Origin of the sequence: Flavobacterium sp. LHD-85, from assembly GCF_030929595.1 — a bacterium.
Taxonomy (GTDB): Bacteria; Bacteroidota; Bacteroidia; order Flavobacteriales; family Flavobacteriaceae; genus Flavobacterium.
On the sequence record NZ_JAVFVR010000001.1, the window covers coordinates 692,058 to 807,400 of the forward strand.

Sequence of the window (115,343 nt, forward strand, 5' to 3'; positions counted from 1 at the left end):
ATTTCCTTTTGTTACGATTCCGCCCAAATAATAATCACATAAATCTGGTGTGTCGGCTATATTGCAAATCAAATAACGCTTTCTCGCTAAATCGTAAACCTTTTTATTTACTTTCAAATCGTCTGTACAGGCAATTACCATGTGACGTTTTTTGAGCATTTTCTTTTTGAACTTCGATTCTGTCAATTTAATCGAAGGATGTTTTTCCGCCAGAATTTTTATTTCTAAATGAAATTCCTTTGCTACTACCTCAACATTTGCATTCGGACTTGACTTTAGCAAGAAAGAAAGCTTTTCCAGACCTACATTTCCTCCGCCTACAATTAATACATTTAAATTGTGAAGCTTTAGAAATATTGGATATAATTCGTTTTGTTCCATGTTACCAATATGTTGTTCCTAACGGAACAATTAATAATGCAAACTTCGGGTTAAAACCTGACGCTACAAAATCGGTGTCAATCAGATGTTCCTAACGGAACATTATTATTGTGAAAACATTTATTTTTTTCTACCGATCAATTGTTCCTAACGGAACATTTATTGAAACCGTTTATTTTCTACCGATGAGATGTTCCTAACGGAACATATAAATTCTAACGAATTTCTTCTTTTGATAGAAATTCTTCGTAAAAACCTTTTAATTTATTGCTTTCTCTGACAACTTCGCCTAAAACAATAATGGCTGGCGAACCTAATTCTTTTTGTTTTACAACTTCTAAAATCGAATCTACTGTTCCAACTCCAACTTTTTCGTTTGCTGTTGTTCCGTTTTGAATGATCGCTACTGGCAGATTTCCTTTATCTTCTTTTTGAAACAAATCGATGATTTGAGGCAATTTATGCATCCCCATCAAGATTACAACTGTTGCAGAAGATTGCGCCGCCAAGGCTACATCTGAAGATAATTTTCTATCTGATGTTGTTCCTGTTATTACCCAAAAGCTTTCTGAAACTCCTCTTTTTGTTATTGAAATTCCCTGACTTGCGGGAACGGCAACTACAGATGAAATTCCAGGAACTACGATAGTTTCAATTCCGAAACTTTCTGCAAAATCAATTTCTTCTCCGCCTCTTCCGAAAATAAATGGATCTCCGCCTTTTAATCGAACTACGTTTCCATATGTCAAAGCATTGTCCACAATCAATTGATTGATTTGATCCTGCGTATAAGCATGATTTCCGATTCTTTTTCCAACAAAAATCTTAATCGCATTTTTTGGTGCGTAATCCAGAATTTCTTCGTTGGCTAAGGCGTCATATAAAACCACATTAGCTTCAGCCAATGCTTTTACAGCTTTGAGCGTAAGTAAATCGGGATCGCCCGGACCTGCACCGACTAAAGTTATTTTGGGTTTTATATTATGCATTTGCTAATTCCTGTGCTCTGAAAGTTTCAATTTTGTCAAAGAAAACTGTTGCTTGTGCAATGTAATCTTTAGCGAAAGCTTCAGATGGTTCATTTTTATTGATTTGGTAAACCAAGTCTTTAAAAGTTGAGTTCAATTCAATTTTACTAGTTTCGATGAAAACGGTATCAAACAAATCAACGATTCCTGCATGGTGGTTTGTTTTTTGGTTTTCTGCCAATAACAATGCTTTTGCACCATTTACAAATCCTGCATAAGCATGATAAATAGCATCTGACCATTTTTTCTCGTCGAAAGATTCCTGAGCCAAAATCAATTTCTCTTTAGCTTCAAACAATAATGTTGCTACTAAATCGATCACAACTCCGGCACATTCTCCAACTCCAACTGCTTTTACGTAATTGTCTGCATTCCCCCAATCCACAAAATCAGCTTCTGTTAAATTAGTTACATCTGCAAAAGGTTTTAAAATTTCATAGAAATATTTCTCTCCTTTTAAATCGTAATAGTTTAGGAATTTTTCTCCGTTTGCATTGGCATCAAAATCATTTAAGATGGTACGCAACGCATCTGGACCTCTACGGCTTGGAATTTTAATTACTTTATCAGCAAAACGTCCTTCTCCGTTTCCTAATCTTCCTCCACCCAATAAAACTTGTAAAGCTGGAGCAACTAGTTTTCCTGAGTTGATAGACATTCCTTGGAATCCAATTGCAGACATATTATGCTGTCCGCAGGCATTCATACAGCCTGAAATTTTAATTTCGATTTCAGTATTGTTTAAATACTGAGGATATTCAGCACTTAAAACTCTCTCCAATTCTTCTGCAATACCGGTACTACTTGCAATCCCCAAGTTGCAAGTATCAGTACCCGGACATGCCGTAATATCTCCAACTGAATTATATCCTAATTGAACAAAGTCAAGTTTGGCTAATTCTTGATAAAAGAAAGGAAGATTCTCTTCTTTTATGTTACGTATTACAATATTTTGACGCAATGAAAAACGTAATTCATTTGCTCCATAATTCTTGATTAAATTGGCTAACAATCGTGCTTTATCAGTATAAAAATCTCCTAATAAAATTTTGATTCCGATCGCGTAATAACCTTCTTGTTTCTGTTTGATTACATTCGATTTTTTCCATGCTTCATAAGCCGCAGTATCTTCGATTGTAACTTGTGGAACTTCTAATAACGGTTCTGTAATTGGGCCATCAAAAGCGGTTGTATCGATTTCGTATGTTTCAAAAGCGATGGCTTTTTTCTCTTTTTCAACCAAATCAAGAAAAGCGTCTTTCCCCATTTCTTTGATTAAGAATTTCATACGCGCTTTCATTCTTTTTGCACGTTCTCCGTATCTGTCGAAAATACGAATGATTCCTTCCGCTGTTGGAATGATTTCGTTAACTGGAACGAATTCTGAAAGCAATTCAGCATGTGCTGGCTGAGATCCTAAACCTCCTCCAAACATGATTTTGAAACCTTTTTGTCCGTCTTTAATTTTCGGAATAAATCCTAAATCGTGTAAATAACTCAAAGCCGTATCCTCGTCTGAAGAAGAGAACGAAATTTTGAATTTACGTCCCATTTCCTGACAAATTGGGTTTCTTAACAAATATTGAAAAAGTCCGTGTGCATAAGGCGAAACATCAAATGGTTCGTTTACGTCTACACCAGCCAATTCACTTCCTGTAATATTTCTTACTGTGTTTCCACAAGCTTCACGAAGCGTGATATCGTCTTTAGCCAAATCAGCCCAAAGTTCTGGTGTTCTGTCTAAACTTACGTAGTGAATCTGAATATCCTGACGCGTTGTAATGTGTAAACGACCTGTAGAATATTTATCAGAAACCTGCGTAATACGCACTAATTGCTCACTGGTTACTTTTCCATAAGGCAATTTGATACGAATCATCTGAACGCCTTCCTGACGCTGACCGTAGATTCCACGCGCTAAACGAAGACTACGAAAACGCTCATCATCAATTTTTCCTCCACGGAATAAGTGAATCTTTTTTTCTAATTCGATAATCTCCTTCTGAACTACCGGATTTTCTATTTCTGTTCTAAAACTTTCCATTTTTCTTTTTCTTGCTTTAGGCTTTAAGCTGTAGGCTATAAGCTTTTTTAACTTTGTGTTTTTTAGCTTAAAGCTTATTGCTTAAAGCTTACAGCAGTGAAACTAGCGAATGAATCCTACTCCTGCTGTTGTGTTAGTTGCTGTATCAATTAAGATGAAAGCTCCGTTTGATTTGTTTTCGTTGTATGAATCAAAGTATAAAGGTTTGCTTAATTTGATCGTAACTTCTCCAATTTCGTTGATTGCCAATTGTGAAGCTTCTGTTGTTCCTGAGTAATCTGTTGCAATTGTATTTTTGATGCTTTCTACTTTTGCTAAAACTCTGTTTGTATTATGTTGCACCAAATATTTAGTTCCTGCAACCAGTTTTTTACTGTCCATCCAGCAAACTGTCGTTGTAATGTCTTTTTCAATTTTTGGAAGCTCATCTGATTTTACAATCATATCACCTCTCGTTACATTGATATCATTTTCTAATTCGATTGTAATTGAAGAACCAGCTGTAGCTTCGTCAAATGTTTTATCGAAAAAGTGAATTTTAGTAACTTTTGACTCTGTTAAAGAAGGAAGAACTGTTACAGCATCTCCAACTTTAATAGAGTTTCCGTATAATTTTCCTGCGTAACCTCTGAAATCGTGGTACTCTTCTGTTTTTGGACGAATAACCGTCTGAACTGGGAAACGTGCTTTTCCTGCTTCATAAACATCATGAGAATGTAATCCTTCTAAATGTTCTAAAACAGTTTGTCCATCGTACCAAGGCATGTTTTCAGATTTATCAACAACGTTTCCGCCGTTGATTGCGCTTAACGGAATGTAGCTTACGTTTTGTTCTTTGAAAGTACTTTTTGCATTTAAAGCCTCAAAATCAGCTTTGATTTTATTGAAAACTTCTTCTGAATAATCTACTAAGTCCATTTTATTGATGGCAACGATTACTTCTTTTACTCTCAATAAATTATTGATGAAAAAGTGACGATAGGTTTGCTCGATAACTCCTTTTCTTGCATCAATCAAAATGATAGAAACCTGAGAAGTTGAAGCTCCTGTAACCATGTTTCTTGTATATTCTACGTGACCTGGAGTATCGGCAATAATGTAACTTTTCTTTGCAGTCGAAAAATAAATATGCGCAACATCAATCGTGATTCCTTGTTCTCTTTCTGCTACTAAACCATCTGTAGCCAAAGAAAAATCAAGATAATCGTATCCTTTTTGTTTACTGCTTTTTTCGATTGCTTCTATTTTATCAGTTGTCAACGATTTTGTATCGTACAATAATCTCCCGATCAAAGTACTTTTTCCGTCATCTACACTTCCTGCTGTTGCTATTTTTAAAACGTCCATTCTAATATTTTTGTTTCAGGTTTAATTTTTTTTGTTTCAGGTTTCAAGTTTAAAGTTGCTTGTCTTTGAACTAAAATTTAAATCTGTATGTTTTTATTTTCTTGATTTTTACTTTTAAAGGTTCCGAATTGCATTTACAATTAACAATTCATAATTAACAATTATTAAAAGTATCCTTGTTGTTTTCTCTTTTCCATTGCAGCTTCAGAACGTTTGTCATCAATTCTGGCTCCTCTTTCAGAAATGGTTGACGATCTGATTTCTCCAACTACTTCTTCGATTGTTGCTGCATAAGATTCAACAGCTGCTGTACAGCTCATGTCTCCAACGGTTCTGAAGCGAACAATTCTTTCTTCGATTTGTTCGTCTTCTTCTTGGTACACAAAAGGAGAATGCGACCAGATTAAACCGTCTCTCAAAAAAACTTTTCTTTTATGCGAGAAATAGATTGACGGAATCTCGATTTTTTCTTTCTCGATATAACTCCAAACATCTAATTCTGTCCAGTTTGAAATTGGGAAAACACGAACGTTTTGTCCATTTTCAATTTTTCCATTTAAGATATCAAACAATTCAGGTCTCTGATTTTTTTCATCCCATTGTCCGAAATCATCACGAACTGAGAAAATACGTTCTTTTGCTCTTGCTTTTTCTTCATCACGACGCGCGCCTCCAATACAAGCATCAAACTTAAATTCTTCAATTGCATCCAAAAGTGTTGTAGTCTGTAAGCTGTTACGGCTTGAATATTTTCCAGTTTCTTCAACTACTTTTCCTTCATCAATAGCATCCTGAACATTACGAACGATCAACTCTAAACCTAATTCTTCTACCAATTTATCTCTGAAAGCAATAGTTTCAGGAAAATTGTGTCCCGTATCAACGTGTAATAGAGGAAACGGAATCTTAGCAGGAAAAAATGCTTTTTGCGCTAAACGCACCAATGTAATAGAATCTTTTCCTCCTGAGAAAAGTAAAACCGGTTTGTCAAACTGTGAAATTACTTCTCTGAAAATGTATATCGCTTCACTCTCTAAAGCGTTTGTTTTTAATACTGAACTCATTGTTTTTTTGTTTGATATTTTTGTTGTGAAAAATTTTTGTTTCAGGTTTAAAGTTTCAAGTTTTTCGCCTAATCTAAAATCTCCACTCTTTATTCTATAATCTATATAATCTTGTCTCTTGCTTCTTGGCTCTAAAAAGTCTACTTACTCTTTCTTAGCACTATGAAGCCCACACTCTTTATGGCTTGATTCCCACCACCATCTTCCGGCTCTAATATCTTCCCCAGGGAAAATTGCTCTCGTACATGGTGCACATCCAATACTTATGAAACCTTGTTTGTGTAAAGCATTTTGCGGAACATTGTTTTCTGATAAATATGTTTCAACTTCTTCTAAAGTCCATTTTAACAACGGATTGAATTTTATGATTTCGAAGTTTCCATCGTATTCAAACAAATGTAAATCTTGTCTGTTTTCTGATTGTTCTGCTCTTAATCCTGTAATCCAAACTGAATTTCCCGCCAAAGCTTTTCTCAACGGAACTACTTTTCGAATAAAACAGCATTCTTTTCTATTTTCTACTGAATCGTAAAAGCTGTTTGGCCCTTTTTCTTTCAACAGTTTTTCTACTGAAGCCGCTTCTGGAAAATAAACTTCAATTGGTCTTTTGTATTTTTTTAATGTTTTATGAAAAACATCATACGTTTCCTGAAATAATCTTCCTGTATCTAAGGTAAACACCGTAATATCGGTGTTACTTTTTGCAATAAAATCAGTAATTACCTGATCTTCCTGACCAAAAGATGTCGAAAAAATTACTTTTCCCGGAAATTCTTTTGCTAAAAAAACTAAGGTTTCGTCAAGCGAAAAAGCTGCAGTTTTCTCTAATAATTCTTGTACAATAATCGCACTCATAAATCTCTCCTTTCTAAAATCATCTTTTACAATAATTTAGATAATGTTTTTAAACTCAATACTATAATTAGAACTCCAACGGCAATCATCATTGGTTTTCTTTTGATTCTATTTACCAAATAAGCCGCTATTGGCGCTGAAATAACTCCTCCTAAAATCAGACCGAAAATTATCTGCCAGCCGTGAATTCCGCCAAAAAGCATGAACGTAATTCCGCTTGCAAACGAAATGGCAAACTCAGCCGCATTCACAGACCCTATGGTATATTTCGGGTTTCTTCCTCTTCCTAATAATGTTGAAGTCACAATTGGCCCCCAGCCTCCTCCTCCAACAGAATCCATAAAACCTCCAAACACTGCCAAAACTCCAAGTTTTTTAGTTTTCTTCTTTACAAGACTTTTTCTCAAAGCTTTTCTGATAATTACAATTGCCAGAATAATCATGTAAACCGCAATAAATGGCTTAATAATATCTCCGTCAATAACATCCGATAATAAATAAGCTCCTGTAATTGATCCTAAAACTCCTGGAATCAATAAATGTCTGACTAGTTTTTTATTGATGTTTCCAAAGCGGTGGTGCGAAAGCGCCGATGCTCCAGTTGTAAACATCTCTGAAACGTGAACTGCCGTACTGCTCAAAACTGGCGAAACTCCATAAGCCAATAAAAATGACGTAGAAGTCGCTCCATATCCCATTCCTAAAGCGCCATCTACCAATTGAGCAAAAACACCAATTAAGAAAAACGCTAAAAGATTTTCATCAAGTCCCTGAACAAAACCATCCCACGAAAATTCAGTGTGATGATTATAAATTAATGTAACTGCCAAACCTAACAACAAAACAACAGGTATTACAACCCATAATTTTTCCTTTAATAAAGAATCAGACTTTACTACAGTGTTGTTCAACTTAAGTTCATTTTCCATATTTTAAGAATTGTTTTTGTTCTTAAAAATCCATTACCCTATCGGCTTAGTAGATTACTTTGCAAAAGTACTATATATTTCGAAATATCAAAACAATATGTTTACTTTTTTACATAAGCTATCATCTTATAAACCAAGTTAAAAGAGATTTAAAAAGGAATTAGTGATTATTTTAACAAATTAAATGTTGCCTTTTAATATTATAACAACATGCTCCAATTTTGTGATCCACAAAAATACGCATTTAATCTCTACAAAATCTATAGGATAATTATAAAAATGTTATTATTTTAGCGGCAAATATTTTTTCATGGATTTTCAGATTGGTCTTGTAATAGCAGGTTTAGCAGTTGGTTTTATTGTTGGGTTAACAGGTGTAGGAGGAGGTTCTTTAATGACTCCTATTTTATTATATTTCGGCATTTCTCCAACAACCGCTGTAGGAACCGATTTACTATACGCTGCCTTTACCAAAGCCGGAGGAATATTTGTACACAATAAAAAAGGAAACATCAACTGGAAAATTACAGGCTGGCTGACTTTAGGAAGCGTTCCCGCTGCTTTAGTAACTTTATGGATTTTACATAGTATTAAGACCGACATAGAAACCATAAATCGAGTTATTAAGTATAGTTTAGGATGGGCTTTATTGTTTACCTCTATCGCCATTATATTCAAAAAGAAGCTTTTAGTTTTTTCTCAAAAACATGCTGGAGATAAATTTCACAGCGAAAGCACGACACAAAATATGCTTACTATAGGAATCGGCGTTTTATTAGGAGCAACTGTAACCTTAACTTCTATTGGAGCTGGAGCTTTAGGAACTGTAACTTTATTTTTTCTTTATCCGCTTTTACCAACGCCTCGTTTAGTTGGAACTGAAATCGCACACGCTGTCCCTTTAACTTTAGTTGCAGGAATCGGACATGCTTCTATGGGAAATTTAGATTTAGGTTTGCTAGGACAATTATTAATGGGATCACTTCCTGGAATATATTGCGGAAGTATGTTAAGCGGAAAAGTTCCCGATCAGTTTCTTAGAAATGCGATTGCTGTAATGCTTTTCTTAGCAGGTTATAAATTGATTTTCTAATACATCATAAATAAAAAAGACCATTTCAAATTCAGAAATGGTCTTTTTTTTATGGATCAATTAATTCTTAAAACGCAATATCTGCTAAAGAATTACTTTCTAGTATTTTAAGCGTATTATCACGAACTTCAGTCATTAAACGTCGTGCCGCACAGGTTGATTCGTCGTCGCAGTCATCACATCTTTCGTAAAAATTATGACTCGCGCATGGCAATAATGCAATTGGCCCTTCCAAAATACGGTAGACTTTTGCCATACTGATATCTTTTGGATCTTTTATCAGATAATAACCTCCGCCTTTTCCTTTTTTAGCACCAAGAAAACCTGAGTTTCTTAACAGCAATAAAATACTTTCTAAAAATTTAATTGAAATATGTTCGCTTTTCGCAATTTCAGCTATTTGTACCGGTTCATTGTTTTCACGTCTGGCTAAATAAGTTAAAGCTTTGATTCCGTATTTTGTTTTCTTTGAAAGCACTAAGGTAAATTTTAGATTTAGATTATAGATTTAATTGCAAATCAATAATCTAATATTATTAGAAAGCAAAAATATACTTTTTAAATGAGAAAATAACAGATTAGAACAATATTCTACCAATTTAGTATAGTTTTAATTTTTAGCATCATTCAAATTTAATTTATGAAAAATTTCATCTCGTTCTTTCTAATTTCTTTTTGTTTACCACATATGTCATAGAAAGTGAATCATGCCATCCGCCTGAATCATGTATTGAATCACCTAGAAATGTAAAAGCATCAAAGGGTATACAACGGCATAAACTTCTCTTTATAATAGTTCTGAAACTTGGTTTTGTTCCATTTTTATCTATTACTACACTTCCGGTAATAAATTTCCCTATTGTTCTTCCAAATAATCCTTCCATCATAATGTAGTAAACAAGAATCGCAATAATTGCAAAAACGTTCCTCTCAAAATCTCCTAAATCATTTATCCAAGCACCCAAAGAACTCCGCTTAAAAAATGTTTTAAGAATACCTATTACAATAAATAGATCAATAATACAATTCAGAAAGCGTCCAAATGTCGGCATCAATAAAGTTTCGTCCAAAATGTAATTTGATTTGCTCATGCGTAGTAGGTATAATTTAACTTATAACAGTTTTGATCTCACTACTGCAAAAATATATGTTTTTTAAAACATCCCCCAAAAAGAACAACGATTTTAACAGTAAAAAATTTACAATTAAAATCGTTGTCATATAATTCAGAAAATCTAAATCTTATTACAAATTAAGAAAGTGCCTGTTTTAAATCTGCAATTACATCTTCAACCGTTTCCAAACCAACAGAAACACGAACTAAACCTTGCGTGATTCCTACTGCCAATTGATCTTCTTCAGATAATTTGCTGTGTGTTGTAGAAGCTGGATGTGTAACAATTGTTCTCGTATCTCCAATATTTGCAGATAAAGAACAAAGTTGAATTGCGTTCAAGAATTTTCTTCCCGCTTCTATTCCGCCTTTAATTTCAAATGCAATGATGTTTCCACCCGCTTTCATTTGTTTTTTAGCAATTTCGTATTGTGGATGCGATTTCAAGAACGGATATTTTACGCTGTTTACATTTGGATGACTTTCTAAAAACTCAGCTACTTTTAAAGCATTTTCGCAATGTCTATCTACACGAACAGCTAAAGTCTCTAAACTTTTTGAAAGAACCCAAGCATTAAACGGCGATAAAGCTGGTCCTGTATTTCTCGAAAACAAATAAATCTGTCTGATTAATTCTGCATCTCCAACTGTTACTCCACCTAAAACACGACCTTGTCCGTCGATTAATTTTGTTGCTGAATGAATTACCAAATGTGCTCCAAATTTAATTGGTTGCTGTAAATAAGGCGTTGCAAAACAGTTATCGATAATTAAAATCAAATTGTGTTTTTTAGCAATATTTCCTAGCAATTCTAAATCAATTACATCAACTCCAGGATTTGTTGGAGACTCAGCGTATAAAATTTTTGTGTTTGGTTTAATGAAGCTTTCGATTGTCTCTGGTTTACTGATTTCGAAATAAGAAGTTTCGATATTCCATTTTGGAAAATAAGTCATAAACAAAGCGTGAGTAGAACCAAAAACACTGCTTGCAGAAACAATATGATCTCCAGAATTTAACAAAGCTGCAAAAGTAGAATATACTGCTGCCATTCCTGTCGCGAAAGCATAACCTGAATCTGCACCTTCCATTTTGCAGATCTTATCGACAAACTCTGAAGTGTTCGGATTGCTAAAACGGCTGTAAATATTTCTTTCTTTTTCTTCTGTAAAAGAAGCTCTCATGTCTTCAGCATCTTCAAAAACGAAGCTTGATGAAAGGTACAAAGGCACCGAGTGTTCTAAATATTGAGATCTTTCTAATTGTGTTCTAATGGCTTGTGTTTCAAAACCAAATTCTTCTGTATTCATTGTGTTGTTTTGTTTTTTTTGTTTTAACACGAATTGCACTAATTAGCACTAATTCTATTTTTATATAAATTTCACAGAGACTCTCAAAGGAAACACAAAGCTTCACTAAGAACCAAAGCGAATTTCATTTTAAGAGGTCAAAAGAATTATCTAATTTTCTAATTACCCAATTCTCTAATTAACTAATTTACAAAGCCTCATTGTTCAAGACAACTTTGTAGTTAATGGTTGCTGTCGGTTCTACCGTTTTGGCAACCGAACAATATTTCTCAAAAGAAAGCTGTGCCGCTTTTTTTGCTTTATCTGGATTGATTTCTCCTTCTAAATAGAAAACCACATCAATTTCCTTGAAAGGTTTTGCTTCTTCGATTTGTACTCGTGTTCCTTCAACCTCAGCATTAAAAGAAGTGATTTCCTGACGCTGTTTTTTTAAGATCGAAATCATATCGATAGCGCTGCATCCTGCAACTCCCATTAATACCAATTCCATTGGACTTGCACCTAAATCGCTTCCGCCAAATTCGGCTCTGCTATCAACGTCAACTACGTGTCCGCGTTCATTTTTTACTTTAAAATGAAATGCGTCATTTACTCTGTTTAAAGTTACTTTCATTGTGTTGTTATTTTTTTTGTTTTTTTATTCTGTATTTGAATCAATGTTTTTTGTTCTCTCAATAACATTGATTTTGTTTTCTATATTAATATGAAAATAGTCATTTAATAAAATAAACAGACCTATTGCCCATATAATTATTAATGCATGAATACGATATTTCAATATAAAACTATTCTCAATATTTCTATTTCTACTTTTCGCTATTAAAGGCAAAAAAATCAAAAAGAGAAGCAATGAATTCCACAATATTGAAAAAATCAACGTAAAAATAATGCTATCATTCACACCAGGAATTACTATTGATTCTTTGTTGTCATCGGGATCAACATAAACCATAATTCTTTTGCTTTCTTTTAAAACAAGAAACAAAGTATCATGATCTTCTATATTACTCAAGCCGTAGCCAAACCCGATCCTATTTCCCCAATATTTTTGCGCTCCTATTACATAAGAATATTTAATCGCAACTTCATACGAAGTACTTCCTTTTCTAGAATATGAATTCATATCGACTTTTTCGATATTCGCTGGAACTTGAATCCAATTTTCAGCCTGCACTCCCTTAGTTATGGCGTACAAACTAAAAAACAAAGTTCCCAACCCAACTATTACAAAAGGACCGAGAAATAATATCCCACAGCCCCATCCCTGCAAAAAAGTCTTAATTTTCAATTTCTACGTAAATCTAAAAATCGTCTTATCCTTTATCAGACAATCTCAAAATATCTCCGAAAACTCCTCTTGCCGTTACCGCAGAACCTGCACCAGCTCCTTGAATAACGATTGGACGATCTCCGTAAGATTCTGTATAAATTTCGAAGAAAGAATCAGAACCTTTTAATCCGCCTAATGCAGTATCTTTTGGAACTGAAACTAATTTTACTTCTAAATTTCCTTTATCATTCTGCAAATCTCCAGACAATTCGCCAATATATCTCAATACGTGATTTGGCTGCTGTTCTGCTTTTATTTTAGCGTAAATTGGATCGAATTCTTTCAGTTTAGTCAAGAAATCGGCCGCACTTCCTTCACGTAAGTGCTCTGGAATTAGGTTTTGAATTGAGATTTCTTCAAACTCATTTTGCAAATCTAATTCTCTAGCTAAAATTAATAATTTTCTACCAACATCATTTCCGCATAAATCCTCACGCGGATCTGGTTCTGTATATCCGTTATCAATTGCTTCCTGCAGGATTTCGCTGAAAGGCGCATCTTTTGCAGAGAAATTATTGAATAAATAGCTTAATGTTCCAGAGAAAACTCCTTTAATTTTTGTAATATTTTCTCCTGAAAGGTGTAATAATTTAATCGTATCAATTAACGGTAAACCTGCACCAACATTAGTTTCATACAAATAATTCTTCTGGTTTTCTGCCAAAGCTTTTCTCAATTCTTTATAAAAACCGTACGTTAAAGTATTAGCCACTTTGTTCGAAGAAATCAAATCAAAACTGCTTTCTACAAGCGGAATATAATTTTCAACGAAAGTTGCGCTTGCCGTATTATCAATCGCAATTAAGTTTTCTAAATGATGTTCATTCGCGTAAGCAATAATATCTTTTATGGTGTAAGCTTCGCCTTTGGTTGCAATATCGTTTTTCCAATTGCCGTTAACTCCGTATTTATTTAAAAGCAGTTTTTTAGAATTCGCTATAGCAAAAACATTTAGCTTAATGTCCTTACGTTTTTCAATTGCCGCAGCCGATTCTAAAATCTGATTGATTAAAGTTCCTCCAACTAATCCGTGACCGAAAATAGCAATGTTGATCTTTTTAGAAACTCCAAAAATCTCTCCGTGAATTACATTTAAGGCTTTGTTTAATTCCTCTTTTTTAACAACCAAACTCACGTTTTTACCTGTTACAGTGTTATTAAACAAAATCGGAACAATTTTGTTTTTGATTAAAGCAGTATATGGTTTATGGAAAGTGCTCAAATCCTGACCAATAATCGAAATTACCGATACATTGTCTGTAACTGTGATTTGATTTACATCTTTAGAATAAAAATCATTTTCGAATTCTTTCTCTAATTCAACCATCGCAAGAGTCGCTTTATCAGTTGCTACAACAAGACCAATTCCTCTTTCAGATGAACCTTGAGAAATAATACTTACACTGATATTATGATCTCCCATTACTTTAAAAATTCGGGCATCAACTCCAGCTTTTCCAAGCAATCCGCGTCCTTCAAGATTTACAAGAGAAACATTTTCTAATACAGAAAGCGTTTTAATTCCTTCTTTTGAAGAATCAGATGTAATTAAAGTTCCGCGGTTTTCGTGGTTGAAAGTATTTAAAATACGTAAAGGAATATTCTTTTCTAACAAAGGAATAATTGTCTTAGCATGAAGAATTGTAGCTCCAAAATTTGCAAGCTCATTTGCTTCATTAAACGATAAATATTCGATTTTTTTAGCATCTGCAACCAAATCTGGATTTGCTGTGTAGATTCCGTCTACGTGCGTGAAGTTTTGTAATTCTTCTGCATTTAAGTAATTTGCGATTAACGAAGCGGTATAGTTACTGCCATTTCTACCTAAAGTAGTTGTGTCGTTGTTGTTATTAGATCCAATGAAACCTGTAACTATATTAACCGTTTCTCCGTTATGCTCTTTAAAATAATTTACTACGTTTTTCTTTGAAAGCTGTTCTAATGGCTGTGCATCGCCAAATTTTGAATCGGTTTTCAGCAAATCTCTTGTGTCGACAAAATTGGCAGGAATTCCTTTTTCTATTAAAATAGCTGTCAATAATTTAGCCGAAAGCAATTCGCCTTTAGACAAAATCTGATCTTTGATTTTTTTGCTGTAATCACCAATTAAGCTTACTCCTTCAAAAAGTTTGTCTAAGACATTAAATTCTTCAGACAAATCAACTTGTGGATAATCTGATATTTGATATTTTTTGAAATTTTCTAATAATTCTTTGTAACTGCCATTTTTTGCAGCAATGCTTAAGATAAATTCAAGCTCATCTGTTGCATTTCCGCGTGCAGATACAACAACGGCAATTTTTTCACCTTGACTTACTTTATCAGAAATGATTGAAACAACTTTATTAAGCCCTTCTCCGTTTGCTAACGATTTACCTCCAAATTTTAATACTTTCATTTTATTTCTTTATTGTTTCTGCCTTAAAAATATCGGCAAGTAAATGATCTAATTGTTTGTACTCGATTAAAAAAGCGTCATGTCCGTGAACCGAATCAATTTCGCTATAGAAAACATTGTCTTTAAACTTCTTCAACTCCTCGTAGGTTTCTACGTTTTCCTTTGCTGTAAAAAACAAATCTGAATTGATTCCGACAATATGAATTGAAGCTTTTGTTTTAGACATTAAGTTTTCAAAACTTTCACTATTTCTAGTAATATCAATTGTTTTAAGCAACTGATTCATTAATTTATAAGAAGACAACTGGAATCTTTTCTGCAATTTTTTTCCGTGATGCGCCAGCCAGCTTTCTATATTAAAAATCAAAAGATCTTGATTGATTGTTCTTTGGAATTTTTCTTTGAAAGATTCTGGCGAACGATAGCAAAGCATGGCGTGAATTCTGGCATCTTCTATTGGTTTTGAAGAATTATTTAGAATTTGCTCTTGCAAAAAGCAATTTGCGATAAGCCAGTCTGTCGATTTCCAGTCGCTCGCAATCGGAATAAGGTTTTCTGTGATATTTGGTGCTAATGCCAAGATTTCCCACGCAATTCCGCCTCCGACAGAACCTCCAATAACAGCAAAAAGCTTTTCGATTTGTAAAGCTTTAATTCCTTCAATAAAGATTCTTGCAACATCTCTAGCAGTAAAATCATGGTAATTATCGATTAAGAAAGAGTTGCTTCCGTTTCCAGGAATATCAAAGGCTAAAACGGTATAAACAGCAGTATCAATGGTTTTACCTTCGCCAATTAAGTCATTCCACCAGCCGTTTTCGCCAGTAACTTGTGAATTTCCAGTTAAAGCATGATTAACCAAAACAATAGGCGCGCTGTGCAGCGGTTGTCCTGCAAGCGTAAAACTTAATGGTATAGAATGATAAATTGCACCACTTTCTGTGATGAAATCTTGAATTATAATGGGATTTGGTATATTTTCCAATTTCAAATCTGTTGTATTATTGATTTGTATATGGAAATATTAGAAAGAAAAACTAGGTTTAACTAGAAAAAATCTTGTTGTTATCTTTCCACGTTTGGCGTGGTAGAATGTAGCACCTTCTTCGTTTTACCGAAGGGTTGCTAAGGCTTCATCGGGTCTAATCCCTCGTCCTTTCTTTATAACATTTCAATACGTGTTTGAACTTAACGAGTGCAAATTAACTACTATTTTCTCTAACAAACAAATTTTATCTAAAAGTGTTTGTTAAATTTCTGAGACTTACTTTAGCAAAAACTATTATACGCAAAAATTTACCGAACAAAAATGCCCAGTAAAATTAAGCAGGTTTTACCCTAGTTTATGATGCTTCTTCCGTTTAGATAAAAAGCGTGTCATTTTCTTTTGAATACATCAAAAACAATAAAGAGTTCGGTGCTTTTTTCTCAGCTCCTTTACCTTCTTCTGTGATTCCAGCCTCAGTTATTCCGAATCTTGGGTGAGCCAATTCGTTTGTTGGTGGCGGATTATTTTTTCTAGTCCTTCTGTTTTTCAAATTTGAAATTTTTTCTGCTAAGTAGTTCAATGTGCTCATGATATTAAGTTTTAGTTAAGTTGCGTTTTATAATCTTTATTTCTCGTTTATCTTTTTGTTAATTCATTTTCTGGAATAAAAAAACCCTTTTGGATTTTTAGATACCAAAAGGGTTTAAGTTTTTACACTCATATATACTTTTAGTATCAACAGACGTATGCGCAAATAAGCGCGACAGTAAACATCTTGTTCATCTGTAAGGATTTATTCATCTGTGATTTATATTGTATTTTATTTAAATTCTGCATTTGTTGTAAATTAAAAAGCCTCCTAAATATTTCTTAGGAGGCTCTTACTATATTATTATTGTATTCTTACAATTTTTTTAAGCAATAGACACCCCAGCCTCGGTCTTAACCGAAATGGCACAAAACATTTTGTTGACTTTTAAGTTCATTTGATTTCTAGTAGTTTTTGGGTATAACAAATATGCAAATATTTTTTTTATTACACAAATTAAAATCAAGAATTTAATTACAAAATTCGTTGAAAATGTGTTTTTTAACGACAAAAAACATCTTACAAAAACGAAAACGAAATATTACAGGTAAAAAACCTACAAAATAGACTTTTTTTTCTTAATAATTCCATGTGACAGATCAGTTTATCAAAGAACCTTCTTTCTTTTTCTCTAAAAAATTACAGCCAGACCGCTTCTTTAGCCCTAATTCGCTCCACAATTTTTAGGATATCGGTTATAATTCCTCTCGAAATTGCTTGTTTGCATGGTGGAGCGCTCTGAATCACGATCGGAATATCAGCATAAGATTTAGTAAAAATCTCAAAAATAGTGTCAGAACCTTTCAATTGTCCAATCGGAGAATCAGCTGATTCCGAAATCAATTTGACTTCTAAAGTGCCTTTTTCTACATCAAATTCTCCTACATATCGAAGCACATGATTTTCTGCTTGAGTAATCTTGGCGATTTTAAAAGATTTATCGACAGCGTCTTTGTTCAATACGCCATTTTTCTCCAAATGTTCTTCGGTTATAAATGGCTTAATTTTAATATCTGAAAACTCAAAATCTTTTCCTATTTCTCTGGCCAATATCAAAAGCTTTCTTGCCGTATCATTTCCCGACAAATCTTCTTTAAAATTTGATTTCATTAATCCCAAAAGGCTCGCATCTTTTAAAACAGAGGAAAAAGAAACTTCTTCTGATGAAAATCGATTAAAGACATAACTTAGATTATCCGAAAAAACGCCTCGAATCTTTGTGATTTTTTCGCCCGAATAATACAAATCTCTTAAAGTCTGCAAAACAGGAATCCCAGTTTCAACCGATGTTTCGTATAGAAACTCTTTGTCGTATTTTTTAAGATCTGCTCGCAGTTTTTTATATAAGTCAATCGGAAGCGTGTTGGCTTTTTTGTTTACTGCTACAATATTGAATCCGTTTTTGATTAACGTATTGTAATGTTTTACCAATTCATCGCTGGCTGTTGCATCTACGGCAATCAAGTTTTCGAATTCATTTTCTTGCGCAAATTCGACAATATCTTCTACTTTAAAAGGAACTGCCAATTGTCTAAAATTGGTTTCCCAAGCATATCCAACACCTTCTTTCTCAAAAAAGGCAACCGTCGAATTGGTTATTATTGGAAAATGAAAATCGACATTTTTGCTTTCAAGAAAAAAATCCTGACTTTCTACAATCTGATTAATCAAAGTGCTTCCGATATTACCAATTCCGAAAAGGATAATGTTTATTTTAAGCTTTGACATAATTTCTAACATTTTAGTTTTTTAAAACCATATAAGTGATGTAAGTTCATTTAATATCCAAACGTTTATCAAGGTAGACGCACTGCAGTGCGTCTCTACAAAATGAACTTATATTCCTTATATGGTTTAATTTATAAAGATGCTTTTCATAAAAAATTACCTTTAGCAAAACCACTCGCTAAAGGCAATTTTTCAAACAAAAAACAAAAAAACCTAATTTTTATTGATGCTGAATTGAGAAAGCGAAACGCTCTCAAAAACAGTTTGCAGGTCTGCAATTAAATCTTCGATATCTTCAATTCCCACAGACAGACGAATCAAATCTTTAGAACCTCCTGTTTCTATTTGTTCTGCTTCTGTCAATTGCTGGTGTGTTGTACTTGCTGGGTGAATAATCAGTGATTTTGTGTCGCCAATATTTGCAAGTAAAGAGAATAATTTTGTGTCATCTACCACTTTTTTAGCTGCATCAAAACCTCCTTTTAATCCAAAAGTGATAATTCCGCTTTGCCCTTCAGGAAGATATTCTTTAGCCAAAGCATTATATTTATTCGATTTTAGACCTGGATAATTTACCCAAACCACCTCATCTTGTTTTTCTAACCATTCAGCTAGAGCCAAAGCATTTTCACTGTGTTTCTTGATTCGAATTGGAAGTGTTTCTAGTCCCTGAATAATCTGAAAAGCATTAAATGGACTCAAAGCAGCACCAAAATCACGCAGTCCTTCGATTCGAGCTTTTGCTATAAAAGCTGCATTTCCTAAGGCTTCGTGATATACTAATCCGTGGTATCCTGCAGATGGTTCGGTAAATTCTGGGAATTTTCCGTTTGCCCAGTCAAAGTTTCCAGCATCAATGATAACGCCTCCTAATGAAGTTCCGTTTCCTGCGATATATTTTGTTAAGGAGTGAATTACAATATCGGCACCATATTTAATTGGGTTTAATAAATAAGGTGTCGCAACTGTATTGTCTACTATAAATGGTACTTTGAATGCTTTGGCTTCTGCCGAAATTGCTTTTAAATCTAGTACGTCTAATTTTGGATTTCCAAGAGACTCAACAAAAAAAGCTCTTGTATTTTCTTTTGCTGCTTTGGTAAAGTTTTCAGGTTTTGAAGGATCTACAAATGTGGCTGTAATTCCTAATCTAGGCAACGTAACTTTTAAAAGATTATACGTTCCTCCATATAAACTGTTTGAAGCTACGATATGATCTCCCGCTTTTAGCAAAGTCAATAAAGTTGTTGAAATTGCAGATGCTCCAGAAGCAGTTACTACAGCTCCAATTCCGCCTTCAAGAGCTGCAAGGCGTTGTTCTAGAATATCGTTTGTCGGGTTATTTAATCTTGTATAAATGAATCCAGCTTCAGCAAGACCAAATAAATTGGCTGCATGATCTGCATTATTAAATACATATGATGATGTCTGATAAATTGGCACAGCTCTAGTTCCTGCGTTTTTTGTTACGTCGTGCCCTGCGTGTAATGCGTTTGTTGCAAATTTTTGTGTACTCATGATTTCTTAGTTTTTTAGGTATTTTTAATACGTTTATATATTGTAATTGTTATTGAAATTGATTTAAGCTAAAATATCTTCAGCTTCTTCTTCAAGGTCATATAAATGAAACAGTAATGATTTCTGCGTTTTTATATGCTGTGCGGGATCATATTTTGGAGTTTCAGTTGATGCTTCTTCCGAATTATTATTTCTTAATAAGTATTGAAATGCGATTGTATTTATATCTAGTGTATTCATGATTTAAAATTTAAAATGTTGGAAATAAAAAAGCCCTTTCGGATGGCGACCAAAAGGGCTTATAGTTTAACTATAACAAAGATTGTCTCTTTCACTTTTGGCAACAGCAAATTGGGATGCACATTTGCATCATCTTACAACACATCATATTTCCTTTTGCTATTGTTTTCATTTTGATTTAAAATTTGAATTCGACTATTTTTTAAATTCGACTAATTCGATAGAGTAAATGTAATAAGTATTTTTTGAACGACCAAATTAAAATTGAAATTTTGTACTATTTTTTTTTGAAATTTCTTTCAAGCCTTTCAAATAAAGACTTGAAAGAAATTTATTTAATTAGAATTTAAAGCTCAAACGGGCAAAACCAAATCTGCCGTTTAATCCGAATTGAGAAACTGCTCTTGAATAGGCAAACTGATTCGCATTTGTCAAATCTGTACTTGGCGCTGGTGACAAAGTTGGCGTTGTGTTTGTAAAAGCTGGAGTTGCAGGATTATTTCTGTCCGGATAAACATCTCCTATATTATTAACTCCAATTGTAGCTCTCAAATGCTCATTGATCTGATATCCTAAAGATAAATCGGTAACCAATTTTGCGCTGTATTCTGGATGTTCGTACACAGAAGAAAATCCGTCTAGATTAACATCTGTTGCTCCTGGATCTGTAACTTTTCCGAAATAGCTGTTTCTTAAATAAATATCCAGTTTTTTAATATTGAAAGTTGTCATCAAATTGGCTTTCAATTTCGGAATTGCCTCTTCTAAATATACTCGGCTTGATTCTGGAAAGAATGAATAAATATAAGGTTCTCCTCCTGCATTTACTATTGATTGCGGAATATGCAAATCGCCTACTCTTTTGGTTTCATTAAAGCTTAACGCAAAATCATTTCTAATTGTGAAATCCTGAATTACATCGTATTTCTGAGAAATTACCAGATCAATTCCTTTTGTTTCAGAATCGATTCCGTTTGTCCAGAATGAAGCTCTTTCTACCCCTTTCAAATCAAATGCCTGCTGAAATAAAGTCAACGCCTCTGCCTGTTCTGGTGAAGTTGCCGCTGCAATCTGCGCATCTGTTGGTCTTGAATATTGTCCAGACAATACAATTCTGTCGTTGATTCTTGTAAAATAAGCATCAGTAGCAATGGTTATGTTAGCTTCAGGAATTTTGAATGTAAATCCTGTACTGATGCTTTTTGATTTTTCTGGTTTTAAACTTTCAATTCCAATACTTTTTGCCGCTTGCGAATCGTTTGTAAAATAGCCAACTTGATAAGGAGCACCATTTATAAACTGTGTTGAACTTGACTCAAAATATCTTTGCTGCAAAGAAGGCGCTCTAAAGCCTGTCTGTCCAGAAATTCTCCAATTGATGTTATCGTTTAATTTTAAAAGAGAAGCCAATTTAAACGTAACCGTATTTCCAAAATCTGAATAATTTTCATAACGCGCAGCTCCATTTACAAGCCATTTTTCAGTGGCATTCAATTCTAAATCAACATACGCTGCACCACTTTGTCTGTCTTTTTCTTTAGCATCAGAAGGCTGAAATCCTGAAAATCCTTGCGCTCCCGCTCCACGTTTGTTTCCGAAGAAATCTGTTACAATTAATGGCGAATTGCTTGGCAGAATTCCTGAAACCAAATTTCCGTTTACATCATACAATCCGTAAGAAGCTTCTTCTCCTGCTTTTATTTGGTAGTTTTCATATCTGAATTCACCTCCAAAAGCAACATTCAGTCCAGCAAGAACATCGTATTTTCTGCTAAAATCTAAATTGGTCGTACTTTGCAAAAACGAAACTTTTCCTGCATCAAAACTAAATGGAGAGTTTGTTCCTAAAGTTGCATTGATGGTATTATTTACATCATAATTAAAAGAGTTTGTTCCTAAGTTGGTGCTTAAATCAGTGTCAAACCCAAATAATTGTGTATTTATTCCAACTGCTCCAGAAGCATCTAAAATTTTTGATTCAATTTCTGGCAGGAATCCATTCTGATATACTTGCGTGAAAGTTCCAGAACCATTTGGCAATCTATTGAAAGCGTACGATTTTCCGCCCCTATAAGAAACACCTCCAAAAGAATACAATGAAGTGATTTCGCTCAAAGGATATTTAGCATTAAAATACAATTGTCCCGCAGCCAATTCAGACTGTCCAACACTCATATTATAATCACTTCTCTGCTGGCCTCTGTAAGCTAGCTCATTATTTGTTACATCAAAATTTAAAGCCGTCTGCATCTGCGTAATTGTCGATGCTGACGCAATAGCGTTTTGCTGAGCTGGTGTAAAATAGCTTACTTGCGGAGCGTATTGTTTCAAAGAAGACAAAATCTGAGCTGAATTCGTAGTCGTATTAATGTTGCTGAACAAAGAGTTAATTTCTACACCATCTTGCGCTGCTCTGTTTTCTACTGCATTGTAAGCATTAAAAATAGCATTACTTCTAATTCCTGCTCTGCTTGTTGCTTGTCTCGTTACCGCAGTTCCTGTAACATTCAAGAAACTTCCCGGTTTTCCTAATGAGGTTCCGTAGTTTAAATCGATTTGGGCAGTTTGTCCGTCTGCTCCTCCTTCAAAATTATTTGACCCAGAAGATAGATTAGCTCCATATTGAATTCCTCCTGTTAAATAATTAGCGTTCTTTTTCAGAACAATATTGATAACTCCAGCAATTGCATCAGAACCATATTGTGCGGCAGCTCCATCTCTTAAAACTTCAATTCTTTCTATGGCAAAAGACGGAATTGCATTTAAGTCTGTCCCTACAGATCCTCTTCCTGGCGATCCGTTTATGTTTACTAAGGCACTTGTGTGTCTTCTTTTTCCGTTTACTAAAATTAAAACTTGATCTGGCCCTAATCCTCTTAATTGTGCAGGATCAACGTGGTCTGTTGCATCTGCTGTAGATGTCGGGTTACTCGTAAATGAGGGAGCAACATAATTTAAAATTTGAGTTACGCTGGTTTGCGGTGCTCCTTTTGTTATTTCTGATACGTTAAAAACATCAACCGGAACAGGCACGTCTGTTTTAACTCTGTTTTTACTTCTTGATCCAATAATAGTAACTTCAGACAGTTCGTTGTTTTTTAAACTATCTTGCTCTTTTTTATTGTCTTGAGCATAAAGTCCTGAAAATGTCACAAGACCTAAAACGATTAGTACATTTTTCTTCATTTCTTTTTTTTACTGATTAATTATTGTTTTTGGCTTAAAAAAAATCTTACAGATTTCATTTTGACATAAAAAAACCTCTGCGTTTCGGCAGAGGTTCTATTTATATATTTATTGAAAAATAATTACAATAGTGTCTCTGCGGATAACTCCGGCATCTTACAAGACATCATATTGCAAACTGTAAATTTCATTTGTTTCTTTTGTTTTAACGGCGCAAAGTTGCGAAGTATTTTTTAATCGACCAAGCAAAAAACAAAATATTTTCTATTACCCTATCAAAATAGTATGCTACTGTTAAATTTCTGTCATAAAAAATAAAAAAAGTTGAACTTTAATTTGCAAATCAAAATGGTTTCATACCTTTGCACCCGAAATAGAGGAAAAATTTGAACTGATTGCAACCTCTTCATAATGAAATGGTTTCGTTATGAATGCTGAAAGATTCATTTCAGCAGTAAAAAATGCTAAAGCAGGAACTCTCCTTTAGCCCTTTTTAGCAATCACTTTTCTCGCTTAAATTAAAATTAATACATTTTTATTACATTATTATGGCTTATTTATTTACGTCAGAATCTGTTAGTGAAGGGCATCCAGACAAAGTTGCAGATCAAATTTCGGACGCATTAATTGACAACTTTTTGGCATTTGACGCTGACTCAAAAGTAGCTTGTGAAACATTAGTTACAACTGGTCAGGTTATTTTAGCAGGTGAAGTAAAATCGAATACTTATCTTGATGTTCAGCAAATCGCACGTGAGGTAATCCGTAAAATTGGATATACTAAAAGTGAATACATGTTTGAAGCAAATTCTTGTGGAATTCTTTCAGCAATTCACGAGCAGTCTGCAGATATTAACCAAGGTGTTGACAGAGCTAAGCCAGAAGAGCAAGGTGCTGGTGACCAAGGAATGATGTTTGGTTATGCTACAAACGAAACTGAAAACTATATGCCATTGGCATTAGATTTATCTCATAAATTATTACAAGAGTTAGCAATTTTAAGACGTGAAAACAAAGAAATCACGTATTTACGTCCAGATGCTAAATCTCAAGTAACTTTAGAATATAGCGACGATAACAAACCAACTCGTATTGATGCAATTGTTATCTCAACTCAGCATGATGATTTTGATGAAGAAGCTGCAATGTTGGCTAAAATCAAAAAAGACATTATCGAAATCTTGATTCCTAGAATTATCGCTAAAAACCCAGAGCACGCTCATTTATTCAACGATAAAATCAACTACCATATTAACCCAACAGGAAAATTCGTTATTGGAGGACCTCACGGAGATACTGGTTTAACAGGAAGAAAAATTATCGTTGATACTTATGGTGGAAAAGGTGCTCACGGTGGTGGTGCATTCTCTGGAAAAGATCCAAGTAAAGTAGATAGAAGTGCTGCTTATGCAACTCGTCATATCGCTAAAAACTTAGTTGCTGCTGGTGTTGCTGACGAAATCTTAGTTCAGGTTTCTTACGCAATTGGAGTTGCTGAGCCAATGGGTATTTTCATTGAAACTTACGGAACTTCTAAAGTAAACTTAACTAACGGTGAAATCGCTAAAAAAGTAGAAGCTATCTTCGACATGCGTCCTTACTTCATCGAACAACGTTTGAAATTAAGAAACCCTATTTATAGCGAAACTGCTGCTTACGGACACATGGGACGTAAACCAGAAACGGTTACTAAAACTTTCTCTGCTCCAGGCGGAAACGAAAAAACAGTTACTGTTGAATTGTTTACATGGGAAAAACTTGATTTTGTTGACCAAGTAAAAGCTGCATTTGGATTGTAATTCAATCTAAATCTTAAATATAAAAATGGCTGTCTAAAATTTAGACAGCCATTTTTGTTTTTAGTTCTTAAAAAATAAAACCCGACAGATTTCAAAACCTGTCGGGTTTCTTGTACGCTTAATATGTCCCGTTTTGCATTTTAGCTAAAACATCTTTTATATTTTGAGCCGTTTCTTCTTCAACAGTAACACTTAAATATTTTACCGCCAAAGTTTGAGTTGCAATCGCTTTGTCTTTTTGCCCTTCTTTATAATACAATTGTGCTAAAGTGTCTAAATAGTACGGATTGTTTTTAGATATCACCAAGCTATATTCAGACCATTTAATAGCGTCTTTAATAAAGTTTGAATTCTGTGGCTTTAATACAACTGTCCATGCCGCATTGTTGCAAATATCTGAATGGTAAAGTTTAAACGAACTCCATCCATCATAAGAATAGCTTGAACTAGAATCTAAACCTCCAAAAATAGCATCTAATTTTTCAATCGGACTTGCTCCTGCTAATGTATTATCAAAATAAGCATTGAACTCTTTTAAATAATTTGTGTTTGAACCGTCTTGATCTTCAAGCTGGCTTAAGTAATAAAAATAATTTCTGTAGGCGTCAAAATTACCTTTACCAGATGCGATGATCTTTTTATAAACAGAATTGATTTTCTCTTTATTCATTTCGCCAGTAAGTCCGTCCTGAGAAGCATATATATTTTGCTGCAATGCATTAGAAACTTCAGAAACAGCACTTCCTATATTATGAATTTCTGGCGCACTATTGTTAAATGCCACTTTATTATTCTCAATATCATCAAAATGTTTAAGCAAATAATCTATCGATAGAAAATCGGTATCATTAAGGATTCTATCTTGATTGAAAAGCTGTTTTGTAAAACCTTGATTTTTGATTTCTTTTATAATTGTTTCTGCCAAAAACATATTTACGGCCTTATCTTTCTGATGCGCTTCAATCAATTTTTTCCAAGTTTGAGCTACTACTTTTTGATCTAAAACTGTTTTTTCGATTACAAATTCAGTCGAATTAGAGTCGCTTACCCAATAATCTGAATCATAAGATGCTTCTAACAAAGCGGCTTTATTAAAAGCAGCAATTAAATCTACATCTGAAGCCTTTTTGTTCTTTAAAACTTTATCTATAGAAAGGAAAGCATTTGCTTTTTGAAGTTTTCTATACAAATCATTATAATAACCAAACTGATATTGCTGCGTTGTTAAATCTGATTTTGCAACAGCAAGAAGATCACCATTTCCATTTAAAACCAATACGCATGGATCATTAGTAATTTTATTATTCTTTAGCCATTTTTTATCATCGGCTCCAGCCAAATAATAATTGTAGGTATCATAAAGTGCATTGTATGAATCGTACATATTATATCCCGTCTGCGTTTCCTGTTCTTTTACAAAAGCATCAAAACCTTCTTTTGCAGTTTTATTCTTGCTATCAACTACAACAACCAAAAACTTATTGCTCGCCATTTTTGTAGATTCTATTGCTTTTTTTAAACTGTTTTCGATTTTCAATTTAAAATCATATCTTGTATATGCTGGTGGCGCAATTGCAGCATCCACTACTGCAGCAGCACTATCTATTACAACATCAGAACCAAAATCGTCATTGATTGAAGTATTTTCTTTTCCTGGATAAGTCCAATTTGGAATAATTTGTGTTTCTACCGGAACTATTGCTTGAACTTTAGCTAGCTTCTCCTCTTTTTCGTTGATAAATACCAAAGGATCTTTTCCGTATTGATCAGAAATTTTCAATTCTTTCGTTTTTTTATCAAAAGATCCAATCAGATTTAAATCGCTCAAAACAGCCATATCATAGTTGATTATCACTTCCGAAACATCTTTTGGCAATGCATATTTATTCACATCGCTTTTTCCGTCATAATCTTCGTAAACCAAATAAAGGAAATCCGTTTTATCTATTTCAAAATCTAAATCTGTTTTAAGATACTCAGGATCTACTTTTGCTTTTATATCTGAAAGTTTCTGGTATTGAACAGATTCTGAACCTTTTTGAGTTCCTAAATAGAATGAGTAATAAGACGGATTCAAGAATTTAATCTTAACTTTTGCTGCCTTTTTATCTTTTACAAAAGAAAGATCAAATCTGTTTACTGTATTATTAGTGCCTTTTAAGAAAACTAGCGAATCGCCTTTAATTTCATAACCTCCCGAATAAAAAACCAATTCGTATTTATTGTCCTCTAATAAATTTAACTTAATCTTTCCACCTTTATTTGTAGATAAATAGGTTCCTTTTTCTATTCCATTTGTTTGAGCGAAAGAGGTCGAAATTCCAGCAAACAGGAGTGACAAACTCCAGATAAAATTGCGCATAACTACATTTTTTGTTGTTAATAATATAGCACAAAGATATCCGATTCTTCATTAAACAAATCACAAAAACCACAATATTAGCACCAAAAATACTACAAATTATATTTCATTGAAAATATGATATAACGCGGCTGTACAGTATATTGTGAGACTCTTGTAGAGAACTGCGAGAAGCTGTCATCATTAAGATATTTTGTATTTAATAAATTGGTTGCCGAGATTTTATATTCCCATTTGCTGTTCTTTTTTTGATAAATTAAACTGGCGCTTAAAAAATCATATTCATTATCAACCGTTTTGTCTCCATTATAATAATGGTAGAATTCGTATTCCGAAACAAATGAGAAACTATCTAAGAAATAATAGTCTAATCTTGCAAATGGTTTATCGGTGTAAAAAGTTGAACCACTGTATTTATTGACCAAAAGATTATACCCAAACTCTATATTTGGAAGATTCTTGTAATTTGTTGAAGCTCGAACGGTATAACTCTGACTAAAACTCTCGGTTGTTGACAATTGATTGTTCTGGATATTATTGAATTTTGACCAATTAAAACTAGCGTTTGCAGAAGCTTTATAATTCTTTAAAAACGAACGTCCGTAATTTCCCATTCCACTAAAAGTCTCATCGGCTAAATTGGAATTATAGGGAACCGAAGACTGATTAATTCCGTCAAAATTGGCTTTTGTTTTAATCGCATCTACTTTTCTTGTATAAGTTGCATTGGCAAAAATGTTCTCAAAATTGAACATATTATACTTAAAATAACGCAACGAATGCACTTGTGACGTAGCATTTTCTAAGAAACGATTCCCACGAAACAAACTGCTATAATTAGACAAAACATAACCCGAAGCCAACTGATTGATATCTGTAAAATCATTTGTTAGCGAAAAATTATACGTCAATGTTTCTGATTTCTTGATTTGATATAAAGCAAAGAAATCTGGAAGCACTTTCGTGAAATTCTGAGAATAATCAGTTCCTAATTGTCCGTTTGTCATTTGATACGTATGAAAGCTCACTCCGGGTGTAAACGTAAATTTTCCTGTGAGGATTTTATAATGAAAACCTAAAAAAGCATCATTAAAACGATAATCTACATCATTATTATTTTCAACGTCATTCAAATCATTTCTTGTTCCGTTATCTAACATTTGGAAAATGTGAGAATTAAAGTTCTGATACGAATAAGTATTTCCAAGAGTAATATTGAAATTGCTTTTTGGCGTAACCATATAATAGTAATCTAGTTTCGCATCCAATTTATTGGTTTTTACAAATCGGTCTTGATTATAATCATTTCTTGATTGCGCTGGATCTGTAATATATCCAGATAAATCAAAAGGAAGTGTTTGCAGGTTGGCATTATAAAAGGGATTTTCATCTTGATATAAATGCTGCATTTCAAAAGCAAAGATATTTTTAGCACTTTGCGTATAATACAAACTCAAATTCTGATTAATCGAAGTAGGATCTTGCTTTTTTGTTGTAAAAATATCTTCTGAAGTCGCAACATTCTGAACAATCTGCTCTCTAAACAAATCTGAATATTCTTCTTGTTTAGTAAGTTTGGTTAAGATATCATAATCAAACTGAAATTTGTCGCTTGGCTTATAAGTTGAGCTTAATTTAAAAAGTCCCAAATTATTTTTCTGACTAGTATTTTCGTTACTTTTCTGCTGATCTCCAGAATCTAAAATTGTGGTTTGCGATTTGGTTTCCAATTCTGTTTTTGAAGTTGATAGAATTCCAAAACCACTAATATTCCAAGCTTTATTGACAGAATAAGCAAAGTTTGTTGCGCCAAATTTGGTCTCAATTTCTTTTGCACGATTATTACGCAATAATGAAATCCCTAAATCATTGGAAGAAACATTAAAACTGCTACCTCCTTTTTTCATCACGTTTTTGAATCCTCCTGTAAACTTAAAGTAATCTTGTGCCGTAAGGGGCAATTCGCCAATATTATTAAAATTGGTGATTAAATTAATACTGTATTTTGGACTGTAATAGAATAATTTGGGGTTAATGATATAACGGCTGTCAAGCTCAGCAACGCCAATTCCTGCGGTCACATCTCCAAACCAAAAGTTCTTTTTTCCTTCTTTCAGTTTAATATTCATTGCCACATTCTCCTGATCATTTTCTAGACCTTTTAACTGGCTTATTTCGTTATAATTTCTTAAAACCTGAACTTTATCAATAGCATCGGCTGGAATATTTTTGACGCCTAATTTGGTATCTCCGTCAAAGAAATCTTTTCCTTCGACCATCAATTTACTCACTTTTTTTCCTTCCACTTCAATTTCTCCATCGGCATTTACCTCAACTCCTGGAAGTTTCTTTAAGACATCTTCAAGCTTTTTTTCGGTTCCAGATTTAAAAGAATCAGCATTGTAAACAATTGTGTCGCCTTTTATAGAAACGGGCATTTCGCGAACAATTTCAACACCTTCCAATTCTATTCCTGCACCATCCAAAACAATATTCTGATTCATATTTTCAGACTTAGTCGATACTGCCATTTCCTTAGATTTCATTCCCAGATAACTTATCTTAATGGTATAAGCTGTATTAGGTTTTAAAGTCAGCTGAAACTTTCCTTTATCATTCGTAATTCCATAAGAATCCATTGCTTTTGTGCCATTATTAATAGCCATAATATTGGCCATTTCTAACGGATTTTTCTGCTCGTCCTGAATCAAACCGTCAAAACGGACACTTTGAGAAAAGGAAATAGAAGTAAAAAGTAAGGCGAATACAAAAAGTATCTTATTCATTATAAGAATATTAAGAGTTTGAACCCGAGCGATAGTGAACAGGCAAAGCAATTTGGAATTTTAAAATTGGAATTTTAAAGATATTATCTACCCATTGGAGGAGGAGGCCCGCCCGCTCTGCCACGGTTCATCTCCCTAAATTCTTCCATTTTTTTAATTACCGTCTCGTCGTATTCTTTCTGAGAAATTACCTTTCCTTTTTTAGAAGGTTTTATTTCTACTTTATCTTTGGCATTCAAAACAATTTTCGAACATAAAATTGTAGTGGTTCCATCATTAATTTCTAAAATTAAACCAGGAAGTCCCCAATAATTTTCTGGCCCTTGATTGATCGGAATTTCAGGTGTATACCAAGCCGTTACGACAATTTCTTTTGGAATTTCAAAATTGTCTGCAAAATTGGTCTTTGTTTCACCCGAAGTCTTTTTTACTTCGTCTTTTTTGTCATCGTTATTTTTAGGTCTAAAGTTTCTAAAATCTGTTTTACTTGCCTGTTTTACCGCTGTTGCTTTGAAGCAATTGTAACCACCTATTTGTTTGGTTTCCTGTTCTAATTTCCAGTTTAGCTTTGGCAGAGAATCTACTACAAGAAACTCTTTACCCATAAACTCTTTATCTACAGTATACGTTTTTGTTTTTACATCTTTGTAAAAAGTGCCTCCGCCGCCAGTAAGCGAACCAAACATAACTCGAAAACCTCCTTGCTGTTGGCCTGGCGCTTCTAGTTTTTCTTCTTCTTTGTAAATTGATGCCGCTTTATCGAAATTTAAAATGAATGTTTTTTCGAGCATTTTTTTCATACGCTCTTCCATATTTTTCTGCATTTCTGGCGTAATGTCTCTATTTCCGCGCATGCCTTCAAATTTTGGAGCCTGTGTTTTGGATTCGTAAACGGCCATTCCCTGAAAATCTTTTTGCGCTTGAGTTTGCATAGAGACAAGCAATAAAGTCATATAAAAAATTATCTTTTTCATTTCATTTTCTTTAAGTGAGTAAATGCGATAAAGCTTACATTCAAATGTATTATTTATTTTAAAATTCAAAAAACTAAATATATAAACGGGATGAAGACATAGATAGAACCGCTTATTTTTTAGACTATTAGATTTTAAAAAGGTTTAAGACTCTAAATTGAAATTTTAAGAAGAGTTTTTTGTAATTTGGTGCTCTTGTAAAATAATTTCTAATGCGTAAAATGGTGCAAAAATTTTTATTCTCCGTATTTCTTTTCTGCACTTTTCAAGCGCTTTTAGCTCAGGATTTGAGTATAAATCCAACTTTAATTTCTCAATATAGAAATACTTCTGATACGTTTTTAGGTTATGATGCGTTTGGATATTCGTATCAGATCACCAATAATGTTTTTAGCAAGATTAAAGGAAAAGAAATCTTCGAATACAAAAATGTTTCTTTAGGAAAAATCACGAAAGTCGATCTTCAAAATCCGTTAAAAATTGTTTTGTTCTATGAAGATTTCAATAGTGTTGTTTTATTGGACAATCAATTAAATAAAATAACCGAAATTAATTTCTCTCAGAACGCAACTCCAATTGTGGTAAGTGCCATCGGAATGTCTACGCAAAATCAATTATGGATTTACAATACTTTAAATCAACAGATTGGTCTTTTTGATTATTTAAAAAATGAATACAAAACCGTTTCAATTCCACTGACGGAACCTATTCAATATTACCAAACCGATTTTAATACTTTTTATTGGGTTGATAAGAGAAACAACTGGTACTCTTGCGACATTTTCGGAAAGATCACATCGCTGGGAAAGACTACTGATTTTGATAGAATCATTATCGTTAATTCTTCTCAATATCTTTTCAGTAAAGATAATTTATTGTATTTTAAAGGAATGAATAAATTGAATCCCGAAGTAATTTCTGAAATTAAAGTTTTGGAAAAAACCTTTGACAATTTTTATTACAAAGACCAAATTTTATCTATTTTTACAGCTACAGATATATCAAATTATAAAATCGTAACACCGTAATGCACATAGCAATAGCAGGAAATATAGGCGCAGGAAAAACTACTCTGACCAAATTATTGGCGAAACATTTCAAATGGGAACCTCATTATGAAGATGTAGTTGATAATCCGTACTTAGATGATTTCTATCATCAGATGGAGCGCTGGTCGTTTAATCTTCAGATTTATTTCCTAAACAGCCGTTTCCGTCAAGTGCAGCAAATTCGCGAAAGCGGAAAAAAAATCATTCAGGATAGAACGATTTATGAAGATGCCCATATTTTCGCTCCCAATTTATACGCAATGGGATTAATGACAAGCCGTGATTTTGAAAATTACACGTCATTGTTCGAATTAATGGAATCTTTGGTAAAAGCTCCAGATTTATTGATTTATTTGAGAAGTTCTATTCCAAATCTAGTAGGACAAATCCACAAACGCGGACGCGAATACGAAAACTCTATTTCTATAGATTATCTAAGCCGTTTGAATGAAAGATACGAAGCTTGGATTCAGACTTATAGTAAAGGAAAATTACTAATCATTGATGTTGACAACATTAATTTTGTTGATAATCCTGAAGATTTAGGAGATATCATTAATAAAATTGATGCTGAACTAAACGGATTGTTTTAAAACACGAATTACACAGATTTAAACTAAATAAAAAAGCCTCTAAAATAATTTTAGAGGCTTTTTTATTTAAATATTTTCCTACATTTGTTTTGCTTTAAATTCATTTCCCTATTTGGGAAAAAATAAATATATTTGCAAAACTAAATTATGAGAATAATAGCAAAGAGAACCTTGCAAAATTTTTGGGAACGATTTCCAAATTCAAAACAGCAATTATTATCCTGGTATCAAGTTTTTGATAAAAATAACTTTTCTAATTCCAACGCTGTGAAATCTTTTTTTGGTACTGCAGATTTTATTGGTAATAATAAAGTAATCTTCAATATCTGTGGAAATCATTATCGTTTGATTGTAAAAATTAATTATGAAACCCAAATCGTATACATTCTTTTTATTGGAACACATAATGAGTATGATGATTTAAATGATATTAAAAATTTGTAAACTATGAATATAAAGCCAATAAAAACAGAACATGACTATAGTTTAGCATTAGAAAGAGTCAATTCCATTTTTGATGCTAAACCAGATACTGCTGAAGGAGATGAGCTGGACATTCTGGTAACCCTTATCGAAAAATACGAACAAATTCATTATCCAATTCCTGAACCCGATCCTATTGAAGCCATTAAATTTATGATGGAACAAAACGGATTAAGTGATGCCGATTTAGGAATTATTTTAAACAGCAGATCGAGAGTGTCGGAATTATTTAATCGCAAAAGAGCCTTAACAATAAAGCAAATAAGAGTTTTAACTGAAACCCTTCATATTCCCGCCTCTACATTAATTAAAGAATATGCTTTAAATCAATAAAAAAAGCCTCTAAATACTTTTAGAGGCTTTTAATGCTTTAAGAAATTTTGTAAAATTATTATTTCGCAGCTTCTACTTTCGCTAAAACTTCTTCTTCAGTTCCTTCAAAAACTTCGGTTGTTGTTTTACCATTTTCTATTTTAGTAACAGTTCCAGTAGTTTTACCGTTAATGTTTTTAACCTCAACACGAACCGATTGTTTCTCATATTTACTGGTATCAAAACAATCTGTTTTTTGATATTTTCCAGTTTTATCAAAGTGTGCTAAACATTTAGCCGTTTCTTCTTCAGAACAGCCTTTTTCTTTACACATTTTAATACATTCTTCTTTTGTCATTCCAGACATATCGCCACATTTAGACATTCCTGCATGCATTTCTGTTTTAGCACAGCAAGATGCTTTTCCTGCAATGTCTGATGGTGCATGACCTTCTCCTAAAATTGGTGCAATTACCAATCCAATCAAACAAGTTAATTTAATTAAAATATTCATAGAAGGCCCAGAAGTATCTTTAAACGGATCTCCTACTGTATCTCCAGTTACCGCTGCTTTATGTGCATCAGAACCTTTATAAGTCATTTCGCCATTGATCATAACTCCTGCTTCAAAAGATTTCTTAGCATTATCCCAAGCACCTCCAGCATTATTTTGAAAAACTGCCCAAAGTACACCAGAAACCGTAACTCCAGCCATATATCCTCCTAACATTTCAGCAATTAATTGATTGTTGTCTGAGTAAACTAATTTCCCTAAAAGAACAATCAAGATTGGAAAACCAATCGTTAAAACTCCTGGAAGCATCATTTCGCGTAAAGCGGCTTTTGTAGAAATTTCGACACATTTGCCGTATTCAGGTTTTCCTGTTCCTTCCATGATTCCAGCAATTTCTTTGAACTGGCGACGAACTTCGTACACCATATCCATTGCAGCTTTTCCAACAGAATTCATTGCTAAAGCAGAAAAAACAACAGGAATCATTCCGCCAACAAACAACATCGCTAAAACTGGCGCTTTAAAAATATTGATTCCGTCAATTCCTGTAAAAGTTACATAAGCTGCAAACAATGCTAATGAAGTTAAGGCTGCAGAAGCAATAGCAAATCCTTTTCCAGTTGCTGCCGTTGTATTTCCAACTGAGTCTAAGATATCGGTTCTTGTACGAACTTCTTTTGGCAATTCGCTCATTTCTGCAATACCTCCAGCATTATCAGAAATTGGCCCAAAAGCATCGATTGCCAATTGCATTGCAGTTGTAGCCATCATTGCCGAAGCTGCTAAAGCTACCCCATAAAATCCAGCTAAAGCATATGAAATCCAAATTGCCACAGCAAATAATAATACAGTTGGGAAAGTCGAAATCATACCTGTTGCTAAACCTGCAATTACGTTTGTTCCCGCTCCTGTAGAAGATTTTTGAACAATTGCCAAAACTGGTTTTGTCCCTAATCCTGTATAATATTCTGTTACAGATGAAATAGCTCCTCCCACAACTAATCCGACCAATGTAGCGTAGAAAACACGCATTGATGAAATCGCTTTAGAACCTTCTCCAAAGAAAGTCATTTGCATTGTTTCAGGAAGCATGTGTTGTACTAAGAAGAAACAAGCAACGGCTGTTAAAACAATAGAAACCCAGTTTCCTATATTTAATGCTTTCTGTACTTGCGCTTCTTTAGCATTGTCATCTGATATTTTTACTAATGTTGTTCCGATAATTGAAAACAAAATTCCGAAACCGGCAATTGCCATTGGAAGTAAAATTGGACCAATTCCGCCAAAAGCGTCATTAATATTTCCGCCCATATCTTTTATCACATAGTTTCCAAGAACCATTGCAGCTAGGACAGTTGCCACATAAGACCCAAACAAATCGGCTCCCATACCTGCAACGTCACCTACGTTATCTCCTACGTTATCTGCAATTGTAGCTGGATTACGAGGATCATCTTCTGGAATTCCAGCCTCAACTTTACCAACTAAATCGGCACCCACATCGGCTGCTTTGGTGTAGATTCCACCACCCACTCTGGCAAATAAAGCGATAGATTCTGCTCCAAGTGAAAATCCTGCAAGAGTTTCCAGAACAACTGTCATGGTATCAGTATCTTTCCAAACTCCTCCAGAAAACAAATGAAAGAAAATGATAAAAAAGGAAGTTAAACCTAAAACGGCTAATCCCGCAACACCTAATCCCATTACGGTTCCACCGCCAAAAGAAACTTTTAAAGCTTGCGGAAGACTCGTACGTGCTGCCTGAGTTGTTCTAACGTTTGTTTTTGTTGCTATTTTCATTCCCATATTTCCTGCTAAAGCAGAGAAAAATGCACCAAAAATAAATGCTATTACGATTAATAAATGTGTTTTTACTCCCGGAATAAAAGTAATTCCTGCCAAAGCTAAACTGGCAATAATTACAAAGATGGTTAATAGTTTGTATTCGGCTTTTAGAAAGGCTAAGGCTCCTTCGTAGATGTAATCTGAAATCTCTTTCATCTTACCGTCTCCAGCATCTTGTTTTAAAACCCAAGTCCTTTTTATTCCCATGAAAAGTAATCCTAAAACTGCCATAATAATGGGCAGGTAAATCATAAATGCATTCATAATATTTTAATGGTTTTGGTTAATAGTCAACAATCTAACTAAAACGAATTTAAACAAAAAAGCAATACTCCTGACGGCAGTATTGCTTTTTTTATATTAGAATACGGTTAAAATTATTTAATGCTAAATAATCCTGCTGGTTTATTTTCAATATCATCAAAACGCTTTGTACACTCAGCGATAATATCGTAAGCCTCTTTTACGTCTCCCCATCCTTCTACATCTACTTTTTTGTTCTCAAGGTCTTTGTAAACTTGGAAAAAGTGCTCGATTTCTTTTAATAAGTGAGCATTAATATCAGAAAGATCGTTTAATGAATTCCAGATTGGATCTGAAACTGGTACACAAATAATTTTCTCGTCTGGTCCTTTATCATCTGCCATGTGGAATACACCAATTGGCTTTACTTCCATAACACACCCAGGGAAAGTTGGTTCGTTTACCAAAACTAATACGTCAAGAGGATCACCATCTAAAGCTAAAGTTTCTGGAATAAATCCATAATCTGCTGGGTACATCATTGAAGAGAATAACATTCTATCGAAACGCATTCTTTTAATTTCAAAATCGTACTCGTATTTATTTCTGCTTCCTCTTGGTATTTCGATCAATACATCGAAAGTCGTTAATTTGTCTGCGGTCATTTTCGTTTTTTATTGTTTCTATAATTTCGGTTGCAAAAATAACTAAAGAATCTAGTTTTACAATAAAAAACAAGGTTAAATTATCTTCATTAGAGTTTAAAAAACAAGCATTTAATAGGTAATTGTTCGATTTCTTTTTTTCAAGTAATAATGCCAAAGTAAATAAGTCGCATAAGAACGATACGGACTCCATTGTTCAGCGTGAATTTCCATTTCCTGTTTATCGTGAATATTCAGCAATTCTTTTATTGTATTTATAACTGCTATATCTCCTAATGGAATTAAATCGGGCTCTTCCAGACAGAACATTAAATAAATATCAATCGTCCAATTTCCAATTCCTTTTAATTTAATTAGCTCTTCGCGAACTTGTTTTGCCGATTTCGAAACCAAACTTTCAATTACTAACTCTTTATTCAAAACTGCTTCAGCTAAAATCTTAATATACTTTGTTTTTTGCCGACTTACTCCTAAATTTCGATATTCTTCATCAGAAAGAACAGCCATGTTTTCAGGGGTACAAGTTGTAAAAGATTTGATTTTTAAAAAAGTGGCTTTTGCTGAATCTATAGAAACCTGTTGTTCGAGTATAAGCAAAACCAAAGTTTCAAAACCTGGAGGACGTTTTGGAATTGGAGGTAATCCGTATTTTTCAATAATTTCTAAAAATATTGGATTTTTATTGGTTAAAAAATCGATGGCTTCTTGCATTACTTTCATTTTTAAATCCATTCCAAAATTAAATAAAAAAATATTTAGCAAATGATCGATTTTGTTTCACGCAGATTTTGCAGATTTAAGCTGATAAACGCAGATTAAATAATTTCTAATTGCAAAAAATAAATCTGCTTAAATCTGCAAAATCTGCGTGCAAAAAAAGTAAGCATAAAAAAATCGCAAAGATTTTTAAACCTTTGCGACTCTGTAACTTTGAACCTTTGCGTCTAAAATCCAATTAGAAATAAAACCCAAATGATCCTTTAATTGCAAATTTATGAGCGTCTGGCATATCTAAGTAATTTCCTCTCCAAGAGAAATCGAGACGGAAAACCTTAAAGATATTTCCAATTCCTGCATTGTATTCCCAATATACTTTTTCAGGGGCATTATAAGGCAATCCCGACGCATTAATGGCGCGATTGGCATCAGAAATAGTTCCGTGAACGGCTCTAACTCCAATAAATTCTCTCCAATTCAGTTTTCTCATAAATGGAATTCTTGCAAACAATCTACCTCCAAAATCATGATTCCACTGCAGGGTTGTATATTGATCAGTAACAAATTCGTAGAAATTCAAGTTACTGAATGTATTCTCAATCGTAAAATAAGTCTGGTTACCCGGAATTACACTCATCAAACCTAACGGAATTGTACCAAATGTTTTTCCTGTTTCAACTGTAATATTTGTTCTTCCTAAAGGTCCAATAATAATTGGCTGTCTGTAGAAAACCTGAATTTTTTCGTAAGCAAAATCACTGTCAAAAACACCTTTTAATCCATAACTGAAATTGACAAAGAAATGACTAAAAGGACTATCAACCAAATCTCTTTCTACACCATAACCGATAGTTTTTCTGTTTGGCATAAACTCAAACTGAATATTAGCTTCAGATTGTTTTACCATGCTTTCAACAACTCCAGCTGGATTTGCAGCGGTTGGTAAAGTTGTATAATAATCTAAACTAAATGTTTTTGATGCCGATTCTAATGTTCGATATGAAAGTCCTGCCGAGACAATAAAATTCTTTTTAGGCTCCATTTCTACAGAAATGTTGCTCAAATTAATATTGGTCAATTTTCCGTTACTTCCTGTTGTAAACAATGCCGAAGAGGCAAAACTTCGCCCTAAAACATCATTTGTGGTGGTTAAACTCGCACCGATCTGTTCAATGTCACGCCTATTCCCTCCAGAAATAATAACTCGGTTTTTCTTATCAACCATCCATTTTCCAGAAACTCCGTATTTGAATTTATTATCATCAAACCCATACGCCGTGTAAGCCTGAATACGCCATGGATCATTCGGCCCGAAATAGGTTCTTCCTCCTACTCTTAGTCTTATACCTTCAACTTCATTATAGCCAAAAGTGGAGAAAATCGGTCCATAATCGAAGTTTTTAAACTCAATGTAACCGCTTCCTAAAATAGAAACAAGGTTATACAGCTGCTTAAATCGCTTGACGGTTTGCAATGTGTCAAGCATTTTATAAATTCCTTGTTCGTCTTTATTCAGTTTTTCAAAACGATTTTCTTCCCAGAATTCAGGCGGTCGGTCATAAACGGCATTATCTATAAAATTGACTTCTTCTTTATAAAATTTCTCCGGTTTTTGAATATTGAATTTATGGTTGCGATACAAAGTTGTTCTTTTACCGTAAACTCCTTTTGATTTTTCTTTCTTGTTTAAAGCAAAATCAGACATCATGTAATCACGAGTCAAAAGGAACACAGAATCGTTTTCAACCTCAAATTCCTGCTCGATATAAATATCTTTTACCCAGTTAATATTGGCACTTTTAGTTACACCCATATTAATTTTTTTGATGGCAAAAGTGGTATCATTAACCCAAAAATCTCCTTTAAAGGTTAATTCGTTTTTACGTCGCGGATAGAAAACAATATTATAACACCATTTTTTATCGATATAAGCACTGTCTTTTAAAACATAATTGTACACATCGATTCCTGTTTTTGAAAGCGGACTTGTAAAACTCTTATCAAAAAACTTAAGGTGATTATCGTAAATATTATAATCTGAGTAAAGGTCTTTCACAAAAGATAAAATCTGCTGATTTCCATTAAAACCAGACATTTTATTTCCCGTAAGGTTTTCTTTTACCTTTTTTAATTTATTGTCCCCGTAAACATCATAAACCGATTCGTTGATAAAAATTGGCAAATAGGTTTTTCCTGTAACGTCTGAAGTATCAACATGATTAAAAATAAACTCCATTCCTTTAAAAAGCTTATTTTTCATGAATGCACTATCAATAGTGTTCATGTCAAACTCCACTTTTTCGTACTTCTGCATTTGATATTGATTAAACAGGTACAGTCCGTTTTTACGTTTTCTTTCCCAAATTTTTCTCAAAATATCCAACGCAGGGTTATTTTTTTTAGAAGTTTTTCCGGTATAAATTACGACTTCGTTAAGCACTTGTTCTTCAAACAAAACAATTTTGAAATTGTAATTGACTGCTTTTTCCAAAGGAACTTCCTTATCCGAAAATCCTGCCGAAGATACAAGAAGTGCTGTATAAGTATTTGGCGACTCTAAATAAAAACGCCCGTCTTCATTAGAGACAATTCCAATATTAGAACCTTTAAACACTACATTTGCAAAAGGTATCGGCTGATTGGTTTTGTCCAAAACAACTCCACTCACCTTAGTTTGTGCAGTAGCAGCATTCGCAAAAGCAAATAAAAAATATAAGAGAAGTAGAGTTAATTTGTTCATTACAAAGTAAAAAAAAACTTCACCAATCCATGTTGTCTGATGAAGTTTTATGAGTATTATGTATTTGTATTATTTGTATAATACTTTTTTAACTGCTTTTACTACATCACCTGCATTTGGCAACCAGTCTTTAAGCAATACTGGAGAATAAGGTGCGGGAGTATCTGCAGTTGTAATACGTTGAATTGGCGCATCAAGGAAGTCAAAAGCTTGTTCTTGTACGATATAAGAAATCTCAGAAGAAAGGCTGGCAACTGGCCAAGCTTCCTCAAGAATTACTAAACGGTTTGTTTTTTTAACCGATTTTAAGATCGCATCTTTGTCCATCGGACGAACTGTTCTTAAATCGATAATCTCGCAAGAGATTCCTTCTTTTGCTAATTCATCAGCAGCGATAAAAGCTTCTTTGATGATTTTTCCGAATGAAACGATAGTTACATCTGTTCCTTCACGTTTAATATCAGCAACACCTAGAGGAATTGTGTATTCTCCGTCTGGCACTTCACCTTTGTCTCCGTACATTTGCTCAGATTCCATAAAAATAACTGGATCGTTATCACGAATTGCAGATTTCAAAAGTCCTTTTGCATCGTAAGGAGTTGAAGGAACAACAACTTTAAGACCTGGAGTGTTAGCAAACCAGTTTTCTAAAGCCTGTGAGTGAGTAGCTCCTAATTGACCAGCAGAAGCTGTTGGTCCGCGGAAAACGATAGGCACATTAAATTGTCCTCCTGTCATTTGACGCATTTTAGCAGCGTTATTTATAATTTGATCAATACCAACTAAACAGAAGTTGAATGTCATATATTCTACAATCGGGCGGTTTCCATTCATCGCAGAACCTACTGCAATTCCTGAAAATCCAAGCTCAGCAATTGGAGTATCGATTACTCTTTTTTCACCAAACTCAGCTAGCATTCCTTTAGAAGCTTTGTAAGCTCCATTGTATTCTGCAACCTCTTCTCCCATTAAATATATGGATTCATCGCGACGCATTTCTTCGCTCATCGCTTCACAAATGGCCTCTCTAAATTGTATTGTTCTCATATTTTATATTGTATGTTGAATTTTCTGAAGAGCAAAAATAAATATTTTAAATAACTTAAATGCAAAAATTGAATTTAAAATCGCATGAACTTCTATCTCTTCTCAGGTTTTAACTTTTTAAACTTTATTGTGATATTTACGAAATCGATATAATAACGTATAATTCACACTTAAACTTACTTAAAACATTTTTCAGACAAACTTCTATCGATTTGTTTAATTCTTGTTTCTCCAAAATTCATTCATCTAAACGTAAAAAACAAAAAATTAGTATTTCTCATACATAATTAATTTGCTCTCCAACTATCGGTTATTGCAAAATTCCTAACAATCAGACAAAATGAATATTATTCTATTTTTAGATTCCGATGAAATTCATCCAAAACTGAACAATCTGCGAAATCGTAATAGTTTTAAAAAATATTATGCATGCATAGTATAATTATTCCAAATTAAATTCTAAATTTGTAAAAGCATATTATAAATTCAAAATATATACTTATGAAAATACTAGTTTGCATCAGCCATGTGCCTGATACTACTTCAAAAATTAACTTTACCAACGGTGACTCAGAATTTGACACTAATGGTGTACAATATGTAATTAACCCTAACGACGAATTTGGTCTTACACGCGCTATATGGTTTCAAGAACAACAAGGAGCAAATGTAACAGTTGTAAACGTCGGAGGTCCTGATACTGAACCAACTTTACGTAAAGCATTAGCAATTGGAGCAAACGAAGCAATTCGTGTGAATGCAAATCCTACAGATGGTTTCTTCGTTGCAAAACAATTGGCAGAAGTAATTAAAAACGGTGGTTATGATTTAGTAATCGCAGGTAAAGAATCTTTAGATTATAACGGAGGAATGGTTCCTGGTATGATTGCTGGAATTTTAGGCCACAATTTCTTAAACTCTTGTACAGCTTTAACTGTTGACGGAAACAATGTAAAAGCTGTTCGTGAAATTGACGGCGGAAAAGAAACTGTAAGCACTACTCTTCCTTTAATCATTGGAGGTCAAAAAGGTCTTGTTGAGGAAAAAGATTTGCGTATCCCAAACATGAGAGGAATTATGACTGCAAGAACAAAAGCGCTTACTATTCTTGAGCCAGTTGATGCAGCCGTAAATACAAAAGCGGTAAAATTTGAAAAACCAGCTCCAAAATCAGCAGTAAAATTAGTTTCTGCAGATAATTTAGATGAATTAATCAATTTATTACACAACGAGGCTAAAGTGATTTAAGATTGTAGACTTTAGATTTTAGATTGCTGATTGCAATACGAAATCTAAAACTCAACATTTGATTCACTTCAAAATCTAAAATCAATAATCATTTTAAATTTCATTTTCAAAAATCTGAAATCTAAAATCTAAAATCTAAAATTGTTATGTCAATATTAATATACGCAGAATCTGCAGAAGGAAAATTTAAAAAAGTTGCTTTCGAATTAGCTTCTTACGCTAAAAAAGTAGCTGAATCATTAGGAACAACTGTTACTGCTTTAACAGTAAACATCAGTGATGTAAGCGAGTTAGGCAAATACGGAGTTGATAAAGTTTTAAAAGTAAGCAATGATAAATTAGCTGGTTTTAATGCAAAAGCTTACGCTGATGTGATCAAACAAGCTGCTGAAAAAGAAGGAACAAAAGTAGTATTGCTTTCTTCTACAACAGACAGCATTTATCTTTCACCGCTAGTTGCTGTGGCTTTAAATGCTGGTTTTGCTTCAAACGTTGTTGGATTGCCAATTAGCACTTCTCCGTTTCAAGTAAAAAGAAACGCTTTCTCAAACAAAGCTTTCAACATTACACAAATCGATACAGATGTAAAAGTTCTTGGTTTAGCTAAAAACTCTTACGGTCTTTTTGAAAGCGCAGGAGCTGCCGCTGCAGAAGACTTCAACCCAACTGTTGGTGACAATGACTTTGGAGTAAAAGTAGAATCTGTAGAAAAAGTATCTGGAAAAGTTTCTATCGCTGACGCGGATATCGTAGTTTCTGGCGGACGTGGATTGAAAGGTCCAGAAAACTGGGGATTAGTAGAAGATCTTGCTGCTGTTCTTGGAGCTGCAACTGCTTGTTCTAAACCAGTTTCAGATTTAGGATGGAGACCTCACAGCGAGCACGTTGGACAAACAGGAAAACCAGTTGCAACCAACTTATACATTGCTATAGGTATTTCTGGAGCGATTCAGCACATTGCTGGTATCAACTCTTCTAAAGTAAAAGTAGTTATCAATAATGATCCAGAAGCTCCTTTCTTCAAAGTTGCTGACTATGGTGTAGTTGGAGATGCTTTTGAAATTGTACCACAATTAACAGAGAAATTAAAAGCTTTCAAAGCTCAGCATTCTTAATACAAAGAATTCTCTTTAAAAATATTGCTGCCTAAAAACAAGATGTTGTATCTTTGTTTATAGGCAGCTTTTTTGTTCCATATTTTTTAATTAAAATTGCAGCTTTATTTTCCAAACCAAAATAGTATTAAAATAAGGCGCTAAGTGTCTTTTTTACAAACATATATGAGTCTAGTAAAATTATCCATAAAAGGAATTTCATACAGTCAAACTCAAAATGGCGCTTATGCCTTAATTTTGAATGAAGTCGACGGCGAGAGAAAATTACCTATTGTTATTGGCGCTTTTGAAGCCCAGTCAATCGCTATTGCTTTAGAGAAAGAAATAAAACCGCCACGTCCGCTAACACACGATTTATTTAAAAATTTTGCCGAAAGATTTGACATCGTGGTAAAACAAGTTATCATTCACAAATTAGTTGATGGCGTTTTCTATTCAAGCTTAATCTGCGAAAGAGACAAAATCGAAGAAATCATCGATGCTAGAACTTCTGATGCTATTGCTTTGGCATTGCGTTTCAATGCTCCTATTTTTACTTATAAAAACATTTTAGATAAAGCTGGGATTTATTTAAAATCGAATACTGCCGAAACAGATTCTGGCGCTCAAGAAATTGATGATGTTCTTTCGAATCCTGAAACTTTTGGGCATGAGGAAGAAAGCAACCAATCTGGAGATGTTTATGCAAAACATTCTTTGCAAGAATTAAACGAACTTTTAGACCAAGCCGTTTCTCAAGAAGATTACGAAAAAGCAGCAAAAATTAGAGACGAAATCTCTAGAAGATAAATATATGTTTAATCGTTAAACCGTTTATTCGTTAAATCGATTAAACAAATCCACGATTAAACAAATCCACGATTTAACGATTAAACAAAATGAAACAATACTTAGATTTAGTAAAACACGTTTTAGAAAACGGCAATCAAAAAGGAGACCGTACCGGAACAGGAACTAAAAGCGTTTTTGGCTACCAGATGCGTTTTGATTTAAGTGAAGGTTTCCCAATGGTCACGACCAAAAAATTACATTTAAAATCCATCATTTACGAATTGCTTTGGTTTTTAAAAGGTGATACAAACATCAAATATCTTCAGGAAAACGGAGTGAAAATTTGGGATGAATGGGCAGATTCTAATGGCGACTTAGGTCCAGTTTATGGACACCAATGGCGCAATTGGAACAGCGAAGAAATTGATCAGATTTCTGAATTAATTACTGAATTAAAAACAAACCCAAATAGCAGAAGAATGTTGGTTTCTGCGTGGAATCCTTCAGTTTTGCCAGATACTAAAAAGTCTTTTGAGGAAAATGTAGCCAACAACAAAGCGGCTTTACCTCCTTGCCATGCCTTTTTTCAATTTTACGTAGCAAGTCCAGATCCTGAAAAAGGAGAAACAAAAGGAAAACTTTCTTGTCAATTATATCAGCGCAGTGCCGATATCTTTTTAGGAGTACCTTTTAACATCGCTTCTTATGCATTGCTGACTATGATGATTGCACAAGTATGCGACTTAGAGCCAGGTGAATTTATCCACACGTTTGGTGACGCACATATTTACAACAATCATTTCGAACAATTGGAACTGCAATTGACACGCGAACCAAAACCATTACCAAAAATGATTTTAAATCCAGAGATTAAAAACATTTTTGATTTTGATTTTAATGATTTCACACTTGTAGATTACGATCCGCATCCTGCCATAAAAGGAAGTGTTGCAGTATAAAAAACAAAAATCCGCTTTAATAGCGGATTTTTTTATACAACTAAAACACTGTTTTCACTGCCAGCGTAATCATTCCATTTATAAGAATCAGCTTCTGGATCATTCACATAATTCCCATCAACTAGATACTTAAATTCGTATATAGCATCTTTAACCAAGTCATAAGTTGCTTTAAAAGTTCCATTTTTCAATTTACTCAAAGTTCCTTCCTCAGCATTCCAATTATTGAAATCTCCAACAACAGCCGCCGAATTTGCATCCTTAGCATCTATTGAAAACGTAACTTTACATACGGGTTTCGTTTTCACAAATTGTTTTTTTAAAGACATAACTATTTCGTTTTTAGATTTATACATCTAAAATTAATTAAATTCCACGAAACACTAGCAACCCTCAAAACGATTTATGATAATACCAAAAACACTGTCTTATTTTCGCTTTATCTATAATTTAAAGCGGTTAAAATTTTGTTTTTCAAATTCTTAGATCATTTAAAAGCAAATATTCCATATCCAAAATACTGACTTTCAAAAATAAATTTTAACTTTATGATCTCATTTTTATCTTATGGAAAAAGAAGTACACGAACAATACGAATATGCTAGGCGCCGATTAAGACAAAAAAAGGTCTTATATTTTCATTTTGTTCTTTTCCTGCTTGGAAGTTTATTTTTATTTGTTGCCAATAAATTTTTTGGTTTTGGAGAAGGCACAACTCAAAATTGGTGTATCTGGGGTATTACAATCTGGCTTTTCCTTTTTATTCTTCATTTTATAAAAGTGTATATAACTGACCGTTTTATGAATAAAAAATGGGAAAGAGAACAAATTGACCGATTAGTTGCTTTACAGCAAAAAAGAATCAGTCAGCTTGAATCTTCGATCAACGAAGAGAATGAAAATAAAATTTAGTTAAGCATACTATGATTATAATGATAGCGGCCGCGGCCGAAAATAATGCGCTTGGAAAAAACAACGAATTAGTCTGGCATTTGCCAAATGATTTTAAAAGATTTAAATCGCTTACTACTGGTCATCATATTATTATGGGAAGAAAAACTTTTGAGAGTTTCCCGAAACCTTTACCAGACCGTGTTCACATTGTAATTTCACGTCAAGAAAATTATAAACCGGAAGGATGCATTGTAGTAGATAGTATTGAAAAAGCAATTGCGTTGTGCCCTGAAAACGACGACAGTTATATTATAGGTGGTGGCGAAATTTACAATCTTGCCCTTCCATTTACTGATATTATTGAACTAACTAAAGTTCATCATTCTTTTGATGCAGATGCCTTTTTTCCTAAAATCAATAAAAGCGAATGGATTTTGGTAGAAGCTGAAGAAAATTATAAAGATGAGAAACATCTTTATGATTATACGTATGAAACTTACATTAGAAAATAAATAAAAAACATCCTCTTTTTAGGGAGGATGTTTTTAAATAATTGATATTGAAGCTTAACTCGCTCAAGAAGAATTTTGTTAAAAAAAAATCACAAATGTCGAGAAACATTCGTAAAACTGAATAACATTTAATGTTATTTGAGACCTAAGCCTCAAACGCCTCTAATAACAAATACCACTAAGATATTAAAGGCAGAAAATTAAAATTTCCAAAAACAAATTTAATCCTAAGAACGTACTTTGCGCTTAATATAGTATTTCCCCCCAAGAACAATACTTTTCAAAACTCTTTCATGAACAAATGAATTACCAGCACAAAAAAAGTAATCATCTGTTTAAGTCATAGCGACATTATCAATCATTAAAACTTTAATCATTTTTACTTTGACAAAGTTGCTCATAATAGCCTTATTAGACAATACCGTGATTTAGGGATTTTGACAAAATACCTAGATTTAGGGATGGCAGAAACACCTGTTTATTCTGCTTTAAAACAAACACTCCAAAACATTTATTTTACAAATTAAAAAACTCAATTACAGTTAAACTAGATTGTTTATATTTGCCTAAATAAAAAAAATGTCTGAAAAAGTAACTCCGTATAAAGACTCTACCCTAGGTAAAAAAGAGCAAGTAACCCAAATGTTTGATACCATTTCTGGGAATTACGATAATTTGAATCGCGTAATTTCTTTTGGAATCGATGTTAAATGGCGTAAAAAAGTATTAAAAATAGTATCAGACAAAAAACCAAAAGTTATTCTTGATATTGCAACCGGAACTGGCGACTTGGCCATTTTGCTTGCGCAAACTAATGCTGAAAAAATTATTGGCCTAGACATTTCTGCCGGAATGCTGGAAGTGGGAAAAAAGAAAGTGGAAGAAAAGAAACTTTCAAATGTTATTGAATTAGTTTTAGGCGATTCTGAAAACTTGCCATTTGAGGACAATTATTTTGATGCAATCACAGTTGGTTTTGGCGTAAGAAATTTTGAAAATCTAGAAAAAGGTTTTGCAGAAATCTTAAGAGTCTTAAAACCAAATGGCGTTTTTGTTATATTAGAGACGTCTGTTCCTGATAAATTTCCTTATAAACAAGGCTACAATTTCTACAGCAAAAATATACTTCCATTAATAGGGAAATTATTTTCTAAAGATAATGACGCTTATGGTTATTTATCTGAATCTGCAGCTGCTTTTCCTTATGGAGAAGCCTTAAACAATATTTTGAGAAAAACTGGGTTTATAGATGTTGTGGCAATGCCTCAAACTTTTGGTGTCGCAACAATTTATTCTGCATCTAAAAAATAGTATGAAAAAAGTTGTAATCTTATTTTTATTGGTCTTAACGACAAAAGGACATTCGCAATTTGCTAAAAACATGTTTAGCAAAGATCCTATTATTAATCTTGAAAACTGGCAGAAACAGCGTGTTTACTTTGGTTACTTTTTAGGTTTTAACAGTTTTGACTTTAAATTTGATTATAAAACTCCTGTACAGGAAGACATTCAAGTTAAAAAAACTACTGGTTTTAATGTCGGCGTTGTAGCCGACTTAAGACTTCAGGAGTATATCAACCTGCGTTTTGAGCCAGGTTTATATTACACAAAACGAGATTTATATTTTCCTGGCATAAGCAACAAAGAAAGCGATTATCTAAGAGAAGTAAACAGTACTTACATCCACTTCCCTTTACTACTGAAATTTTCTGCCTTGCGTACAGGAAACATACGTCCGTATCTGGTTGGCGGTATGTCTACAACTTTAAATTTATCGAGCAACTCCAAATCTAAAGACGATAACTTCGAGCAAAAATTTAGAGTAAAACAGTGGACAGCTGCTTACGAATTAGGTTTGGGAATTGATATTTTCACCGAATACTTTATTTTCTCTCCTTCTGTTAGAGGAATGTTCGGCATAACAGATGAACTTATTAGAGATAATACTCCAGACAGCCCTTGGACTGGAAATATAGATTCGATGAAATCTAGAGCACTCTTAATAAATTTCACTTTCCATTAAAACAAAATATCAACTATTTCGTTTAAATTCACTAAGAATAATTGCTGTTGCAGTAGCTACATTTAAACTTTCCGTTTTTTGAAGCTCTCCAAATCTAGGAATTGTAAGACGGCTGGTTACTATTTTTTCAATTTCATCTGAAATTCCGTTGGCTTCATTACCCATAATAATGATTCCTTCTTGAGGCAATTTGGATTGATAAATATTTTCGCCATCCATAAAAGTTCCAAAAACTGGCAGTTTAGTTTGAGCAAGAAAAAGTTTTAGATCAACATAGCTTACATTTACTCTGGCAATTGATCCCATTGTAGCTTGTACCACTTTCGGATTATAAATATCTACTGTTTCTTTAGAACAAATAATCTGCTTAATACCAAACCAATCGCAAAGACGCAAAATAGTGCCTAAATTTCCAGGGTCTCTAATATCGTCTAAGGCTAAAATTAAACCCGAATCGATTATCTTCTTTTCGGCTGGAATTTTAAAAACCGCCAGACAAGAATTTGGAGTCGACAAAGCACTTATTTTTTTCAGTTCTTGGTCATTAATAAGAGTACGTTTTGAAGCATGGACGCTTTCAAAATCATTCAATGTGGTGTACAAATGTTCTAATTCAAAATTGGATTGCAGCAATTCTTGAATTACTTTTACTCCTTCAGCAAAGAATAATTGATTAGCAAAACGCTGCTTTTTTTGATGTAAGCTAGAGATAAGCTTTATTTGGTTTTTACTAACCATAAAATAATGTACTTTTGAATTAAATATTAAAAAACACTTGAAAAATAATTCCACAAAAATAATAGCATTTCTTCTAATTGCAATATTAATTTGCGCTTGTAATGCCGTAAAAAGAGTTCCCGATGGAAAAAACCTTCTTGTAAAAAACAATATTTTAGTTAACGGAAAATCGACAAATGATGAAACGGCTTCCAACCAAATGTACCAAAAACCAAATGGTAAATTATTGGGTTATAAGCTTCGATTAAATTTATACAATTTAGCCAATTTAAATCCAGATTCTACTTATCAGGCAAAATTCAAGAACAATCCTGGAAAGTATGAACGAATGTCTAAAATATTCTCTGCAAAACAAGTGGATCGTCTTGGACAATCTTTTTATTATAAAGGAATTCATGAGTTTCTAAAAAATACTGGAGAACCACCAGTAATAGTTGACACTTCAAAAACCAGAAAATCACTATTACGTTTAAAGTACTACTATTTTAACAACGGTTATTTTAATGTTCAAACCGATTATACTATTGATACTGTTGGAGTAAAAAGAGCCGAAATTAACTATAATATCACTACGGGCCCAGCTTATAAATTGGATACTATCAAAACCAAAATAATGACGCCTGCACTAGATTCATTATATAGAACCAACAACGATCCCTCTTTATTAAAATCTGGAAATCAATACAAAACTACAGATTTTGAGGAAGAAAAAAACCGTATTACAACATATTTTAGAAATCACGGCGCTTATTATTTTCAGCCTACTTATGTGACTTTTGACATTGATACAATTGGTAAAAAGGCCAAAGCAGATGTCACTTTAATTATCAATAACAACAATATTCAGGAAAGAGATTCGAGCCGTACAGAACCTTTTAAACTATATAAAATTAGCGATGTAAATATTTACACTGACTATTCTGCCGCCAATGCCAAGAAAAAACCGACAGACAGTGTAACTTACAACAATTTTAACCTATACAGCTACAAAGGTTTAAAATACAGACCGCGTGCTATTACCGATGCTATTTTCATCTCAAAAGGAAGCACTTTTGCTGATTTTAGAACCACACTTTCTTCGCGCTCTTTAAATAATTTAAGAATTTTCAACTATCCATCTATTCAATATGAAGTAGACAAAAGAGATTCTACAGCTCAATCTCTTATTGCTAATGTTTATTTGACTCCGAGGAAAAAATACAGTTTTGGGGCCACTTTGGATGTAACACACTCTAATATTCAAGATTTTGGAATTGGAGCTAGTATTTCGGAAACGATTCGAAATGTATTTAACCGAGCAGAAACTCTCGAAATTTCGGCCCGTTTAAATGTTGGATCTTCTAGAGATATGGCCAACCCAAACAACAATTTCTTTAACGTTTCGGAATATGGTTTGGATATGAAATTAAATTTTCCCAGGATTTTACTGCCTTTTGGAACCGAGAAAATCATTCCGAAAAGTATGATTCCTTATACTTCTATATCTTCCGGTTTTTCAAAACAGCGAAATATTGGTTTGGATAAAGAAAACTTTACAGGAGGTATTTCATATAACTGGACACCAAAACGTCACAATTCAGCAAAACTTGAATTATTGAACGCGCAGTTTGTACGCAACTTAAATCCAGACAATTATTTTAATGTTTATACATCTTCTTATGATGATTTGAATGGAATTGCACAAAATTACAATCAAGAAGCTTCAAACGTCGATGAACATGGAAACTTAATTGTGCCTACAGGAACAACAGGATTTACCAATGATGTATTAACAGGACAAACTGCTCTAACACCTAATGATTCTCAATATCAAGAAGTTGAAAGCATCGAAGAAAGAAGAGTTCGTTTAACCGAAAATGATTTCATTCTAGCAACAAGTTATTCTTTTACTAAAACGACTAAAAAAGATTTGGCCGATAATAATTTCTATCAATTTAGAACAAAAATAGAATCTGCCGGAACTCTATTGTCTTTGGTTTCTGAAATTGGAAATCTTCAAAAAAACTCAAAAGGAAATTACGAGATTTTCAATCTAGAATATTCAGAATATGTTAAAACTGAATTTGACTATATCAAACACTGGGATTTTGGAAAAGAAAAAGTTTTAGCAGTCAGAAGTTTCTTTGGAATTGCAATTCCATTTGGAAACTCAAACTATATTCCGTTTTCACGAAGTTATTATTCTGGAGGTTCCAACGATAATCGTGCTTGGCAACCTTATGCTTTAGGACCAGGAAGCACAAATGCTGTAAATGACTTTAACGAGGCCAATATGAAAATTGCAGCAAGTGCCGAATTTCGTTTTAAAATTTTCGGTGATGTAAAAGGAGCTCTCTTTGCAGACGCCGGAAATATCTGGAATGTGCTCGATAATGTGATAGATCCTAAAGCAAGATTTGACAACTTAAACGATTTAGATGAAATTGCAATAGGTACAGGATTCGGTTTAAGATACGATTTAAGCTTTTTTGTGATTCGTTTAGATTTAGGCTTTAAGACTTATAATCCAGCACATGAGAAGGGAGATCGATGGTTTAAAGAATACAATTTTGGACACTCCGTTTTAAATTTTGGTATAAATTATCCATTCTAATGCTAATTAATTCTTATTTTTGCAACCTAAAAACTAAAAACAACTATAAAAAAAATTAAAATGGCACACAACATTAAACCAGGAGTAGCTACAGGAGATCAAGTACAAGAGATCTTTAATTATGCGAAAGAGAAGGGTTTTGCTCTTCCAGCAGTAAACGTTACTGGATCAAGCACAATTAACGGAGTTCTTGAAACTGCAGCAAAACTAAACGCGCCAGTTATCATTCAATTTTCTAACGGTGGAGCTCAATTCAACGCTGGAAAAGGATTATCAAATGCAGGTGAAAAAGCAGCAATCGCGGGAGGAATCGCGGGAGCAAAACATATCCATACTTTGGCAGAAGCTTACGGTGCAACTGTAATCTTACACACTGACCACTGTGCAAAGAAACTTTTACCTTGGATTGATGGTTTATTAGATGCTTCTGAAAAACATTTTGCAGAAACAGGAAAACCATTATTCAGCTCTCACATGATCGATTTGTCTGAGGAGCCAATCGAAGAGAACATCGAAATCTGCAAAGAATACTTAGCTAGAATGAGCAAAATGGGAATGACATTAGAAATCGAACTTGGTATTACAGGTGGTGAAGAAGATGGCGTTGACAACTCAGACGTAGATAGCTCAAAATTATATACTCAACCAGAAGAAGTAGCTTATGCTTACGAAGAATTATCTAAAGTGAGCCCTAAATTTACAATTGCTGCTGCTTTTGGAAACGTTCACGGTGTTTACAAACCAGGAAACGTAAAATTAACTCCAAAAATCTTAAAAAACTCTCAAGATTTCGTACAAAGCAAATTCAACACAGGACACAATCCAGTTGATTTCGTTTTCCACGGAGGTTCAGGTTCTACACTTGAAGAAATCAGAGAAGGAATTAGCTACGGAGTTATCAAAATGAATATCGATACAGATTTACAATTTGCATACACTGAAGGAATCCGTGATTATATGGTTAAAAATCTTGACTATTTAAAATCTCAAATTGGTAACCCAGAAGGTGCTGATGCTCCAAACAAGAAATATTACGATCCAAGAAGATGGGTTCGTGAAAGCGAAGTAACATTCAACGCAAGACTTGAACAAGCTTTTGCTGATTTAAATAACGTGAATACACTATAATAAAAAAGTTTCAAGTTTAACGTTTCAAGTTTCAGGTTTCGCAACTTGAAACTTGAAACCTAAAACAAATAAAACATTCAATATGGCTTGGTTTAAAAGACAAGAAAAAGGAATTACGACCGCGACAGAAGACAAGATGGACGTTCCGAAAGGATTGTGGTACAAATCTCCTACTGGAAAAATTATTGATGCTGACGAATTGGCGAGAAATTTATTCGTTAGCCCTGAAGATGATTTTCACGTTCGAATTGGAAGCGCAACCTATTTTGAAATTTTATTCGACAACAACGAATTTGTTGAGTTAGATAAAAACATGACATCAAAAGATCCTTTGCACTTTGTGGATACAAAGAAATATGCAGACAGATTAAAAGATGTAATGGAAAAAACTCATCTTAAAGACGCTGTTCGTACAGGAGTTGGAAAATCTAAAGGAAGAGAACTTGTAATCTGCTGTATGGACTTTGCATTCATTGGCGGATCTATGGGAGCTGTTGTAGGTGAGAAAATCGCGAGAGGTATTGATCATGCTATTAAAAACAAACTTCCTTTTGTAATGATTTCTAAATCTGGTGGAGCTCGTATGATGGAAGCTGCTTATTCTTTAATGCAATTAGCAAAAACTTCTGTAAAACTGGCTCAATTAGCTGAAGCTAAATTACCTTATATCTCTCTTTGTACAGATCCAACAACGGGAGGAACAACTGCATCTTACGCAATGTTAGGAGACATCAACATCTCTGAGCCAGGCGCTTTGATTGGTTTTGCTGGTCCGCGTGTTGTTCGTGACACTACAGGAAAAGATTTACCAGAAGGTTTCCAAACTGCTGAGTTCTTATTAGAACACGGTTTCTTAGACTTTATCACGCCAAGAAAAGAATTGAAAGATAAGATCAACTTATATATCGATTTGATTCAAAATAACGATATTAGATAGTTTTAAAACTACTTAAAATAGAAAATCCCAAGAATTGCTTCTTGGGATTTTTTTGTTTTTAAACCATATAAGTTTTATAAGTGTATTTAATCTTTTCCTGCAAGGTTTTGAAAACCTTGTAGGTATTAATTTGATGCAGAATATTTTTTCTAAATTAAAATCTTAAGTTAGACCTACAAGGTTTTGAAAACCTTGCAGGAAGACATGTGAAAATTATATTCTTAACTTGCTTTCTTCAAATCCTTTTTCAATTCTTTTTCTGCGATTTTAAAGACTAATTTTTCACGCCAAATTGCATAACGTTCTCTAAAAACTACTTTTATAGCGCTATCTACTGCACCGTGCATAAACAAGCTCCAAACGCTGGCTATTTTACGAGAAACAGATTGATCCCAAGCGCGAAGTGTAAGCGAAAAAGAACCATCAATATAACGCATCCAATGCCACATTCCTGTTGGCATAAATAAAGTATCTCCATGTTCTAGAAAAACTTCATAACCTTCCACTCCTTTTAAAGCAGGAAATTTTTCAAAATCAGGATTGGCAACATCGTAATCTTCTAAAGCATAAGTCGTATTTGGAAGACAGTAAAGCCTTTTTTTCCATTTATTATCGAATAAAATAATATGTTTTCGCCCTCCGAAATGAGTATGGAAAAGATGTGGCAAATCGATATCATAATGCAGAAAAGTAATGGCTTTTGAACCGCCAAAAAACATTGCCGGCATACTTTCTATAAAACCACCCATTAATTCTTTGGGGATTTTTACATCGTCTATTAATTCCGGTCTGTGTTTGAAAAGATTGAAGAAAAAAATACGTAATTGTGTAGGTTCGCGTTTTATCAAATCCAGATATTCTCCAAATTTCATACTTGCTATAGAAGCGTTGATCACTTTAGTTGGATCTGCCTTTGAATTATCTACAAGTTTAACCTCTATATCTCCAGCAATCTGCTTGAAATACTCTGTTGACCATTTTTCTCTTGCTGGCCAATCTTTTGTAAGCCCCTTAATGATTAAGGGTTTTCTTTTATCTAAGTAATTCTTTTTAAAATCTTCCCTAGAAATCGACTCAACAGTATCAACAGATTTAAGATTAAAGCTCATTTATCTTGTGTTTTAATTTGTTGTCTATCAAATGTATTTAATTATTTTCATTCAACAAAATTTACAGTAAAATAACACAAACGCAATATTAGATTCCTGTACGGATGGCTTCTACAGGATCTAAATTTGCCGCTGAGACCGCTGGCAAAATACCCGAAACCAATCCAATAAAGGCCGCTAAGCTTGTTCCTAAAATTATGTTTCCAAAACTCAAAACAAATTCAAAATCCAGCATTTTTGTTAAAACAAGGGCAATTCCCCAAACCATCAAAAGACCAATTATTCCGCCAATAACCGACAGGATAATAGCTTCAAACAAAAACTGGAATAAGATGAATTTATTTTTTGCTCCCAATGACTTTTGAATCCCTATAAGATTGGTTCTTTCTTTTACCGAAACAAACATAATATTGGCAATTCCGAAACCACCAACCAGAAGAGAAAATCCGCTGATGATCCAGCCTACAAAATTCATCTGGCCTAAAATCCCATCAATAAAGTCCGTAAAGCCAGAAAGTACATTAATAAAGAAATTATCCATTTCCCCTGCTTTCATTCCGCGAATTGCTCTAAGTTTTTGAGCAATTTCTGCTTTATACGCATCCATATCAACACCTTTTTCAGGCTTCAAAACTATAACTGGAGTCATCGAATCACTGTCTCCATACATTCTTCTTAAAAAATTGGCTGGAAGATAAACCGAAGTATCATTACTATCGCCAAAAAAACCAGCACCTTGTTTCGCCATTACGCCAATAACCGTGAAGCGCTGACCATACAAACGAATATTTTTACCTATCGGATCGCTTGAACCAAAAAGTCCGTCGGCTATATCATATCCCAAAACAATAACAGCCGTTCCCGAGTTAGATTCAGATTCATTATAAAATCTTCCTTTATCAAAACTCAATCCGTCAATATCGACCATTTCGCTTGACGAAGGAATAATATTTACATCGCTAACCGTTTTAGAATCGTATTTTAAAGTTTCTCTATTAACAAAAAGCTGGTATCCGACTTGATCGGTATCATTCATCGAGTTTTTCAAACCAACATACTCGTCATATTTTACATTTGGAAACTGTTCCCTCTTCCATTGTGGAATTTCAGACGGTCCAAAGCAATATTTCATTAAATAAATTGTATTTTTATCTAAACTGCTCAAATCTTTAGAGATTTTTTTGTCTAAAGAGTCAACGGCAGCCAAAACAGCAATAATTGAAAAAATACCAATCGTAACACCTAAGAGCGACAATAAAGTGCGTAATTTATTATTTCGCAAAGCATTGATAGCAAAACTCAAACTTTCTTTTAATAATCTTAGATAAACGATCATATTTTCGTATTTTTCAATAAAGTAAAATTCAATAATTTAAATTCAAAAACCTAATAAAAGTTAACTTACTCATCAGTAGATTTTTTTAGCATTTTGTTACACTAATTTTCTTTAATATAATATATAAAAAAACTACTTTTGCAGTCTCAAAATCATAACTACACAATGAGCACAACAAAAAAAATACAATCGGCATTAATTTCTGTTTTTTCTAAAGATGGATTGGAACCAATTGTTAGAAAATTACACGAACAAAATGTAACACTTTATTCAACTGGAGGAACTGAAGATTTCATCAAAAACCTTGGTATTCCAGTAGTTCCTGTTGAAGATATCACTTCTTTCCCAGAAATTCTTGGAGGAAGAGTAAAAACTTTACACCCGAAAATTTTTGGTGGTATCTTGAATCGTCAAGACAACGAAAGCGATGTTCAACAAATGAAGGAATTTGATATTCCTCAAATCGATTTGGTGATTGTTGATTTATATCCTTTTGAAAAAACAGTTGCTTCTGGAGCAAGCGAACAAGATATTATTGAAAAAATTGATATCGGTGGTATTTCATTAATTCGTGCTGGTGCAAAAAATTTCAAAGACACTGTAATTGTAGCTTCTGTTAACGAGTACAGCTTGCTTTTGGATTTGATTACTGAGCAAGATGGAGCAACAACTTTGGAGAACAGAAGATTGTTGGCTACTAAAGCATTCCATGTTTCATCTCATTACGATGGGGCAATTTTTAATTATTTCAATACAGACGAGACTATTTACAAAGAAAGCATTGCAAACGGTCAAGTTTTAAGATACGGTGAAAACCCTCACCAAAAAGGATTCTTCTTTGGAGATTTTGATGCAATGTTCAAAAAACTTCACGGAAAAGAATTATCATACAACAACTTACTAGATGTTGATGCTGCTGTTAATCTAATTGCTGAGTTTAAAACTGACGGACCAACATTCGCAATTTTAAAACACAACAATGCTTGCGGATTGGCTTCTAGAAAGACAATTAGCGAAGCTTATTTAGCAGCATTAGCTTGTGACCCTACTTCAGCTTTTGGAGGAGTGTTAATTTCTAACACAAAAATTGATTTAGAAACTGCACAGGAAATCAACAAATTATTCTGCGAAGTAGTTATCGCTCCAGCTTATGATGCTGAGGCAGTTACAGTTTTACAAGAGAAGAAAAACAGAATCATATTAGTACAAAACGACGTTGAATTACCAGCTCGTCAAGTAAGAACTTGTCTTAATGGTTTGTTAATTCAGGACAGAAATAATATTACGGATAATAAAGAGCATTTAAAAACCGTTACAATTACAGAACCTACTGCTCAAGAGATCGAAGATTTGATCTTTGCTTCTAAAATCTGCAAGAATACAAAATCAAACACAATTGTATTTGCTAAAAACGGAACATTGATTTCATCAGGTACAGGTCAGACTTCAAGAGTTGACGCTTTAATTCAAGCTGTTGACAAAGCAAAAGCTTTTGGATTTGATTTAAATGGAGCTTCGATGGCAAGTGATGCATTTTTCCCATTTCCGGATTGTGTAGAATTAGCTAAAAAAGCAGGAATAACTGCTGTAATTCAGCCAGGAGGTTCGATAAAAGACGAATTAAGCATAAATTATTGCAACGAAAATAATCTTGCAATGGTATTTACAGGAACTCGTCATTTTAAACATTAATTTGTTTAACTTTGTTCGATAAATAATTTATAACATTTTAAACCCCTAAAAAACTTATGGGATTTTTTGATTTCATGACCGAGGATATTGCGATAGACCTTGGAACCGCAAACACTTTAATCATTCATAATGATAAAGTTGTCATTGATAGTCCATCTATCGTTGCACGTGATAGAGTATCAGGCAAAATTATTGCTGTTGGTAAGGAAGCCAATATGATGCAAGGTAAAACACATGAAAACATCAAAACTATAAGGCCTTTGAAAGATGGTGTAATCGCTGATTTTGATGCTTCGGAAAAAATGATCAATATGTTCATTAAAAGCATTCCTGCATTGAAAAAAAGAATGTTTACTCCAGCTTTACGTATGGTTGTATGTATTCCTTCTGGTATTACTGAAGTGGAGATGAGAGCGGTGAAGGAATCTTGTGAGAGAGTAAACGGAAAAGAAGTTTACTTGATTCATGAGCCAATGGCGGCGGCAATTGGTATTGGTATTGATATTATGCAACCAAAAGGAAACATGATTGTCGATATCGGAGGTGGTACAACAGAAATCGCTGTAATCGCTTTAGGCGGAATTGTTTGTGACAAATCTGTAAAAATTGCAGGTGACGTTTTCACAAATGATATCGTGTATTATATGCGTACACAGCACAACCTTTTTGTAGGAGAAAGTACAGCAGAGAAAATTAAAATTCAAATCGGAGCGGCTATCGAAGATTTAGACGGACCGCCAGAAGATATGTCAGTTCAAGGTAGAGATTTACTTACTGGTAAACCAAAACAAGTAGATGTTTCTTACCGTGAAATCGCAAAAGCATTAGACAAATCTATTCAGCGTATTGAAGATGCGGTAATGGAAACATTATCTCAGACTCCACCTGAGTTAGCTGCAGATATCTACAACACAGGTATCTATTTAGCTGGTGGAGGATCTATGTTAAGAGGACTTGATAAACGTATCTCTCAAAAGACAGATTTACCGGTTTATATTGCTGAAGATCCGTTAAGAGCAGTTGTACGCGGAACAGGAATGGCTCTTAAAAACATTGCCAAATTTAAAAGTATCTTAATCAAATAAGATTCAAAAACAACAATCAATATACTTTTATAAGGGTCAGATTTTCACTATTTGACCCTTGTAAAAACTGAAACCTTTAAGCATATCCTGAAACAAAATAACCAGACAAGAAATGCAGCAAATATTTAATTTCCTTATAAGAAACAGTAATCGATTGCTGTTTTTGCTGCTTTTAGGTATTTCGTTGACGCTCACAATTCAATCGCATTCCTACCACAGAAGCAGAGTAATCAGTTCGGCTAACTTTTTAAGCGGAGGTGTTTATGAAAGAATTAATCGTGTAAACGAATATTTGAATTTAAGAGCCGAAAATGATGAACTTGTATTAGAGAATGCAAGGTTAAAAAGTCTTTTATTCAACAAAGAAGACACTACCAAAGCACCATTGCCAGATAGCATTAAAGGCGTAAAACCTGCTGATATCATTGTGTCAAAAGTAATTCATAATACATACAATACTCATGAAAACTATATCACTTTGAATTCTGGAAGCAAAGAAGGAGTCAAACAAGATATGGGGGTTATTAACAGCTTAGGTATTGTTGGAGTTGTAGACAATACTTCTACCAATTACTCAACAGTTGTGAGCATCTTGAACATGAAGTCGCATATCAATGCTAAAATCAAAAAATCTAATCACTTTGGTTCTTTAACTTGGGACGGAAAAAGCACAGGATTTGTTCAGCTAGAAGACGTACCGAGATTAGCATCAATTAGAAAAGGTGATACCATTGTTACTGGAGGGCAATCTGTTATTTTCCCAGAAGGAATCAATATTGGAACAGTAGACGTTATATACAAAAAAGAAGGCACAAGTTTTTATGTTATAAAAGTTAAGCTATTTAACGATATGACAAACTTGGGGCATGTATATATTATCAAAAGCAAGGACAGAGAGGAACTTATTAACTTAGAAAACAAAAACAAGGAAAAAAATGAATAGCGCTCTGTTAGTCAATATTTTTCGATTTATTATGTTACTGGCAGTTCAGATTGTTATCTTCAACAATATGAATTTCTTAGGATACATAAGTCCTTTTCCGTATATCTTGTATATCATTTTATACCCTGTAAACAGCAATAAAGCAGGATTAATTGTTTCTAGTTTTTTACTAGGACTTACAATGGATATGTTTTGTAACTCTGGAGGAGTACATGCAACTGCTTGTGTTATTTTAGCCTATTACAGGCCTTACATTTTTAAATTTTCTTTTGGTTTAAGTTACGAATACCAAACTATTAAACTAAATGAATCTTTAACACCAGAGCGATTTTCATTTATACTGGTTTCAGTTTTAATGCATCATATTGTATTATTTGTTTTAGAAACATTTCAATTCAAATTTATCTGGGACATTTTACTCCGAACCTTATTTAGTTCTATCTTTACTATAATCACCTCAATAATAATAATTTATCTTATTAAGCCCAATAAACGATGAGAAAAGTCTTGCTGCCCACTATAATTATTATTGCAGCGTCTTTGCTAGTGATTAGGATTTTTTACCTGCAGATTATTGATGATTCTTTTAAACTGAAATCGGAAAATAATGCGATAAAAAAAGTATATGACTATCCTGAAAGGGGTTATATTTATGATCGTAACGGAAAACTTCTTGTTGCGAATCAGGCTTCTTATGATATCATGGTTATTCCAAGAGATATAAAAAAAGACCTAAATATTGCCGAGTTTTGTACTCTTTTGAATATTACTGAAGAAGAATATCATAAGCGCATTGAAAAGGCAAAAGTCTATAGCCCAAGACTTCCTTCTGTATTCTTATCTCAGTTGAATAAAAATGAATTTGCCGCTTTTCAGGAAAAAATTAGAAAATATGACGGTTTCTATTTTCAGAAAAGATCTTTACGCGACTATGAGGTAGATTATGGAGCAAACATATTTGGCTTTATTACTCAGGTAAATGAAAAACAAATTGAGCAGAATCCATATTATAACAGTGGAGATTTAATTGGAAAGCAAGGTGTAGAACAAAGCTACGAAGAGATTTTACGCGGAATAAAAGGGGTAAAATACATTCAAAAAGACAAATACAACCGAGAAATTGGCCCTTACAAAGAAGGAAAATACGACACCATCGCTGTAGCTGGTGAAGATATCAATTTAACTATTGATGCTGAACTTCAAAAATATGGGGAGGAATTGATGATTAATAAGCGAGGAGGAATTGTTGCACTTGAGCCTAAATCTGGAGAAATTCTAGCATTGGTTACCGCTCCTTCTTATGATCCAGGTATTTTAGTAGGACGCCAAAGATCTAAAAATTATACCCTTTTATATCACGATTCTATTGCAAAACCTTTATACGACAGAGGTCTTTTAGCAGAGTACCCTCCAGGTTCTCCATTCAAAATCCTGACTGGTTTAGTTGCACTTCAAGAAGGTGTCGTAAATGAGCAGACTACTTTTATGTGTCATCATGGATTTAGTTATGGTGGAGGCCGATTCATGAAATGTCACGGTTTTGGTCCGCATCAATTGCATAACGGAATTTACAATTCTTGCAACACTTATTTTGGACAAGCCTATATGCTTACAATCAACAAGTACAAAGACCCTGGAAAAGCGGTAGATGTTTGGAGCAGTCATATTAAAAGTTTCGGTTTAGGACAATTTATGGGATATGATTTACCTATTGGAAAACGAGGAAATATCCCAACTTCTAAAACCTATAAAAGAATTTATCCTAACGGTGGCTGGAGAAGCTCAACCATTGTATCGAATGCAATTGGTCAGGGAGAGGTTTTGATGACTCCCATTCAATTAGCAAATATGATGGCAACAGTAGCCAATCAGGGTTATTATTACACTCCTCATATCATTAAAAAAATTGAAGGAGAAAAGATAGACGAAAAGTTCACAACAAAACACGTGACCACGGTTGATCAAAAATATTTCCCGCCAGTTATCAGCGGATTATTTGATGTGTATAATAAAGGTACAGCTTATGCTCTTAGAGTAGAAGGAATCGATATTTGCGGAAAAACAGGTACTGCCGAGAACTTTGCCAAAATAAACGGTAAAAGAACACAGCTTAAAGATCACTCTATATTTGTTGCTTTTGCCCCAAAAGATAATCCCAAAATTGCTATTGCCGTTATGATTGAAAATGGAGGTTTTGGAGCAACAGTTGCGGGTCCGATTGCGAGTTTAATGATTGAAAAATATCTAAGAAAGAAAATTACAAGAACTGATCTAGAAGTAAGAGTATTAAACAAAAGCTTACTTTCTGAATATGCTAAAGTAGGCGGAATAAGTGATGCCCTTAAAATAGAGTCTGTACCAAAAGATTCTGTTTTACAAGCAAAAATTATAAAGCCAAAAGCACCAGTTACAACGGCACCAAAAACTGAAGTCAAAAAAACAGCAGTAGACACAACTAAGAAAAACTAAGAAGAGGATTATTTCAAATGAAAAATCAAAGTGTAAAAAATAATATTGATTGGATAAGTGTCTTTATCTACATTGCGCTGGTAACTTTGGGTTGGCTGAATATCTATTCGTCTTCTTTATTATCAACCGATGGAACATACCAAAAACAGCTTATTTTTATCTGCTGTACTATTCCATTGATATTTGTTGTTCTTTTTGTCGACGGTAAATTTTATGAAAAATATGCCAGTATCATCTTTGGTGTTTCCTTATTATCTCTTGCGGGATTGTTTCTCTTCGGAAAAACCATCGCAGGACAGCGATGCTGGTACGCTATAGGAAGTTTTACTTTACAGCCATCTGAGTTTGCAAAGGCTGCAACTTCTCTGGCATTGGCCAAATACTTGAGCGATACACAAATCAACTTAAAAGAAACCAATAGGCAAATTCAGGCTCTAGCTATCATGCTTTTGCCAGTTATACTGATTTTACCACAGCCAGACCCTGGAAGTGCTTTAATCTATAGCGCATTCATCCTTGTTCTATATAGAGAAGGGTTACCTTCTTGGTACGTATGGACAGCATTTATAACTATTATTCTTTTCGTTCTTACTTTAGTTTTAGAACCATACGCTGTTATTGGAATGGCTTTTGTCGTATTGGCAATTATACACTTTAAAGGCAGAGTAGTTGACAGAAATATCATTTTAAGCGGAATTTTATTAGTCCTAATCTCTGGATTCGTTTTCTCCGTTGATTATGTATTTGATAACGTTTTCAAACAGCACCACAGAGACCGTTTCAATATTCTACTAGGCAAAACTGTAGATATGAAAGGGATTGGATACAATACCAACCAATCTGAAATTGCCATTGGATCTGGAGGATGGATCGGAAAAGGCTTTCTTGAAGGCACACAAACCAAAGGAGGATTTGTTCCTGAACAACATACCGATTATATTTTCACAACTGTTGGTGAAGAATGGGGTTTTGCAGGTTCGTTTGTTGTTATTCTACTTTTTGTGAGTTTATTGCTTAGAGTGATTTACTTAGCAGAAAGACAGAAGACAAAGTTTAGCCGGGTTTACGGTTATTGTGTGGCAGCGATTCTCTTTGTGCACTTCTTCGTAAATATCGCAATGGTAATTGGAATTTTCCCAACAATCGGGGTTCCTCTGCCGTTCTTTTCATATGGAGGTTCCGGACTCTGGGGATTCACTATTTTGTTGTTTATTTTCCTTAAAATGGATGCCAATAAAGTGAACGAATGGTAATAATTTAAAAACATTCAATTTTTAATTCCCAAATTCCAATTTAAAACATCTATTATATTAAATTATAAATAGCTTCATCTAAAAGCTGTAATTACGTTTTAAAAACTAATTGCAGCTTTTTTTATTTTACATTTTTGCTCTATTACTTTTCTTTTTTAGATCCGAATAAAATATATCCATACAATAAGATAACAGACTTTAAAACAACTAGCATAAAAAAATCCGAAGCTTAAAAGCTTCGGATTTTTTATTATTCTTTACCTGATTATATTTCTTCGTGCGGTCTCTTTTTCAAAAGCTTCACTAGAACCGGGAATGTCGAAATGATAATAATAATGATAATGATATATTCAATGTGTTTCTTTAAATCTATTCCTTGTTTTAAGAAAACGCCGTATAAATAATGTCCTGCGAAAATTAAAATAAATGACCACAGAAAAGAACTTAAAACATTGTAAAACATAAACTTTTTTCTATCCATTGAAACAATTCCGGCAACAATTGGAGCAAACGTTCTGAAAATTGGCAGGAAACGCGCGTAAATAATTGCCTTTCCTCCATATTTTTCAAAGAAGTCTTTTGATTGCAACAAGTACTTTTTCTTAAACCAGAATGTATCTTCTTTTTTGAATAAATAGTAACCGCTTTTTGCTCCAAACCAATAACCAGTCATGTTACCCAAAACTCCCATTACAGCAACAGCTGTTGCAAGCAGAAATACATTTAGAAAGTCATTTGGAATATAGGCAACATTTTCTATTAAATCGCGACTGTAAATACCTGCTAAGAAAAGTAAACTATCTCCAGGAAGAAAAAAGCCTGCAAAAAGTCCTGTCTCAGCAAAAACTATAAACAGAACAATAAACAACCCAATTTGAAAACCTCCAACGCTTAAAGTAATATAAAATTCAGGGTTTAGTAACTGAGTCCATTCAAAATTATTCATAAATGTGATTGGTTATTTTTTATAGTTCGTGAAAGTAACAATAATTTACCTTAACCACAATAAAATGCGGTATTTTAAACATAAATTAACTATTAAAAAAAGCCCAAACTAATTGTTTGGGCTTCTCGATTTATTATTCTCTTACATACTTGCAACAACTGTGAAGGTTGTCATAATCTTCAGTTGTTGCTTTAACTTCCTTAGTATCATGACCTGCCTTTGCAATTGCTTTATTCAAATCAGAAGGAGAACATTTCTCCTCGTTCAGAATTACCGAAAGCTGATGCGAACTTACATCCCAGCTTGCCGTTTTTACTCCTGGAACACCATAAGCGGCTTTCTCAATTCGCTTCTTACATTGTTCACAATTTCCGTTTACTTCTGTGGTATATTTTAAGTTCTTGTTTTTCTTAGTTTGAGCTTGAGCTGAAAACCCTAAAAAAACCATCATTGCAATTAAAACTATTTTATTCATTGTATTTATTTTTTATTGTTATTGAAATTGATTTTTGAAATTGTTATTTAATTTTAAATCTTAATCCTGCATAATACATCTGTCCAAAAATTGGAGCGTATGCTATTGATGCATCAAAATTAGGTCCAAAAGGATCATTTGCCCCTAAAATTGCTTTTTGCTGTTTGTAATTTCCAATATTCTCCCCTCCTACATACACTTCAAAAACTGATGAAAAAACACGAGTCACCTGAGCATTCATCACAGCATATGAAGGTGAAAAATCAGGAAATTGATCTTCTGTAGGATTTGATGCTGTATAAGGCAATTGCTGTTTTCCTGACCAATTATAAGTAAAATCAAACCTCCATTGCTTATCATTATTCATCGTTGTTTCGTATTCTAAATTTCCTAAGAAACGATGTTTAGCCTGAAGCGGACGCTGGAATGTTCCTCTTAAATAATCTGTTTGAATGTCGTAATATTTATAGGCAGTTCTTAAATTTAAGTTATGAATCAATTCATAATTAAATTCTACCTGAAGGCTGTTTGCAAAAGAACTTCCTTTCAAATCATAAAACAAAACTTGTTGCGGACTTTGCATCACATCTACCACAGCCTGGTTTTGGAAATCGGTTCTATAGAGATCAAAACCTGCATCGGCGTTTCTATTGAAAAGGCGGAATTTCTGAGAAAAACTCACGCCATAATTCCATGCAATTTCTGGGTTTAAACCGTATACTTTTCCACTAGAATCTAAAATTGAGAACGTTCTTGAACTAGCAAAAAGCTGCTGATTCTCTGCAAAAATATTAGCAGAACGCTTTCCTCTTCCTGCAGAAAAACGAACTACTCCATTTTTCCAAGGATTATATCTCATGTGCAATCTTGGCGTAACAAAAACTCCTAATCGGTTATGATTGTCAACTCGTCCTCCTAAAATCAAACTAAAATTATCTGTATTATCGTAAGTATACTCAAAGAAAGCACCAACTGAATTATCAATTCTGCTAACATCTGTTAAGTTTACAAATTCTTGATATTGATCATAGGTAAAATTCAGACCAGTTGAAAATTTATGCATCGTATTATTGATGATCGAATTGAAAATCAGGTTAGAATAAAAGCTATTCTGTTTGATATCGTATTGATTTAAACCATAATATGAATCTTGTTTGTGGCTATTAAAGGCGTTTTGAAATCCAATGCTTTGATATGGCATATCCTTGAATACATATCCAATTTTTGTAGAAACATCAAACCGTTCTGTATTAATCTCTGAACCCCAATAATTGGTTGTGCCACGATCACGATCTTTGTCGAAATCAACTTCTCCGGTTTGTTTCTTATCATTCATATATCTGAAATTGATAAAACTAACCAAACCACTTTCAGGATTATAATATTGGTAACGATTTAAAACATTGATTTGTTTTCCTAACGGATTATCTAGAAAACCATCTTTGTTCATATCGTTTTTAGCCACACGCGCGTTCCCGTGAACAAACAAGCTTGTTGCCCATTTATCTGATAGTTTTTTATTGAAATGAGTATTCAATTCAAAACGAGAATCTGTCGATCCATAAGCATTCAAAAAGAAAGGAATATCATTTAAAGGCTTTAAAAGCTCAGTATTAATCTGGCCAGAAATACTTTCGTAACCATTTATAACACTTCCCGCTCCTTTAGTAATTTGAACACTTTCAATCCAAGTTCCAGGAGTAAACGACAATCCATAAGCTTGAGACGCTCCTCTTACAGAAGGAATATTTTCTTCTGTAATCATTAGATAAGGACTCGTTAAACCAAGCATTTTAATCTGTTTAGTTCCCGTTAAGGCATCAGAAAAATTAACATCGATTGACGGATTAGTCTCAAAACTTTCGGCCAAATTACAGCAAGCTGCTTTAAGCAATTCTTTACTGGTAATTACAGATGTATTGGCTGTTAATGTGAAGGATTTTTTAATTCCTTTTTGCTTTTTAGTGATTTTTACTTCTTGCAGGTCTTCCTGTGAAAAGGCACAAACAGAAAGCAAAAATGCAGCAAAAAGCATTATATTTTTTTGCATAAAAAATGATTTTAATGTTTAAATAGAACTACATTTTTGATGTTTCTTAAAAACAAAAACATTCAAAATGTACATACAAAGCCTTAATCAAGACCTGTATTGCATCTTAACATTAAAATCAGGAATAGAAAATATACTGATGATATAATTTAAATAAGGGGGGCGCATTTGCATCAGCATAATACGAAAGAACTTCTTTCTTTTTAAAAGTTGGAATTTCTAAAAAGACTAGAGGCTTGTAATCTTGTACAACAGCCGGAAAAGCAAATTGAAAAAAGAAGAATTTGATTGTTGCGTTGTCTGATTTCTTTTCGAAATGAACAACTTTATCTTTACAGCAAGAGTTTTCTTTTTCTTTAGAGCCGCAACATTTCTTTTCAACAACAGGTTCTGCCGTAGTTTTTAAAGAAACTGAAGCAATTTCTCCGCCACAATAGTGCACATCAAAAGCAAACCCTATATTGGAAACCAATAAAAGGAACGCTAAAAACAGACCTGTACACTTTTTCAAATTCATACTGCAAAGCTATTTAAAAACCGCATAAAAAAAACCTAAACAAATGTTATTTTTTAGTTTTTTGAAGCTGATAATAAAATCCTGGAATAAATAATAGCACTAAAACGGGCTGAATTAAAAATCGGCGCACATAAAAAAGAAGCCAGCCACCATCTGGAAAATATTCTAGAATAATATAGAATGCTATTAAAAACAAAACTAAAAACAAACCGTATACAAACAGGCTAAACTTAAAAATGTCCCGATCCTTAAATAAGGCAAAAATTAACCCAAGAGATAGTGCTGAGTTTAAAAAATAACGAAGAAAAAGCGACCAGAAAAGTTTTAAAGTTTCTACTTCGGGATAAGGACTTGAATGAAAATCGGCTTCAAAATACCTGAGAAAAGGATCATAAAACAATTTTCTTTCAAATGCCCTAATCAACGCCAAACCTATTACAACAATAACTGCAATAAAGATTTTAAATTTATTTTCTTTTAAATTATTTAGCATATTTTGAAAATCTATTGATCCAGAAAATCCATAAAATAAAGACATACCCATAAATCACCAAAGGGAAGAAAGTACCATGCAGAAATCGAGAATACTGACGGAAATTATATACAAGCACTATCAAAAGCGAAATTCTAATGACATTCAAAATATAAATAGATACAAGTCCTAAGATTATAAACAGAAGCGTCTTTTTAAAGTTTCCTGAAAAAGCGGCAACAAACGATACAAAAAGTATCATCACACTTACAGCGTTACACCCTTCTGTTATACGTGCTATAAATCTGCCATTTAAGATAATCTCCTGCCAAGGATTTTGCGAGCTTTTCTGAATTATAATATCGTAATTAAAAAGCTTAAGCAACTGCTCTGAATTTTGTCCTGCTAGTGTTGTTACGGCATCAAGTTCTTCTGCTTGATAGCTGTTTAAAAACAACTTATAAAGCAGCGTAAGAACAATATATGTCAGGAAAAAGATGCTTACAAAAGTTAAAAATGGCTTAAACTGGACTAAATATTTTTTCAAGAGATTTTTTTTTCAAATTTATGTATTTTTTGAGTTCAGCTTTAAATACTTTTGCATAAAATTTCACATTATGACATTTCAAGAATTACAACCAAAAATAAGCGCAATTATCGCTGGTAATGAAACAGATAGAGACAGAAAATTATTAGCAGTATGCCAACTTTTAAACGAAAACGTAGAATATTACAACTGGGTTGGATTTTATTTTGCTAATCACGACGCTAAAACTTTACATTTAGGGCCTTACGTTGGCGCGGAGACGGATCATACTGTTATCCCATTTGGAAAAGGAATTTGCGGACAAGTTGCTGAAAGCAATGCTAATTTTGTGGTACCTGATGTAAAAGCGCAAGACAATTACATTGCCTGCAGTTTAACGGTCAAATCAGAAATTGTAGTGCCTCTATTTGTCAATGGAGTAAACATAGGCCAAATTGATATTGACAGCCATGTAATTGACCCATTTACAGAAGCCGACGAAAGATTTTTAGAATTTGTGAATCAAGAAGTTGCTAAATTATTCTAGAAGAACTATTTTTAAGATAAAAAATAGCACTGAATGAAAAGAACCCTGCTCTTTTTCCTTCTGATAATTTCAGTCCATCTGTCTGCACAAATTAATATGGTTTCTAAAAAAATCTTTTTGGACTCCTTAAACCGTGAATGCACTCCAGAAAACTACGCCTATACAAGAGTAATTACCAATTATTCTCAAAAAAGCGTACGTTATGTAGTAACCGATTTTTATAAAAACGGCAGAAAGAGAATGACAGGTTCTACTCTAGATCGTGATGTTTTAAAAAAAGACGGAGAATTTATTTACTACTATAAAAATGGGGCGAAAGAAACTGTAGTCAATTATTCTGAAGATCATAAAAACGGAAAAGAGATTAACTGGTATGAAAACCAAAGCAAAAAGTGTGAAAAACAGAATCTATGGGATCCGAAAACAAAAAAAACACAAACTTTGGTTCTTAACTGCTGGGATGAAGATAAAAGCCAAACCGTAGTTGACGGAAATGGAGATTATGAAGAAACAGATCACTCTGTAACACAAAAAGGAACTCTAAAAGACGGATTGAAACAAGGCGTTTGGGAAGGAAATGATGCTGCTCGAAAAATTACTTTTGTAGACAATTACGATCGTGGGGTGCTAATTTCGGGCGTAAGCACCGATGCAAACAATATCAAATTCTCATATTCTTCTTTAAGCGAAAAACAATCTGGAAAAAAAGCGCAGAAATTAAAATAGAAAACAACCTTAAAAAATCAAAAAAGGGAATGTAAATCATTAAAAACAAATTTATTACACCTTATTATTAGATTCTTCTATTTTTTTTTGATTTTTCTGTTTTTTTAATCTAATTTTGCACCCGTCTTACAAAAGTTGTATTGACATACATAAAAATCATTAAATAATATTGGAATGTATTTAACTAAAGAAAAGAAAGAAGAAATCTTCGCACAACACGGTGGTGCAACAAACACTGGAAACGCAGAAGGTCAAATCGCGTTGTTCACTTACAGAATTTCTCACTTAACTGAACACTTGAAAAAAAATCGTCACGATTACAACACTGAGCGTTCTCTTGTACTATTAGTAGGTAAAAGAAGAGCTTTGTTGGACTACTTGAAAAAGAAAGATATCAACAGATATCGTGAGATTATCAAAGTATTGAATATCAGAAAATAATCAATATAGAAAAGAGGTGCGAGAGTGCCTCTTTTTGTTTTTACATTACAGCTATTTATAATAAGCATATTACAAGAAAAAAAGTTTGGTTTTTCATTGGGTTTTAGATAACAACAACTACACACAACAACAACTACAACACAACTAAAACCCATTGTATAATCAAAAAGGAAAAATTTATGATTCCACAAGTTTCACAAGAAATTATCGATTTAGGAGATGGAAGAAGCATCTCAATCGAAACTGGTAAATTAGCAAAACAAGCCGATGGTTCAGTTGTTGTACGTTTAGGAAACTGTATGCTTTTGGCAACAGCAGTTTCTGCAAGAACATCTAACCCAGGTGTTGACTTTTTACCATTAACGGTAGATTACCGTGAAAAATTTGCTGCTGCAGGACGTTTCCCAGGAGGATTTTTCAAAAGAGAAGCTAGACCTAGCGACAGCGAAGTATTAACGATGAGATTAGTAGACCGTGTATTACGTCCACTTTTCCCAGACGATTACCATGCTGAAACTCAGGTTATGATTCAATTAATGTCTCATGATGACAATGTTATGCCAGACGCATTAGCTGGTTTAGCAGCATCTGCAGCATTAGCTGTTTCTGACATTCCATTTTACAACTTGATTTCTGAAGTACGTGTTGCGCGTATCGACGGGAAATTAGTAATCAACCCTAGCAGAGAAGAATTAGAAAAATCTGATATCGACATGATGATTGGAGCTTCTATGGATTCTGTTGCAATGGTTGAAGGTGAGATGAAAGAAATTTCAGAAGCTGAAATGGTTGAGGCAATTAAATTTGCTCACGAAGCAATTAAAGTTCAAATTGTTGCTCAACAAAAATTAAGAGCAAAATTAAGCTCTCAAGAATACAGAACTTACGAAGGTGAAATTGAAGACGAAGCTGTTTACGCTAAAGTAAAAGCTGCTGCTTATGACAAATGCTATGCAATTGCACAAGAAGCTTCAGGAAAAGCTGAAAGAGGTGAAAAATTCGCTGCAGTAAAAGAAGAAGCAAAAGCTTTATTTACTGAAGAAGAATATGCTGAAAATGCAGATCTTGCTGGTTTAGTTGGAAAATACTTCTACAAAACAAACAAAGAAGCTGTTCGTAACGTAATTCTTGAAAAAGGAATTCGTCTAGACGGTAGAAAAACTACAGAAATCAGACCAATCTGGTGTGAAACTGATTATTTACCATCTGTACACGGATCTTCTTTATTTACACGTGGAGAAACTCAAGCTTTGGCAACAGTAACTTTAGGAACTTCTAAAGAAGCAAACCAAATCGACTCGCCTAGCGAGCAAGGTGAAGAGAAATTCTACTTACACTATAACTTCCCTCCTTTCTCTACTGGCGAAGCAAAACCGCTAAGAGGAACTTCAAGAAGAGAAGTTGGTCACGGTAACTTAGCTCAAAGAGCTCTTAAAAATATGATCCCAGCAGATTGTCCTTATACAATCCGTGTTGTTTCTGAAGTTTTAGAATCTAACGGTTCTTCTTCTATGGCAACAGTTTGCGCTGGAACAATGGCTCTTATGGATGCTGGAGTTCAAATGACAAAACCAGTTTCTGGTATTGCTATGGGATTAATTACTGACGGCGAGAAATTTGCTGTATTGTCTGATATCTTAGGAGACGAAGATCACTTAGGAGATATGGACTTTAAAGTAACTGGAACTGCTGATGGTATTACTGCTTGCCAAATGGATATCAAAATCGAAGGATTGCGTTATGACATTATGGAACAAGCTTTAGCACAAGCTCGTGACGGACGTTTGCACATTTTAGGAAAATTAACTGAAACTATTGCTACGCCAAGACCAGAAGTTAAAGCTCATGCACCAAAAATCATTACCAGAACTATTCCTGGAAACTTTATTGGAGCATTAATCGGACCTGGAGGAAAAGTAATTCAAGAATTACAAAAAGCTACTGGAACTACAATCGTAATCAACGAAGTAGACGAGCAAGGAGTTGTTGAAATCTTAGGAACTAATCCTGACGGTATTAAAGCAGTATTAGCTAAAATTGACTCATTAACTTTCAAACCTCAGGTTGGAGAAGCTTACGAAGTAAAAGTAATTAAAATGCTTGATTTTGGAGCTGTAGTTGAATATACTGCTGCGCCAGGAAACGAAGTATTACTTCACGTATCTGAACTGGCTTGGGAGCGTACTGAAAATGTTGCTGACGTAGTTAAAATGGGAGATGTTTTCCAAGTGAAATACTTAGGAGTTGACCCTAAAACTAAAAAAGAAAAAGTGTCTAAAAAAGCACTTGTTCCAAGACCTCCACGTGAGGATAAAAAAGAGTAATCAGATCTTAGTTTACTAAAGGTTTATTTATAGAAAACCCCAATTCTTAATCGAATTGGGGTTTTTCAATTTAAAGAAACAACAAGTCCTCTCTTTACTTTAATGTTTCGAAAACTGAAAATTATTAGAATAGATAACTTCTCCAATTAATCTGGATTTTCAACACCAAAATATACTATAAGTATAGTTTTTTTTCGTTTCAAGCAAATTCCATAGAACTTTTATTACATTTTAACACTATAACGTGATTTTTATAACATTTTTTTAATACTTTTGGAACCAATCAATCCAAAAACAAAAAAATCACATTTCCTTTGAAAAATTACAAAAAAAAAGCGATTTACCTATCGTTATTTACAACCCTTTTAAACATATCGTATCTACACTCACAATCTGCTGAAAAATCTTCATTATACGATTACTTCGACCAAACAGTCGGAAAAGACAATTTAAATATCAACAACGGAATAGTTCATAGCGAACCTTTTCGTCCAATTGCTGGTAAAAACAGATATTATACTGAAGAGTTTAATATTGGCGATATCAGTTTTGAGGATCAGATTTATTCTAGTGTCAATCTTAAATACGACATTCTTCTTGATCAAGTCATCTATAAACAGAATGGAGCTTCAGAAAACTTACCGATTAATTTAATCAGCGAAAAGGTTGATTATTTTTTCATTAAAAACAAAAAGTTTGTAAACATAAAACCTGATTCAAATAAAGCTATTGGCATTACCAAAGGCTTTTATGAAGAAAGCTATGCGGGCGACAACGTTTCTCTTTATATTAAACATTATAAAGAAAAAGTAAAAGTTTTCCAGTCAGATGGGGTTTACTACAATTTCATATATAAAATCAATTACTTCCTAAAGTACAACAGCCATTTCTACAAAGTAGAATCAGAAAAAGATTTCAAGAAAATTTTCCCTGACTACAAAAAAGATATCAGTAATTTTTATAATACTGATAAAAAATTAGAACGTTCCGACAAGATGAAATTCATGGAAAATCTAGCAAAACAAATCAATGGTCTTTTAAAAAAAAGTTCTAATTAAATGAAAAAAATTACTCTTATTCTATTTTTAATCGCCTTTCAACAAATAATTTATTCCCAAGTAATTAGCGACAAAATAACAGTTGAATTTAAAAATGCAAATATAAAAACTGCCATTCAAGACATCGAAAAAGTATCTTATTACAAATTCTATTTTGATGAAAAATGGCTAGAAAACGACAGTATTTCGATATCTAAACAATATAAAGAAGTTAGAATTGGTGAAGTTTTGGAAGATGTTTTTCAAAACACAAGTTTCAACTTTTATGTTTCAGAAAACAAAGTTATAGTTACAAACAACAGTATCATCTATAGTCAATTGCCAGATGATTATTTCGGAATTCCTCTTGAAAGAGACGAAAACGGAATGATCAGCCCAATTTTCTATCAGCAGTATGATTCGATCAAAAAAACCAATTCAAGAAACCCAAATAAAAACATTAGAGATATTGTTTTAATTGGTAAAGAAGTAAAAAATCAGAAAAAGAAAACCTACACCTTATCTGGTATTATTAGAGGCGGAAAAAACAATGCTGGAATTGCAAATGTTTTGGTAAAAATACCAAACACAGAATATTCTGCCACTACAGATAAAAAAGGACATTACAGTCTGCAAGTGCCTGGAGGTTTAAATGTTATAGAAACAGAAACTTTCTCTTATAATAAAGTGACTAAAAACATCATGGTTTACAATGATGGCTCATTAAACTTTTCGTTAACCGAAGATATAAATCAGCTCGATGAAGTTTTAATTAAAACAAACAAAAGCAAAACAGCAAAAGCTGCCATTACTGGCGTAACCACTATTGATGCTGAAGGAATTAAAAACGTTCCTTTAGTACTTGGTGAGCGTGACATTCTCAAAGTAGCCCTAACTATGCCTGGAATAAAAACTGCTGGTGAAGGTTCTTCTGGATATAATGTTAGAGGTGGTAAAGAAGATCAAAACTTATTTTTATTAGATCATGCTACTTTATATAACCCGTCACATTTCTTTGGTTTTTTTACAGCTTTAAATCCTTATACGACTAAAAAAGTTGATATTTATAAAGGTAGCATTCCTGCTGAATTTGGAGGTAGGCTGTCTTCTGTTTTTGACATTACATCTAAAACTGGAAGTTTCGACGAGTTTCAAGGAGAAGGAGGTATAGGACCAGTAACCAGTAATTTAATGCTTTCTACTCCTATTGTAAAAGGAAAATCTAGTTTAGTTGCAGGAGGAAGAGCAACTTATTCTGATTGGATTTTAAAAACCTTAGACGATGAAAATTTAAAAAATAGCCAAGCTTCATTTTATGATTTCATCCTTAAATACAATCATAAAATAAACGCTAAAAATGATATTGAATCTACACTTTACTATAGCCATGATAAATTTAGTGTATCATCAGATTCACTATATAAATACAGTAATAGATTAGCGACTTTAAAATGGAACCATACTTTCAATGAGAAAAACAAAGGTTCTTTGATTGTTACCAATAGCGAATACAAATTCAACATTGATTACCAATCTGAAGGAGTTAATAATTTTGATTTTGGTTATAAAATCAATGAGACTCAGGCAATGCTGAAAATGAATTATTTATATAACGAAAAACACAAATTCAGCTATGGTCTTTCTACAAAATTATATTCTGTTGACCCAGGATATTTAAATCCAACAAACCCTCAATCGACATTAGTTCCGATTGATGTTGAAACAGAAAAAGGATTAGAATCTGCAGCATATATTGGAGATAATTTTAAAATAAGCGACAAATTCTTACTTGACTTTGGTTTACGATATTCAACTTTTGCCGCTTTAGGAAAATCTACTCAGCGAATTTACGAGGACAATGTTCCTATAAGTGATGCAACTGTAATTGATACAAAAACATACGGCAATAACGAAGTAATTAAACGATACGGAGGCTTAGAGCCTAGAATTGCCGCTAGATATTTCCTTGCAGATGATTTCTCGGCAAGAGCGAGTTACGATAAAACTTATCAATACATTCATTTATTATCAAATAACACAACGCAGTCTCCAACAGATATCTGGAAACTTTCTGATCTAAATGTTAAACCAGAAAGTGCTCAGCAGGTTTCTCTGGGCTTTTACAAAAACCTAAAAGGTGGCGATATTGAATTTAGTTTAGAAGGATATTATAAGAGATCTAAAAATATCCTAGACTACAAAGTTGGTGCAGAATTATTGCTAAATGAAAATATCGAGACCGAACTTTTACAAGGAGAAGGAAAAGCTTATGGAGTCGAAGTATTAGTTAAAAAACAGGTTGGAAAATTAAACGGATGGCTTGGATATACATATTCAAGATCCTTAATAAAACTTGACAGTCAGTTTAATGAAGAAAAAGTAAATAATGGAAAGTACTTTGCTTCAAACTTTGACAAGCCTCATGATTTTAGCGCTGTTTTAAACTATAAAATTACAAAGCGCTATAGTTTTTCAAGTAACTTTACTTATCAAACTGGTAGACCAATTACGTATCCTATCGGACGATACGATTATGGCAACGAACAATATACCGTTTATAGCGATCGTAACAAATACAGAATTCCTGATTACTTCAGACTTGACCTCGGTTTGAATATCGAAGGAAATCATAAAATCAAAAAGTTGGCTCATAGCTTTTGGAATATTTCAGTTTATAATGTGTTAGGCCGCAACAATCCTTATTCTGTGTTTTTTGTTACAGATAAAGGACAGATTAAAGCTTACAAAACATCTATTTTCTCTGTTCCAATTCCAAGTATTACTTATAATTTCAAGTTTTAAAATCATGAAAAAAATTACATATAAAATCTCTCTTTTCTTAATACTCGCATTTGCAATTAGCAGCTGTACAGAACAATATGTGTTTCAGAATACTGATTTTGAAAGCGCTCTAGTAGTGGAGGGAACCATTACAAACGAACTTAAAAATCAAACCATAAGACTTTCGCAAGTTTACCAACTTGAAGAAAGCGGTCCGAGATTTGAAAAAGGGGCAAGTGTGTTTGTTTTAGACGATAAAGGAAACGAATATCAGTTTACTGAAAAAGATACGGTTTACGAATCAATTACACCTTTTAAAGCTGAACCAGGAAGAAAGTATCAGCTAAAAATCAAAACGAGAGAAGGTAAAAATTACACTTCAGACGAACAGATTTTAACTACAGAAACTAAAATTGACAACCTTACCGCAACTGTTGAAAATGTTGGTGGAGAAAGAGGAGTACAAATAAATGTAAATAGTTTTGATCCTAATAATACTTCAAAATATTACAGATATGAATATACTGAAACTTACAAAATCATTGCCCCAATGTGGGACAGTAGGGAAGCAATTATAGTCGATATTCCCGCAGATCCAGGAAATCCAATTGAAGGAACCCCTCCATCACCTGCTTCAGAAGTTATTGTTGTAAGACCAAGAAGTAAAGAAACTAAAACATGCTTTTCTTCTAAAAAATCAAATGAAATAATCTTGAACAACACCAATAGTCTTAGCGAAGACAGAGTACATTTTCCTGTACGTTTTATAAGTAATCAAAATTATATAATCACAAATCGCTATACTATTTTTGTAAAACAATATGTTCAAAGTTTAGCAGCATATACTTATTATAAAACACTAAAGGAATTATCTTCTTCAGGCAGCGTCCTTTCTCCTAAACAGCCAGGTTTTTTCTATGGAAACATGAGGTCTGTAGAAAATCCAACCGAAAAAGTCATCGGCTTTTTTGAAGTATCTGCAGTTTCATCTGAAAGAATATTTTTTAATTATGCCGATTTATTCCCGAATGAACCTCTTCCTCCATATTATGAAACCGATTGTAATATACGTGATTTCGTTGACTGTATAGGAGATCCTCCTTGTGCAGGCGTGCAGCTACGTACTGTAATAAGAAGTCGTGAACTAGTACATTTTTCATCTAATTTATCTTCATACGGATTAGTAAAGCCTGCTTGTGGAGATTGCACAACATTTTCATCTAATATTGTTCCTCCTTTTTGGATAGATTAATCTTTATAAAATTCATGAAACACTTTTCAATATATAATCAAACCAATATTCTAGGCAGAATAAAGCATTTGTTGATTTTAATGTTTTTATTAATTCAAAGCGGATTTATCTATGCTCAGAATTCACAAAACAGGAATGATATACCAACCATTTCAACGCAAGAAACTATTTTTCTTCATTCAAACACAACTAGCTTTTTGACTGGAGAAACATTGTATTTCAAACTGTATTGTTTAAACCCGTTAAACAATAAAACCAGCCAAATAAGCAAAATTGCTTATGTTGAATTAATTGACAGTGAGAAAAAATCACTTCAAAAAAATAAAATATATCTTGATAACGGAATTGGAACTGGAGAATACTTTATTCCAACGACTTTAAAAACTGGGAATTACAAAGTCATTGCTTATACAAAATGGATGCTGAATAATCCCAATTCGCAAAAACATGAAATAGATATTTTCATTATCAATCCGTTTCAAACTCAAGAGCCAAATGATAATATAACATTTGACCTTGTTAACCCGCAAAATACTGCAACAGCAGTTCAAACTGTAAATTCAAATACAGGAAATGATAAAAGAATTGATTTTGAATTTGACAAAGAAGGCTATTACACTAGAGAAAAAATCAATTTAAAATTGAAGTCTTTAACTGGAACCGTTGAAAAAGGAAATTATTCTGTTTCTATTAGAAAAACAGATCAGATTCCAACTTTAAAACAGCTGACACCAGCAGAATTTGCTAAGAAATCTTCAGAAAGCTATGTTAATTTTACAACGGGTTCGTTTACTTATATTCCAGAAGTAAGATCTGAACTTATTACAGGTTATATTACATCTAGCAGTAATCAAAATATTGCTGACAAATCGATTGCTTTATCGTTACCTGGAAAAGAATATGTTTTAAAAATTGTAAAGACAAATACTCAAGGAAAATTTGCGTTTTTATTAGATCAATTCCCTAATTTCCCTAATGCAATTTTACAGGTAATTGATGAAAAAAGAGCTGATTATACAATCGTTTTAGATGCTTTTCCAAAATTTGACCCTTCATCATTACAATTTACCTCAAAACTTAATTTGTCTCCAGAGCTTAAAAAAGATATTGAAGAAAGATCTACAGCAAGCCAAATTCAAAACGCTTACTATCAAATCAAAAAAGACAGCTTAGTTACGGAAGCTGTTATGTCACCTTTCTTCAGCACAATCGAAAAAACTTATATTTTAGACGATTATACAAGGTTTCCAACTTTAAAAGAAAATATTGTAGAAGTCCTTGTAGAACTTTATTACAGAAGAAATAATGGAAAATATGAACTTCATATTAGAAACGATCAAAAAGACCTACAAATGTACGGTCCACCAATGGTTCTAGTTGATGGATTATTAATTCAGGATCCAAGTGACCTTTTTGAATACAATATGGGGAACGTAAACAGAGTAAGCCTAATTTCTGAACCTTATGTTTATGGTCCGAATCTGTATGGAGGTTTAATTAGTTTTGAAACTAAAAACAATGAATTTTCGGAGAATTATGCGAAAAAGTATTTAAAAACTATGGAAATTCAACGTCCAAATCCTCAGAAAGTATACAACAATCCAGATTATGCCGCTGGAAATAAATTACAGAGAATTCCAGATTATAGATATCAATTGTTATGGAAACCAGATATTAAATTGGACTCCAAAGAAGAAAATTTATCTTTTTACACTTCTGACATTAAAGGAAATTTTGAAGTTATTCTAGAAGGATTTACTGAAAATGGACACCCGGTATACGTTTCAAAAAATATTACGGTAAAATAATTACAGAAAAAAAACAGAAAACAAAGGCCTTGATTACATTGTAAATCAAGGCCTTTGCAATTTAACACAATTAAAATTTTTAATTTACAAAAATAAAATGTTCTTTTTTGTAACTTTTTCGATACTCCTTACGTATAACCATTTGTACACTTTAAAAATAGGGAGACAACAACATGAGACAACTTAAAATCACCAAGCAGGTAACTAATCGTGAAACTGCATCGTTAGATAAATATCTACAAGAAATTGGAAAAGTTGACCTAATTACCGCTGATGAAGAGGTAGAATTAGCACAAAGAATAAAGGCTGGTGATCAAAGAGCTTTAGAAAAACTAACAAAAGCCAACCTACGTTTCGTAGTATCTGTGGCTAAACAATATCAAAATCAAGGATTAACTCTTCCTGACTTAATTAATGAAGGAAACTTAGGTTTAATTAAAGCGGCTCAACGTTTTGATGAAACTCGTGGTTTTAAATTCATTTCTTACGCTGTATGGTGGATTCGTCAATCGATTCTTCAAGCATTAGCTGAACAATCTCGTATTGTACGTTTACCATTAAATAAAATTGGTTCTATCAATAAAATCAACAAAATGTATGCGTTATTAGAGCAATCTAACGAGCGTCCGCCTTCTGCTGAGGAAATTGCAAAAGAACTAGACATGACTGTAAACGACGTAAAAGAGTCTATGAAAAACTCTGGACGTCACCTATCTATGGATGCGCCTCTTGTTGAAGGAGAAGATTCTAACCTTTATGACGTATTGCGTTCTGGTGAATCTCCAAATCCAGATAGAGAATTAATTCACGAATCTCTTCGTACTGAAATCGAACGTTCTTTAGAAACATTAACTCCTAGAGAGGCAGATGTTGTTCGTTTGTATTTTGGTCTTGGCGATCAGCACCCAATGACTCTTGAAGAAATTGGAGAAACTTTCGACCTAACTCGTGAGCGTGTTCGTCAGATTAAAGAAAAAGCAATCCGTCGATTGAAACACACTTCTAGAAGTAAAATCCTTAAAACTTATTTAGGATAACAATATTAAATTTCAATATTTAAAACCCCAAATTCCAATCTAATTGGGATTTGGAATTTATAACTTGGAATTTTACCCCAAACAACAGTTTGATTGACTGTTCGTTTTTTGATTGATGATTGAAACTCCGGCTGATTACCGGAGTTTTTTATTTTTATCATTTAGCTGGAAGTTTTTTTAACGCAAAGAGCGCAAAGTTTTTTCGCAAAGTGCACAAAGATATTTTAACTGTTAATCCAAAAGCTTTCAAAGAATACAAAGCTTTGTGAACTTTGTATTCTCAAATAATTTTAATTAAACCTTAGCGAACTTTGCGAAAAACCTTTGCGCTCTTTGCGGTTAAATCACCACGTACCACATAAAAAAATTATCTTTGTAAAAAAACAACATACTACACAATGAAAAATACACTTATTGCTCCTTCAGTTCTTGCAGCCGATTTTGGTAATTTACAGCGTGATGCAGAAATGATTAACAACAGTCAGGCAGATTGGTTTCATATCGATATTATGGATGGCGTTTTTGTTCCGAATATCTCTTTCGGAATGCCAGTTCTGGAAGCAATTTCAAAACATGCGAAAAAATATATCGACGTACATTTAATGATTATCGATCCAGATCGTTACATTAAAACTTTTGCCGATTTAGGAGCAAATGGTTTAACGGTACATTACGAAGCATGCACACACTTACACAGAACACTGCAAGCTATCAAAGCAGAAGGAATGAAAGCTGGAGTAGCCATGAACCCTCATACCAATGTTGACTTATTAGAAGACATTATTAATGACATCGACGTTGTTTGTATAATGAGCGTAAATCCAGGATTTGGAGGACAATCATTTATTGAGAATACATATGACAAAGTAAGAAAGTTAAAAGCGCTTATTACTCGTAAAAATGCTTCAACACTAATTGAAATTGACGGTGGCGTAACCAGCAAAAATGCAAAGCAATTGGTAGAAGCTGGTGCAGATGTTTTAGTAGCTGGAAGCTTTGTTTTTAAAGCTGAAAATCCAACAGAAACAATTGCAGATTTAAAGAGTCTTACTGCTTTTTAATTTTCAAAAACAAAAAGAAAAGTCCAAAACTATTTTTGAACTTTTCTTTTTTACCTAAAACCTACTTAGGCTCAATCCAATAAGGATTTACTTTAAGTTTTTCTACAACATATTGGATAACTTTCTGAGCTTTCAAACTATTTCCAGATTCATCCAATGGTGGCGAAATAACAGCAATTCCAAATTTACCCGGACATACTGCCAACATTCCTCCTCCAACACCACTCTTTGCTGGAAGTCCAGAATTAAAAAGCCAAATTCCAGAATTATCGTAAAGACCTGCAGTTGCCATTACAGGTAAAGTATACATTACAGTTGTCTGACTAACCACCTTTTTCTTTGTAATAGGATTTATACCTCCATTTGCCAACGTCGCTGCCATTGTAGCAAGATCCTTTGCATTTACATTCAATGCGCACTGTTTTGTATAAAGATCTGTTGCTTGTACTGGATCAAAATATATTCTATTATAAGCCAATAACAAATGTGCAATAGCTTGATTTCTCAAATTATCACCAGCCTCACTAATATAAACTGGACGATTTATAGAAAGCTGTCTTCCAGCAAAGTCACTCTGAATTTGCTGTATTTCTTTCCATTTTACTATAGAATCATTACCTCGAACAAGACTCGTGGTTGCAATAGCTCCAGGATTTACAAGAGGATTGATTTTATCGCCTTTATGCATTTCTATTGCAACAATAGAATTAAATGGCAACCCAGTGGCATTCACGCCTATTTTGTCTTGCAAAAGCTGTGGCCCTTCTTGCTCAATTACTTTTGCCATAGTAAATACTTTCGATATACTTTGAATTGAAACCATCGACGTTATATCTCCTTTTGTATATATGGCCCCATCTGCAGTAACAAGAGCAATACCAAAAATGTTGGGATCAACATTGGCTAGCTCTTTAATATAATCGGCATTTTTTCCTTCTTTTAAATCTTTAAACTTATTAAAGACATCATTAAGTGTATTTTCTATATTTTGTTTATTCAGTATTGTTTGGCTATAGCCGTGGTTTATGATAAAAGAAATCATTAAACCAACAAACATCATTTTTTGCTTGTTCATTTTAAAAAAAGGCATTCTTATTTATATTCTGGATTAATTTATAGGTAAACAGTATTTAATTAAAAATCTTTACTGCTTTTTAGATTTTTAAGATTGGGGAAGAAGTCAATTCCAGTCATTTTTTCTAAAGTCTCGATCGGAACAACAAAATCATAAATTGATTTATCACTTTTTTCGTTTGGCACTAAGAAAGCAATTGCTTTATGCTCTTTACCCGTTTTTGCCAAAACAATTTTATAAAAATATTTAGGAACAGCGACTTTCTCTGTTCCTATTTTTTCGTCTGAATCTTTTGCAATTCCACCAGTTACGACATAAATATCATTGTATTTTCCTGCCCAATAACGAGTCTTCTGCTCTATTCTATTCCAAATTCCCGAATTAAAATCTTTTTTCTGAGGAGAAATATTCGACGTATAAAAAGTATCATTGTACGCCTCTTTACTAAATTCCATATCTCCTGCAGGGCAAAGATGGCCTTTATCGTAACCAGATTTTTTATAATTTCTCCAGTCGGCAGAACCTGTAGTTACTTTTGGATCTTCTATAAAATAAGGTCTTTTAAAATCATTATTTTTTAAATATTCTTTTTTCAGTTCGTATGCCACCCATTCTGCCTGCTCAAACTTTTCATTGTAAGAAAGTGTGTAGTATTGGTGTTTTACAATCTGTTTGGTTGTCGAAGTCGGGAGATAAGCAACCGTATACAGAGAATCTTTATGAGTAGAATTTTCCTTAAAAGAAACCACTTCATTACTATTTACCTCTTCATTAATTTTTGCATTTTCTTTTTTACATGATAGCAATGCAAAACTTAGCAAAATCAAACCTAAACAACCTTTCATATTTCTCTTTTAAAAAGCGAACTTACAAAAAAACGCTCCATAAATTCAAAATTTATAGAGCGTTTTTAAACAAATTAAATTCTTATCGAACTTAAGACTTCACTAGTTTATCCTTTTTCATTTTAGGATTAACTGTATTTTTTACCAAACTTTTTGTTTGCAAATCATCCAATACATTTAAAGCCTCTTCTACATAAACATCTTTAGACAATGCTTGGTGCCATGCATCTCTTTTCTCTTTTAAAGAAGCATCAGCTTTCATTTCTTCATCTTCATACGGAAGCGATTTAAAAATCAGATCGTTTTTGTAATCAGAAATTGGCTTATATTTTTTTCCTTCGTTTTCAACTTGTTCTTGAGTTTCTTTAAAGCTCTTAATATTTAAGCTGTATACGTTTTCTTTGTTTTTAACATCGATCCATTTCGCATTATCATCAATTAATTTAAATTGAGGATTTTGAGCAATTCTGTTTTTACTGTTCATAATTGCTTTATTGAAATTCTCATTAGAGTTCCAAGTACTGTAATCTGCTGGATCAATTTTATCCCAAGGCATTGCATTGTCAATATCTCTCTCTCCCATTTTTAGGTAAGCATAACGATCTGGCATTACCACATCACTATGAACACCTTCTAGCTGAGTAGAGCCACCGTTTATTCTATAAAACTTCTGTCCTGTAATTTTCAATGCTCCAAGATCTCCATAATTTGCATTTCGAACAAATTGATTTAAATCTAGTACGTTTTGTACCGTTCCTTTACCATAAGTTTGTTTACTTCCGATAATAATACCACGTTTATAATCCTGAATTGCAGCCGCTAAAATCTCAGATGCCGATGCAGAAAAACTGTTTACCATTATAACTAATGGACCATCCCACTCGATTTTTTTATCTTTATCGTATAAAACTTCTTTCTTTTTACCGGCAGATTTTACCTGTACAATAGGTCCTTCTTCAATAAATAAACCGGCAATATCAACAACTGTAGAAAGAGATCCTCCACCGTCATCACGAACATCTAAAACAATACCATTTACATTTTCTTGTTTCAATCTTTCTACTTCGCGAGCAATATCTTTTCCTGCATCACGTCCGTCTTTATTTTCAAAATCGATATAGAATTTCGGAAGATAAATTACTCCGTACTTCAAACCATTTTTCTCAACAACACTAGATTTAGCATATGTTTCTTCAATTTCAACAACATCACGAATGATCGAAATCACTTTGATAGAACCATCTACTTTTTTAACTGTCAGTTTTACTTCAGTTCCTTTGTGACCTTTAATTTTCTTCACAACATCATCCAAACGCATTCCAACAACATCTACTGGCTCTTCGTTTCCTTGAGCAACTTTTAAGATTAAATCTCCTGCTTCTAGTTGTTTTCCTTTCCAAGCTGGACCTCCAGAAATCAACTCATCAATTTGAGTGAAATCATTTTTCTTAGTCAAACGAGCTCCAATACCTTCAAGTTTTCCACTGATATTTACATCAAAACGATCTTTTTCTTCTGGTGCAAAATAACTAGTGTGCGGATCAAAACGAGCCATAATAGAATTCAAATACACAGAAAACCAGTATTCTCTATTCAAATCTTTAATTACGCTGAAATTATCATCTAGAGATTTTAAAGAGCTTTCGCGTGTTTCTTTTTCTAAAGTTTCAAAAGATTTTTCTTTATAAGCTGGATCTTTTTTCTTCTTTTCTTCTTCAATTTTTTGTTTTGTTACTAATGAAGAAAGCGTAGACAATTTGATCTGTTTTCTCCATCTTTCATTAATCTCTGTTAAGTTTTTTGCATACGGCATTTTCTCATAATCCGCATCAAAATTCTCATCTACATTGTAGTTAAATGGCTGAGCCAAAATCGTTTTGTAACGTTTTTTACTTTCTTCCATACGCTTCATCAGCCTTGTATAAGTAAGGTTGAAGAAAGTAATATCTTTATTCAAAAACTGATCATCAAGCATTAATTCATACTGCTTGAATTCATCAATATCTGACTGAAGGAAGAATCTTTTTGATGGGTCTAAAGCATCGATGTAATCCTTGAAAATACCTTTTGAAAACTCATCATTTATTTCCGCTGGACTATAATGCCCTTTTTCAATAACAAATGCTAGTAATTCTAAAAGTGTCTTGTCTCTGTTCGGATCCGGGTCGATTGTCCTATCGGCATTCATCTTAAATGCAAATAATGTAAGCGATAAGCACAATACGGCTATGAGTATCTTATAATTTCTTTTCATAAACTTTATAATAGCATTCATCAATTTTTTTATCTAAGTTACGTTAAAAACTATGCCACGAGAGCTAACGCTTCGATAATTTTTTGTTAAAGATATAAAAATGTTTAATTCGTAAAAAAGTTCTTTACCTTAGTTGACAAATTTTACAGTATTTGTGACTTCTCGCAAATAATTGTGATTAATTTTGTTCTTAAAATCCTACAATTGTTAAAACTACACATAATATTTATTATATGAAAGCTAAGAAACCACTAATATTAGTGACCAACGATGATGGTATTTTGGCTCCTGGAATTAGAGCCCTTATTAGCGTTATGGAAACAATAGGCGATGTCATTGTTGTTGCGCCAGACAAACCTCAAAGCGCAATGGGACACGCAATCACTGTCAACAATACTTTATTTATAGATAAAATTTCAAAAGACGATGACACAATTGCAGAGTACAGCTGTTCTGGAACTCCTGTAGATTGTGTAAAATTGGCAGTAAACGAAATCTTGAAACGTAAACCTGACTTATGCGTTTCGGGAATAAATCACGGATCAAATTCCTCAATCAATGTCATTTATTCAGGTACCATGAGCGCAGCTGTAGAAGCCGGCATAGAAGGCATTCAGGCAATCGGATTCTCTCTTTTGGATTTTGATTGGAATGCTGATTTTGAACCGATCAAGTCTTTCGTAAAAAAAATTGCTTTAGAAACTCTGACAAACAAACTGCCTCCAGGAGTAGTTTTAAATGTCAACTTTCCGAAACTAAAAGAATCTGAAATTAAAGGCATAAAAGTTTGCCGTCAAGCGAAAGCCTATTATGCGCAAAAATTTGACAAAAGACAAACTCCTTTTGGGAAAGATTATTACTGGCTTGCAGGCAAATTTGTTAACGAAGATAAAGGCGAAGATACAGACGAATGGGCTTTGGCAAACGGATACATTTCGGTAGTTCCGGTACAATTTGACCTGACTGCCCACCACTCTATTCAGCAACTTAATACTTGGAAATTAAATGACTAAAGAAATACTGATCGGTTTTTTAATCGGAATTTTTACGGCTCTTTTAGGGAGTTATCTTTTTATCACTTTTTTTACCACATTTGACATTTCACAAGGATTTCAAATGATTCGAGAATACGGATACCTTGGAAAAATAATTACTATAGGAACACTTTTAGATCTTGCCGTATTTGCGATTCTTTTAAAAAGAAATAAAGAATACATGGCTCGAGGCGTAATTTTAGCCGTGATTGTATTGGCAATTTCTACATTAGTTATTTAAATCTTATCTTTGCTAAGTTCCCTTTAGGAGTTACAAATTAGCACATTTACAAAAAAACCAACATGAAGTATTACATAATTGCAGGAGAAGCATCTGGAGATTTACACGGTTCAAATTTAATGAAAGCATTATACGTCGAAGATCCAGAAGCAGAAATTAGATTTTGGGGCGGAGACCTAATGCAGAAAGCAGGCGGAACTCTGGTAAAACATTATCGCGATCTAGCTTTTATGGGCTTTATTGAAGTGGCTTTCAATTTAAAAACCATTTTAAATAATATTAAAATCTGTAAAAAAGACATCACGGAGTTCAAACCAGATGTGATTATTTTTATTGATTATCCTGGTTTTAATATGCGAATTGCAAAATGGGCTAAAGAATTGGGCTATAAAACACACTATTATATTTCTCCTCAAATTTGGGCTTGGAAAGAAAATAGAATTAAAGCCATCAAACAAGATGTCGATAAGATGTATGTGATTTTGCCATTTGAGAAAAGTTTCTACGAAGACAAACATCATTTTCCTGTAGATTTTGTGGGACATCCGCTTATTGATGCTATTCAGAATCAGCCTGCTTTTGATGAAGATTTGTTTAGAAAAGAAAATAATCTAGGCGAAAAGCCAATCATTGCCGTTTTGCCAGGAAGCCGTAAACAGGAAATTACCAAAATGTTGAGCGTGATGCTGAGTGTTGTAGATGATTTTCAGGATTACGAATTTGTTATTGCTGGCGCTCCAAGTCAAGAATACGAATTTTATCAGCAATTCTTAAAAAATAAAAATATTGCATTTGTTTCAAACAAAACGTACGATTTGCTTCGTTCTTCGACAGCTGCATTGGTAACTTCTGGAACTGCAACACTTGAAACGGCTCTTTTTAAAGTTCCTGAAGTGGTTTGCTATAAAGGAAGCGAAGTTTCATATCAGATTGCAAAACGCATTATCACTTTAAAATATATTTCTCTTGTCAATTTAATTATGGATCAGGAAGTTGTGACTGAATTGATTCAAGGAGATTGCAACAAAAAACGAATCAAAGAAGAGCTTCAGAAATTATTAGAGCCTGGTCATCGCAATAAAGTGCTACAAAATTACGATATATTAGAACAAAAATTGGGCGGAGTGGGTGCGAGTAAAAACACCGCAAAACTCATTGTTGCCGATTTAAAACAAACTAATTAATCTATTTTGAAACGAATACTCCTTTTTCTGCTTTTAGCAATTGCTTTTACTTCTTGTAAATCAACTTCTTCTGTTGCAAACAAAAACGAATCTAAAAAAGAAAACAGAGCTTTGGCTAATAATTTAATTGAAAAAGCAACTGGCAATATTGGCGTGCGATACAAAGCTGGAGGGACTACAAAAAGCGGATTTGATTGTTCTGGATTGGTTTACACTACTTTTGAAAGTGAAAACATCCAGCTTCCGAGAAGTTCATATGAACAAGCTAAAATTGGAAAAGTAATTCCGTTAAATGATGCCAAAAAAGGCGATTTAATTTTCTTTAAAACCAACAAAAGCAGACAAATTAACCATGTTGGATTAATTACCGAAGTCAATCCAGATGAAGTAAAATTTGTTCATTCCTCTACTTCAAAAGGAGTCATTATTTCTTCTACTAAAGAACCTTATTACAAAAACTCTTTTGAGCAAGTAAATAGAGTTCTTCCATAAAAATACATTTTTTTTATTATTTTTCTTACAAATATTTAATACTTTTAAACCATGAAAGTATTAGATTTTCCGTTAGTAAAAATTACAATTGCCTTTATACTTGGCGTAATTGCCTCCTATTACCTGCATTTTTCTGTTTCAACAATTGCCTTTTTGGTTTTATCGGGCTTCATTACATTTTGCATAGTTTTTTACTGGCATTTAAAACGCAATAAGAAATCTATCTTACTTGGAGTTTTAAGTTACTTTTTATCCTTCTGTACTGGCGCTTTTACAATCATTAGCCACACCGAAAATCTTCAGAACGACAATTATACTCATTGCAAACCTGCATTTAAAAAAACGCAATCATTTACCCTACTTCTTAGAGAAAAACTAAAAAGCAACGATTACAGCGATCGATATATTGGTCTTGTAAAAACAATTTCAGGAAAGCCTTATTCCGGAAAAGTAATTGTAAACGTCCAGAAAGACAGCAGTAATAATCATTTGATTATTGGAAACAATATTAAAATTCAAACCGTTTTACAGCAAAATAAACCAAGCAAAAATCCAAATCAGTTTGATTACAGCAGGTATTTGGCAGACAAACAAATCTATGCACAGATTTATTGTCAGAAGAAAGAAATTCTGGTTAGCAAAACAATTCAAAAGGACATTTGGTATTACTGTGCAAAATTGCATTCCAGAATAATTTCCAATCTTGAAAAATCAAAATTTAATGCAGCTGAAATGAATGTTGCCTTGGCTTTAATTCTGGGTCAGCAACAGGAGATTTCACAAGATATTATTCAGGATTACCAATACTCTGGAGCTACACATATTTTATCTGTTTCAGGGCTTCATGTAGGTTTTATAATGCTTTTTATTACTTTTATTCTCAAGCCAATTCCGAATACCAAAAAGGGTTCTTTATTTAAACTAACTTCCATTCTCGTTTCTTTAACTGGTTTTGCCATAATATCTGGTTTGTCACCTTCTGTTTTAAGATCTGTAGTTATGTTCTCCTTTCTCGCAATTGGGAATCATCTGCGAAGAAATGGGAATATCTATCACACATTATTGGTCTCTATCTTATTGATATTACTTTTTGAACCCTATTTCTTATTTGATGTTGGTTTTCAATTGAGTTATATCGCATTATTTTTTATTCTCTGGCTACAACCTATTTTAAAAAACATTTACAAACCGAAAAACAAACTGACGGTTTACATTTGGGAAGCTTTGACAGTTTCTTTCGCCGCTCAAATTGGCACATTACCTTTATGCCTTTATTACTTTCATCAATTCCCAGGATTATTCTTTGTCACCAACATCATTATTCTCCCTCTTTTATCATTTATCATGATTGCTGGAATTGTGATTATGATTATAGCGATTTTTACCAGTCCTCCGCTATTCATCACAATCATTTTTGAGAAAAGCATTTATCTGCTAAATCTTATGATCCATGCTGTAGCTTCTTTAGATTCATTTGTCATACGAGGCATCAGCTTTAATCTGTATCATTTATGGGCATTTTCTTTCCTTATAATTAGTGCTATAATCTGGATTAAAAAGCCAAATTTCAGTAAATTGATATTTGTATTCATTTCTATTATTGCAATCCAGTTTGCATTTATTTTAACCAAAATAGAAACAGAAAAACACGAAGAATTGATTGTTTACAATGAAAGAAACAGTACTCTAATTTCTAAACGTTTAGGAAGAAACCTTGTACTTCTCACTAGAGATACTGTTCTTGAAAATAATAGAAACGTAAATTCGTATCTAGTAGGCAATTCAATTGCATTGTCTAAAATCAAAGTAATTAAAAATTTGCTTTATTTTAAAAACACCAAAATCCTAATAATTGACAGTACTAAAACTTTCTCAGAAAAAATTAAACCAGATGTTTTAATCCTTACCCAGACTTCAAAAGTAAATTTAGACCGAATACTGCAAAATCTTCAGCCTAAAATTGTTATTGCCGATGGATCAAATTCAAACTCTATTCAAAAATATTGGAAGAGAAGTTGTCTCAAAAAAAATATCCCTTTTCATTCAACTAAAGAAAAGGGATATTATAGATTATAATTTCATTCTGGGTTTAAGATCAAACTCGATTCTGAAATCCATGATTTAACTCCAGAAGCTTTATAGCCCATAAGTCCTAATTTATTAAAATTGGTTTTTCCTTTTCTGCTGGTAACTTCAGAAAAACACACTTGCGGAATTTCTTCAATTCCAAAAGCATTTTTCAATCGCAAATTTTGCTCCCTAATTGCATCAGAAATCGAAGGATCAGAGAGATCAAGCTTAACCAAAATAACATTTTTGCGTGACCATTCTTCAAAATCGCGAGTAGAAAAAATTTCATTCTGAAGTTGAGGACTTACACCTTGGCTCGTAAAAAAAATCAGCAATGGTTTTCTCTTTTCTGTGCTGGCAGTTACAGCGTCATTAATGTCTGTTTTCCATATTACATTTTGAGAATTCATATAAAATGGACTTAAAAAAAATAGTAGAATAAGTAATTTTTTCGGCATATAATTTTGGTTTTGGTTATATTAATAAAACTAAAATAATATAAAAACACAATCCGATAAAAATTTTAAGAGATTAAAAATCAACTTCTAAGCATTAAAATCAAATTAATAATAAATGGCTGATTTTTTAATAAATGTCAAATAAACACTAATAAAAACAATCAAATTGTTGATTTGAATTGACATAAAAAAATCCCCTCCTGAAAAACAGAAAGGGGACTAAAAAAAAATTAAAATAAAAGTCGAATGAAATCGTTTACTATTCTGATGGATGCAAAATTGCATTTGATTCTGCAATCCAAGCTTTCGCTCCTCCAGGTTTATAGGCAATTTTTCCTAAAGCACTAAATGTAGTTTTGTTTTTTCTTACTGATGCCATTGCAAAGCATACTTCAGGAAGATCTTGAACTCCAAATGCGTTTTTCAATTTCACATTTTGCTCGCGATCACTATCTGAAGCATTCATGTCAGACAAATCTAATTTTACTAAGACCACGTTATCACGCGACCACACAGCAAAATCGGGTGTTTTAAAGATTTCATTTTGAAGATTTTCTGGTACACCTGAGGCAGTGAATAAAATCAACATTGGTTTTTTCTGGTCATTACTTATAGCAATAGCATCTGTCATGTTTGTTCTCCATGCTAAGTTTTGTGCTTGCATCATAAATGAACCTAAAAAAAACAGTAGGATAAGTAATTTTTTAGTCATATAAATTGGTTTTGGTTAGATTAGCAAGACGAAATTAACATTATATTTTAGTTATCCAAATTTTATTAGCACAAAAAATACATTATATGTTTTTTTAGATATGATAAAATAAATAATACTCAATTCACTACAAATTCCTAAAGAGTTTTTCCTACTAAACAAAAAAAAGCCCCTTACTGCGTAAGAGGCTTTTCAATATTTTAAAATCTAAATTTATATTTTTTTAGGATGCACTATCCCTTCCGCAACAGTTAACCAAGCTGATGGGCCACCTGCAACATATCCTGTTTTGCCAAGACCTTTAAAGTTAACTCTACCATCTTTGGTTTCTGCACTTGTAAAGTAAACAGTTGGAAACCCTTGAATACCGAAAGCTTGCTGCAATTCGTTATTTTGACTTTTAAGTTCTGGAGTCTGCGCAACAGATCTAGGATAATCTAATTCGACTAAAACTACATTATCTGTCGCCCATTTTTTAAATTCAGCAGTCTTTAAAACTTCATTTTGCAAGCGAATACACCAACCACACCAATCACTGCCCGTAAAAAACATCAGCATAGGCTTTTGTTCCTTATTACTTACAGTAATTGCTTCTCTAACATCTGTATACCATTTTAATTCTTGTGCTTGAAGATTAGCAGCACCAATTAAAAACAAAGCAATAAGTACTATTTTTTTCATAATGGAAAATTTTATACAAATTTATGCAAAAAGTGATTACAATATAATTATTTAACTTCTTGCATTAATTTTCTAATTAATGGCGTTGCAACAATTAAAACAATACCCGCAATTAGAGAATACAAAGCTAATTGATAATATCCGTCTGTATAAGCAATAAGTTTAGACATTAATGTAGTTCCTGTATTGGCATCAGATATTTCAGCCCCTAATTTTCCTGCCGCAAACTGGCCAAATGCGCTTGACAAGAACCATAATCCCATCATCATTCCAAACAATCTTTTAGGCGATAATTTTGTAATTACCGACATTCCGATTGGACCAATACACAATTCCCCAAGAGTATACACAAGATAACCTAAAGCAAACACATCTAGAGAACTTAATCCGTCTTGATTTACAAAAAATCTGGCAGTGTAAAAAATGAAGAAACCTGCTGCAAGCAAAACAAATGACAAACCAAACTTAATAACCGTATTAGGTTCAATTTTTCGCTTAGCCATGAATATCCATAACAATCCCACTAACGGGCTAAAAATAACGACATACAATGAATTTATACTGTTATTTACCACATTTGGATCAATATTAAAAAACAACAATTTGTTAGATAAATTATCTTTTGCAAACAAAGACAATGAACCTCCCGATTGCTCAGAGATTGCCATAAACATAAAGTATCCAAATATGAATACAAAGGCAGCCAAAAGTTTTCGCTGCTGTTTTCCATCCTTTAACATTATCAGTTCATATGCAAAATATCCTAATGCTACTGCTCCCATAGTATACATAAAGTACTCTGTAAAATCAGAATTGATCACCATTATATAAACTAATGGTATCACAACAAAAGAACCTACATAAACTGCTATCTCGTAAAGATTTCGTTTTTTAGGCGTCTGATTTTCTAATGGAGAATTTCCAATTGGCGTTAAATGTTTTTTAGTCAAAAGAAAAGTTATAACTCCTATTATCATAACAATTGCAGCCGAAAGAAAACAAAGGCTCCAAGAATAGTTCTTCCCCAAATAAATAGGAATCGCTCCTCCAAGCATCCCCCCTATATTAATACCAGCATAAAACAATCCGTAACCTGCATCACGACGACCATCATTTTCATGATACAACTCCCCTACCATCGAAGAAACATTTGGCTTAAAGAAACCTGTCCCGATAATAGAAAGTGTTATTCCGTAATAAAAGAAATCATGAGGAGAGGCCGCAATAAGCAAATTCCCCAAAATCATCACGATTCCGCCAAAAAGCAGCGATTTCTTAAAACCTAAAATTTTATCGGCAAAAATTCCACCAATAAAGGTAAATGCATATACAAACGCTTGAATTGCCCCATATTGCAAATTTGCTTTTCCTTCCAGCAAACCTAATTGGTCTACCATAAAAAAAGCTAAAACCCCTCTCATTCCGTAGAAACAAAAACGCTCCCACATTTCAACCAAAAACAAGTACCACAATTGCTTTGGGTACTTGCCTTTAAAATTTTGAATTTCTTCTAAAGTAATATTGTTTTCCATTTTTTATCTAACACCGTGCATTAATTTTTTCAATAGTGGTGTTAAAGCAAATAACAAAATCGCCGCAATACCAGTTAGGACAACAAATACCATAAAGAATTCATATAAATTATGGATTTCAAATCCTGCAAAAATTGGATTTTGCGCACTAATCTGATGATGATCCAACAAAGCCAATTGGTCTGCTGAAAGCGTTATTTTTTTATCTAAAACTGCCTGAAGATCGATTCCAAGTTCTTTTGCTTTTGCAAATTTATCACCAGTTGCTGGCAAGATAGAACCTAAAGTTCCTCCTAATGCATATCCTGAAGCATTAGACAAAAAGAATACCCCGTATAATAATGATGCAAAACGTTTTGGAGATAATTTACCTACCAATGATAAACCAATTGGAGACAAACATAATTCTGCACATGTATTTAAGAAATATAATAAAATAAGCCATTTAACTAATAAAAGTCCAGAAGTCCCGATATAAGAAACCTGAGTTGCAATCATAAAGAAACTCACAGAAATGATCACTAATCCTGCAGCTAGTTTTACTGGAGATATTGGTTCTTTTCCTTTAGCTCTTAAAGTATCCCAAAGAACACTGAAAGGAACAGCCAAAACCACAACAAATAATCCGTTGAAAATCTGAACCATAGATGGCGGCATTGCCCAGCCAAAGAAATGTCTGTCTGTTTGATTATCTGCAATGAAAGTTAAAGAAGAACCTGCCTGTTCAAATGCTGCCCAAAAGAAGATAATAAAAAACGACACGATATAGATTACATAAATTCTATCTCTTTCAACTTTAGTTAAAGAGGTATCAGAAATAATCAATCCTGCTAATGCCAAACCACTTGAATAAATCAAAGTATAAATCAAGTTCTGCCCTACCACATAATGAAAAAAGAATCCTAAAGCAATAAATGCAATTCCTGCACCAATTAAAGCTTTAGTAGAAAAGTTTGCTTGCTGTGCTTCTCCTTCTTCAAAATCTGAAGCATCATTTTTAGAAGGAAGTCCTCCTAATGGTTTTCCTTCTGGAGAAACTACATATTTATTTTTTAAGAAGTAAAAAAGAATTGTACCTAGCAACATTGCAGTAGAAGCTGCTAAGAATCCCCATCTAAATGCATGGATATCTCTAATTCCACCTGCATCTTTAACATCTCCTAACAAAGGACAGATAGACTGACCTAAAAATGCTCCGATGTTAATACCCATATAGAAAATAGTAAATGCACTATCTAATTTTGTTTTTTCTTGTTTTGGATACAAACTTCCAACCATACTAGAAATGTTTGGTTTGAAGAATCCGTTACCAAAAACAATTACCCCTAACGCAGAGTACATAATGATTTTTGCTAAACCTAAATTAGATCCAAAAACACTTCCGCTCGTAAACAAAAGCAATTGTCCTATTGCCATCAACAATCCTCCTAATAAGATACAATTTCTGTTTCCTAAATATCGGTCAGCAACAAAACCACCTAGCATTGGTGTCAAATAACAAAGTCCAAGAAAACCTCCATAAATTAATGACGCTTCCTCTTCCTTCATCAATAATGAATTTACAAGAAATAAAGTCAATAAAGCTCGCATTCCATAAAAATTGAACCGCTCCCACATCTCCGTTCCAAACAATACCCAAAGTCCTTTTGGATGCGCAGTTTTTACTTGATTTTCTCCCATATTATTCGTTTATTTAATTAGGTTAAATTATTTTTAGATTATAAATTTTCTTTGATAAAGTTGGTCATTTTAGTATAAAGCTGAACTCTCGTTTTTCCGCCATAAATACCATGATCTTTATCTGGATAAATTTGAGAATCAAATTGTTTATTTGCCTGAATCAAAGCTTCCATCATTTGCATCGTGTTTTGAACATGAACATTGTCATCTGCAGAACCGTGAATCAGCAAGAACTTTCCTTTCAATTTATCAACGTGATTTATAGGAGAGTTTTGATCATATCCGCTTGCATTTTCTTGCGGAGTCTGCATGTATCTTTCTGTATAAACACTGTCATAAAATCTCCAGTTTGTCACAGGAGCAACTGCGATTGCCATTTTGAAAACATCATTTCCTTGAAAAATACAGTTAGAAGCCATAAATCCACCATAGCTCCATCCAAAGATTCCAATTCTTGAAGCATCAACATAAGGATAAGCGCCAATTACTTTTGCGGCATCGATCTGATCTTCAACTTCGTATTTTCCTAATTCTTTTTGAGTTACTTTTTTGAAATCAGCCCCTTTATAACCTGTCCCTCTTCCATCAACACAAGCCACGATGTAACCTTGCTGCGTTAATGAAGCGAACCAGTAATCATTAGAATTATTCCACTGATTTGCTACCTGCTGAGATCCTGGACCTGAATATTGGAACATGAAAACAGGATATTTTTTTGAAGGATCAAAATCTTTTGGCTTCAAAATCCATGCGTTCAATTCGTTCCCTTTAGCTGTTTTTAAAACAAAATATTCTTTTGAAGGAAGATTATATGCTTTCAATTTATCAGCAAGAGCTTGATTATTTTCGATAACCTGAATTTCTTTTCCTGATTTAGCCTCATTCAAAGTATAAGTTGTAGGCTGTGTATTGCTTGAAAAAGTTGTAATGAAGTATTGGAAATTTGGACTAAAAGTCGCTGCACTTGTTCCTGTTTTTGAAGACAAACGCACTTTATTTTTTCCATCTAAACCAACTCTGTAAAGATCTCTATTAATAGAACCATTTTCTGTAGATTGGTAGAAAATAGTTTTCGTTTTTTCGTCAAAACCATAGTATGAAACCACTTCCCAGTTTCCTTTTGTAACTTGATTTTTAAGTTTTCCGTTTTTATCATATACGTAAATATGATTAAAACCGTCTTTTTCGCTAGTCCAGATAAAACTGTTGTCTTTTAAGAAAGTCAAATTATCAGTAATATCTACATAGGCTTTGTCTTTTTCATTTAAAACTACTTTTGAAGTTGCCGTATTACCATCAATAAACAATATATCTAAATTATCTTGATGACGGTTTAAAACCTGTGCAGAAAGTACATTGGCATCATTTGTCCATTGCATTCTTGCAATGTAGAAATCATTATATTTTCCTAAATCTACTTTTTTAGTTGCTCCTGCAACTACATCATAGATATGCAATGAAACTTCTGAGTTTTTTTCTCCTGCTTTAGGATATTTAAAAGTTTCAATTTTTGGATATAAATCTTTATGGAAGATCGACATTGAAAACTCTGGAACCTGGCTTTCGTCAAAACGAATGTAAGCCACTTTTTTACTGTCTTTACTCCAGTCAAATGCACGCACAAAAGCAAACTCTTCTTCGTAAACCCAGTCAGTAATACCGTTTATAACTGCATTTTTCTTTCCATCTGTTGTAATAGCCGTAGATTTTTTTGATGCTACGTCGTATACATATAAGTTGTTTTCTTTTGCGTAAGCGATTTTAGTTCCGTCTGGTGAGAAAGTAGGCTCTTGAATCTGAAAATCAACAAGTTTAACCAGAGATTTTGCTGCGATATCATAAAGGAAATAATCGGCAGTAAATGAGTGACGGAATATTTTAGTTGAATTACAAGCAATTAAAATCTTTTTTTCAGAAGCATCAAAAGTATAGCTGTTAATTCCGTTAGCAAGTTCTTTGTAGTTTTTAGTATCGATAAGATTTGATACTTTTTTCAGCGTCGCAAAATCGTATAGATCAATCTGCATACTTCTGCTCGCTTGATCAACATTTAAAACAGTATATTGATTTGTATTTTTTAGCGATTGCAGTTCATCCATTCCTTTAGCCCGGAAAGTACCGCTAAAAACATTTTCGACAGTTATCTTCTGCTGCCCAAAAACAACTGCAGTTAAGAATAAAAGTACTGCAGTAAATTTGCTTGTATTCATTAGAATTATTTTAAATATAAAAAGAGCCCAATTTTAGTAAAAAAAATAAACATAATACACATTTTAAGTGTTAAATGTTAAAAAAAATAACGATTGCGTACTTTCATGTCTGAAATAGATTGCAATCAAAACTCTTAAAATAGTATCTTTGCCGCAACATTATTATTTAATACATTGAGAATGAACAACGCTGTTGCCGGATTTTCTAAATTATCCAAAAAAGAAAAAATTAACTGGATTGCAAATGAATATTTTTCAAATCCTGAAGAGGCGCAAAATATTATAAGAAATTACTGGAATTCAGACGAAAAGCTTCAGCAGCTTCATGATGAATTTATAGAAAACACCATTACAAACCTTTATATTCCACTTGGAGTTGCGCCTAATTTTTTGATCAACGGAAAATACAAAACCATTCCGATGGCAATTGAAGAAAGTTCTGTAGTTGCTGCAGCTTCGAAAGCCGCAAAATACTGGTCAACTAGAGGCGGATTTAAAGCAACAATTATCGATACCGAAAAAATTGGCCAAGTTCATTTTACATATAGTGGGGATGCAGAAAAATTGACCCAGTTTTTTGACCAAATCAAGCCAAAATTCTTTTCAGAAACGCAAAGTATTACCAAAAACATGCAACAGCGTGGTGGAGGTATTCTTGATATTAAATTAAAAGATAAAAGAAATTTACTAGAAAATTACTATCAGCTTCATGCTACTTTTGAAACCAAAGACAGCATGGGAGCCAATTTCATCAATTCTTGTTTAGAGCAATTTGCTACCACTTTAAAAGAAGAAGCTCAAAATTCTGACTTATGTCAAAATGGAGAAAAGCTGGAAGTTGTAATGAGCATTCTCTCTAATTATGTCCCTCATTGTCTAGTTAGAGCCGAAGTTTCTTGTCCAATTGAAGATTTAGCAGAAAAACATATTACCAATCCTCAAGAATTTGCAGAACGTTTTGTACAAGCCGTTCAAATCGCAGAAGTTGAACCTTTTAGAGCGGTTACACATAATAAAGGCATCATGAATGGTGTTGATGCTGTAATTCTGGCAACAGGAAACGATTTTAGAGCCGTAGAAGCTGGCGTACACGCGTATGCTGCTAAAAACGGACAATATTCAAGTTTATCTCATGCCAAAATTGAGAATGGAATTTTCAGTTTTTGGCTTGAAATTCCTTTGGCTGTTGGTACTGTTGGCGGTTTGACCTCTTTACATCCATTAGTAAAACTGTGCTTAGAGATTTTAGAAAAACCATCTGCTCCAGAATTAATGGAAATTGTAGCTGTTGCAGGTTTAGCACAAAATTTTGCAGCATTGCGTTCCTTAACTACAACAGGAATTCAAGAAGGCCACATGAAAATGCACCTTAATAACATTATCAATCAATTTGAAGCCACTGATGAAGAGCGTCATTTAATTAAAACGCATTTCAAAAAAACAGCTGTTTCTCATAGCGCTGTGGTAGAATTTATTGAGAATTTAAGAAAATAACCTAGTTAAAAAATACAATATTTTAAATTCCAAATTCCAATGTTAGTTCTTGGAATTTGGAATTTCAGATTTGGAATTTATAATAAAAAACAAGTATGTCAACAACCTTTTATAGCAACGGAAAACTTTTTATCGCAGGAGAATATCTAGTATTGGACGGGGCAGATGCTTTTGCATTGCCAACAAAATTTGGTCAGGATTTAGTAATTGAAGATTTCGACAATAAACAGATTGAATGGAAAAGCTATGATAATGACAAACGTTTATGGTTTGAAGAAACTATTTCTTTTAATGAAGTTATAAAAGGATCAGATCCACAAATTGACACGGTAAAATCAACTTTGGTTAACATTCTTCATGCAGCTTATTTATTGAATCCAAAATTTATTGATAATTCTAACGGATATAAAGTAAGCACGCATTTGAGTTTTCCAAAAAACTGGGGACTTGGAACTTCTTCTACCCTTATCAATAATATTGCGCAATGGGCCGAAATTAACGCTTTTACTTTACTAAAAAACAGTTTCGGAGGAAGTGGTTACGATATTGCCTGCGCACAAAATAACACTCCTGTTTTGTATCGCATAAAAGATAATTTTGTACAGCAGGTTGAATTTAATCCAGATTTTAAAGAGCATATTTATTTTGTTTATCTGAATAAAAAACAAAATAGCAAATCTGCTATATATTCATACAACAACCATAAAAACAATCATTTGACAGAAAGTGTTGCACAAAACAACAAAATTACAAATGCTATTCTCCATGCCAAAACATTAAAAGAATTTGCCTCAGCGGTTCAGAAACACGAAATTCATTTGAGCAATGTTTTAGAAATGCAAACTATTAAAGAGGCTATTTTTCCAGATTTTAACGGTGTCATTAAAAGTCTTGGGGCTTGGGGTGGCGATTTTGTAATGGTGCTTTCTAAAGAAAATCCGAAAGAGTATTTCTTTAATAAAGGATACGAGACTATTTTGACTTACGAAGAAATGATTCTATAAGATCACTCTCCTAAAAACAATTAATTTGCTCTTTTATTATTTTTAACGTGTTTTGTTTCCAAACGGCGAACAGATTTGCTTTCTTGCTCATTAGACTCTATAAGTCTATTATGCAAGCGCTCAGCCATTTTTTCGATGCTATTTGTAATAGAATCGTACACTACTTCCATTCGGCGATGTTTCTCTTCTTTTACAGCCCTTAAAACATCTTCTACAAAAACTTTATCGTATTTTTCGGCAACAGAATCATGCGTGTTTGTTAATCTGATCACATAATCGTTGCTCAAGATAGTAACTTTAAAATGCTGCTCTTCATTACTCAAATAATATTTCCCGCCCAATTCATCAACATTGATGTCGGTGCTGCTCACTTTTAAAAGCTCAATTATAATACCATAAATATGACTTTCTATTTTGGTATATACTCTTGGCTTCTTTCTGAAAAATTTAAAAGTAAAAAACATTAAATGATTGGTTATTAAAGCTTTTGTTTTTAGTTATTTATTCTTCTCTATTTTATTGTATGGCAAAAGCCAAAAATATGTTAAAAATAAAAATCCGAGCAAATTAACTGTAATAATTTGAAAATCACAAGTTTTTTAAATTAAATTTCGATAATTCCTATATACTTTAAGAAAATTAACGGTAAATAATTACAAAATAGAATTACTGGTATATTGTAAAAAAAGAAAAACCCCGAAACACCTAAAGCGTTTCGGGGTTTTTATATGATTAATTACTTTTTACTTAGTAGTTAAATTGTAATCTGTTGTCTTCAATTTTAGCATTGTTTTTCAACGCTGGTAATACTCTACTTGCATCAGATGCGCTTTGAGCTTTTACTTTTTCTACATAAGCAGCGTGATTAGCAATTGCAGGAGCTTTTACTGTTTTGATGTTTTTTACAACGTATACTCCAGTATTTCCTTCAATTGGAGCAGAGATTTTATTTGCAGTTAAAGCAAATGCATTACCTACAACTCTTGGCTCTTGCCCAACTCCACCAGGTAGAACTGGATTATCAAGAGTTACATCTGCAGCTTGCTGAACAGCAACTCCCGCAGCTTTAGCGATAGCCTCAAGGCTTGAACCTTGCATTTTAGCTTTTAATAATTCTGCTTTTTTCTTGTTCTTCAAGATTGGCTCTACATAAGGTCTTGCCATATCAACAGAAACTAAACCAGATTTGTTTTCACCTTTATATTGCGCAATAACGTGTCCGATGTTTGCAATTTCAAAACGTTTTACGTCTCCTTTACCTGTTTCTTTATCAAAAGCCCATCTTACAATGTTACGTTGGTTTCCTAATGGTCCAAATGCTTCATCCATAGCTTTTGCATTAACTGGCTGGGCAACTTTTAAACCTAATTCTTTTGCTGCAGCATTGAAATCTTTATCAGCAGCATCCATTTCAAATTTAGTTGCTAATGTAAATACTTTATCAGAAGTAGCTTCAGATGGCTCGATTTTTTGAGCAATTGTAGCTAAACGAATTCCGTCTTGTTTGTCTGTAATTTTGATTACGTGAAATCCGAAAGGAGTTTCAACTAAACCAACTTTACCAATTCCGTTGCTGAATACAAAATCATTGAAAGGTTTTACCATTTGGTTTGGCCCAAAATATCCTAAATCACCACCTTGCTGTGCAGATGAATCATCAGAACTTGTAAAAGCCAACATCATAAAACTATCTGGATTAGCTTGAACTTGTGCTAAAATTTCTTCAGCTTTAGCTTTAGCTTCTTCTTTCGTTCTTTTTTCTTTTTGGTTTGGAGTTTGAGATCCTTCGTAACCAATTAAGATATGACTTGCTTTTGCATTAACACCAGCTTTAAATCCTTGAGATTTAGAAATCGCATAGTATCTTCCGTAAACGTATGGTCCGTAGATTGCTCCAGCAGGTAAGCTGAATAATTTGTCAGCATCAACAGCTGGCAATGCATTTTTAGGAACGTAAGTAGAATCGTAAGGAACATCAGAATTTGCATTTACAAATTCAGCAATGTTTGTAGCATTTCTAAATCCTGGCAACGAATCATTTTTACCAGTTTTTGCGTTGTAAACAACACTTCCTGATAATAATGCAGTCAATTTAGCTTTAATTTCAGCCTCATCTTCTTTAGAAGCTTTATCTTCAACTAAAACGTATTGAATTTCACGAGTTGCATCTGCTTTGAATTTTTTCTCGTTTTTCTTCATGTAAGCAACAATCTCGTCATCAGAAACTTTTACTTCACTATCTTTAATAGAAGAATATGGAGCAGCTGCAAATGCAAAACTTACTTTATTAGTTTCCATTTCATACTTTAATTTTCCTTCACTAGCAGTTGTGTAAAGTCCTGATTTAATTAAAGTATTATAGATTTGAAACTTCGCGTTCAATTCAGCATCTTTCTCTTTTTGAGCGATGTATTGCGCTGCTTCTGGATTTGATTTAAAATAATCTTTAAACTTAACAACATCAAAAATTCCTGCTGCGTTTAAAAACATTGGGTTTTTACCAATATTTGGATCTGATTTCAAAACCTCTAAAATGTGTTTTTCACCAACTCTCAATCCTAATTTATCAAATTGCGATGACAATAAAGCGATTGAAACTTCTTGATCCCAAACTCTGTTTGCAGCTTCAGTGGAAGTTATACCTTGCCCACTTTTTTCAACATTACTAACTTTAACTCTAAAGTCTTCAAATGAAATATCTTTTCCATCGATGCTTCCTACATCTTTTGAACTTTGACCGAATGTTCCTCTTGTGAATAGATCTTGTATTATAAATGCAAATAATGCAAGTGCAATAACTCCTATCAATAAAGCGGAACGCTGTCTAATTTTTGCTAAAACTGCCATTTTATTATCGTTAATTTTATATTCAGTTTGCGAAAATACAATTATCTAGTTAATAACAATACAACTAGCGTTTTATTTTCAACATTTTTTTTCATTAATTTAAAAAATCACTCTTTAATTGTCAATTTGACTAGTTCTATTTTCTTATTTGACGCCTCTTCAATAGAAAAATGAAACTTATCTATTACAATCTTATCTCCTTTTTGTGGGATTTCTTTTGTATGATATACAATAAAACCTCCTAATGTGCCATAAGAATCTTCTTCGGGAATCATTAATTTATAGGTTTCATTCAAATACTCGACATCTAATCGAGTTGAAAACAAGTATTTGCCTTCTCCTATTTCTTCTTCAATCAATTCCTCATCCAAATCATGTTCATCTTCAATTTCGCCGAAAAGCTCTTCTACAATATCTTCAATTGTAATAATTCCAGAAGTTCCTCCGTATTCATCTAAAACAACAGCAACATTTTTTCGTTTTTTGATCAATAAATTCAGTACATCTTTTATTAAAATCGTTTCTGGAACAAATTCAACCGTCATTAAAACCGATTTTATTGTTGTCGGCTTTTTAAACAAATCGAACGAATGGACATAACCTACAATATCATCTAATGAATTTTGGCTTACAATAATTTTAGAATATCCTGTTTCTATAAACAATGCTTTAAGATCATCTACTGTATCAAACAAATCTATATCTACAATTTCTGTTCGGGGCGTCATAATATCACGCGCCTTAACAGCGGAGAATTCTAATGCATTTTGAAAAATCTGAATTTCAGAATCCACTTCTTCATCTTCTTCAACTGTACTCATTTGTTCCGTAATATAATTTCCGAGTTCAATTCGGCTAAACAAATGAATTTGACTTCCTTCTGTTTTAAAAAATCTGCTCAGTACAAAATCTGCAATCCAAATAAAAAAGGTGGAGATGTAATAAAATAATCGGTAGAATAAATAAGCCGGAAGAGCCAGAATCTTGATTAAGGAATTGGCATAAATTTGAAAAAACACCTTCGGAAAAAACTCTGAAGTAAGCAAAACGACAAAGGTTGCAAGAAGTGTCTGGATAAGTATATTCCACCAATCAGAAAAATTCAATCCAAAATAAGCCATCCAACCTAAAATAAGATCGCCCATAAAAAAACCGTAAATAACCAAGGCCACATTGTTGCCAATAAGCATGGCAGCAATAAATTTGGATGGATTTTCGGTTAGTTTTGTTAAGATTCGAGACAGAAAATCATCTTGTTTCTTTTCTATCTCAAGATAAATTTTGTTGGCGGATGTAAAAGCAATTTCCATCCCAGAGAAAAAGGCTGCTAGTATTAAACATATTATTATAATACTAATTTCCATTTTTATTGGTTTTTGTTTCGATCGTTATGCTTATTAAGAAATCTTCTCCTAAAGAAAAACATAAAAATAGCCATTCCCGCAATTACAAAATAAAAAGGATAGCTCTCATCTCCTTCATTTAGTTTCACTATACCATCGTAAGTAAAAAAAACCGCAAAAAGGATGTAAACGTATTGTGTATATTTTAAATAACCCATAATATTATATTTCTTCGTCAGATTCAATTTCGCCGCTTATTCGCTGCGAATTAATCACTTTAAAATCTTTGCTAAAATCTATTCCTTGACCATAGGAAACTCCTTTAATATCGGTCAGTTTGAACTTTCGTTCTGTATAGAACCATTCGTTTTTTTGATCAAAATACAATTGTTCTGTTTCTAAAACCTGTCCAGCTTCAGAAGTAATTTTCACTTTTCCGATCAAATCAATGATTCCTGTATTTTTATAAGAAACTGCATAATTTCCTCTTATAAAGGTACGCTTTTGCTTTTTATCATATAAGGTAACATCGATTCCTTTAGGAAATTCTGTAAAAGGAAAATCAAGATTTGAATAATCTAACATTTTCGGACTTATCAAAACTCCTGTAATGCGTCCAGAATCTGTATATTTAATATTTACAGTATCGGCATCGCTGGCAGGAACAAATTCTGAGAAGTTAATTTTCTGAACTTCTTTAAAATTACTTTCGCATCCAAAAAACATTGTCACAGCAAAAACTGTGACAACTATCAGACTATATCTTTTTGGTAAATTCATTCGCCAAATGTAGTAAATTGTAATGAGCTTCTAAAAGATAAAATATTTTGTTTATTGGAATTTACTCTTCACAAACCACTTGTCATTGAAAGAGAAACTCAAACTAAAATTAACATAATTCTCCTGTACTAAATCGGCTGAAGTTGTACCGCGCTTACCAAATTCAATTCCAAAATTCACATTTGAGAAAGACCCTGGAATCGGAATTCCTGCTCCTAATGTCATTCCTACATCTTTAATTGATTCGTTATTTACAATCAGACCAATTTTTTCGTATTTCAAACCTGCTCTATAAGTAATTCTGCTCATGTAACTAGTAAAAGAATTATAATTTGGAAGGTAATATCCTCCTAGAGCATATTTAGAATAGCTCTCATATCTCACATTACTTGCAGCATTATAATAATTTGCTAACTGTCCGTCTCCTTGAAAAGTCATATTTGCCCCTACAAGCCATTTTCTAGCTTCACCAATACCCACACCAATACTTAACTTGTTTGGAAGTTTTAGTTTAGTTGCTTCAGCTGGAACCACAATAGGTTCTGGATCTCCTTGAACAGAAATAACTCTTGTATTGTCCGAATTCAGATTACTTGCAAAAGAATAGCTTAAACTAGAAAATATGCTGGTTTTATTGTAGATCTTTTTCTGGTACATTGTTCCAAAACTGAATGCCACGCCTGAAAGTTCAGAGGTATTAACTTCTGCCGTTCCGTTTTGAACTCCAGTAATAGCTTCTATGCTTGTAGTTGTAATTTTTCCAAAATTATATTGTGCATCTACTCCAATATTCCAGTTTTGCATTATTTTATAAGACAAACCAAAATACACCTTATTTACACCACCTTTTCCGTCAAGCTGAGAACTTACTGCTCCTTCTGTAGCCGAATTGTCCTCACGGATTTTGTATCCAACTGAAGTTACAGGAATTAAACCAAATGAAGCACCGAATTTTCCCATTGGGATTCCTAATGCCAAATAATCAAAAGTAGAACGCTGTGCTTTTTCTGATGTAGAAGTTGTTTTTAAATTTGAAGTTGCAAATGTTCCTCCAACTGTAAAAGTTGTCTGAATTAAGCTGGCATAACTTGCCGGATTTTCTAAATTTAAGTGAATCGTATCTTGTTCTACCGCAACTCCTGCCATAGATCTGTTTTCAAGTGTTCCCTTGAATCTCACATCTCCTATTCCGAAAAAAGAATAAGGCGAAGCAGTACCTTGTTGAGCGAATGAAACGAACGATATAAGCAAACAAGCGCTTAGTATTACTTTTTTAATCATTGTCGATTTTATATTGATATGTTTGGCTCAAACTCTCCAAAAGGAAATTTGAATTGGCAAATATGGTATTTTTTAATCGTTTAGCCAAAAAATCTGCATCACCTCCCGTTAAAATTATGATAAAATTTAAAAACTCTTTCCGATATTCATCGATAAAACCGTCAATCTCATAGACGAAACCGTTGACAACACCAGAATGTATGGCTTGAGCTGTAGAGTTTCCTACATAAGAATCGGGTGATTCTAAGGTTAATAACGGCAGTCTAGCCGTAAAATTATGCAGTGCTTCATATCGCAAACGAAGACCTGGAGAAATGGCTCCTCCTAAATAATTATCATTTTCGTCGATAAAATCGTAGGTAATGCAAGTTCCTGCATCTATAACCAAACGGTTCTGTTTTGGAAATTGCAATGTTGCTCCTGCTGCCAAAATCATTCGGTCTATTCCTAAAGTTTTTGGCGTTGCATATTTATTATGGAAAGGAAAAACATCTTCGTGGGTAAAAAAATGAACTTTTAGTCTGTTTTCGAAAGACAAAAACGATTGTTTTTCGACACTTCCTACCGAAGCAACAACCAAATCGGAGCATTTTGGATATTTTTCTAAAATTTTTTCAATTTTTTTTTCGATTTCATTTTTATCAAAAACAAAATTTTCCAGAGTAGTATTCCCCTCAAAGACAGACGCTTTAATTCTAGTATTTCCAACATCGACCGTTAAAATCATATTTCCTTTTTTGCTTTTGCGAAGATACGAATTGATTTTTTCTAAAAAATGTTTTGCACAAACCAAAAATGATTATATATTTGCACCCGCAACAAGCACGGTACCTTAGCTCAGATGGTAGAGCAATGGACTGAAAATCCATGTGTCCCTGGTTCGATCCCTGGAGGTACCACAAAACCCGAATAGAAATATTCGGGTTTTTTGTTTTTATACTTTTCTATATTTTTTAACCGCCAAGATCGCTAGGACTTACGCAAAGGTTCGCAAAGTTTAATTTTAAAAACTTTGCGAACCTTTGCGCTTTTTCTTTGCGCCTTTGCGGTTAAAGTCAAAAGTCAACAAATTAATAGTTTTTGTTAAAAAAGTATTGACTGAATAAAAAATAATCTTATATATTCGTAAAACTGTATTTTTATATTTCATTCATTAATAAGATCTCAAAGCAGTTTTATGAGCAAAACTTCTACTAAGGGCATTTGGAAAGTAATTTCAGCCTCTTCTATGGGCACCATGATTGAATGGTACGATTTTTACATTTTTGGCAGTCTGGCTGTCGTTATTTCAACAAAATTTTTCCCCAGCGACAATCCCACTGCAGCCTTTCTGTCTACTTTAGCCACATTTGCTGCCGGATTTGTAGTTCGCCCATTTGGAGCTTTGTTTTTTGGAAGACTTGGCGATATTATTGGACGTAAATACACTTTTATGGCTACCTTATTATTAATGGGTGGCTCAACCTTTTTAATTGGCTGTATTCCTAGTTATGAAACAATTGGTTTTCTAGCTCCTTTATTAGTTTTGATTTTGCGCTTGCTTCAAGGTCTTGCTCTTGGAGGTGAATATGGCGGTGCTGCTACATATGTTGCTGAGCACGCGCCTGCAGGAGAAAAAGGATATTGGACTTCTTGGATTCAGACTACTGCTACTGTTGGTTTATTTATTTCTCTAATGGTTATTCTAGCCACTAAAAACGTGCTATCTGCCGAAGCTTTTGATTTATGGGGATGGCGTGTTCCTTTTTGGGTTTCGATTGCCATGGTTGGCGTTTCTTATTTGATTCGAAAAAACATGGATGAATCTCCTGTTTTCGCGAAAGCTAAAAAAGAAGGAACTACAAGTACAAACCCGCTAAAAGAGAGTTTTGGAAACCGATACAATTTAAAATTTGTGCTTTTGGCTTTGTTTGGAGCCACCATGGGACAAGGCGTTGTCTGGTATACAGGACAATTCTACGCGATGAGCTTTATGAAAACGGTGATGAATATTGACTCTTCGCAAGTAGATGAATTGTTAGGAATTGCTCTCTTAATTGGAACTCCATTTTTTATTGTTTTTGGATGGCTGAGCGATAAAGTTGGACGCAAGTACATTATGATGTTCGGAATGCTGATTGCAATACTATCCTATAGACCTATTTATAAGATGATGTACAATACGACTGATATAAGCAGGAAAACAGAGATTCTTGAAACCCCAAGAATTTCAACTGAAAACAAAGCTGATGGAAGTTCGGTTACAATTACTGAAAAAAAATATACAGACGGTACATCTGTGGTGGAGAAAAAAACGTACATGGACAAAAAAGATGCTCAAACCAGCATTTCAATAACAATTAATTCAAGCGATAAATGGACATTAACCTTCTTAGTTTTTATTCAAGTGCTTTTTGTAACTATGGTTTACGGTCCGATTGCAGCATTTTTAGTTGAGATGTTTCCAACCAAAATCAGATACACTTCCATGTCGCTACCTTATCACGTAGGAAATGGAATCTTTGGCGGATTGCTTCCTGCTATTTCTACTTATTTTGTATCACACGCCAAAACAGCAGGCAAAGCTGATTTTTATTTGGATGGATTATGGTATCCTATAATTATTGCCGGAATCTGCTTTGTTATTGGAATGGTTTATATTGACAACAAAAACAAAATTACTCACCTTTAAAATTTACAAAAAAAAATGAATGCGATTAAACAAGTTTTAGGGGCGTTATGGATTGCTTTGGCCGCAGCTGCTGCCTATTTTTGCGTGTTTGAATTTGGCTTACCAAAACTTCTTTCAGACCAACAGGACGATTTAGTATTTGGCGTAATTATTCTATTTATACTAACGCCACTTATTGTTATGGGTTTAGGAACATTTGGGTATTATTCTTTGATTGGAGAATATAACGACCCTAAAAGGAAAAAATAAACAAGACTTTTATATCACAAAAAACCACTTAAACAAAAAAAAGGCTGTCCATTTCTAGACAGCCCTTTTTCATTACTAACCAAACCTAATTTTTAATAAACTTCACAACGCGAACTTTGTTATTCTCGTCAAACGTCTTTACAAGATATATTCCAGAGGTTAAACCACTCACTGAGAATTGATATTCCATATTTCCGTTTGTATTAAATGTTTTTACTAATTGTCCTGCAATAGAATAGATATCAACTTTTGAGGTTTTAAAACCTAAAGTAAAATAATCGGCAACAGGATTTGGGTATAAGCTAACCTGATTCCCTTTTTCAAAATCTTCAATCGCAAGATTTGCCTGCTTATTACCATAAATTCTATATTCTCCCGGAGCTAAATTTATTGTCGCATTTACATCGGCAACATTAATCGTCGAATTATCCATTAAATTGTACCATGCACCAGTATATTGAAATCCCGGAATCATATTTTGTGCAACTGTATCAAAATTTGCCAAAATCACAACGTCCTTTAACTGAGATGAAGCAAGATTGCTATTTGTGATTTTGATATTTACTGTTAAAGTAGCGGCATTGGCCATTGTTGCCGTTCCTAAAAACACAGGCTCTACTTTTTTAAGGGTAATCATCTTAGCCCAATCGTTGTAAATTTTATTTCTGTTTGAATCGCCAAGCCAATTTTCTGTCCATTGTGGCTGTGGTTTTGTATCTAATTTACAATCGCCCGGAGTTGTTGATGTTTCATCATTTACAGTTCCGTTATTACAGCTAAAGATAGAATCATCCATTCCTAGTTCTCCAAAATGCCAGATCATTTTTGGCCCTGGAATCAGTAAAGAAACTGCTCCAATTGCAGACATTCTAGACAATGCTGTATTTAATGTTTTTACATTATAACTTCCGTTTGAAGCTCCATATTGCACATTTTTGTACATCAAACGTTCTTCGTCATGACTTTCAGCATAACCCATTAAACGATTGGCTGTGAATCCGCGGTTTGCACTATTCATTCTAAAAATGTTACTTTCGGAAGCATACCCCATTGACAATTGATTGTACTCTTTTGTCATTTTTCCCCACATCATTATCCCCTTGCTTGGTGTTTCAGCTATTCTGTAATCTGCCCATTCCTTTTCTTCCGCATCAGTTCCTAAATTTTCAAAAATGGTATAATGCGTCGGATCTATTGTCCAAGAAAAGTCAGCATATTTTTTCAAAACATCGACGCGATCTTGTTTGTACGAATCGGTACAAGCATTATCTCCTGCTGTGCATAATTGCGTAAATCCTTTAGTTAAATCCCAACGAAAACCATCAATTTTATATTCTTCGATCCATTGTTTAATAACCCTATTTACATAATACTGGGTTTTTAAAGATTGATGATTAAAGTCTTCACCAACACTATAACTATGTTTTGCTACTGTATTAAAATATGGATTTTCTGCAGTTGGCGAACCAAAACCATCTCCATCTGGATCATTCATCCACATTCTCACCATCGGATTTCTTCCGAAAGCATGATTTAAAGCTACATCGAGAATTACTGCAATTCCATTTTGATGGCACAAATCAATAAACTCTTTTAACTTATCTGAAGTTCCGTAAAACTTATCCAGAGCCATATGAAATGAGGTATTATAACCCCAGCTTTCATTGCCTTCAAATTCCATTACTGGCATTAATTCGATCGCATTGATTTTTAGATTTTTAAAGTAATCTATTTTATCAATTAAGCTTTGATAGCTTCTTGCCACATCAAAATCACGAACTAAAACTTCATAAACAACTAATTTTTCCTTTTCTGGTTTTTCAAAATTAGTTACCTGCCAATTATAGGGAGTCTGTCCTGTTTTTAAAACTGTAACCTCAAAATTTTGTCCCACAGGATAAACAGGCATATTTGGATATTTTGAAGCGGGAATCGAAGGATCGTCATAAGGAGATAAAACCAACGTTGAATATGGATCTGCCGTTTTTACCATTGATGGCGAATTTGCAAGTGGCGTTGCATCGACAACCCAATACTGATATGTATTATTTTCCCCTGAAACCAAACCTGTTATTTCTAACCAAAATTTTCCTGAAGACGGATCTTTTTTCATGGCATAGGCTAATGTAGGTTGCCAATTATTAAAACTTCCCGCTACATATACAAAATCTTTTAGAGGTGCATCTAACACCAAAGTTGCCTTTGTAAAATCGGTAGGATTATAATTAATTCCATCAACCAAACCTGCAGGCATAGCTTCAGAAACCGTATTTGGATTTATAACTACTGTAAATTTCTTTGAAACTACGATCGCTCCTTGAGTAGCGATCAATTCATAATTTTGATTCCCTGTAATATTAGTATGTGTATAAGAATAACTTGAAGTACTGGTATTTGTATTGATTGTTGTTCCGTTAGCTTTTAATGTATAACTCCCCGCACCTCCAGTATTTGTTGCCGTAATATTAAAACTTGAACCAGAATTAATAATGGTTGTACTATTTTCGACTGGAGAAGTCAAAGTAACTTGAAAAGATCCTACATTAAGAAAAAAATCGGAACAAGATGGCGCCAATTTCATCGTCTGACTTCCATTCGCGCTTCTAAATACAATTCCCATTTTGGTTGCTGCAATTTGCTGAGCCGATGTTAATCCGAAATAGATACTAGGAGTAATTGTAATGCTCCAAGTGCCATTCGCATTTTTAGTCATTAGACCAACACCATCATCTGCACCCCAATTCCCTTTGGCGGTTTGCCAAGGACTTGCATCGGTACCAATTCCTGAATGCATATATACTTTTGTTGGATTAGTTCCCATTGTATTGCAAGTGCTTGATGCAAAAGAAGCCGTAATCGTAATAGGCTCATTGACCTGAAATACTGCTGGTGAAACCGATATTTGCTGAGCATGAATAGCAAGTGACAGTAAAAAGAAAATAAAAAGTATTGTTTTTTTCATAATCTCGTGGTTTGTTTGGTTAGTTAGTTTGATTAAAAAAGGGCTATCTGGAGATAGCCCTTTTTCAGTTATTAACTGAAGTTTTTATTGATTAGGAATCATCATGTAACTTCCGTCTAAATCATTGAAATAAATAACATATTTAGATTTTGCAACTGGTATATTCTCACCGTTTCCTCCTCCAGAAAAAGGAGTGGTACCGCCCCATGAAACATCCCAAGCATCATTTGCTCTAAATTTCATTCCACCATCTTTTAAAGACGTTACACCTAAAGTCCAAATATGCGCATTAAAAGTTGATTTTACCATTGGCGTTGATGCATCCCATCCTTTTGAAGTTGCATCTCCAATAATGCCTACCTTATCATATGTTGGCGCTGTAGCTCCTGCTGCATATGCTTCCAAAGTATAAGTTAACTTTTGAATATCCATTTTAAATTTATAGTAACCGTCGCTAGGAACAGGTATAGCTGCAGGATCTGGATCAGACGCTCCTCTATATATCAAAGTACCTGCATTACCTCCATACATTGGAGTCCAACTTCCTAAATCTTTAATAGTTTTAAAAGATCCTGCTTTAAAGAATCCTGTAAATGAATATTCATTCGCATTTTTTGGATTTCTAAATAGAATTTGGTTTCCTTTATTGTTATCCCAACCAGAAGCAGTTGCATCACCAACTAAATACCAATCAGCAAAGTCGTAAGGAACCTTTCCTGTGTAAGGAGTTACATTAATTGTAATTAAGCCTTTTGATACTTGAGCAAAACTTCCTGAAACATTTGATGTAATTTTAACATCATACATTGCCGCAACTTCTGGCTCTCCGCCAAGATCTATTGCCGCTTGGTTTAATTCTTTAGTTAGTACTGACACTTCAGTAATACCATTAACAGTAGTTTGAAGTGTTTTAGCTGCTGTAAAATCTCCACCTTTCTTATCAATTAATAAAGTATATTTTACAGCTACTGGTGTAGAATATGTCGCAGCTGACCAAGTAAATTTAGCAACTACTTCTGTAGCTTTTTCAACATCTAGAACATAATTTTGTCCTGTTGCCGGCGCTGTAATTTCAGGAGCCGTACCAACATTAAGAATTGGTCTTTCATCTACAGCATCAGCATTACACGACACCGCCAATACACCAATAAATGCGATTAAAATTTTATATATATTTTTCATTTTAGTTCTAATTAGATATTAGTATCCAGGATTTTGCTTCAATGTAGGATTAGCTTGGATCGTTTTAGAAGGAATTGGCATTAAATCTCTATATGAGTCTGTTGCCACACCATCCATTAAACCACCTTTCCATTGCCAAATTTTACTTCCTCCTGTGAATTTCCCAAAACGAATCAAATCTGTTCTTCTATGGCATTCCCAGTACAATTCTCTTCCTCTTTCTGCTAATATAAAATCAAGAGTCAAATCTGCACTTGAAATTGTAGTTGCTTCTGCTCTTCCTCTTATTTGATTAACATAACCAACTGCCGTAGCAATATTTCCTGTAGTTGCACCTCTAACCACAGCTTCAGCGTACATTAAATAAGCATCAGATAAACGGAATACTGGAAAATCTGTATCAGGTATATCAGCTCTCTGAGCCGCTGAACCATCAGATTTTTTGTTGGTATATTTTTTTACACCATATCCATCAGTAAATGTTGACAAGTTGGTAATGTCTAAAGCTTGACCATCTGTATGAAAAATTCCTCTTTTATCTCCAGTAGCAGTAGCATCAGGAAAAAGAGCCACAAACTCTTTACGAGCTCTAGTACCATACCAACCTCCGTCCATACCTAGAGTAGCAGCATCAATACTTCCTCCAATAGCAGCATGAATAATAAAACTCATTCCTCCACCAGTTGCACGTATAGCGTTTCCATCACTGATGATTGGGAAGATAAACTCACTTTGAGCACCGTTTGTATTATTATCTGCAGAGAATAAGTAAGCATAAGGAACGTCTGCAAATGTATATCCTGAATTAATAATCTCAGAACATAAAGTCGCTACTTCATTATTTCTTTCAGTTCCTGTATATACTTTAGAATTTAAATAAATTTGAGCCAACAAAAACTTAGCTGCCACTTTATCAACTCTACCGTATTCATTTGTTCTTGCATTTGCCAAACTATTATCTAAATCTTTCAATTCAGACTCTACA

The 115,343-nt window shown here is 33.4% G+C and carries 99 protein-coding genes, 1 tRNA gene and 1 riboswitch (2 of these 101 cut by a window edge); of the genes, 43 read left to right on the forward strand and 57 right to left on the reverse strand.

From position 1 onward, the window contains the following. From RB618_RS02920 to RB618_RS02950, 7 genes are all read right to left on the reverse strand, one after another. A protein-coding gene (locus RB618_RS02920; protein ID WP_308067402.1) for a bifunctional precorrin-2 dehydrogenase/sirohydrochlorin ferrochelatase crosses the window boundary here: on the reverse strand, window positions 1-381 show its 5' portion. It extends 201 nt beyond the left edge of the window; 381 of the gene's 582 nt are visible here — the first part of the coding sequence; it begins with the start codon at window positions 379-381; its stop codon lies beyond the left edge, outside the window. A 215-nt stretch (window positions 382-596) separates the two neighbouring features. Beyond that, window positions 597-1,370 (reverse strand): uroporphyrinogen-III C-methyltransferase, encoded by a 774-nt coding sequence (gene cobA, locus RB618_RS02925; RefSeq protein ID WP_308067403.1) that lies wholly within the window; start codon window positions 1,368-1,370, stop codon window positions 597-599. Further along, on the reverse strand, window positions 1,363-3,453 hold the full coding sequence (locus tag RB618_RS02930; protein WP_308067404.1) for a HEPN domain-containing protein: 2,091 nt from the start codon (window positions 3,451-3,453) through the stop codon (window positions 1,363-1,365). The genes cobA and RB618_RS02930 overlap by 8 nt, the downstream gene beginning before the upstream one ends. 102 nt (window positions 3,454-3,555) lie before the next feature. Then, complete coding sequence (locus RB618_RS02935) at window positions 3,556-4,800, reverse strand: GTP-binding protein (protein WP_308067405.1); 1,245 nt, start codon at window positions 4,798-4,800, stop codon at window positions 3,556-3,558. 164 nt (window positions 4,801-4,964) lie between these two features. Further along, window positions 4,965-5,864 carry a sulfate adenylyltransferase subunit CysD gene (cysD, locus tag RB618_RS02940; protein WP_008466601.1) on the reverse strand — a complete coding sequence of 300 codons (900 nt, stop codon included), beginning with the start codon at window positions 5,862-5,864 and terminating at the stop codon, window positions 4,965-4,967. Window positions 5,865-6,008: 144 nt separating this feature from the next. Further along, the gene (locus RB618_RS02945; RefSeq protein ID WP_308067407.1) at window positions 6,009-6,719 is read right to left on the reverse strand and encodes a phosphoadenylyl-sulfate reductase; all 711 of its coding nucleotides are present in this window, start codon (window positions 6,717-6,719) and stop codon (window positions 6,009-6,011) included. A gap of 26 nt (window positions 6,720-6,745) precedes the next feature. Continuing rightward, window positions 6,746-7,648 (reverse strand): sulfite exporter TauE/SafE family protein, encoded by a 903-nt coding sequence (locus RB618_RS02950; protein WP_308067408.1) that lies wholly within the window; start codon window positions 7,646-7,648, stop codon window positions 6,746-6,748. A 310-nt stretch (window positions 7,649-7,958) separates the two neighbouring features. Here RB618_RS02950 and RB618_RS02955 point away from each other — a divergent pair, with 310 nt between their 5' ends. After that, window positions 7,959-8,741, forward strand: a complete 783-nt coding sequence (locus tag RB618_RS02955; RefSeq protein WP_308067409.1) for a sulfite exporter TauE/SafE family protein — start codon at window positions 7,959-7,961, stop codon at window positions 8,739-8,741. Window positions 8,742-8,808: 67 nt separating this feature from the next. On the opposite strand, the gene RB618_RS02960 is transcribed toward RB618_RS02955, so the two are convergent. The 12 genes from RB618_RS02960 to RB618_RS03015 all read right to left on the reverse strand — a co-directional run bounded on the left by RB618_RS02960 (window position 8,809) and on the right by RB618_RS03015 (window position 23,143). Further along, a complete protein-coding gene (locus RB618_RS02960; protein ID WP_008466594.1) occupies window positions 8,809-9,219 on the reverse strand; it encodes an Rrf2 family transcriptional regulator in 411 nt (136 codons plus the stop codon). Between the two features lie 172 nt (window positions 9,220-9,391). Beyond that, on the reverse strand, window positions 9,392-9,832 hold the full coding sequence (locus RB618_RS02965) for an RDD family protein (RefSeq protein WP_308067410.1): 441 nt from the start codon (window positions 9,830-9,832) through the stop codon (window positions 9,392-9,394). 161 nt (window positions 9,833-9,993) lie between these two features. Then, window positions 9,994-11,166 carry an aminotransferase class I/II-fold pyridoxal phosphate-dependent enzyme gene (locus RB618_RS02970; RefSeq protein WP_308067411.1) on the reverse strand — a complete coding sequence of 391 codons (1,173 nt, stop codon included), beginning with the start codon at window positions 11,164-11,166 and terminating at the stop codon, window positions 9,994-9,996. A gap of 187 nt (window positions 11,167-11,353) precedes the next feature. Further along, complete coding sequence (locus RB618_RS02975) at window positions 11,354-11,779, reverse strand: OsmC family protein (RefSeq protein WP_111379425.1); 426 nt, start codon at window positions 11,777-11,779, stop codon at window positions 11,354-11,356. 24 nt (window positions 11,780-11,803) lie between these two features. Next, complete coding sequence (locus tag RB618_RS02980; protein ID WP_308067412.1) at window positions 11,804-12,454, reverse strand: DUF3592 domain-containing protein; 651 nt, start codon at window positions 12,452-12,454, stop codon at window positions 11,804-11,806. A 25-nt stretch (window positions 12,455-12,479) separates the two neighbouring features. Beyond that, window positions 12,480-14,894: a bifunctional aspartate kinase/homoserine dehydrogenase I gene (thrA, locus tag RB618_RS02985; protein WP_308067413.1), complete on the reverse strand. Its 2,415-nt coding sequence runs from the start codon at window positions 14,892-14,894 to the stop codon at window positions 12,480-12,482. Between the two features lies 1 nt (window position 14,895). After that, entirely contained in the window at window positions 14,896-15,879 is a 984-nt protein-coding gene (locus tag RB618_RS02990) for an alpha/beta fold hydrolase (protein ID WP_308067414.1), read from the reverse strand. 77 nt (window positions 15,880-15,956) lie between these two features. Then, window positions 15,957-16,064: riboswitch (SAM riboswitch) on the reverse strand. 191 nt (window positions 16,065-16,255) lie between these two features. Next, window positions 16,256-16,471 (reverse strand): hypothetical protein, encoded by a 216-nt coding sequence (locus RB618_RS02995; protein WP_308067415.1) that lies wholly within the window; start codon window positions 16,469-16,471, stop codon window positions 16,256-16,258. A 639-nt stretch (window positions 16,472-17,110) separates the two neighbouring features. After that, window positions 17,111-18,199: an aspartate kinase gene (locus tag RB618_RS03000; protein WP_308067416.1), complete on the reverse strand. Its 1,089-nt coding sequence runs from the start codon at window positions 18,197-18,199 to the stop codon at window positions 17,111-17,113. Between the two features lie 213 nt (window positions 18,200-18,412). Further along, window positions 18,413-19,717: an O-acetylhomoserine aminocarboxypropyltransferase/cysteine synthase gene (locus RB618_RS03005; RefSeq protein ID WP_308067417.1), complete on the reverse strand. Its 1,305-nt coding sequence runs from the start codon at window positions 19,715-19,717 to the stop codon at window positions 18,413-18,415. Between the two features lie 63 nt (window positions 19,718-19,780). Beyond that, window positions 19,781-19,957 carry a hypothetical protein gene (locus RB618_RS03010; RefSeq protein WP_308067418.1) on the reverse strand — a complete coding sequence of 59 codons (177 nt, stop codon included), beginning with the start codon at window positions 19,955-19,957 and terminating at the stop codon, window positions 19,781-19,783. Window positions 19,958-20,296: 339 nt separating this feature from the next. Continuing rightward, a complete protein-coding gene (locus RB618_RS03015) occupies window positions 20,297-23,143 on the reverse strand; it encodes a TonB-dependent receptor domain-containing protein (RefSeq protein WP_308067419.1) in 2,847 nt (948 codons plus the stop codon). Between the two features lie 548 nt (window positions 23,144-23,691). Here RB618_RS03015 and metK point away from each other — a divergent pair. Further along, window positions 23,692-24,942: a methionine adenosyltransferase gene (metK, locus tag RB618_RS03020; protein ID WP_111367782.1), complete on the forward strand. Its 1,251-nt coding sequence runs from the start codon at window positions 23,692-23,694 to the stop codon at window positions 24,940-24,942. Between the two features lie 118 nt (window positions 24,943-25,060). Here the strand turns inward: metK and RB618_RS03025 are convergent, their stop codons facing one another. The 3 genes from RB618_RS03025 to RB618_RS03035 all read right to left on the reverse strand — a co-directional run bounded on the left by RB618_RS03025 (window position 25,061) and on the right by RB618_RS03035 (window position 31,064). Next, complete coding sequence (locus RB618_RS03025) at window positions 25,061-27,304, reverse strand: hypothetical protein (RefSeq protein WP_308067420.1); 2,244 nt, start codon at window positions 27,302-27,304, stop codon at window positions 25,061-25,063. 92 nt (window positions 27,305-27,396) lie between these two features. Further along, entirely contained in the window at window positions 27,397-30,090 is a 2,694-nt protein-coding gene (locus tag RB618_RS03030; RefSeq protein WP_308067421.1) for a carboxypeptidase-like regulatory domain-containing protein, read from the reverse strand. A gap of 83 nt (window positions 30,091-30,173) precedes the next feature. Then, window positions 30,174-31,064 (reverse strand): GLPGLI family protein, encoded by an 891-nt coding sequence (locus RB618_RS03035; RefSeq protein ID WP_308067422.1) that lies wholly within the window; start codon window positions 31,062-31,064, stop codon window positions 30,174-30,176. 212 nt (window positions 31,065-31,276) lie between these two features. Here RB618_RS03035 and RB618_RS03040 point away from each other — a divergent pair, with 212 nt between their 5' ends. The 4 genes from RB618_RS03040 (at window position 31,277) to RB618_RS03055 (ending at window position 33,522) form a co-directional block, all read left to right on the forward strand. Then, window positions 31,277-32,092, forward strand: a complete 816-nt coding sequence (locus RB618_RS03040) for a hypothetical protein (protein WP_308067423.1) — start codon at window positions 31,277-31,279, stop codon at window positions 32,090-32,092. Next, window positions 32,092-32,706 (forward strand): deoxynucleoside kinase, encoded by a 615-nt coding sequence (locus RB618_RS03045; RefSeq protein ID WP_111367772.1) that lies wholly within the window; start codon window positions 32,092-32,094, stop codon window positions 32,704-32,706. Before RB618_RS03040 ends, RB618_RS03045 begins: the two co-directional genes overlap by 1 nt. 147 nt (window positions 32,707-32,853) lie before the next feature. Beyond that, window positions 32,854-33,150, forward strand: a complete 297-nt coding sequence (locus tag RB618_RS03050; protein WP_308067424.1) for a type II toxin-antitoxin system HigB family toxin — start codon at window positions 32,854-32,856, stop codon at window positions 33,148-33,150. A 3-nt stretch (window positions 33,151-33,153) separates the two neighbouring features. Continuing rightward, window positions 33,154-33,522 carry a DNA-binding protein gene (locus RB618_RS03055; protein WP_308067425.1) on the forward strand — a complete coding sequence of 123 codons (369 nt, stop codon included), beginning with the start codon at window positions 33,154-33,156 and terminating at the stop codon, window positions 33,520-33,522. A gap of 58 nt (window positions 33,523-33,580) precedes the next feature. Here the strand turns inward: RB618_RS03055 and RB618_RS03060 are convergent, their stop codons facing one another. The 5 genes from RB618_RS03060 to RB618_RS03080 all read right to left on the reverse strand — a co-directional run bounded on the left by RB618_RS03060 (window position 33,581) and on the right by RB618_RS03080 (window position 41,272). Continuing rightward, window positions 33,581-36,124: a sodium-translocating pyrophosphatase gene (locus RB618_RS03060; protein WP_308067426.1), complete on the reverse strand. Its 2,544-nt coding sequence runs from the start codon at window positions 36,122-36,124 to the stop codon at window positions 33,581-33,583. 113 nt (window positions 36,125-36,237) lie between these two features. After that, window positions 36,238-36,768: an inorganic diphosphatase gene (locus RB618_RS03065; RefSeq protein ID WP_111379450.1), complete on the reverse strand. Its 531-nt coding sequence runs from the start codon at window positions 36,766-36,768 to the stop codon at window positions 36,238-36,240. Between the two features lie 111 nt (window positions 36,769-36,879). After that, a complete protein-coding gene (locus RB618_RS03070; RefSeq protein ID WP_308067835.1) occupies window positions 36,880-37,479 on the reverse strand; it encodes a DNA-3-methyladenine glycosylase 2 family protein in 600 nt (199 codons plus the stop codon). Between the two features lie 244 nt (window positions 37,480-37,723). After that, window positions 37,724-40,225: a DUF5686 family protein gene (locus RB618_RS03075; protein WP_308067427.1), complete on the reverse strand. Its 2,502-nt coding sequence runs from the start codon at window positions 40,223-40,225 to the stop codon at window positions 37,724-37,726. Between the two features lie 69 nt (window positions 40,226-40,294). Continuing rightward, on the reverse strand, window positions 40,295-41,272 hold the full coding sequence (locus RB618_RS03080; protein WP_184157974.1) for a pyruvate dehydrogenase complex E1 component subunit beta: 978 nt from the start codon (window positions 41,270-41,272) through the stop codon (window positions 40,295-40,297). Between the two features lie 501 nt (window positions 41,273-41,773). Here RB618_RS03080 and RB618_RS03085 point away from each other — a divergent pair. From RB618_RS03085 to RB618_RS03100, 4 genes are all read left to right on the forward strand, one after another. Next, window positions 41,774-42,520 carry an electron transfer flavoprotein subunit beta/FixA family protein gene (locus tag RB618_RS03085; RefSeq protein WP_201998824.1) on the forward strand — a complete coding sequence of 249 codons (747 nt, stop codon included), beginning with the start codon at window positions 41,774-41,776 and terminating at the stop codon, window positions 42,518-42,520. Window positions 42,521-42,666: 146 nt separating this feature from the next. After that, window positions 42,667-43,635, forward strand: coding sequence for an electron transfer flavoprotein subunit alpha/FixB family protein (locus tag RB618_RS03090; protein WP_308067428.1), 969 nt, complete (start codon window positions 42,667-42,669; stop codon window positions 43,633-43,635). Between the two features lie 165 nt (window positions 43,636-43,800). Further along, window positions 43,801-44,424, forward strand: a complete 624-nt coding sequence (locus RB618_RS03095; protein ID WP_008466556.1) for a bifunctional nuclease family protein — start codon at window positions 43,801-43,803, stop codon at window positions 44,422-44,424. A gap of 89 nt (window positions 44,425-44,513) precedes the next feature. After that, window positions 44,514-45,365 (forward strand): thymidylate synthase, encoded by an 852-nt coding sequence (locus tag RB618_RS03100; protein WP_111379457.1) that lies wholly within the window; start codon window positions 44,514-44,516, stop codon window positions 45,363-45,365. 32 nt (window positions 45,366-45,397) lie between these two features. Here RB618_RS03100 and RB618_RS03105 read toward each other — a convergent pair whose 3' ends face one another. Next, a complete protein-coding gene (locus RB618_RS03105; RefSeq protein ID WP_308067429.1) occupies window positions 45,398-45,694 on the reverse strand; it encodes an isoamylase early set domain-containing protein in 297 nt (98 codons plus the stop codon). Between the two features lie 238 nt (window positions 45,695-45,932). Between RB618_RS03105 and RB618_RS03110 the strand changes: the two genes are divergently transcribed. From RB618_RS03110 to RB618_RS03125, 4 genes are all read left to right on the forward strand, one after another. Beyond that, window positions 45,933-46,277, forward strand: coding sequence for a 2TM domain-containing protein (locus tag RB618_RS03110; RefSeq protein ID WP_263524105.1), 345 nt, complete (start codon window positions 45,933-45,935; stop codon window positions 46,275-46,277). Window positions 46,278-46,288: 11 nt separating this feature from the next. Continuing rightward, window positions 46,289-46,771: a dihydrofolate reductase gene (locus RB618_RS03115; protein WP_308067430.1), complete on the forward strand. Its 483-nt coding sequence runs from the start codon at window positions 46,289-46,291 to the stop codon at window positions 46,769-46,771. Between the two features lie 579 nt (window positions 46,772-47,350). Beyond that, a complete protein-coding gene (gene ubiE, locus RB618_RS03120; RefSeq protein WP_308067431.1) occupies window positions 47,351-48,082 on the forward strand; it encodes a bifunctional demethylmenaquinone methyltransferase/2-methoxy-6-polyprenyl-1,4-benzoquinol methylase UbiE in 732 nt (243 codons plus the stop codon). A 1-nt stretch (window position 48,083) separates the two neighbouring features. Continuing rightward, window positions 48,084-48,794 (forward strand): porin family protein, encoded by a 711-nt coding sequence (locus RB618_RS03125; RefSeq protein ID WP_308067432.1) that lies wholly within the window; start codon window positions 48,084-48,086, stop codon window positions 48,792-48,794. Between the two features lie 9 nt (window positions 48,795-48,803). Here RB618_RS03125 and RB618_RS03130 read toward each other — a convergent pair whose 3' ends face one another. Beyond that, window positions 48,804-49,532 carry an RNA methyltransferase gene (locus RB618_RS03130; protein ID WP_308067433.1) on the reverse strand — a complete coding sequence of 243 codons (729 nt, stop codon included), beginning with the start codon at window positions 49,530-49,532 and terminating at the stop codon, window positions 48,804-48,806. A gap of 37 nt (window positions 49,533-49,569) precedes the next feature. Between RB618_RS03130 and RB618_RS03135 the strand changes: the two genes are divergently transcribed. The 3 genes from RB618_RS03135 (at window position 49,570) to accD (ending at window position 54,190) form a co-directional block, all read left to right on the forward strand. Then, window positions 49,570-52,125 carry a BamA/TamA family outer membrane protein gene (locus RB618_RS03135; protein WP_308067434.1) on the forward strand — a complete coding sequence of 852 codons (2,556 nt, stop codon included), beginning with the start codon at window positions 49,570-49,572 and terminating at the stop codon, window positions 52,123-52,125. Between the two features lie 60 nt (window positions 52,126-52,185). Beyond that, window positions 52,186-53,253, forward strand: coding sequence for a class II fructose-bisphosphate aldolase (gene fbaA, locus RB618_RS03140; protein ID WP_308067435.1), 1,068 nt, complete (start codon window positions 52,186-52,188; stop codon window positions 53,251-53,253). 82 nt (window positions 53,254-53,335) lie between these two features. After that, on the forward strand, window positions 53,336-54,190 hold the full coding sequence (gene accD, locus RB618_RS03145; protein WP_111367748.1) for an acetyl-CoA carboxylase, carboxyltransferase subunit beta: 855 nt from the start codon (window positions 53,336-53,338) through the stop codon (window positions 54,188-54,190). A gap of 221 nt (window positions 54,191-54,411) precedes the next feature. Here accD and RB618_RS03150 read toward each other — a convergent pair whose 3' ends face one another. Both RB618_RS03150 and RB618_RS03155 read right to left on the reverse strand, forming a co-directional pair. Beyond that, window positions 54,412-55,299, reverse strand: a complete 888-nt coding sequence (locus RB618_RS03150) for a cupin-like domain-containing protein (RefSeq protein WP_308067436.1) — start codon at window positions 55,297-55,299, stop codon at window positions 54,412-54,414. Between the two features lie 88 nt (window positions 55,300-55,387). Next, a complete protein-coding gene (locus RB618_RS03155) occupies window positions 55,388-56,635 on the reverse strand; it encodes an ABC transporter permease (protein ID WP_308067437.1) in 1,248 nt (415 codons plus the stop codon). Between the two features lie 165 nt (window positions 56,636-56,800). Between RB618_RS03155 and purH the strand changes: the two genes are divergently transcribed. The 6 genes from purH to rodA all read left to right on the forward strand — a co-directional run bounded on the left by purH (window position 56,801) and on the right by rodA (window position 64,077). Next, window positions 56,801-58,327, forward strand: a complete 1,527-nt coding sequence (purH, locus tag RB618_RS03160) for a bifunctional phosphoribosylaminoimidazolecarboxamide formyltransferase/IMP cyclohydrolase (RefSeq protein WP_111379474.1) — start codon at window positions 56,801-56,803, stop codon at window positions 58,325-58,327. A gap of 56 nt (window positions 58,328-58,383) precedes the next feature. Continuing rightward, the gene (locus tag RB618_RS03165) at window positions 58,384-59,412 is read left to right on the forward strand and encodes a rod shape-determining protein (RefSeq protein ID WP_008466528.1); all 1,029 of its coding nucleotides are present in this window, start codon (window positions 58,384-58,386) and stop codon (window positions 59,410-59,412) included. A gap of 112 nt (window positions 59,413-59,524) precedes the next feature. Beyond that, on the forward strand, window positions 59,525-60,355 hold the full coding sequence (mreC, locus tag RB618_RS03170) for a rod shape-determining protein MreC (protein ID WP_308067438.1): 831 nt from the start codon (window positions 59,525-59,527) through the stop codon (window positions 60,353-60,355). Continuing rightward, a complete protein-coding gene (locus RB618_RS03175) occupies window positions 60,348-60,854 on the forward strand; it encodes a rod shape-determining protein MreD (protein ID WP_308067439.1) in 507 nt (168 codons plus the stop codon). Before mreC ends, RB618_RS03175 begins: the two co-directional genes overlap by 8 nt. After that, window positions 60,851-62,824, forward strand: a complete 1,974-nt coding sequence (gene mrdA / locus RB618_RS03180) for a penicillin-binding protein 2 (RefSeq protein WP_308067440.1) — start codon at window positions 60,851-60,853, stop codon at window positions 62,822-62,824. Before RB618_RS03175 ends, mrdA begins: the two co-directional genes overlap by 4 nt. Before the next feature lie 17 nt (window positions 62,825-62,841). Beyond that, the gene (rodA, locus tag RB618_RS03185) at window positions 62,842-64,077 is read left to right on the forward strand and encodes a rod shape-determining protein RodA (protein WP_308067441.1); all 1,236 of its coding nucleotides are present in this window, start codon (window positions 62,842-62,844) and stop codon (window positions 64,075-64,077) included. Between the two features lie 265 nt (window positions 64,078-64,342). On the opposite strand, the gene RB618_RS03190 is transcribed toward rodA, so the two are convergent. The 6 genes from RB618_RS03190 to xrtF form a co-directional block, all read right to left on the reverse strand. Further along, the gene (locus RB618_RS03190; protein WP_308067442.1) at window positions 64,343-65,023 is read right to left on the reverse strand and encodes a VTT domain-containing protein; all 681 of its coding nucleotides are present in this window, start codon (window positions 65,021-65,023) and stop codon (window positions 64,343-64,345) included. 133 nt (window positions 65,024-65,156) lie between these two features. After that, window positions 65,157-65,498, reverse strand: coding sequence for a heavy-metal-associated domain-containing protein (locus RB618_RS03195; protein WP_111426071.1), 342 nt, complete (start codon window positions 65,496-65,498; stop codon window positions 65,157-65,159). A 43-nt stretch (window positions 65,499-65,541) separates the two neighbouring features. Further along, complete coding sequence (locus RB618_RS03200; RefSeq protein WP_308067443.1) at window positions 65,542-67,548, reverse strand: TonB-dependent receptor domain-containing protein; 2,007 nt, start codon at window positions 67,546-67,548, stop codon at window positions 65,542-65,544. A gap of 118 nt (window positions 67,549-67,666) precedes the next feature. Continuing rightward, window positions 67,667-68,065: a hypothetical protein gene (locus RB618_RS03205; protein ID WP_308067444.1), complete on the reverse strand. Its 399-nt coding sequence runs from the start codon at window positions 68,063-68,065 to the stop codon at window positions 67,667-67,669. A 46-nt stretch (window positions 68,066-68,111) separates the two neighbouring features. After that, window positions 68,112-68,558, reverse strand: a complete 447-nt coding sequence (locus RB618_RS03210) for an exosortase F system-associated protein (protein WP_308067445.1) — start codon at window positions 68,556-68,558, stop codon at window positions 68,112-68,114. Beyond that, window positions 68,548-69,084: an exosortase family protein XrtF gene (xrtF, locus tag RB618_RS03215; RefSeq protein WP_308067446.1), complete on the reverse strand. Its 537-nt coding sequence runs from the start codon at window positions 69,082-69,084 to the stop codon at window positions 68,548-68,550. Before xrtF ends, RB618_RS03210 begins: the two co-directional genes overlap by 11 nt. 70 nt (window positions 69,085-69,154) lie before the next feature. Here xrtF and RB618_RS03220 point away from each other — a divergent pair, with 70 nt between their 5' ends. The 9 genes from RB618_RS03220 to RB618_RS03260 all read left to right on the forward strand — a co-directional run bounded on the left by RB618_RS03220 (window position 69,155) and on the right by RB618_RS03260 (window position 81,016). Further along, entirely contained in the window at window positions 69,155-69,610 is a 456-nt protein-coding gene (locus RB618_RS03220) for a GAF domain-containing protein (RefSeq protein ID WP_308067447.1), read from the forward strand. Between the two features lie 33 nt (window positions 69,611-69,643). Then, the gene (locus RB618_RS03225) at window positions 69,644-70,336 is read left to right on the forward strand and encodes a hypothetical protein (RefSeq protein WP_308067448.1); all 693 of its coding nucleotides are present in this window, start codon (window positions 69,644-69,646) and stop codon (window positions 70,334-70,336) included. 174 nt (window positions 70,337-70,510) lie between these two features. Next, on the forward strand, window positions 70,511-70,777 hold the full coding sequence (gene rpsO, locus RB618_RS03230; RefSeq protein ID WP_308067449.1) for a 30S ribosomal protein S15: 267 nt from the start codon (window positions 70,511-70,513) through the stop codon (window positions 70,775-70,777). A 179-nt stretch (window positions 70,778-70,956) separates the two neighbouring features. After that, on the forward strand, window positions 70,957-73,101 hold the full coding sequence (locus RB618_RS03235; RefSeq protein ID WP_308067450.1) for a polyribonucleotide nucleotidyltransferase: 2,145 nt from the start codon (window positions 70,957-70,959) through the stop codon (window positions 73,099-73,101). A 314-nt stretch (window positions 73,102-73,415) separates the two neighbouring features. Continuing rightward, window positions 73,416-74,159, forward strand: a complete 744-nt coding sequence (locus RB618_RS03240) for a hypothetical protein (protein WP_308067451.1) — start codon at window positions 73,416-73,418, stop codon at window positions 74,157-74,159. Beyond that, entirely contained in the window at window positions 74,160-76,940 is a 2,781-nt protein-coding gene (locus tag RB618_RS03245; protein WP_308067452.1) for a TonB-dependent receptor domain-containing protein, read from the forward strand. Window positions 76,941-76,944: 4 nt separating this feature from the next. Next, window positions 76,945-78,171 carry a DUF4249 domain-containing protein gene (locus RB618_RS03250; protein ID WP_308067453.1) on the forward strand — a complete coding sequence of 409 codons (1,227 nt, stop codon included), beginning with the start codon at window positions 76,945-76,947 and terminating at the stop codon, window positions 78,169-78,171. 14 nt (window positions 78,172-78,185) lie between these two features. Beyond that, a complete protein-coding gene (locus tag RB618_RS03255; protein ID WP_308067454.1) occupies window positions 78,186-79,979 on the forward strand; it encodes a hypothetical protein in 1,794 nt (597 codons plus the stop codon). Window positions 79,980-80,152: 173 nt separating this feature from the next. Then, a complete protein-coding gene (locus tag RB618_RS03260; RefSeq protein WP_007804760.1) occupies window positions 80,153-81,016 on the forward strand; it encodes an RNA polymerase sigma factor RpoD/SigA in 864 nt (287 codons plus the stop codon). Between the two features lie 5 nt (window positions 81,017-81,021). Here RB618_RS03260 and RB618_RS03265 read toward each other — a convergent pair whose 3' ends face one another. After that, entirely contained in the window at window positions 81,022-81,177 is a 156-nt protein-coding gene (locus RB618_RS03265) for a hypothetical protein (protein WP_308067456.1), read from the reverse strand. 237 nt (window positions 81,178-81,414) lie between these two features. Between RB618_RS03265 and rpe the strand changes: the two genes are divergently transcribed. Beyond that, entirely contained in the window at window positions 81,415-82,077 is a 663-nt protein-coding gene (gene rpe, locus RB618_RS03270; protein ID WP_308067457.1) for a ribulose-phosphate 3-epimerase, read from the forward strand. 61 nt (window positions 82,078-82,138) lie between these two features. On the opposite strand, the gene glsA is transcribed toward rpe, so the two are convergent. The 3 genes from glsA to RB618_RS03285 form a co-directional block, all read right to left on the reverse strand. Beyond that, entirely contained in the window at window positions 82,139-83,152 is a 1,014-nt protein-coding gene (glsA, locus tag RB618_RS03275) for a glutaminase A (RefSeq protein WP_308067458.1), read from the reverse strand. A gap of 59 nt (window positions 83,153-83,211) precedes the next feature. Then, the gene (locus RB618_RS03280) at window positions 83,212-83,997 is read right to left on the reverse strand and encodes a DNA/RNA non-specific endonuclease (RefSeq protein ID WP_308067459.1); all 786 of its coding nucleotides are present in this window, start codon (window positions 83,995-83,997) and stop codon (window positions 83,212-83,214) included. A 91-nt stretch (window positions 83,998-84,088) separates the two neighbouring features. Then, window positions 84,089-86,272: a carboxy terminal-processing peptidase gene (locus tag RB618_RS03285; RefSeq protein WP_308067460.1), complete on the reverse strand. Its 2,184-nt coding sequence runs from the start codon at window positions 86,270-86,272 to the stop codon at window positions 84,089-84,091. A 212-nt stretch (window positions 86,273-86,484) separates the two neighbouring features. Between RB618_RS03285 and surE the strand changes: the two genes are divergently transcribed. From surE to RB618_RS03310, 5 genes are all read left to right on the forward strand, one after another. After that, complete coding sequence (gene surE, locus RB618_RS03290; RefSeq protein WP_308067461.1) at window positions 86,485-87,264, forward strand: 5'/3'-nucleotidase SurE; 780 nt, start codon at window positions 86,485-86,487, stop codon at window positions 87,262-87,264. Continuing rightward, complete coding sequence (locus RB618_RS03295; protein ID WP_308067462.1) at window positions 87,257-87,526, forward strand: hypothetical protein; 270 nt, start codon at window positions 87,257-87,259, stop codon at window positions 87,524-87,526. The genes surE and RB618_RS03295 overlap by 8 nt, the downstream gene beginning before the upstream one ends. A 62-nt stretch (window positions 87,527-87,588) precedes the next feature. Next, window positions 87,589-88,710, forward strand: coding sequence for a lipid-A-disaccharide synthase (gene lpxB, locus RB618_RS03300; RefSeq protein WP_308067463.1), 1,122 nt, complete (start codon window positions 87,589-87,591; stop codon window positions 88,708-88,710). Window positions 88,711-88,716: 6 nt separating this feature from the next. Next, window positions 88,717-89,202: a C40 family peptidase gene (locus tag RB618_RS03305; protein WP_308067464.1), complete on the forward strand. Its 486-nt coding sequence runs from the start codon at window positions 88,717-88,719 to the stop codon at window positions 89,200-89,202. A 51-nt stretch (window positions 89,203-89,253) separates the two neighbouring features. After that, complete coding sequence (locus RB618_RS03310; RefSeq protein ID WP_308067465.1) at window positions 89,254-91,278, forward strand: ComEC/Rec2 family competence protein; 2,025 nt, start codon at window positions 89,254-89,256, stop codon at window positions 91,276-91,278. Window positions 91,279-91,280: 2 nt separating this feature from the next. On the opposite strand, the gene RB618_RS03315 is transcribed toward RB618_RS03310, so the two are convergent. The 6 genes from RB618_RS03315 to RB618_RS03340 all read right to left on the reverse strand — a co-directional run bounded on the left by RB618_RS03315 (window position 91,281) and on the right by RB618_RS03340 (window position 98,545). Further along, window positions 91,281-91,730, reverse strand: coding sequence for a thioredoxin family protein (locus RB618_RS03315; protein ID WP_308067466.1), 450 nt, complete (start codon window positions 91,728-91,730; stop codon window positions 91,281-91,283). A 259-nt stretch (window positions 91,731-91,989) separates the two neighbouring features. After that, window positions 91,990-92,442 carry a thioredoxin family protein gene (locus RB618_RS03320; protein WP_201998887.1) on the reverse strand — a complete coding sequence of 151 codons (453 nt, stop codon included), beginning with the start codon at window positions 92,440-92,442 and terminating at the stop codon, window positions 91,990-91,992. 213 nt (window positions 92,443-92,655) lie between these two features. Next, window positions 92,656-93,123, reverse strand: coding sequence for a thioredoxin family protein (locus RB618_RS03325; RefSeq protein ID WP_308067467.1), 468 nt, complete (start codon window positions 93,121-93,123; stop codon window positions 92,656-92,658). Window positions 93,124-93,170: 47 nt separating this feature from the next. Next, on the reverse strand, window positions 93,171-94,655 hold the full coding sequence (locus RB618_RS03330; protein WP_308067468.1) for a peptide MFS transporter: 1,485 nt from the start codon (window positions 94,653-94,655) through the stop codon (window positions 93,171-93,173). A 3-nt stretch (window positions 94,656-94,658) separates the two neighbouring features. After that, window positions 94,659-96,335, reverse strand: coding sequence for a peptide MFS transporter (locus tag RB618_RS03335; protein WP_308067469.1), 1,677 nt, complete (start codon window positions 96,333-96,335; stop codon window positions 94,659-94,661). Between the two features lie 38 nt (window positions 96,336-96,373). Then, window positions 96,374-98,545, reverse strand: coding sequence for a S9 family peptidase (locus RB618_RS03340; RefSeq protein WP_308067470.1), 2,172 nt, complete (start codon window positions 98,543-98,545; stop codon window positions 96,374-96,376). Window positions 98,546-98,725: 180 nt separating this feature from the next. Between RB618_RS03340 and RB618_RS03345 the strand changes: the two genes are divergently transcribed. Both RB618_RS03345 and RB618_RS03350 read left to right on the forward strand, forming a co-directional pair. Then, a complete protein-coding gene (locus tag RB618_RS03345; protein WP_308067471.1) occupies window positions 98,726-100,039 on the forward strand; it encodes a hydroxymethylglutaryl-CoA reductase, degradative in 1,314 nt (437 codons plus the stop codon). 95 nt (window positions 100,040-100,134) lie between these two features. Beyond that, on the forward strand, window positions 100,135-101,043 hold the full coding sequence (locus tag RB618_RS03350; protein ID WP_308067472.1) for a GYDIA family GHMP kinase: 909 nt from the start codon (window positions 100,135-100,137) through the stop codon (window positions 101,041-101,043). A 20-nt stretch (window positions 101,044-101,063) separates the two neighbouring features. On the opposite strand, the gene RB618_RS03355 is transcribed toward RB618_RS03350, so the two are convergent. The 7 genes from RB618_RS03355 to RB618_RS03385 all read right to left on the reverse strand — a co-directional run bounded on the left by RB618_RS03355 (window position 101,064) and on the right by RB618_RS03385 (window position 108,021). Further along, window positions 101,064-101,507, reverse strand: coding sequence for a hypothetical protein (locus RB618_RS03355; RefSeq protein WP_308067473.1), 444 nt, complete (start codon window positions 101,505-101,507; stop codon window positions 101,064-101,066). Window positions 101,508-101,790: 283 nt separating this feature from the next. Next, entirely contained in the window at window positions 101,791-103,890 is a 2,100-nt protein-coding gene (locus tag RB618_RS03360; protein WP_308067474.1) for a peptidylprolyl isomerase, read from the reverse strand. Window positions 103,891-103,997: 107 nt separating this feature from the next. Continuing rightward, window positions 103,998-105,254: a hemolysin family protein gene (locus RB618_RS03365; RefSeq protein ID WP_308067475.1), complete on the reverse strand. Its 1,257-nt coding sequence runs from the start codon at window positions 105,252-105,254 to the stop codon at window positions 103,998-104,000. 2 nt (window positions 105,255-105,256) lie between these two features. Then, window positions 105,257-105,451: a hypothetical protein gene (locus tag RB618_RS03370; RefSeq protein ID WP_111426242.1), complete on the reverse strand. Its 195-nt coding sequence runs from the start codon at window positions 105,449-105,451 to the stop codon at window positions 105,257-105,259. Window positions 105,452-105,455: 4 nt separating this feature from the next. Next, complete coding sequence (lptC, locus tag RB618_RS03375) at window positions 105,456-106,013, reverse strand: LPS export ABC transporter periplasmic protein LptC (RefSeq protein ID WP_308067476.1); 558 nt, start codon at window positions 106,011-106,013, stop codon at window positions 105,456-105,458. A gap of 51 nt (window positions 106,014-106,064) precedes the next feature. Further along, complete coding sequence (locus RB618_RS03380) at window positions 106,065-107,294, reverse strand: hypothetical protein (RefSeq protein WP_308067477.1); 1,230 nt, start codon at window positions 107,292-107,294, stop codon at window positions 106,065-106,067. Further along, complete coding sequence (locus RB618_RS03385; RefSeq protein ID WP_308067478.1) at window positions 107,287-108,021, reverse strand: type III pantothenate kinase; 735 nt, start codon at window positions 108,019-108,021, stop codon at window positions 107,287-107,289. Before RB618_RS03385 ends, RB618_RS03380 begins: the two co-directional genes overlap by 8 nt. Window positions 108,022-108,120: 99 nt before the next feature. Between RB618_RS03385 and RB618_RS03390 the strand changes: the two genes are divergently transcribed. The 3 genes from RB618_RS03390 (at window position 108,121) to RB618_RS03400 (ending at window position 110,214) form a co-directional block, all read left to right on the forward strand. Continuing rightward, window positions 108,121-108,193 (forward strand) — tRNA-Phe (locus RB618_RS03390). Window positions 108,194-108,471: 278 nt separating this feature from the next. After that, window positions 108,472-109,965 (forward strand): MFS transporter, encoded by a 1,494-nt coding sequence (locus RB618_RS03395; protein WP_308067479.1) that lies wholly within the window; start codon window positions 108,472-108,474, stop codon window positions 109,963-109,965. Window positions 109,966-109,980: 15 nt separating this feature from the next. Continuing rightward, window positions 109,981-110,214, forward strand: coding sequence for a DUF6814 family protein (locus RB618_RS03400; RefSeq protein ID WP_201998914.1), 234 nt, complete (start codon window positions 109,981-109,983; stop codon window positions 110,212-110,214). An 85-nt stretch (window positions 110,215-110,299) separates the two neighbouring features. On the opposite strand, the gene RB618_RS03405 is transcribed toward RB618_RS03400, so the two are convergent. The 3 genes from RB618_RS03405 to RB618_RS03415 all read right to left on the reverse strand — a co-directional run. Beyond that, window positions 110,300-113,176 (reverse strand): alpha-amylase family glycosyl hydrolase, encoded by a 2,877-nt coding sequence (locus RB618_RS03405; RefSeq protein ID WP_308067480.1) that lies wholly within the window; start codon window positions 113,174-113,176, stop codon window positions 110,300-110,302. 84 nt (window positions 113,177-113,260) lie between these two features. Next, on the reverse strand, window positions 113,261-114,358 hold the full coding sequence (locus tag RB618_RS03410; RefSeq protein WP_308067481.1) for a SusE domain-containing protein: 1,098 nt from the start codon (window positions 114,356-114,358) through the stop codon (window positions 113,261-113,263). A gap of 18 nt (window positions 114,359-114,376) precedes the next feature. Beyond that, on the reverse strand, window positions 114,377-115,343 hold the 3' portion of the coding sequence (locus RB618_RS03415; protein ID WP_308067482.1) for a RagB/SusD family nutrient uptake outer membrane protein. The gene runs 638 nt beyond the window's last position; only the last 967 of its 1,605 coding nucleotides appear in the window; the start codon falls outside the window, past its right edge; it ends in the stop codon at window positions 114,377-114,379.

Coding starts and splice junctions, on each gene's coding strand:
- cobA (WP_308067403.1), bottom strand. CDS start 1,370: ATGCATAATATAAAACCCAAAATAACTTTAGTCGGTGCAGGTCCGGGC.
- RB618_RS02930 (WP_308067404.1), bottom strand. CDS start 3,453: ATGGAAAGTTTTAGAACAGAAATAGAAAATCCGGTAGTTCAGAAGGAG.
- RB618_RS02935 (WP_308067405.1), bottom strand. CDS start 4,800: ATGGACGTTTTAAAAATAGCAACAGCAGGAAGTGTAGATGACGGAAAA.
- cysD (WP_008466601.1), bottom strand. CDS start 5,864: ATGAGTTCAGTATTAAAAACAAACGCTTTAGAGAGTGAAGCGATATAC.
- RB618_RS02945 (WP_308067407.1), bottom strand. CDS start 6,719: ATGAGTGCGATTATTGTACAAGAATTATTAGAGAAAACTGCAGCTTTT.
- RB618_RS02950 (WP_308067408.1), bottom strand. CDS start 7,648: ATGGAAAATGAACTTAAGTTGAACAACACTGTAGTAAAGTCTGATTCT.
- RB618_RS02955 (WP_308067409.1), top strand. CDS start 7,959: ATGGATTTTCAGATTGGTCTTGTAATAGCAGGTTTAGCAGTTGGTTTT.
- RB618_RS02965 (WP_308067410.1), bottom strand. CDS start 9,832: ATGAGCAAATCAAATTACATTTTGGACGAAACTTTATTGATGCCGACA.
- RB618_RS02970 (WP_308067411.1), bottom strand. CDS start 11,166: ATGAATACAGAAGAATTTGGTTTTGAAACACAAGCCATTAGAACACAA.
- RB618_RS02975 (WP_111379425.1), bottom strand. CDS start 11,779: ATGAAAGTAACTTTAAACAGAGTAAATGACGCATTTCATTTTAAAGTA.
- thrA (WP_308067413.1), bottom strand. CDS start 14,894: ATGAAAGTATTAAAATTTGGAGGTAAATCGTTAGCAAACGGAGAAGGG.
- RB618_RS02995 (WP_308067415.1), bottom strand. CDS start 16,471: ATGAGCACATTGAACTACTTAGCAGAAAAAATTTCAAATTTGAAAAAC.
- RB618_RS03000 (WP_308067416.1), bottom strand. CDS start 18,199: ATGTCAAAGCTTAAAATAAACATTATCCTTTTCGGAATTGGTAATATC.
- RB618_RS03005 (WP_308067417.1), bottom strand. CDS start 19,717: ATGAGTACACAAAAATTTGCAACAAACGCATTACACGCAGGGCACGAC.
- RB618_RS03010 (WP_308067418.1), bottom strand. CDS start 19,957: ATGAATACACTAGATATAAATACAATCGCATTTCAATACTTATTAAGA.
- RB618_RS03015 (WP_308067419.1), bottom strand. CDS start 23,143: ATGAAGAAAAATGTACTAATCGTTTTAGGTCTTGTGACATTTTCAGGA.
- metK (WP_111367782.1), top strand. CDS start 23,692: ATGGCTTATTTATTTACGTCAGAATCTGTTAGTGAAGGGCATCCAGAC.
- RB618_RS03025 (WP_308067420.1), bottom strand. CDS start 27,304: ATGCGCAATTTTATCTGGAGTTTGTCACTCCTGTTTGCTGGAATTTCG.
- RB618_RS03030 (WP_308067421.1), bottom strand. CDS start 30,090: ATGAATAAGATACTTTTTGTATTCGCCTTACTTTTTACTTCTATTTCC.
- RB618_RS03035 (WP_308067422.1), bottom strand. CDS start 31,064: ATGAAAAAGATAATTTTTTATATGACTTTATTGCTTGTCTCTATGCAA.
- RB618_RS03040 (WP_308067423.1), top strand. CDS start 31,277: ATGCGTAAAATGGTGCAAAAATTTTTATTCTCCGTATTTCTTTTCTGC.
- RB618_RS03045 (WP_111367772.1), top strand. CDS start 32,092: ATGCACATAGCAATAGCAGGAAATATAGGCGCAGGAAAAACTACTCTG.
- RB618_RS03050 (WP_308067424.1), top strand. CDS start 32,854: ATGAGAATAATAGCAAAGAGAACCTTGCAAAATTTTTGGGAACGATTT.
- RB618_RS03055 (WP_308067425.1), top strand. CDS start 33,154: ATGAATATAAAGCCAATAAAAACAGAACATGACTATAGTTTAGCATTA.
- RB618_RS03060 (WP_308067426.1), bottom strand. CDS start 36,124: ATGAATGCATTTATGATTTACCTGCCCATTATTATGGCAGTTTTAGGA.
- RB618_RS03065 (WP_111379450.1), bottom strand. CDS start 36,768: ATGACCGCAGACAAATTAACGACTTTCGATGTATTGATCGAAATACCA.
- RB618_RS03070 (WP_308067835.1), bottom strand. CDS start 37,479: ATGCAAGAAGCCATCGATTTTTTAACCAATAAAAATCCAATATTTTTA.
- RB618_RS03075 (WP_308067427.1), bottom strand. CDS start 40,225: ATGAACAAATTAACTCTACTTCTCTTATATTTTTTATTTGCTTTTGCG.
- RB618_RS03080 (WP_184157974.1), bottom strand. CDS start 41,272: ATGAGAACAATACAATTTAGAGAGGCCATTTGTGAAGCGATGAGCGAA.
- RB618_RS03085 (WP_201998824.1), top strand. CDS start 41,774: ATGAAAATACTAGTTTGCATCAGCCATGTGCCTGATACTACTTCAAAA.
- RB618_RS03090 (WP_308067428.1), top strand. CDS start 42,667: ATGTCAATATTAATATACGCAGAATCTGCAGAAGGAAAATTTAAAAAA.
- RB618_RS03095 (WP_008466556.1), top strand. CDS start 43,801: ATGAGTCTAGTAAAATTATCCATAAAAGGAATTTCATACAGTCAAACT.
- RB618_RS03100 (WP_111379457.1), top strand. CDS start 44,514: ATGAAACAATACTTAGATTTAGTAAAACACGTTTTAGAAAACGGCAAT.
- RB618_RS03105 (WP_308067429.1), bottom strand. CDS start 45,694: ATGTCTTTAAAAAAACAATTTGTGAAAACGAAACCCGTATGTAAAGTT.
- RB618_RS03110 (WP_263524105.1), top strand. CDS start 45,933: ATGGAAAAAGAAGTACACGAACAATACGAATATGCTAGGCGCCGATTA.
- RB618_RS03115 (WP_308067430.1), top strand. CDS start 46,289: ATGATTATAATGATAGCGGCCGCGGCCGAAAATAATGCGCTTGGAAAA.
- ubiE (WP_308067431.1), top strand. CDS start 47,351: ATGTCTGAAAAAGTAACTCCGTATAAAGACTCTACCCTAGGTAAAAAA.
- RB618_RS03125 (WP_308067432.1), top strand. CDS start 48,084: ATGAAAAAAGTTGTAATCTTATTTTTATTGGTCTTAACGACAAAAGGA.
- RB618_RS03130 (WP_308067433.1), bottom strand. CDS start 49,532: ATGGTTAGTAAAAACCAAATAAAGCTTATCTCTAGCTTACATCAAAAA.
- fbaA (WP_308067435.1), top strand. CDS start 52,186: ATGGCACACAACATTAAACCAGGAGTAGCTACAGGAGATCAAGTACAA.
- accD (WP_111367748.1), top strand. CDS start 53,336: ATGGCTTGGTTTAAAAGACAAGAAAAAGGAATTACGACCGCGACAGAA.
- RB618_RS03150 (WP_308067436.1), bottom strand. CDS start 55,299: ATGAGCTTTAATCTTAAATCTGTTGATACTGTTGAGTCGATTTCTAGG.
- RB618_RS03155 (WP_308067437.1), bottom strand. CDS start 56,635: ATGATCGTTTATCTAAGATTATTAAAAGAAAGTTTGAGTTTTGCTATC.
- purH (WP_111379474.1), top strand. CDS start 56,801: ATGAGCACAACAAAAAAAATACAATCGGCATTAATTTCTGTTTTTTCT.
- RB618_RS03165 (WP_008466528.1), top strand. CDS start 58,384: ATGGGATTTTTTGATTTCATGACCGAGGATATTGCGATAGACCTTGGA.
- mreC (WP_308067438.1), top strand. CDS start 59,525: ATGCAGCAAATATTTAATTTCCTTATAAGAAACAGTAATCGATTGCTG.
- RB618_RS03175 (WP_308067439.1), top strand. CDS start 60,348: ATGAATAGCGCTCTGTTAGTCAATATTTTTCGATTTATTATGTTACTG.
- mrdA (WP_308067440.1), top strand. CDS start 60,851: ATGAGAAAAGTCTTGCTGCCCACTATAATTATTATTGCAGCGTCTTTG.
- rodA (WP_308067441.1), top strand. CDS start 62,842: ATGAAAAATCAAAGTGTAAAAAATAATATTGATTGGATAAGTGTCTTT.
- RB618_RS03190 (WP_308067442.1), bottom strand. CDS start 65,023: ATGAATAATTTTGAATGGACTCAGTTACTAAACCCTGAATTTTATATT.
- RB618_RS03195 (WP_111426071.1), bottom strand. CDS start 65,498: ATGAATAAAATAGTTTTAATTGCAATGATGGTTTTTTTAGGGTTTTCA.
- RB618_RS03200 (WP_308067443.1), bottom strand. CDS start 67,548: ATGCAAAAAAATATAATGCTTTTTGCTGCATTTTTGCTTTCTGTTTGT.
- RB618_RS03205 (WP_308067444.1), bottom strand. CDS start 68,065: ATGAATTTGAAAAAGTGTACAGGTCTGTTTTTAGCGTTCCTTTTATTG.
- RB618_RS03210 (WP_308067445.1), bottom strand. CDS start 68,558: ATGCTAAATAATTTAAAAGAAAATAAATTTAAAATCTTTATTGCAGTT.
- RB618_RS03220 (WP_308067447.1), top strand. CDS start 69,155: ATGACATTTCAAGAATTACAACCAAAAATAAGCGCAATTATCGCTGGT.
- RB618_RS03225 (WP_308067448.1), top strand. CDS start 69,644: ATGAAAAGAACCCTGCTCTTTTTCCTTCTGATAATTTCAGTCCATCTG.
- rpsO (WP_308067449.1), top strand. CDS start 70,511: ATGTATTTAACTAAAGAAAAGAAAGAAGAAATCTTCGCACAACACGGT.
- RB618_RS03235 (WP_308067450.1), top strand. CDS start 70,957: ATGATTCCACAAGTTTCACAAGAAATTATCGATTTAGGAGATGGAAGA.
- RB618_RS03245 (WP_308067452.1), top strand. CDS start 74,160: ATGAAAAAAATTACTCTTATTCTATTTTTAATCGCCTTTCAACAAATA.
- RB618_RS03250 (WP_308067453.1), top strand. CDS start 76,945: ATGAAAAAAATTACATATAAAATCTCTCTTTTCTTAATACTCGCATTT.
- RB618_RS03255 (WP_308067454.1), top strand. CDS start 78,186: ATGAAACACTTTTCAATATATAATCAAACCAATATTCTAGGCAGAATA.
- RB618_RS03260 (WP_007804760.1), top strand. CDS start 80,153: ATGAGACAACTTAAAATCACCAAGCAGGTAACTAATCGTGAAACTGCA.
- RB618_RS03265 (WP_308067456.1), bottom strand. CDS start 81,177: ATGATAAAAATAAAAAACTCCGGTAATCAGCCGGAGTTTCAATCATCA.
- rpe (WP_308067457.1), top strand. CDS start 81,415: ATGAAAAATACACTTATTGCTCCTTCAGTTCTTGCAGCCGATTTTGGT.
- glsA (WP_308067458.1), bottom strand. CDS start 83,152: ATGAACAAGCAAAAAATGATGTTTGTTGGTTTAATGATTTCTTTTATC.
- RB618_RS03280 (WP_308067459.1), bottom strand. CDS start 83,997: ATGAAAGGTTGTTTAGGTTTGATTTTGCTAAGTTTTGCATTGCTATCA.
- RB618_RS03285 (WP_308067460.1), bottom strand. CDS start 86,272: ATGAATGCTATTATAAAGTTTATGAAAAGAAATTATAAGATACTCATA.
- surE (WP_308067461.1), top strand. CDS start 86,485: ATGAAAGCTAAGAAACCACTAATATTAGTGACCAACGATGATGGTATT.
- RB618_RS03295 (WP_308067462.1), top strand. CDS start 87,257: ATGACTAAAGAAATACTGATCGGTTTTTTAATCGGAATTTTTACGGCT.
- lpxB (WP_308067463.1), top strand. CDS start 87,589: ATGAAGTATTACATAATTGCAGGAGAAGCATCTGGAGATTTACACGGT.
- RB618_RS03310 (WP_308067465.1), top strand. CDS start 89,254: ATGAAAGTATTAGATTTTCCGTTAGTAAAAATTACAATTGCCTTTATA.
- RB618_RS03315 (WP_308067466.1), bottom strand. CDS start 91,730: ATGCCGAAAAAATTACTTATTCTACTATTTTTTTTAAGTCCATTTTAT.
- RB618_RS03320 (WP_201998887.1), bottom strand. CDS start 92,442: ATGACTAAAAAATTACTTATCCTACTGTTTTTTTTAGGTTCATTTATG.
- RB618_RS03325 (WP_308067467.1), bottom strand. CDS start 93,123: ATGAAAAAAATAGTACTTATTGCTTTGTTTTTAATTGGTGCTGCTAAT.
- RB618_RS03330 (WP_308067468.1), bottom strand. CDS start 94,655: ATGGAAAACAATATTACTTTAGAAGAAATTCAAAATTTTAAAGGCAAG.
- RB618_RS03335 (WP_308067469.1), bottom strand. CDS start 96,335: ATGGGAGAAAATCAAGTAAAAACTGCGCATCCAAAAGGACTTTGGGTA.
- RB618_RS03340 (WP_308067470.1), bottom strand. CDS start 98,545: ATGAATACAAGCAAATTTACTGCAGTACTTTTATTCTTAACTGCAGTT.
- RB618_RS03345 (WP_308067471.1), top strand. CDS start 98,726: ATGAACAACGCTGTTGCCGGATTTTCTAAATTATCCAAAAAAGAAAAA.
- RB618_RS03350 (WP_308067472.1), top strand. CDS start 100,135: ATGTCAACAACCTTTTATAGCAACGGAAAACTTTTTATCGCAGGAGAA.
- RB618_RS03355 (WP_308067473.1), bottom strand. CDS start 101,507: ATGTTTTTTACTTTTAAATTTTTCAGAAAGAAGCCAAGAGTATATACC.
- RB618_RS03360 (WP_308067474.1), bottom strand. CDS start 103,890: ATGGCAGTTTTAGCAAAAATTAGACAGCGTTCCGCTTTATTGATAGGA.
- RB618_RS03365 (WP_308067475.1), bottom strand. CDS start 105,254: ATGGAAATTAGTATTATAATAATATGTTTAATACTAGCAGCCTTTTTC.
- RB618_RS03370 (WP_111426242.1), bottom strand. CDS start 105,451: ATGGGTTATTTAAAATATACACAATACGTTTACATCCTTTTTGCGGTT.
- lptC (WP_308067476.1), bottom strand. CDS start 106,013: ATGAATTTACCAAAAAGATATAGTCTGATAGTTGTCACAGTTTTTGCT.
- RB618_RS03380 (WP_308067477.1), bottom strand. CDS start 107,294: ATGATTAAAAAAGTAATACTAAGCGCTTGTTTGCTTATATCGTTCGTT.
- RB618_RS03385 (WP_308067478.1), bottom strand. CDS start 108,021: ATGATTTTAACGGTCGATGTTGGAAATACTAGAATTAAAGCGTCTGTC.
- RB618_RS03395 (WP_308067479.1), top strand. CDS start 108,472: ATGAGCAAAACTTCTACTAAGGGCATTTGGAAAGTAATTTCAGCCTCT.
- RB618_RS03400 (WP_201998914.1), top strand. CDS start 109,981: ATGAATGCGATTAAACAAGTTTTAGGGGCGTTATGGATTGCTTTGGCC.
- RB618_RS03405 (WP_308067480.1), bottom strand. CDS start 113,176: ATGAAAAAAACAATACTTTTTATTTTCTTTTTACTGTCACTTGCTATT.
- RB618_RS03410 (WP_308067481.1), bottom strand. CDS start 114,358: ATGAAAAATATATATAAAATTTTAATCGCATTTATTGGTGTATTGGCG.